Consider the following 105,334-nt stretch of genomic DNA (forward strand, 5'->3'; position numbering starts at 1 on the left):
TCTTGGGGAGGAGGTGTGCGGCCATGAACGGAATGATTGTCAGGGCCACCACGAGCGATGCCGTGATGGTCGCCACCACCGCGAGCGGGAGCGAGCGCACGAAGGCGCCCGCTCCCTCGGGGAGGGCCATGATCGGGAGGAAGGCGAGCAAGAGCGTCGCCGTACAGCCGATGACGGCAATGTTGATTTCCTCAACGCCGGCGATCGCCGCGTCGCGCGGCGGCAATCCTTCGCGCAAGCGCCGCGCGATGTTTTCGGTCACCACGATCGAGTCATCGACCAGCAAGCCCAAAGCCAGCACGAAGCCGGCGATCGAGAGCTGGTTCAGCGAATAGCCCATCGCGTGCATCACCACCACGCCGATGGAGAGCGACAGCGGGATCGACACCATCACCACCAGCGAGGCGCGGAAGCCCAAGGGGAGCAGCGTCAGCAGCACAAGGAAAATGGCGATGCCGAAATCACGGCCGAGGCTGCCCAACCGGTGGCTCACGGTCTCGGATTGATTGAAGCCGCGTTCGAGGACGATGTTGTCCGGCAGCGTCGTCTCGAAGGAATCGATGCGGCTGTTCACGCCGTCGAGCACCGGAAAGATGTTCTCGCCCAGCCGCGCACGCGCCGTCACGAAAATCGCGCGCTGGCCATTATAGCGCGTGATGTGCGCGCGCTCGTCATTAGCCCAATTCACGTCAGCGACATCGCCAACCGTCACCACCGAGCCGCCCTCGGCGCGCAATGGCACCGCGCGAATTTCATCCAGACTGTTGAACGAGCCCGACGCCTGCAGATTGAAGCGCCGCCCGCCCGCTTCGACCGCGCCAATCGGCGTATCCGCGCCTTCGCGCTGCAACGCTTCGGCCACCGCCGTCAGGGGCAAGCGATACGCCGCCAAGCGATCCAAATCCGCGGCCACGCGCACTTCCGCCGGTGGCGCGCCCCAGACTTGCGCCTGCTGCACGCCCGGCGCGCGTTCCAAGGAATCGCGCAGTGCTTTCGCGTAGCTCTCCATCTGTCGGAACGACGCGTCTTCGCTGACCAGAGCAATCTGCACGATGCTGGTCTGCGCCGGATTGAAGCGGCGCGGCGTGATCGAAACGATGCCTTCCGGCAAAGTCGGACGCACCACGTTCAGTTCGCGCACGACTTCGGAGAATTTCTCCTGCGGGTCCGCGCCCCAGGCGAACTCCACTGAGATCACCGCGAGCCCCGCGCGGCTCGATGAATTCAAATCCTGAATGTCTTCGATCGAATTGATCGCGTTCTCGATCGGCACGGCGACCAGCCGTTCCATCTGCTCCGCATCCGCGCCCGGCAGCACGACCGCGATCGCGACCCCCGGAAACTCAACGATCGGGTCTTCCGATTTCGGGATCGCCTGGATCGCGCCCAAGCCCAGCGCAATCAACAACGCAAACAGCACCGCGGTGAATTGCCACCGGTCAACGAAGAAGCGGGTTATGGCCTGCATGTATTATGTGCCGGCCGAGATACGGACGGTCTCGCCGTCGCGCACATAAGCCGCGCCCGCCGAGATCACGCGATCGCCGGGCTCTAGCCCGCTAATCACCATGACGCCGGCTTGCGTCACGCCGGCCGTCGTCACCGCGCGCCGGCGCGCCACGCCTTGCGCGTCCACCACGAACACAATGCCCTGGTCGGCGCGCGCATCGAGCAGCGAGAGCGTCGGCACCATCAAGGTCGCCGTCGCAGCTTCGCCAGGATTCGCCGCGATCTCCACTTCCGCGACCATGCCAGAACGCAAACCTGTCGAGTCCGCGATCTCGACTTCGACCTCGAACGCGCCCGTTGAATCATTGCCCTTGGCGCCGACGCGCGCCACGCGGCCCGTGCGCGTCGCACCCAATTCGTTTACACGCACCGACACGTTGTCGCCGACGCGAATGCGTGATGCTTCGGAAGAGGCGACCGGCGCGCGCACCACGATGCCTGATCGCGTTTCGCCAAACACCAGGATCGGCGTGCCGGCGTTCACCGTTTGCGACGTCTCCGCCGCGCGGCGCAGGATCACGCCGTCGGCCGGCGCCACAAGCACCGATGAATCGCGCGCGCGCTCTACCGCGAGCCGCGCATCTTCCAATCGCGCTTCGGAAACGAAGCCGCGCTCATAGAGTTCTTGCGTGCGCGCCAGATCGCGCTCGGCATTGACGCGGGCCAGCGCCGCTTCATCCACATTCGCGCCGCCGCTCGTGCGCCGCAGCGTGGCCAGCCGCTGGCCGCGGCGGACGGTGTCGCCGGCATCCACCAGCAGATCGCCAACAATGCCCGGCGCCGTGAAGGAAAGCTGCGGCTCGCGCTTGTAGCCCACCAAGCCGCTCGCCCGGATCGCGCCGGCGGCGGAGGCCGCGCCGACTTCGACCACTTGAACCAGAGGCCCCTGGGCCTGGGCCGTTGCGTCGGACTCGACCGCGCCGCAAGAGGCCAGCGCCAAAGCGCTCACAGCCAATGCAAGGGTTTGAAAAACTGCCGCTTTCTGCACAGGCCACCTATTTGTGGTGAAGCATATTGACAATATTCAGCATTCACAAGCTTAATCTGGAACCGTCGATCAAACTCGGGCGAATGTGCTAGACACTGTCAGGTACAAACTTGACACTGTCAAGCCTCTAGCGAAAGATGCTTTCGTGACAGCAGCGACCAAACCCGCCCCCCGCACCGTCGAACCGCGCCGCGCCTTGCTCGACGCGAGTCTGGATTTGCTTACGGCCGAAGGGCTCGAAGGGTTCAGCATGCGTGAGGTCGCGCGCCGCGCCGGCGTCAGCCACCAGGCGCCCTATCATCACTTCCCGGACCGTGAAGCCATCCTCGCCGCCATTGTCGCCGAAGGCTTCGAAAGACTACGCGCCGAGTGTCTCGCCGCCACCGAAGGGCTTGACGATCCCGCCTGCCGCCATCACGCGCTCGGTCGCGCTTACGTGAAATTCGCGCTCAGCAATCCCGCGCACTTCAAACTGATGTTCCGCTCCGAACTGGTGCGCGAAGACAAGCATGAAGACGCCAAAGCGTGCGCGAAATCGGCCTTCGACGTGCTCGTGAATATCGTTGATGAAGTCTCCATCGCGCGCACCGGCGAACGCGACCACGCGCTCATCTTCGCCTCATGGTCGATGGTGCATGGGCTCGCCACGCTCTTGCTCGAAGGCAAGCTCGACAAGCATTTCGGCCCAGGCATGGAATCGCGCCTCGCCGGCGCCGACAGCGTGCTGAAAGTGCTGGACCGAGTGGTGAAGTCTTAGCGCTTCACGCCGTCGCGCGCGAAGCCTGGGCCGCATCCGGCCAAGTCGCGGCGGGCAGGCTGGCGAGGCCGGGCTTCGCGAACAAATAGCCTTGCATCAAATGCACGCCCAGTTCGCGGAGCGCGTCGTACTCGCCGACCGTCTCGATGCCTTCGCAAATCGGGGTCACGCCCAATTCCTTTAGCATCGTGAGCGTATTGCGTACGATGGTCCGCTTCACGGCGCTCTTTTCGATGCCGCGAATGAGGTCCATGTCGAGCTTCACGAAGTCCGGCTGGAATTCCGAGAGCAGACCAAGTCCGGCATAGCCAGCGCCGAAATCGTCGATCGCCGTCTTGAATCCCATCGCGCGATAGCTGCGCAGAATATTGAGCACGTGCGCGGAATCCAGGCGCTCGACTTCGGTGAATTCGAAGATGATCTTCTGCACCGGAAAGCCCGTGCGCATCGCAGCCGCTAACGTGAGGCGGATGCAGGCGCGCGGTTCGTACACCGCGTTGGGCAGGAAATTGATCGAGAGAAACGCGTCTTCGGCGGCGAGCTCCAGGTCCGCGGCAAGCTCAATCGCCTTCACGCGGCAATTCTGATCGAAGGCGTAGCGGTTCTCTGCCGACACTTCCGCGAGGATCGCGCCAGCGCTTTGACCCGCTTCCCCGCGCACCAATGCTTCGTACGCAAACGCACGCTTGGATCGGACATCGACAATAGGGTGAAACGCCATGGTGATGGGCGTCTCAAAAAGCGCGCCCCCACGGCATCCTTCGCAAGCGGCGGTCATTCTGAGCCCTGGTGATGGAAGCTGCCAACACCAGAGCTTATCTCAAATCGCTAAAGGAATGGTTCGCAGGGCATGTCGTTTACGCCCGCTTCACCATGCCAGCCCTGAGCGCCTCACCGCCACAACGCCGGCAGCGTCAGCGATAGCTCTGGTATGAACGTCACCAGCAGCAGCACGGTCAGCGCGGCCAGGAAGAACGGCCAGATCGATTTCAGCGCTTCGGTGATCGGTATGCGTCCGATCGCTGCGCCCACGAACAACACCGAACCCACGGGCGGGGTCATCAAGCCGATGCCGGCGGCGAGCACGAGGATGACGCCAAAATGCAGCGGCTCCACGCCATAGGCGCGCGCGACCGGCAGGAAGATCGGCGTGCAGATGATGATCATCGGCGCCAAATCCATGAACGTGCCGAGGATCAGCAGGATCACCAGGATCAGCAGCAGCACGAGGTGCTTTTCCTGCGTGATCGCCTGCAGCGCATCGACCGCCATGGACGGGATTTGCAGATACGCCATCAGCCAGCCGAACGCGCCGGCGGCGCCGATCACGAATAGCACCGCGCCCGATGAACGCGCCGCATGCGCCACCGCGCCCGTAAACGCGCCCCAGCCCATGCCGCGATAGACGAGCAGCGTCACCAGTAGCGCGTAGATCACAGCGACCGCGGCGGATTCAACCGCGGTGAAAATGCCGGCGCGAATACCGCCGAAGATCACGAAGATAAGCAGCAGGCCCGGAATCGCCGCGATCAAACGCACGCCAATGGCGCCGAAGCCTGGAAACGGCTCCGTCGGATAATTGCGCACGCGCGCCATCACATAGGCCGCGCCCATGATGCCAAGCGCGAGCAGCAGCGCCGGCACAATGCCCGCCGCGAATAGATCCGCGATCGACACGCCGCCGCCCGCAATGGCGGAGAACAGAATCAAGTTGTGCGAAGGCGGCAACAGCAGCGCGACGAGTGCTGCCGACACGGTGACATTGACCGCGTAATCCTTGCCGAAGCCGCGCTTTTCCATTTGCGGGATCATGGTCGAGCCGATCGCCGACACGTCCGCCAAAGCCGAACCCGACACGCCGCCGAACAAGGTCGACGCGACAACGCTCACTTGCCCCAAGCCGCCGCGCAAATGCCCGACCAATGAGGACGCGAGCGAGATCAAGCGCTCCGAAATGCCGCCGCGCAGCATCAATTCGCCTGCGAAGATGAAGAGCGGAATCGCCAGCAACGAGACCTTGCCGAAGCCCGACGCCACTTGCTGGATAACCACGATCGGGTCGAGGCCGATATAGAGCACGCAGGCCAAGCTCGCCGCGGCGATCGAAAACGCCACCGGCACGCCGATGATCAGAAGCAGCGCGAAGACGCCGAAAAGGACAGCGATTTCCATGACGCTTAGTGTTCCTTCTCAGGATCGCCCGCGATCAGGCGTTCGAGCGCGAAGAGCGCGATCAATGCGCCGCCCAAGCAGACGCCGATATAGGCAAGCCCCTCGGGCGCCGGCGCGCCGGCCATCGGAATGTCCCAGGAATCCAGCATCAAATAGCCGCCGTAGAAGGCGAGCGCCGCGCCAAAACCGAGCGCGATCAGCCGCGCCAACGCTTTCAATGCCACGCGCAAAGGCGCCGGGGCCGATTCAACCAAGGTCGGAAAATTGAAATGGCTCTCACGCCGCACCGCGACCGCTGCGCCAAACAACGCCGCGACACTCATCAAGATCAGCGCCACCGGCTCGGTCCAGCCCGGCGAGTCATTGAGCGCATAGCGGCCGATCACTTGCCACGCCAATACCAGCACCAATACGCACAGCGATGTCGCCGCGATCGCGATTGCCGCCTTGGCCAGTGCGGAGAAGGCGCCCGCGAGCGCATTTGATCCCGCCATCACTCCCTCCCCAAATCCGCCGTTCGGCGTTCTTATGCTTGCGCCTCGATGCGGCGGACCACGCCGGAGATCGCGCTATCCGCGAGATAGCGCCGCTTCATCGGCTCGACCGCGCGACGGAACGCTTCCTTGTCTGTTTCATTGGCCTGCACGCCCGCGTCGAGCACGGTTTGGCGCGCTGTGGCTTGCTTCGTGTCCCAGAGCCCGCGCATCACCGCGACCGACTCTTGCGCTTTCGCCAGGATCAATTCCTTGTCGCGCGCCGAGAACGTGTCGAAGCGCTGCTTCGATAGCAGCAACGCTTCCGGCGCGCAGCAATGCTCCGTCTCCGACCAATAGCGCGCAACTTCATATTGCCGCGTCGATTGGAACGTCGCCCAATTGTTTTCCGCCGCGTCGATCAAATGCGTCTGCAAGCCCGTGAACACTTCGCCGAACGGGATCGGTGTCGCGTTCGCGCCCATCGCATCGAGCATCGACATGAAAATGTCGGCGCGCGGCACGCGTACTTTGAGTCCGCGCATATCTTCCGGCGTGTGGATCGGCCGGCGCGCATTGTACATCGAGCGCATGCCGGAATCGTAGAAGGCGAGGCCGATCAGGCCGCGGCGCTCGAACGTCGCCAAAATCTCGCGGCCGATGTCGCCATCGACGACACGGCGCATGTGCGCTTCGTTGTGAAAGATGTAGGGGAGCGCCAGCGGCTGGGTCGCCGGGAACATGTTGTTCACCGCACCCAGATAGACGCGCGCGATATCCAGCACGCCGAAGCGCGCGAGGTTTACCGTGTCGGTCTCGTTGCCAAGTTGCCCCGACGGATAGAGCCTGAAATTGATCCGGCCGTCCGACTCGCGTTCAAGCTCTTGGCCGATCCAGCGTACGGCCTCAACCGTTGGATAGTCGCTTGGGTGCACATCCACGGCCGTCAATGTGTGCGCGGCCGGCGCATTCGCGACCGCGACCCCTGCGCCTCCCGCCAAAGTGACGGCGCCGGTGGTCAGCAGCGTGCGGCGCGAAATCATTAGAGCCTCCGACCGTTCGCGACAGCCTTCACGGCGGTGCACAGAATATCGCCCGCGCCGTTGAAGCTCACGCGCGAATGCTGGCCGACGCGGATGTCATGCACGCCAGTGACGGCGCCGGTGGTGATGTATTGGCCGGCCTTCAACGGTCTGCCGCGCTTGGCGAGATGCGACGCCAGGAAGATCAGCGCATCGAGCGGATCCTTGTTGGCCGTGCCCTTTCCGACGGATTGGCCTTCAATGAAGGTCTCGCAGCTCAAACCCGTCTCGAGCTTGGCGCGCCAATTCGCCACTTCTGGTCCAAGGATCAGGCCGAAATTGTTGCCGAAATCCGAGGCGACCACGGTGGAGCCCAGGTCATTGATGGTGGCCAAGGGGCTACCCGCCGTTTCAACGCCCACGTGCATCGCCCCAATCAGCGCGGCGACTTCGTCACGCGTCCAGTCTGTCTTGTTGGCCGGCGCATCGACGCCGATGCGGAACACGTATTCAGCCTCGACCGCGGCGAAGCCGTTCTCAAAGATCGGAAAGGCGACCTCTTCGCCTGCGTTGGCGATCCACAAATTATGCGCAAACACCGGGCCGGCGACGCGCTCTTCCCCCAACGCCTCAACCAGATGCGGCGGCACCTTGCCGATCTTCCAGCCCACGACCCGATCAGGCCAGAGCTCAATGGCGGCGTCTTGGATGCGGTAAGAGGTTGCCAGATCTGCGGGAATTGTCCCGGGGAAGTCCGGCAACGCGCGGGCCTCCTGGCGAGCGGCCACAAAGGAACCGGCGATGTCGCGCGTAGAGCTTGTCACGAAACCTCCCCGCCGGCTGTGGCCGGTCTTAAGGGATTTTGATAACGGACACCGGTGTCATTTGCAATACGGCGTCGGCTAGGCTGCCCACAGGACTTCGGGCTGCTTCTCCGGATCCTCGAACAAGGCCGCGATCGGCGCCGCGTCCGCCCCCTCCGCCAGCGCGGCGTCTAAGCGGGCGCGCTTCTCCTCGCCGTGGATCAGCACCAGCACTTCGTCCGCGCGTCTGACGGCGTGCTTGGTCAGCGTCAGACGATCAGCGCTCCCCGCCGCGAGTGGCGCGTGCACGGCGATCACGGTGCGCTCGCTCTCGAACGCCGCGCGCGCATGCCCAGGGAACCAGGACGCCGTGTGCGCGTCGCCCCCCATGCCCATCAGCGCGACATCGATGTGAAGCGGTGAATACAGGTTGTCGGCGCGCGCCGCGACCTCCGCGGGCGCGCCGTCCGTGCTGAACATCGGCATCAGCTTAGCCCCCGCCTCAAGCGCCGGGGCCAGGGCGCGGCGCAACATCTTCTCGTTCGAGGCGTCATCCTTCGCATGCACGAAACGCTCATCCACCAATGCAAACGTCACGCGCGGCCAATCGAGCTTGGCTTGCGCGAGCAGGGCATAGGCGGGCTCAGGCGTTGCGCCGCCTGACAGCGCCGCGCATGCATGATGGCGCGTGTTCAATCCCCGTTGCAGCGCGCGCGCCAAGCGATCGCTTGCGGCCTGCATCAACGCTTCGCGCGTGGCGAAAACCGAAAGATGCGGCATCAGCTCCGCTGCGCAGTCGCCAGCGCCGCTTGCAGGGTCGCCGCCGCCTTGTCGCCGTATTCTTCGCTCGCGAGCGCAAACGCTGCATTGGCACGCAAATAGCCGATCTTATCCCCGCAATCATACGTGCGGCCTTCGTATTCGAGCGCGTGGAAGTTTTGCGTTTCCATCAGCCGCACCATCGAATCTGTCAGCTGAATTTCGTTGCCGGCGCCGGGGCCTTGGCTTGCGAGCAAATCGAAGATTTCCGGCTGCAAGATGTAACGACCACTGATGAAGAGGTTCGACGGCGCATCTTCGCGCTTCGGCTTCTCCACCATGCCCTTCATCTTGATCAGCCGGCCATCGCGGCTCACTGGCGCGATCACGCCGTATTGCTCTGGCGTATCGGTGGGCTCCACCGCGATCACATTGCCGCCGACTTTGTTGTACGCCTCGACCATCTGCGCCAGGCACGACGGCTTCGCCATCATCAGCATGTCGGGCAGCATCACCGCGAACGGCTCGTCGCCGACGATGTCACGCGCACACCAGACCGCGTGACCCAGCCCGAGCGCCGCCTGCTGGCGCACGAAGCTCATCGAGCCGGCCGGGCGCAGAAACGACTTTAACTCGTCCACCAGCGCATGCTTGCTCTTCTGCGCGAGTGTTAATTCGAGTTCATAAGCGTGATCGAAATAGTCCTCGATCGCCCCCTTGTTGCGGCCGGTGACGAACACAATGTGTTCGATGCCGGCGGCCAAGGCTTCGTCCACGACGTATTGGATCGCCGGTCGATCAAACACGGGAAGCATCTCTTTTGGGATCGCCTTGGTCGCGGGGAGCACCCGCGTGCCGAAGCCTGCGACCGGAAGCACCGCTTTCCGTAGCGGTCGCTGAGTGGCGGTAACGCTATTCATTGTGGGTCCGTTTGCGGCGCCGCAAAACGGCGCTGGTGTGGCGGCCTTTAGACCCGAAGGCGCCGCCGGGCGCAACTGCGCATGAGCGTTGGATTCGGCTTGAATTCACGTTTGTGCGCTAGGGTTTCGGCGACCCACGGAGATGGGAAGTCGGGGTGTTCAGGAAGGTGACTGCCGTCACGGCAGGAATTCTCCCAAGACACTAAGTTCGCAATTGCAACACGCGTAACCTTTTGTTAAGCGACCGCCTCGGTCCGGGAGTTTTCCACACAATGTCGCCTTCGCAAGCCAAAGCCACTGCGCGCATGGTCATCGGCAGCTTCGTCGCTGGCGCTGGCGCCATGGTGCTTGTCGGCCTCGTCGCGCCCGTCGCGATGCAAGGCGGTCTGGCGATGAGCGACGCTGCTGCGTCCGCGTTCGTGCAGCCCGAGCCGTTGATCGAGCCGCTCGATGTCGCCGCGATTGAAGCGCAATTGGCGAAAGCCGACACCGAAATGCTCGCGATGCGCGAAACCACGGCCGACGAAGTCGCCACCCTCGCGCGTCTCGCCGGCCGCTGAGCGCAGCACAAGGTTTCAGCAAAAGGCCCGGCTTGCGCCGGGCCTTTTCGTTTGCAGCTAGAGAATCTTCTGCCCCGTCGCCGCCCAATCCTTCAGGAACGCCGCAAGCCCCGAATCCGTCAGGTGATGCTTGTAGAGGCTTTTGAACACCGCCGGTGGGATGGTCGCGCAATCGGCGCCCGCGAGCGCCGCGTCGCGCACGTGCGCGGCGGTGCGGATCGAAGCCGCTAGGATCAGCGTCGGATAATCGTAATTGTCGTAGATGGCGCGGATTTCGCGGATCAACTGCATGCCGTCTTGGCCGCCATCATCGAGCCGGCCCAGGAACGGCGAGATAAACGTCGCGCCCGCCTTCGCCGCCAGCAACGCCTGCACCGCCGAGAAGCAGAGCGTCACGTTGCATGGATGGCCTTCGTCCTCGAGCGTCTTGCACGCGCGCAGGCCCTCGGGCGTAAGGGGCAGTTTCACGACGATATTGTCCGCCAGGGTGCGCAGCTTGCGGCCCTCGGCCAGCATGCCTTCGTAATCCTGCGCCACCACTTCAGCGCTGATCGGTCCCGAAACGGAGGCGCAGATCGCCTTCAGCGTCTCGAAGAAATCGCCGCCCGCTTTCGCCACCAGGGAAGGGTTGGTCGTGACCCCGTCCACGAGGCCGGTCACTGCCAGCGCCGCCAGTTCCTTAGCGTCCGCGCTATCGATGAAAATCTGCATGTTTTGCTCCGCTGCCGCATTCCCGCGGCGGCTCTGCGCTGATACCGGACTGATCGCGCAGAGCAAAGTGTCCGAATCGACGCTAAAGAGCCCCGAGCCCGGAAGGCATCAAGGAAAATCCCATGAGCAAAATCGACCAGATCGAAGGCGTCGCCGCGAAGGATCTCGCGAACGCCATCCGCGCCCTGGCGATGGATGCGGTGGAGCAGGCCAAGTCCGGCCACCCCGGCATGCCGATGGGCATGGCCGACGCCGCCACCGTGCTCTTCTCGCAATTCCTGAAATTCGACGCCTCCGACCCGCGCTGGCCGGATCGCGACCGCTTCGTGCTTTCTGCCGGCCACGGTTCCATGCTGCTCTACGCGCTGCTGCACCTCACCGGCTACGACGACATGCCGCTTGATGAGATCAAGCGCTTCCGCCAGCTCGGCTCTAAAACGCCAGGCCATCCCGAGTACGGCCACACCGAAGGCGTGGAGACCACCACCGGCCCGCTCGGCCAAGGTCTCGCCAACGCCGTCGGCATGGCCATCGCTGAGGCGCATCTCAACGCGCGCTTCGGCGACGCGCTCGTCAATCACCGCACCTGGGTGATCGCCGGCGACGGTTGCTTGATGGAAGGGATCAGCCAAGAAGCGCTCGCGCTCGCCGGCCGTCAGAAGCTCAACAAGCTCACCGTGCTCTGGGACGACAATGCGATCTCGATCGACGGCGCGGTGTCGCTCTCCGACATCACTGATCAAAAAGCCCGTTTCGCCGCCAGCGGCTGGAACGTGCTCTCCTGCGACGGCCACAACATGGATGACGTCGCCCGCGCGCTCGATGCCGCGGTGAAATCCGACAAACCCACGCTGATCGCCTGCAAAACCACGATCGGTTTCGGCTCGCCGAAGAAAGCCGGCACGCACAAGGCGCACGGCGAACCGCTGGGGCCTGAAGAAATCGCCGCGACTAAAGCCGCGCTCGGTTGGAGCGGCGGCCCGTTCGAAATTCCTGACAATATCCGCGCCGCCTGGAAGAAGATCGGCAGCCGCGGCGTGAAAGAACGTGGCGCTTGGGCCGAGCGCCTCAAGGCCTCCGACCACAAAGCCGCGTTCCGCGCCGCCTTCGATGGCGACAATGTCGAAGCCGCGTTGGACGCCTTGGCCCAATACGCCGCCAAAGCCGCCGCCGAGAAGCCGGCGCTGGCCACGCGCGCTTCATCCGGCGCCGCGATCGAGGCCATGTTTGGCGCGCTGCCAGAACTGATCGGCGGCTCCGCCGATCTCACGCCGTCCAACAACACGCTCGCCAAAGGCACAGAAGATTTCACGCCGGAACATCGCGCCGGCCGCTACATTCGCTACGGCATCCGCGAGCACGCCATGGCGGCCGCGATGAACGGCATGGCGCTGCATGGCGGCGTGATCCCGTACGCCGGCACCTTCCTCACCTTCGCCGACTACTCGCGTCCCGCCATTCGCCTGGCCGCGCTCATGGGCGTGCGCGCGATCCATGTGATGACGCACGATTCCATCGGCGTCGGCGAAGACGGCCCAACGCACCAGCCGGTCGAGCAGATCGCAGCACTTCGCGCGATCCCGAACCTCTTCGTCTTCCGTCCGGCCGACGCGGTGGAAGCCGCCGAATGTTGGCAGCTCGCGCTGTTGCGCGACAATGGCCCGAGCTTGCTCGCGCTTTCTCGTCAAGCCACGCCTGCGCTGCGTGACGACGCCAGCGCCAATCTCTCCGCGCGCGGCGCCTATGAATTGCTGCCGGCCGAAGGCGGCGAGAGCCAAGTGGCGCTGATCGCCACCGGCACCGAAGTCGCGCTCGCCGTCAAAGCGCGCGAGCTTCTGCAAGCGCAAGGCATTCCCACGCGCGTCGTCTCGGCGCCCTGCTTCGAACTGTTTGATCTGCAGGACGAAGATTATCAGGACGAAGTGCTCGGCGATCCCAACGAAGTCCGCATCGGCTGCGAAGCCGCGATCGGGCAGGGCTGGTACGAAATGTTCGCCATCTCCGACTTTATCGGCATGACCGAATTCGGCGCCTCAGCCCCGGCAAAAGACGTGTATGCGCACTTCGGCATCACCGCCGAAGCGATTGCGGAAGCGGCGAAGGATTTGCTGGAAGCCTGAACGCACGCCGGGAGCGTTGATAGGCGGCGCGCGAGCAGCGGATACTTGAAGGAGCGACAATCCTCGCTCAGGCGCCTGCCGTCATCTCGGGACTGACAGCTCGATCATGACTTCGTTGCGTCGGGCCCAGGGCAAGGTCCAGGGCGGATCGTAGAACGCATAGACGACCGGGCCGAGCGCGACGTCGCCGCGGCTCTCGATGCGGCGGCGCAATTCCTCAACATGACGTGAGAGGTTGTTCTGCGTCGCTAGTCCGCTGAAGCGGATCACCGCGACGCGCCGCGGCGGCTGCTCCCGCAGGAGAACCGCATCGTCGAGCGGTCTTGGCATGTTCTGCAGCGTCGAACCCGGGGGCATGTAGAAGGTGACGACCCAGCCCGCGTCGGCCGGCGTTTGCGCGACTGGCGCTGTCATGGTGATGCGTTGGCCGGCCGGCTGCTGCGCGACAGGCGCGGTCATGGCAATTTCTCGCGCCGGCTCGTTGCCGCCGAAAATATAGCGCGCCAAGCGGCGGAATCCCTGATTGATCGCCGCGCCACGGTCGCCGGCGACGCTTGTCTCCGCAACCACTGTACGCGCGTAATCGCGAACCTCGAATGGACCGTCCCGGAATGCAAGCGTCCAGCGCGGCTCTTCCACGGCGTGGGCGTTTGGAGCGGTGATCATCAAGCTTCCGAGCAGCGCGAGCGCAAGCAGCCAATTCCATCTCATGCAGCATATACGAACGCGAGCTGGCAACGGTTCAGCGGCGCCCACCAAGCTTCGCGCACGCTGATGCTGTGATCCGGCGGCGTTCAAACATCGTATCGCCGGTGTTTGCAGCAGAACGCGCCGCACCGCGAGTGCGCGATCATCAAGGGAAACTCACATGCCGAAGCTTCCATTCGCACTTCAGATAGCCGCCGTCGCCGTCGCTCTGACCGCAGCGCCCGCAGCGGCGCAAGACTATTATGGTTCCGTCAGCCTCGGTGGCGTGTTCCTGAACGATTCCGACAACAGCGGTTCGTTCAGCAGTGACTTCCTGACTGGCACGGGCACGACGATTCCCAACAATACGCCGCTGCCCGCCGGCACCGCTGTCGGTTGGACCACGGAGTTCGACACCGGCTATACGCTGAGCGCGGCGCTCGGACGGCGCTTCGGCAATGGCCTGCGCGGTGAAGTCGAACTCGCCTATCAGAGCAACGACGTCGATACCCACAATAACGTTCAAGCCGCCGCCATTCCGTTGGACAACGAGGATGTCGGCGTCCTGATCAGTGGCGCGCCGCTGCAGGGCGCGACGGTCGGCGAGGTTGTCGCCGATGGACGCGGGTCGGTCGACACGACGTTCCTCATGGCCAACCTCTATTATGACTTTACCCAGTACGGTGCGTTTACGCCCTATGTCGGCGGCGGTCTCGGCGTAGGCTTTGTGAACGTCGATTATTCGCCATCGGGCGTCGGCATCGTCGACGATAACGATACGGTGCTCGCCTATCAGCTTGTCGCCGGTGCATCATACGCCTTCAACGATAATACGGCGCTTTTCGCCCAGTACCGTTACCGGGCGACCGAAGACGTCGAAACCGATGTGGATCTTTTCCCCGCGTCGCTGGACGTCGAGAACCGCGCGTCGGTGATCGAAGCGGGGCTGCGCTTCAACTTCTAACGCTGGATCAAGGGCGGGGCGGGGGCGGCGCAGACGAGCCGTCCCCCGCAGGCCTTGAGCGGCGGAGCAGCTTCTTGCCAAGCTAATCGCGCGACGAGCTCAAACAGATCATCGGCTGCACTACAGTGGTGACCGCTGACCTAGCTTGCTCGTTCGTCCACCGGCTCGAACCCGTCCGCTTTCGCTAGCGAAGGAAACAACCGCATCCAGCCAAGCGATGCGACAACGGCCGCGGCGCCGCCAATCGTCACCGCCAGCACCGGCCCAAAAATCCGCGCCATCAGGCCGGCCTCGAAATCGCCCAGCTCATTCGACGCCGAGATAAACACGAAGCTCACCGCGCCGACGCGCCCGCGCATGGCGTCCGGCGTGTTCAGTTGGATCAAAGTCTGGCGCACATAGACCGAGATCATGTCGACGCCGCCGGCGATCGCCAGAGCCAGCGAGGTCAGCCACAGCCATTGCGATAGACCGAACACGATTGTCGCCAATCCAAACACGATCGTTGCGCCGAACATCCAAAAGCCAACGCGCGCCCGCAGCGGCTTCACGGCCAGCCAAAGTGCGACGCTCGCCGCACCCACGCCCATCGCCGAACGCAAAATGCCGAGTTCGCTCGGGCCCGCATGCAGAATGTCGCGCGCGAAGACTGGAAGAAGCGCCACGGCGCCGGCCAGCAACACGACCACGAGGTCGAGCGAGATCGCGCCGAGCACGATCTTGTTGCTCCAAACGAAGCGCAGGCCTTCCGCGATCATGCTGAGCGTACGCGCGTCGGAAACCGGCTCCTGTTTCGGCGGCTTGAGGAAAACCAGCAGCAGCGTCGCCACCACAAGCAGCGCGAAGGCGGTCGCGTAGGGCACGGCGACGCCGAATCCGTAAAGCACGCCGCCAAAAGCAGGCCCCATGATCAGGGAAGATTGGAACGCCAGCGAGGACCAGGCGATGCCTTGCGGCAGCTCTTCGCGCGGCAGCAACATCGGCAACATCGCGCTCGCCGCCGGCGGCATGAAAGCGTTGATCATGCCCGCGCTGATCGCGGCCGCGAACACGGCCGGGATCACCACGTCCGGCCCAAGCCCGGAGGCGAAAATCAGCCACAGCAGAATGAGCGCTTTCGCGCTCATGCAGATAATGAGGATGAGTCGGCGGTTGTATCGGTCCGCCGCCTGCCCGCCGAACAGCGAGAGCACGAGCAGCGGCAGAAATTGCGCCAGCCCAACAAGCCCCAGCGTGAACGCGCCTTCGGCGATGTTCTGCCCGTGCGCGCGGGCCGAGTCATACACCTGCCAGCCCATCGCCGTGGCTTGAATCTGGATCGCGAACGTCCCGAACCAGCGCGCCGCCCAGAATTGCGCGAACAGGCGGTGGCGGAAAATATCAAGGGAAGGGATGCGCAGGGAAGCCAAGCGGCGCGGACCATGCGCCCGCAGGCCCCGAGTCGCAATGGCGCGATTGACGCGCCGGTCAGCTGGCCCTATGCGGCGCGCTCTCTTGAAGGACCCGCTTTGGCCCACACGCTCATCGCCGAAAAGCCGGAACACGCCGAGGGCGCCGAGCGCGTGCTCGACCGCGCCTTCGGCCCTGGCCGCTTCGCCAAGACGAGCGAGCGCGTGCGCGAGCGTGGCGCCGTGTTCGAGCCGGGCCTGTCACGCATCGCATTGAACGATGCCGGCGATGTGATCGGCGTATGCCGCATCTGGCGCGCCGAGGCCGGCCAGCCTGTCTATTTTCTCGGGCCGCTCGCGGTTGATCCCGCCGCGCAATCGGGCGGCTTGGGTCTGGCGCTTGTGCAAGCTTGCGTCGGCGCTTGTCGCGCCGTGGGTGGCAGCGCCATTGTTCTGGTCGGCGCGGAGAAGTTTTTCGCGCCCGCCGGTTTTAGCCGCGCGCCCGACGGTCGTGTTGCTCTGCCTGGCCCGACCGACCCGGCACGTTTGCTATGGCAAGCGCTCCGGCCGGGCGGGCTCGACAAGATCGAAGGTGAACTCGGCGCGCCGCGTTAGTGGTGCGCGCTGACCGCCCCCAGCACTTCCCCGGATAACGCCTTCGACGCGGCCGAGGAAATGTCGCCCAGCGCCAGAATGCCGACCATGCGTTTATCCGCGTTGATCACCGGCATCCGCCGCACGCGCCGTTCTTCCATGCGCCGCACCGCCGTCAGCAGCTCTTCGTCCTCGGAGCACCAGATGACTTTGGGTGTCATGATGTCCCGCGCCTTCAGCGCCGACAGGTCTTTGCGGTCCGCGACGCCGCGGCAAATGATATCGCGATCCGTGACGATGCCGATCAGGCGATCATTCTGCCCAATCGGTATGGCGCCGACGTCGTGGCACCGCATCATATGGGCAAGCTCGGCGACTGACGTATCTGGCTCGGCCCACTTCACCCCGACATGCATGGCGTCTTTCACTCTCATGACGCGCTCCCTTGTGCGCGGACGTGTCCGCGTCTGTTGGAACAAGCGCCAAGGCGAGTGCGCGCTGGGCGCCAGCACGCACTCTAGACCGAAATGCTAGTCGCACCAATAGAGGCGCTTGCCGCGTATCACCGTGCGGCCCTCCTGGCGGCCGCGGCTTGTCTCGACCACTGTCGTGCGTTGATTGCCGTTTTGCTCGAGCCGTGTGTCGAGATTGTTGCCGATCTGATAGATGCAGCCATTGTTGTTGTTGCCGTTCTGCACGATCACGGCCGTCGAACCATTGCCACGCTGCGAAACCTGCGCGTTGTTGTTCGCGCCGTTCTGCGCCACGCCGGCGCCGTTATTGTTGCCGACTTGAGTCACTTCGACTTGGTTGCCGCGCGGAAAGCGGCCAGCCGAAGCTGCAGATGGGGCGAGCGCGGTCATCAGCACGCAGGCAGCCATAAGTGTTTGCTTGATCATCACACGAGCTCCCAAATCCAATTCACTTACGAGCGCAATTCATCACGGCAGACCACGCCGCCGCCGTCGCGCAGCACCAGGCGCGCCCGGTAATAGTCACGCCGGCCCATGCTGAATTCCGCTTCGCCGAGGACTTGCTGGCCGGCGCTCAAGTCGAATTCGCCTTCCTGAACGATGTCGGACGAACCGCCCGCGCCGCCCTTGGTAATGACGAACTCGTAATCGCCGTAAGCGTCGCGATCACCGCGCGCCAACGCTTCCAGCCGCACGCCATGCAAGGTCGGCGTGCGCCGCACCATGCACTCCACCGCGTCGCTCTCATATGCGATCGGTGTCGCACGAACCGGCGATGGTTCCGGATGCGCACTCGCGGCGCAGGCGCTCGCGGCGATCAAGGCGGTGGCGGTGAGAACTGACTTCCACATTTCCAAGTCTCCAATGAAGGAGGTGAAGAGCGAAGGGGGTGGGAGGAGCGCCCGGGGGGAAAGCGCTCCTCCGCTCCCTTGCGTCGCTGACGGTTATTGGCCGCCTTGGATCACGACGCTGATATTGCCGTTGCCGCGCTGGGTGACGTGCGCGTCTTGGTTGTTGCCAACTTGGATGACGCCCGTCGTGTTGTTCACGCCCGTTTGCTCGGTGGTGGCGATGGAGCCGTTGCCGATTTGGGCGATGCCCGAGACGTTACCGCGGCCCGTCTGCACGATGCCGGCGCGCAGATTGCGGCCTTCCTGGCCCGTGACGGCGAGGTTGTCGTCGCCGAGCTGATCGGTGACGGCTTCGTTGCGCGTGCCGCCTTGGTTCATGCGCAGGAAGTTGCGGTTGCCGGTTTGCACGCCGCGCGCGTAATTGACGCGGCCCGCTTGATCGACCGCCACGCGGTTGCCACGGCCTTGTTGTGAGGCAGCGACGCCATTGTCGCGGCCAACTTGGCTGATAACGGTCCGGTTCTGCGCCATGGCCGGGGTCGCCGCCATGCTGGTCAGGATCGCCAGGGCCGCAGCGGCCGTGAGAAACTTGTTTTTCATGTTCTGTGCTCCGCAAGGGTTGTTCGTCTCGCGTGGCCATCGGCCCGTCTGACAAGAACAACCCTAGCGAAGCCAACCTGATCGCCTTCGGAAGCCGAGCGTCAGGTTCGTGTCAGCGACGGCGCTAAGCGGCGGCGCGGGACATGTCGCTTTGGAGAAGGCCAATCGCGGCGACGACCGCCGTGCTGGCGCTGGCGAACGGTGTGCTCGGCTCCAGCATCGCCGACGCTTGATCGTATTGCCGGGCATTGATCGCCACGGCTACGCGGCCCGCTTCCAGATGGAAAGTCGCGTGCTTTTGGGCAAGATCGCGGAAGCGTGTGCTCGCGCCATGGCTAAGCTTGCCAGCGCCATGCAGCCATCGGCCAAGTTCGCAGCAATCGTCACGGGCAATCGTCTGGGCGTCAACGCGTTCGCACTTGATGATGGCGGCGTGCAGTTTCTCCCGCCACTCGCCGTGAGCGCGCGCCGCCGCTTCCAGGTTCATCGAACCGACTTTGAAGCGCTGTACCAGTTTGGCCAGCGTATCCGCTTCTTCGGCGAGGTCGTGGCTTGCGGCGGTGCTCTCTTCCACCATGGCCGCGTTCTGTTGCGTGATCTGATCCATTTGCGTCACCGCAGCATTCACTTCGGCGACGCCGCGCGCTTCCTCGTCGGCCGAGGCGGCGACCGTGGCCACGAGCGCGTTGATCTCGGCGACGCGCTGGGCGATGCGTTCAAGAGCTTCCGCAGTATCGCCGACAAGGCCCACGCCGGTTTCGACGTCGACGGTGCTAGAGGTGATCAATTGCTTGATGTCCTTGGCCGCCTCCGACGAACGCTGCGCGAGAGCGCGCACTTCGGTGGCCACCACCGCGAAGCCGCGACCGGCCTCACCAGCGCGGGCGGCTTCGACGCCGGCGTTGAGTGCGAGCAGATTGGTCTGGAATGCAATCTCGTCGATTACGCCGAGGATTCGACCGACCTCGTTTGAAGAGCGCTCGATCTTGGCCATCGCATCACGGGTGCGCGTGAGCACGACGCCGCTCGCGGCCGCTTCGTTGCCGGCCTCCGTGGCGACCTCGCGTACGCGCTGAGCGTTGCCGGCGTTGTTTTGCACTGTGGCGGTGATTTGCTCGAGCGCCGCGGCGGTTTCCTCCAGGCCGGCGGCTTGCTGCTCGGTGCGGTGAGAAAGATTGTCGGCGCTCGAAGAAATGCTCCGCGCCGTGGCCCGCATGGATTCAGCCGCGTGCAGAATGGCGCGCATGGTTTCTTCAAGCCGGCTGGCCGTTTGGTTGAAGTCCATGCGGATGGACTTGAAATTCTCCGGAAAGCGCTCGCTCATGCGGTAGGTGAGGTCGCCGTCGTAGAGCTGATTGAGGCCGCGCTTCACTGCATCGACAACGAACGCAAGTTCCTTGGTGGAGTCCTCATGCTGCGCCTGCATTTGGCGTAGCTTCTCCGCAGTCTGTTCGTGGACGAGGGCTGCCTCCGCCTCGAGGCGCAGACGCTGCACGAGGCTGGCTTTGAACACGGTGAGCGCCTGTGCAATCTTGCCTGTCTCGTTGGTGTCGTGTTGGCAGGGAATAGCCACCTGGGCGTTGTCTTCCGCGAGCTGGCTCATCGCGCCGACCAGATCATGAATGCGCCCGGCCATCGCGCGGCTAATCGCCATGATGAGGCCTGTCGCAATAAGAAGTGCGAACAATGATGCGGCGAGCCAAGCGTACATGTTGAAGGACAGGCGCGCGATACGGGCCGCGAGCAGGCGATCCAATTCGTTGCCAGCGGCGAGCCAAAGTCCGTCGGCAGCGCGATCAAATTCGTCCTCGGAAATGGCCTCTCCACGCTCGGCGCGCGCGATCAAGTCAGAGACAACGTCGCCCAAAGTCTGGGCGGGGTCGCGCAGCGCCTGACGCGTTCCGCCGTCTCCATTGCCGCTGATGGCGGCGTCGACGGAGCTGTTGAGCGCTTCACTCGCCGCCCGGGTCCGATCGAGCGCGACCGCTCGGGAAGCGATGTCGTCGGGCGCGGCCGCGCTTGCGGCAAGCTGGGCCATCGCATCGTGCAGCGCCGGAATGCGGATGATGACGATGTCCATCGCATAATAGGAATCGAGATCGGGATCCAAGGTCAGGTTCGAAGCGTCCGCGACCGCGACAAAGAAGGCGCGCCCAGCTTCACGCCGCGACTGCGGATCTTGTTGGGTGAGAAAGGCGTCAGCCGCAGCGCGCGTACCCAGCATGGGGTCAAAGCGCTCCCGCGCTTGGATCACCTCAGCCGGCGGCGCGCCGCCTTCTGATTCGAACTGGGTCCACATCGCCTGGATGTAGTCGGCGCCCGCCATCTCGCGCTCGGCGAAGTGAATTTCCTTCAGGGCCTGCGCCACAAACAGCCCGGCGAACATCAGCACTGGGATCATCATGAGGCCCGCGATCAGGCCCAAGCGGGCGCCAACGCTCATCCGCTGATGGATCGAATTTAGCATTCCGTCTTCCTCTCGGGGCCGCGCGATCTGCGCGGGCACGCACAGGAAGGAATTCAGATGGCGCGCTTAAGGATCGGTAGCGGGGGTGCGCGTTTTGGGTCTCCCAGACGGCGCCCGGCGCATAATTGAGCGTGCCGCGAGGATGCGCCTGAAACCGGCGGTTGTCGGAGGCAATTACAGCTCAATCGCGGGGGCGCTTGCGCGGCCTGCCCTTGGGTGATGACGGCGCCCGAAGTGCAGCGGCGTTTACCGAAAGAAAATTCGAGGCCGCAATGTTGCGGTTGGATTGCAGGGGCCGCACATGCCGATCATGAACTGGGACAAGTCGCTGGACATTGGCGTCAAGGCGATGAACGACGAACACCACGGCTTGCTCGATATCATGAATCAAATCTACGACGCGCAGGCGGCCGGCAAACAAGGCGCCGTGATCAATACGCTCGTCACCAAACTCGGCGAAGCTTGCACTGAGCATTTTGCGCACGAAGAAGCCTATATGCAGCGCGTCGGCTATCCAGGTTTCAGCAGCCACAAAGCGCTGCATGCGAGCTTGCTTTCGCGCTATGGCGCGTTCGCCACGCAAATTCGAGCGGTTGGCGGCGTCGCCAGTGATGAATTCTTCCAGTTTCTGAAATTCTGGCTGAGCTCGCACATCAAGGGCATCGACACCAAATACGCCGCGCACGCTACAGGCGCCGCGCGCTAAAGCGACTCGCGTCGCCATCCCAGCATCAGCAACGCCGTGCCCAGCACCGCCCAGAGCCAACCCGGGCCGAGCGGCGAGGCTGTCGCCGCGCGCACCACATAGGCGCCATTGCGTTCAATACCGATCCAATCGCCGCCGCCCGCGTTCGCGCCGCGATCGATACGGCGGATCTCCGGCAGACGGCGACCGTCTTCGCCGGTAAGCGTCACGCTGCCGCCGGTCGCGTTAGCGAACGGGCGCAGGATTTCGGGATCAGCCGCGAGTGCGGCAGCCTCGCGCGGGTTGAGCGGGCCGACCGCCGCGAACGCGCGCAGATTGCCGCTGCGCGCTTCGTACAAGCCTTGCTCAGTCGCCGGCGCTTCGCCGCGCCATAGGCCTGGCGCGTTCTCGCCGAGTTGCACTTGCGTGCGTTCGCCAGAGGGCGAAATCAGTTCGATCGGGCCGGGCGCCGCGCCCAGAGTCGAGCGTTCGATCTCAAGCCCGCGCGTGTTGGGATCGAGCGACAAGCGTTCGTCTTCCAGTTCGGGTTCCTGCATGAGCCAGTGCGCGAGACGTCGTAGCAATTCGCCATGCGGTCCGCCGCCATCATAGCCGCGCGCCCAGAGCCACGGCTGATCCGACCAAAGTTGCGCCACGCGCCCAGCGCCGGCGCGATCGAGCACCAAGAGCGGCTGACCATCGGCGCCGGCAAGTACGGTCTGACCGCTCGTCGCGCGTGCGCCCACCTGTTGCGTCCAGCGCCCCCAACGTTCCGGCGTAGGCAAGCCGCGCACAACAGGGTGACGTGAACCAAGCGCTGTCGGCGCCGGCCGATAGGCCCGATCGATCACTTGCCCCGTTGGTTGTGAGGGCAAGATGCCCGCGAGGGCGGTGCGATAAAGCCCATCGAGCCCAGCTTCGGTTTCGCCCGCCGTGATCAACAGCGCGCCGCCTTGTTCGACGCGGCGCGCGATGCTGGCGAAATAATACGCCTGCAAGATCCCGCGCTGCGGCGCGCGATCGAAAATGATCAGATCGAACTCGCCCAAGCGGCGTTCGAACAATTCCTCTGTTGGGAAGGGGATCAGCGCAAGCTCGTTGAGCGGCGTGTAATCCTGTTTGTCCGGCGGCCTCAGGATCGAGAAGTGCACCAGATCGACGGCCGGATCGGATTTCAGAAGATTGCGCCAGACGCGCGCACCCGGATGTGGCGTGCCGGTGACCAGCAGCACGCGCAGCCGATCGCGCACGCCGTTCGCCGCGAAGGCTTGGCGGTTGTTGGCGAGCGTGATCTCCTGTGGGCCGCCGTCCGCCTCCAACATCACCATGTTGCGGCCGCGGCGAGGGAGCCGAACATTGACGGAGAAGTCTTGGTTGGCGCGCACGACCGTTTCCGTGGCGTGTTGACCATCGATGGTCACGCGCACGCGCACTTGCGCATTTCCCGTATTGTCGATCACGCGCCCCGTTACGCGCATTGGTTCGCCGACAATGCCGAAGGTGGGCGCCGACACGAGTTCAAGCCGGCGGTCGCCACGATCTGGATCGCCGACGATAAGAATGTGCGCGGGGCCGAGCTCCGCCAAGCGGCGCGGCTCCGCCGGCGGATCGGCGGCTTGGCCATCCGTCACCACGATGACGCCGCCAATGCGCTCCGGCGCGACGTCGCTCAATGCGTCCGAGATCACCGACGTGATCATCGTGCCATCCGGCCCGCCGCGCGCTTCACGTACCCGCACGTCGACACCAGCCTCGCGCGACAAGCGCTCCGCCATCGCATCGCCGGCGGCGCGGGCCGCGTCACGGCGGCCGGCCAGCGCCAAGCTCTCGCTTTGGTCGACCACGATCAGCGCGACATCGTTCGCGGGTTCGCGCGTTTCGCGCACCCATTGCGGCTGCGTGATGCCGATGAACACGAACGCTAGGCCCGCTGCGCGCAAGATCGGCGCGCCGCCGCGCCGCCACACGTAAACCGCAAGCGAAAGCGCCGCGAGCACGCCCAGGGCGATCAGCGCCGAGGTCGGCAGAGCCGGATCAAAGCCGATGCGCGCGCCCGCTATCATCGCCGCTCGTTGTCCATGCGTTCGAGAAGCGCGGGGACATGCACCTGGTCCGCTTTGTAATTGCCGGTGAGCGAGACCATGACGAGGTTGACGCCAAAGCGCAGCGCCAATTCACGCTGACGCGCGTTGCTGACTTGTCCTGCCCAAGCTGACGCCCAATCGCCGTCGCCGATGAAGATCGCCGCCACGCCGTCGCGCGAGGAGGCGGCGGACGCGCTCTCGGCCCAGAGTTGGGTCGATTGCGAACGCCCGGGAAAGGAACGCATCAGATAAAATGCGCGCGCCAGCACGTGCTGCGTCGTGACTTGCTCCAGCGGCGGCACGTCGACGCCGGAGAGCATGGCTTGCGCGGGCCGTGTGTTGGAGCCGCCTGCATTGCGCGTATCGACCAGCAGCAAGCCGCCAATGGCGAGATAGCGATCGATGTTGGAGATCGCCGCATCGCTCATGCGCTGGGGCGAACTTGGCGCCGGCCAATAGAGGAACGAGTAGGCGGAGAGATCGTCGCTCGCGAGGTTCACGCCGACAGGTGGGCCAGGCTCGACAGAGGTGCGCTCAGTCAGAATGTCAGAAAGCGCCTGCAAGCCTTGCTCGGACGTGCGATCGATGCGTGCGTCGCCGGTGCGGACGTAGGCGAGGCGCAGCGTCTGCGTCGGATCGGTCTGCGCGTGCGCATCCACGCCGCCAAGGACAAAGAACGTCAGAAGCGCCGCCATCGCGCCGCGCCCTAAGCGGGGCAAACGCCCTAACAAGAAGAGCGCGATCATCAAATCAATCGCCAGCAAAGCGGCGGCGGCGCCGAACAACCATCCTGCCAATGGGCGATCAATCACATTGCCCAGACCGGCACGCTCGACATCGCTTGGCAATTCCAAGGGAGAGAGCGCTTCATCAGGCCGCGCCGCATCAATCGCCGCGCTGAGGCCCGCGCGTTCATAGAGACCAGGCGGCGTGTTGGGCGAGGGCTGCGCCAACGCAAACGCCTCCGGTGCAATCGGCTGCACATCGGGCGAAGCTGGCGAAAGCGAGCCGAAGCCGTCCAACACGCGCTGCGCCACGAACGGCCCGCCGGTGATCTCGCGCTCGCCCGCCCCGTCCGCGCGGGCGGAGAAGGCGAGCGTGCGGCGCAACACTTCGACGAAGAGACCGGAGAGCGGCAGATCAGACCATTCCGGTCCCGCGCTGACATGGAAAAGCACGACGAGGCCGCGTCCACGCGGCTGCGCGGTGACGAGGGGGGAATTGTCCGAGAGCGTCGCCCACACGCGCGCCTCTTCCAACGAGGCCGGCTCCGCCAAAACTTGCCGACGCACGCTCACGTCCGCGGGCGGATCGATGCCGGCGAACGGCGAGTCCGCTGGAAACGCGCCAATGCCAAGCGGTGTTTCCCACGCGAGCGCACTTCCGAGCGTGCGTGAGCCGGGGCGCAGACGCACCGGCACAAGTTCGTCTGCCTCATCGGCTAGGCGCGGCCCGGCGAAGCGCACGAGCAAGCCGCCGTTTTCGAGCCAATTCTCGAGCGCCGCACGATCCGTCGGCGCGACGGGGCTGGCGTCGGGCAAGATCAGAGCTTGTGCGCGCGCACTGATGAGTTGGCTCACGGTTCCGCGCTGTAAGCTGGCGAACGGTTGCAGCGCGCGTTCGACGTAGAAGAGTTCGGATAGCAAAGGCTGCCCCGCGCCGCCTGGATCGACCAAGCCGACAAACGGACGCCCCGCGCCGGCCGGCAAGAGATGGACAGCGCCCGCACTCTGTTCGCCGACAATACGCACACGCGCCGCGCGCGCGGCGATCTCGGGCGGCAGATCGATGCGGCCCGACGCTGTCAGCGCGTCGCCTTGGAAGTTCACCTCCGCCGCGCCGAGCGAACGGCCCTCCGCCGTCTCCGCCGCAATCGCGGCGACAGCCGAACCATTCGGCGCGCGGCGCAGATCAGCTGTCACGCCCTGCGGGGTGACTGAGCCCGCTACGATCGCACGCGCGGTTTGTGCCGGCAGGCGCACCGTCAGCTGGCCGCGACGCTGCAATTCGGCGGTGAGCGCGGCCGCGCCGTCGTCGTTCAAGCCGTCGCTGATCCAGATGATGCGATCGAAATTGGCTTGGGTGCGGGCGAGGCGCGCAGCAGCGTCGGCGCGGTTTGGCCGCCAGCCGCGTGGCTCCAAGCGTCCGATGCGCGATTTCGCGTCCGCCGCCGTCATGGCTTCGCCGGGATCGCGCGCGGGCACGTTCGGCGCGGTGAGCAGCAAGAACACCGGCGCGTTGGCGCGCTCGGCTTGGCTGACGGCGGCGATCGCGGCGGCGCGCGTGTCGCTCCAGAACGGCGCCGAGGGCCAGCCGTCATCGATCACGATCAAGGTACGTCCGCCTTGCGCGCTTTCGGCGGCGGTGGGCGCCAGGCTCGGTCGTGCGAAAGCCAAGATCAGGAGTGCCGCCGCCAAAATGCGGAACAGCACCAGCCACCACGGCGCGCGTTCCTTGCTTTGATCGTCCGTGCGCAGGCCTTCGAGCAGCCGTGCTGGCGGGAATGCCGCGCGTTGCGGCGGCGGCGGCGTGGCGCGCATCAGCCACCAGAGCGCCGGGAGCGCAAGCAGAGCCAACAGCGCAGCTGGCGCGCCAAACAGAAAAGGCCCCAGTGTCACGCGAACCGCTCCGAGACGAGGGCGATCAGCATGGCCAGCGCGAGTGAGGCGTTGTGATCGGTGCGATGCAGCAGGGCGGGGAAGTGAAACTCCGCGCCAAGTGCGCGGATGGCGCGGCGGTGCGTTTCAAGCCGTTCGGTGTAGGTGTCGCGCGCGGCCTCGGCGCGGCCGATCAGTGTTTCCGTCCGGCTGCCCGGCGCTTGAAAAAGCGTGCGGCCACGGAAGGGGAAATCCTCTTCCGCCGGATCGGCGATCATCACCAACGCGCCGGTCGCGCCCGCAGCGGCGCACGCATGCAGCCGCGCGCGCCAGGTTTCGACGGGGGCGTAAAAATCGCTCAGGAAGATGACGCACGAACGCGCTGGCGCTTCGACATCGTGCGAAGGCGCCAGAAAATCATGCGCCAGCCGATCCACGGCGCGCGCGCCGGAGCGGGGCGCGTGTCCCAATGCGCCGATACGCTCGCCGCCGCGCGAGAGCAGGATGCCAAGCGCTAGGGCGATCGCGCGGGCGCGATGTAGCTTCGTTGGTCGCGACGCATCGCTTGTCCAATTGAAACCGGCGTCGGGATCGATCCAGAACCATGCGGTCTGCGCGGCTTCGCGTTCTTGTTCGCGCACGAAGAAGCGGTCGCCGCGCGCGGAGCGGCGCCAATCGACCAAGCGTGCGCCATCCTCGGCGCGGTGGTCGCGATATTGCCAGAACGCTTCGCCTTGGCCGGCGCGACGGCGCCCGTGGACGCCCGGCGCGCTCGCCGCGAGCCGCTTCGCGTCGAGCAAGACGCCCGGCAAATCGCCAGCCAGCGCCAGCGCATCGAGGCGCGCGCGATCGTTCAAGCGGCCTTCTCGGCCAAATCATCAACGAGGCTGTCGATGTCCAAGCCTTCCGCGCGCGCGCCGAAGCTGAGCTGCATGCGATGCACCAAGGCCGGACGCGCGAGCGCGGCGACATCGTCCACCGCCGGCGCCAAGCGCCCGCGCAGCAATGCACGCGCACGCACGGCCAGCATCAGAGCTTGGCCAGCGCGTGGGCCAGGGCCCCAGGCGACATGCTGGTTCACACGCGGATCGTGGCTCGAACCGGGTCGGGCCGAGCGCACGAGTTCGAGGATCGCGGCGAGCACCTTTTCGCCCACCGGCATCGAGCGCACCAGGCGCTGCAAGCGCATCAGCTTGTCGGCGTCGAGGATCGTCTGCGGCTGCACATCATCGAGACCTGTCGTCTCGATCAAAATCTTGCGCTCAATCTCCGCATCCGGATACGGCACGTCGACTTGCAGCAAGAAGCGGTCAAGTTGCGCTTCGGGTAGAGGGTAGGCGCCTTCGTGCTCGATCGGATTTTGCGTCGCGAGCACGTGGAAGGGGCGGGGCACGTCGTGCGCGACGCCAGCAACTGTGACGTGATGTTCCTGCATCGCTTGCAGCAGCGCCGATTGCGTGCGCGGGCTGGCGCGATTGATTTCGTCGGCCATCAGCAGCTGCGTGAAGATCGGGCCTTTGACGAAGCGGAAATGGCGGCGGCCAGCTTCGTCCTGATCCAAAACTTCGGAGCCCAGAATATCCGCCGGCATCAGATCCGGCGTGAATTGCACGCGGCCCCAATCGAGCCCCAGCACGCGCGCGGTCGCTTCCACCAGCCGCGTCTTGGCCAAGCCCGGCGCGCCGACCAGCAGCACGTGGCCGCCCGCCAATACCGCCGCCAGCGTCAATTCGATGACGCGTTCCTGGCCGAACACGGCTTTGCCGATCTCGGCCCGCACCTGTGCTAGGGCTTCGCCGGCAGCCTCGGCCTCCGCGACCAGGTCCTGTGGATTGTCGAGATTGCTCATGGGCGCGAAGCTCGCTTGTATGCTGGCCGAATTATGACGACCCCGGAAAACACCTCGTCCCTGGAGCAATTGCTCGCCGCTCTCAAGCGGGAAGCTGGCTCTGGCGACAAAGGTCCGCCTCCCGTCGACAAATGGAACCCCGCCCATTGCGGGGACATCGGCATGGAAATCATGGCCGATGGGATGTGGAAGCACGAGGGAACGCGCATCACGCGCGAAGCGCTGGTCAAGCTTTTCGCCTCGATCTTGCGCAAGGACGCGGACGGCCAAACCTATCTCGTGACACCCGTCGAGAAGATCGTGGTTAAAGTGGAGGACGCGCCCTTCGTGGCCATCCGCGCGGATCGTGTGGGTGAGGGCCGCGATCAAAGCATCGTGTTCACCACCAATGTCGGCGACATCGTCCAAGCCGGCCCCGAACATCCGCTGCGCGTCGCGACGCGCGGCGAAGCCGAACCGCGCCCGTACGTGCATGTGCGCGGGAGGCTGGAAGCGCGCGTGTTGCGCGCGCCGTTCTACGAATTGGTCGATTGGGCCGAGACGCGGGACGGGAAGCTGGGTGTGTGGAGTGGGGGCGTTTGGTTTGAGTTGGGGGTGGGTTAGTCGTCCTCGTGCGAGGGCGCGAGGTATGGCCAACGTTGTTCCAACATATGGCGCATTTCGTAAAGAAGTTTACGCCCCTCGCTTGTACGTCCATTGCTATCGGTTGGGTCGGCCTCGAAATGCGCGCGCACTTGATCAGAGAGGCTGACGAGCGCGGCGTATAGGTCTTCGCCCAGGCCCCTGCGAATGTTGCTGAGGCCGCCATTGAGCGCGAGAAACACTGTATCCACGTTGCGCCCGATGAAGAAAGAGTCTTCGAACGTCGGCGCCTTGAGGACCATGAATCCCAGTTGCGCCATCACATCGCGAGGCGTTTCTGGAATGTGCTGTTTATACTCACGCATCTATGTTTCCAGTCGCATCGATCGGCGCTCACTCGTCGAGCGCCGCGAGCCCGTCCAAGATATTGCGCATCTGGAATATCAGTTTTCGGCCCTCGGCCGCCCGGCCGTTGCTATCGGTTGGATCCGCCTCAAAATGCTTGCGCACTTGGGTCGACAGATCAATCAATGCCGCAATCGATCTTCGCCCAGCTCTTTGCGAATGTTGCCCAACCCTCCCTCTAACTGCAGAAAGGCCGTCTCCACACTCCCACCAGGAAAAAAATGGGTCCTCGAACGTGGGGGACTTGATCAACATAAAGCTCAGCTGATCTCGCACTGCGCCATGGGTGGTGGGAATATGAGGCTTATCGCGGAGCATAAACGCGTTCCTCGTCGCTGACGGGGTGGGGTGATAATGTATCTCCCACGACCTCTTGCAAGCGGAGCCAGGGCATCCGCTACGCGTGGAGGTGCGCGGCGAAGGTGAGCCGTGCCGTTTGTGCTGGTGCGCGGACGGTTGGAAGCGCGCGTGCTCCGCGCGCGCGCCGTCTTATGAGCTGGTCGATTGGGCCGAGACGCGGGACGGGAAGCTGGGTGTGTGGAGTGGGGGCGTGTGGTTTGAGTTGGGGGTGGGTTAGTCCCGCCGCTTTCGGTCGCGACGCTTCTCGTGCTCACGAAACACCTCATTGAGGATGTCTTCCATTTTCAAAATAATCTTTCGACCTTCGTGCGCTTGACCGTTGTCATCCTGCGGATCCGCGTCAAAGAGAACGCGAGCCTCGCCGGCGAGCACAACGATCGCTTCATAGCGCACATCACCGATATCGCTCTTGGATAAGAGCAACCCGTCATAGAGTTGGCCAAAAATATAGTCTGGGCTGTGCTTGGGGAAATATCCCGTGCGATCTTTGAATGTCGGCGACATAGTTAGCATCAATTCAAGGTGATCGAGCAATTCGCTGATAGTCGCTGGAACGTAACGAGCTGGGGCTGTCGACATGGTCAATCTCTCGGTCGAGTAATTGCGTATGAGCTATTGTCACCAAGCTGGCTCGGACGAAAGATAAGGACGAGCGTCGGTGCTGAATCGGACATGAAGAAGCCCACGATCTGCTTATTGCGAGGTCCTTTCCGCCGTATGGTCCAGTCTATATGTGTAGGACCGACTCTGGCATCCGGGATACGATAGGTCTCATCCGATCGATTATATTCCCGCTGATTAACCCGAACTTGGCCTCCCAGGTCGACGCCAAGGTTCGCGTAGAATTCCGGCAGTGCTCGGTGGACTTGGCGGTCCATAGAATTCCCCACCGCTTCGCCACGTGAAAGACGCACCCTGAGTCGCCTTGCGCCATAGAGTCGTTCTGCCTCGGCATACGCCTGGTCGACGCGGGCTTGTAGAAAGAGCGCGGTCTCGGCTTGAAGCAAGGTTACATCGCCATACTCGCGGAAGTGCACAGCAGCTCTCATCGCGCTAAGACGGTTGAGGTACGCGCTACGCGTATCGGGCGTAGCGAGGTCAGCATCCGTCGGAGCTTCAATAGCGTAGTTGGGATCGATGGAGTAAATCTCCAAAAGAATACCATCTGCCAGCGCCCGCGTGGAATAGCGGCTTTCGACGACTTCGCCCCAACTGCGTTGGATGCCCCCTTGTCGCGCGTTTACTATCGTGCCGGGGCGTGCGGAAGCGATTTCCGGGAATAGGTCGAGGATCGTTGGCGCGTGACTAGCTCTGGCGAGTCGGAGCGCATCCATGATGCGGCGAAGATTGGCGTCACTTACGCCGCGGCGGCGTAGAGCGGTGGCAAGCGCTTCATCTGATTGTTCGTTGCGGAGGTTCTGAATGGCGGCATTGATCGTCCAAGTATCAGCGCCAAGGTTCCGGAGATTGTGGGCTAGGAGGTGCTCTTCGGCAGTTTGCGGCGCGATCACCGGCGTTTCCGCCGTTGTAATCCCAGGGAGGTCGCGGCCGTATGCGCTTGCTAGATCGCGCGGATCGAAAACTACGTCGCCGCCCGAGATTGTGACGCCCACGTCAAGTCGCTCAAGTTCTGCGGGTGCGGTGTCTCGGAAAAGGGTCTCTTGTCCCAGAATCGTGATCGGTGTTCGCAGTGCGGGCCGTACGATCCGTTGAAAAGAAGCGTGCGCGCCGCGACCATCATGATTGTCGATCTCAACGAGCAGAAGATCGATAGTTCCGTTTACTAGGCGCGTTGTGACTGTGGGACGTGGTGTATCCCCGCTCAATGGTAGCGCAAGCGTGAGCGGGCTGACTCTGAAGAGCCGCAGGGGCAGACTTGTTGTGTCCGGTGTGGGTCCTGGGCGCGCGATATGGCCCGGTCTGCTTGGCGCGATTTGCGGTCGATGGGTCGGTACTCGCGATGGAGTCGGCGCTGGCGCTGGGCGTGGTGGTTGTGGCGGGCGAGCGGCTGGGCGCTGTTGCGCTTGTTTGCCGCCGTTGATCCATTGACCGCCTTTCGGCGTCCCCACCGGCGCGCGGGGTTGCAGGCGCCAGTTCGGATTATATTTTGTCTCGCTTGCGCGCGCGGCGAACAGGCGGCGGATGTCGCGGAGTTCTTCGCGGAGTAGGGCGTTGAGTGCGAGGAAACCTCGCACCACTTCGTCAGTTTCTCGCCGCATCGGGCGCATCTCCATGTGAGATGCGAGGATGCGGGCGTGTGGCGCACGGTTGATTAGATTGGGCGGCGGCTTTCGCGAAGCCGCACACAAACAAGTGCTTGGGCAAAATCCGCGGTCGGATTGCGCGGGCGCAAATCCTCGCCTACCTGATCCACGTGCCCGATCTCGCCAACATAGAAACTCTGCTGCGCGCGCGGCTCGATCCTGTGGATCGCGCAACGTCGCGGGCGCGGAGCGATCGCGATCTCAATCCCGATTGGGTGCGGCCTGAGGTCGAGTTGAAGCCGGCCGCCGTGCTCGCGCCGATCATCAAGCGCCCGGAAGGGTGGACGATGCTGTTTACGCAGCGCTCGGTGGAGACGCCGGCGCATCCGGGGCAGACTTCGTTTCCTGGCGGGCGCGTGCAGGCAAGCGATGCGAACGCGGTGGAGACGGCGCTGCGCGAAACCTTCGAGGAAGTCGGGCTCGGGCGCGAATGGATCGAGCCGTTAGGCGCCTGGGATCAATACGAAACCGGCACCGGCTATCGTATCACGCCGATCGTGGGCCTGGTCGAGCCCGGCTTTGAGCTGACGCTCGATCCGCGCGAAGTGGCGAGCGTGTTCGAGGCGCCGCTCTCGTTTCTGTTCGATCCCGCCAAGCTCGAGCGCCGCGAAGCCATTTGGCAGGGCCAGAGCCGGGCCTATTATGCGATGTCGTACGGGCCGCACTTCATCTGGGGCGCAACCGCAGGCATGATCCGTGCGCTGTATGAGAGACTCTACGAATTATGACCACCGCCATCCCCCACGCATCCTGGCTCAAAGCGCCGGAGACGCAGGCGCTGATTGCAGCGCTTGAAGGGGCGCGGGCGGGCGGGTCGCGTTTTGTTGGCGGCTGCGTGCGCAATACGTTGATGGGGCGCGAGGTCGATGACATCGACATCGCCACGCAATTGACGCCCGACGAAGTGGTCAAGGTCGCCGAGAAAGCCGGCTTCGCCGCGCATCCCACCGGCATCGAGCACGGCACCGTGACGGTGGTGGTGAGGCACAAGCCGTTCGAGGTGACGACCTTGCGCCGCGATGTTTCCACCGATGGTCGACGCGCGACCGTGGCCTTCACCGAAAGCTGGGAAGAGGATTCGCAGCGCCGTGATTTCCGGCTGAACGCGCTTTACGCGGGCGCCGATGGCGTGGTGTACGATCCGACTGGCGGCGGTCTTGAAGATGCACGCAAGGGCCGTGTGATCTTCATTGGCGACGCGCACCAGCGCTTGCGCGAAGATTATCTCCGCATCCTGCGCTTCTTCCGCTTCAACGCTTGGTACGCGCGCGGCCCGATCGATCCGCATGGGCTCCAAGCCTGCGCCGATCTGGTCGCCGGCCTCGACACGCTCTCGGTTGAGCGTGTGTGGAAGGAAGTGAAGAAGATGCTCGCAGCCCCCGATCCGCGCGCGTCGTGGGAAGGGATGAAGGCGATCGAGGTGCGCGCGCGGGCGCTGCCGGAATTGGCGAATGAGACGCGGCTCGATGCGCTCTGTACTTTGGAGGCGGATTTGATGCTGCCCGTCGATCCGATGACGCGGGTTGCGGCGGCGCTGACGGATCAGGAAAGCGCGAAAGCGCTGGCGCGGCGCTTGAAGCTTTCCAATGACGAGCGCGATCGCTTGGTCGCCGCACTCGGCGACGATGTGAAGCTCACCTCCTATATGTCGCTGCGCGAAATGCGGCGCGCGATCTATCGCATCGGCAACGAAGCGTTCCGCGATCGCGTGATGCTGGCCTGGGCCGGCGCGGGCGGTGAGAAAGCGCAGCAATGGCGCGCGCTCGTCGCGCACGGCCAGATGTGGCATGCGCCAAAACTGCCGCTGACGGGCGATGAAGTGATGACCGCCGGTGTGCCCGCCGGCCCCAAAGTCGGCCTCATCCTGCGCGAGGTCGAGGAATGGTGGATCGACGCCGACTTCCCGGACGACAAATTGAGCGTGATCGAACGTCTGAAGGCTGTGGCGCAGGGTTTGGCTTAAGCTTGCTCGGGCGATGGACGCATTTTTAGGCTGAGTATTGCCTATGACTCTGCAAGAGCGTGCTCGACGGAAGACGATATGGGCGATCAAAGTGATCGCCATCTTTGTTGTGTTTGGCGGCGCGCTTGGTGGTGGGCTCCTTGGAGCTTTGATCTCGGCCGTGGCGGTCGCTACTCAGCCCCCGGGCGAGTTCAATCCGGCATCGCTTATGCAAGTTCCGGTCTTCGTGCTGGCTACATCTCTTTATGGCATTGTGCTGGGGCTGCCTGCGTCGCTTTTGACTGGCGGTACGTATGCAGGCTTAAGGTCGATGCGCCGCCTCTGGTGGCTTGTCGCCTTTGGTGTGCTGATCAGCACGGCGTGGGCAGTGCTCTTGTTGGGTGGGCTTGCCGAGGAAGCCACAGTAAGCCTCCTTGGCAGTGCAGTTATTGTCGGCGCTCTTGGCGGTGTCGCAGCTGCGTTTTGCTATTGGCTGCTACGCCGTTGGCGGATGCGGTCGCCAATTTAATCAAGGCCACTTCACCAACGGCGGCAGGCTTGAGAGGATGCTCTCGATATTCCCGCCGGTCTTCAGCCCAAACGTCGTGCCGCGATCGTAAAGCAGATTGTATTCCACGTAGCGGCCGCGCTGGATCAATTGCTCGTCGCGTTCGGCTTCGCTCCAGGCCTGATGCATGTGCTTGCGCAGAAGCGCGGGATAGGTGTTCAGAAACGCGCGCCCGACATCCTGCGTGAACGCGAAATCCTTCTCCCAACTATCGTTTTCTTTGGCGCCGCTATTGTGGTGATCGTAGAAAATGCCGCCGACGCCGCGCGGTTCGTTGCGATGCGGCAGCCAGAAATACTCATCAGCCCATTTTTTGTAGCGCGGATAGAGGTCAGCGCCGTGCGGTGCGCACGCATCGCGATAGGCGGCGTGAAACGCGAGGGCGTCCTCATAAGTCTCATCGCGCTGATAGGCTTGCGTCGGATTGAGATCGCCGCCGCCGCCGAACCACCATTCGGTGGTCACGATATGTCGCGTGTTCATGTGCGCGGGCGGGCAGTGCGGGTTGCGCAGGTGCGCGATCAGCGAAATGCCCGAGGCCCAGAAGCGCGGATCGTCGGCAGCGCCTTTGACCTGCTTGGCGAAGTCCGGGCTGAATGCGCCATGCACCGTGCTCACATGCACGCCGACCTTCTCGAAGAAGCGCCCGCGCATCAGCCCGGCCACGCCGCCGCCCTGGTCGCTCGAACCATCGCCGCGCCGCCAAGGCTTGCGTTCAAATCGCCCGGGGGCGCCTGGGTAGAGGTCCGCCGGGGCCTCGTCCTCTAGCCGTTCGAACTCGGCGCAGATCAGGTCGCGTAATTCCTCGAACCATGCCTTTGCCCGGGCCTTCCGCTCATCCATGCTCAAAACTTCTCCCAGGCCCCGGTTTGCCGCATTGCCTCGGTCAAAACCACAGTTCCGGCGGTGATGACGTTGAGCGACCTGAGGCCGCGCACCATCGGGATATGGACGCTCGCCTGGGCCGCCTCGTAAAGCTCGCCCGGCGAGCCGGCGCTTTCGCGACCCAGAATGAGGGTGTCGCCTGTGGAAAACGAGAAGTCCTGGAAGCTAATTGCGCCGTCGGTCTCGACCAGCACGAGGCGGCCATTGTTTCGTTCCGGAGCCGCACGAAAGGCCGAAAAACTGGGGTGGCGCGCCACCCGGGCCTTGTCGCCATAATCCAATGCCGCCCGCTTCATGGCCGCGTCCGTCAGTGGAAAGCCGCAGGGCTCGATCACGTCCAACGCCACGCCAAGGCAGGCGCAGAGGCGAAGTGCCGCGCCGAGATTCTGCGGTATGTCAGGTTGATAGAGGGCCAGCCGCACGTTAGAGCCTCAGCCGCCGGAGAATCGGGGCGAAATCGGGGAATCGGTAAGGCATGCGGCGCCACGCCGCGCGCTTTGCGTACCCGGATTAGCCTAGCTTCACCGCTGTACCAAGATCGCGGGAGAGACGCGGGTGGCTGACGCAAAGCCCATCGAGGCGCACGGGGACGACACGACCCGTCGCGACTTTATATTTATCGCTGCGGGATCGGTCGCGGCCGTGGGCGCCGGCGCGACCGTGTGGCCGTTCATCGACCAGATGAATCCCGCCGCCGACACGCGCGCGTTGTCGACCACAGAAGTTGATCTCGCCGCCGTCGAACTCGGCCAGCAGATCAAGGTGATGTGGCAAGGCAAGCCTGTGTTCGTGCGCCACCGCACCGCCGAGGAGATCGCCGCCGCCCAGCGCGATGATTTCGCCAACCTGAAGGACCCGCAAAGCGATGCCGATCGCCTGATCCAGGAAGATGGCCAGGCTGGCCGCCCGGAATGGCTTATCCTGCAGGCGAGCTGCACGCACTTGGGCTGCGTGCCGACCTTCGTCGAAGGCTCGTCCTACGGCGGCTGGTTCTGCCCTTGCCACGGTTCCGATTACGACACGTCGGGCCGCATTCGCCGTGGCCCCGCGCCGCGCAATCTTGATGTTGCGCCGTACGTTTTCACCGGCCCAACCGCCATCCGTATCGGCTAAAGCGAGGAACCCAAGTGAGCGGACCTTCGACCTACGAGCCGAAATCAGGCTTCACCCGTTGGCTCGACAAGCGCCTGCCGATCATTCGGCTGGGCCACGACAGCTTCGTCGCCTATCCGACGCCGCGGAATTTGAACTATTGGTGGACGTTCGGCGCGATGCTGTCGCTCTGCCTTGTGGTGCAGATCGTCACCGGCGTCGTGCTTGCGATGCACTATGTGCCGCACATCGACATGGCGTTCGCCTCGGTGCAGCGCCTTGAGCGCGACGTGCCGTTTGGCTGGCTGATCCAGAACATCCACGCGGTGGGCGCGTCGATGTTCTTCCTCGCCGTCTATATCCACATGTTCCGCGGCCTCTATTACGGGTCCTACAAGGCCCCGCGTGAGCTGCTCTGGATTTTGGGCTGCGTGATTTACCTGCTCATGGTGGCGACCGCCTTCCTCGGCTACACGCTGCCGTGGGGCCAGATGTCGTTCTGGGGCGCCACCGTCATCACCAATCTCTTGGGCGCGTTGCCGATCGTCGGCGAGAGCATCAAGAATTGGCTCTCGGGCGGCTTCTCGATCGATCAGCCGACCATCAACCGCTTCTTCTCACTGCACTACCTGCTGCCGTTCGTGATTGCGGGCGTTGTGGCGCTGCACGTGTGGGCGCTGCACGAAGCCGGTCAGAACAATCCGACCGGCGTCGATGTGAAGTCGAAGGAAGATACGGTGCCGTTCACGCCGCACGCGACGGTCAAGGACCTGTTTGCGGTGGTGTTGTTCGTGATCCTATTCGCGACCTTCGTATTCTATATGCCGGACGCGCTCGGCCACGCCGACAATTTCATCCCGGCGAACCCGCTGCAGACGCCGCCGGAAATCGTGCCGGAATGGTATCTGCTGCCGTTCTACGCGATCCTGCGCGCCATCGATTTCAATATCGGCCCGATCGATTCCAAGCTGGGCGGCGTGCTGGCGATGTTCGCGGCGATCGGCGTGCTCTTCGTGCTGCCGTGGCTCGATACGTCGCGCGTCCGCTCGATGCGCTATCGTCCGATCGCGCGCCAGTTCTTCCTGATCTTCGTGGTCGTCTGCGTCATCCTCGGTTGGTGCGGCGGGCAGAACCCAGGCAAGATCCTCGTGCCCGCGACGTTCTCGGCCACGCTTGAGTGGGTTGAGGGTGGTACGGTGACGCAAGCTCCGGTCCGCGCGCCCAGCGAATCTGCTTGGGCCGACACAGCCGCCGCGGCGCAAGCGCAACAAGCCGAGCAGGGCGCGGCGATGACCGCAGTAACGCGCACGTCGGCCACTGAAGGCACGCTTCGCGCCGTCAATGGCGGCGCCGTGCAGACCCGTACGGTGACAGCCGGCACCGCGGATGAGCTGGAGACGGCGATCGCTGAAGCGAAGGCGGAAGTCGGTCAGGCCGCGCCGTTCTTCAACATCACGCGCAATTCGCCGTTCACCTTCACGGTGACGCGTCTCTCGCAAATCGCGACGTTCTACTACTTCTTCTTCTTCCTGGTGCTCCTGCCCGTGCTCGGCCTGCGCGAAACGCCTGGCCGCGTTCCGGACACGATCGCCAAGCCCGTCATCAAGCAAGCGCAGGGAGCCGCCTAATGCTGCGCGCATTGACACTCGCTGCGGCCCTCACGGTCGCCTCCGTGGGCGCTGCGTTCGCCGCTGGCGACGCTGAGCATCCGCATGATCACCCGTTCAGCTTCGACAGCCCCGTCGGCGCGTACGACATGGGCGCGGTGCAACGCGGCTTTCAGGTCTATCAGCAGGTCTGCGCGTCCTGCCACGCGATGGACCACTTGGCCTATCGCCACCTCGGCGAGCGCAACGGCCCGTTCGCGCTTTATATGGTGCGCAATCACGAGACCGGTGAACTTGAGCCTCACGTCGGCGCGCCGGCGCATGGGGGCACTTTCGTCGACGTGACCGAAAACCAATACGTTCGCGCCATCGCCGCAGGCGTGACGATCAATGCGGTGGACCCCAACACGGGCCAACTCACGGATCGTCCGGGTCGGATTTCAGATCACTTCCGCCGTCCGTTCCCGAACGAAATCGCGGCCCGCGCCGCGAATGGCGGGGCCTATCCGGTCGATCTCTCGGTGATCACGTCGGCCCGTCATGGCGGCGCGGATTATATCTACGCGCTGCTGACGGGATATACCGGCGCCAGCCAAGGCACGTTGTACGAGAACCCGTACTTCGCCGGCCGCTACATCGCCATGCCGCCGCCGCTGGCGGAAGGTGCGGTGGCGTACGCGGACGGCACGCCGACCACGGTTGAGCAATACGCCGCTGACGTGACGCACTTCCTGCAGTGGGCTGCGGACCCGCACATGGAGCAGCGCAAGCGCACCGGCATCGTCGTGCTGACGTTCCTGATCGTGCTCGCGGGCCTTATGTACCTGGCCTACAAGCAAGTCTGGCGTAACGAGAGCCACTGAGTTCTCTAAGCACCAAGCTCCAAGCGCGGGCCGAGAGGTCCGCGCTTTTTGTTTGCGATTTCACGCGCTCGGGCGTTTCCTCCTCGCCATGAGCCAACAAGACAAACCGGAACGTCCGATCGCAATCGATTCAATTCCGGTCGAAGAGTGGAGCGAAGGCGTCCGCTATGGCGGGCGCACGCAGGTTCTATCCAACACGCGAGATGACCGGCGCAAGATCGGCATCGCGATTGAGGTGGTGCCGCCAGGCAAGCAGACTTGCCCGTTCCATTATCACATGGTGGAGGAAGAGCACATCGTCGCGCTTGAAGGCGAAGCCACGCTACGCCTGGGCGATGAGCGCTATCTGATCAAGGCCGGCGATTATGTCTGCTTTCCCGCCGGCCAACGCGTGGGCCATTGCATCGTCAATGATCGCGCCGCGCCGTTCAAATTCATGATCATCGGCGACCGCGCGCCCAACGAGGTTTGCGTCTATCCCGACAGCGGCAAGATCATGATCTATAATCTTGGCCGCCTCATCCTCCCAGAAGGCGAGAGTCTCGACTACTGGAAGGGTGAGCGAGCGGATGACCCCCTCTAGTTCGGGGGCAGCAACTCAGAGGCCCCGACGATCGTTGTTTACGGCGCGGCTGGGCTCGTCGTTCCGCTGACGCTGAGCGCTACCCCATTGATCGTCGGCGTTGCGGCGGCGTTGACGTCCGTCGCCACGCTTTCGCTGGGCAGCGCCTGGCCCGCAGCTTCGGGCGACGCATATTGAATCACGCCGTTGACCCGACCAGCGCGCGGCCCCCGCGCGGATGCCGAGGCGTGCTGCGTGCGCGCTTCACCACCCGAAATCGCTTGACCCAAATATTGCGCGACATCGATCATGCGCGGTGTCTCGCGCCGGCCCGGATCCGGCACATCGGCATAGAAGATGTGCTGGCCGATGATCTGCCGGCCTTCGCCGAAGCGGGCCCAACGCGGACGCACCGCGCGCGTGTGATAGAACAACGCGCCGCCGGTGGGGTCGATGGACTGGCCGCTCAGCACTTCACGCGCAACGCGATCGGCGATCGCCCATTCGGGATCGGTGATCACGCTTGAAGGATCGCGCGCCAGATTGATCACCGTGCGCCGATTGGGATCGCCACGGTTCCAGACAGAGAATTGTTTGGGTGAGAGGATCACCGTGGCGAGATCTTCGCCGAAGCGGTCGCCGATGCGATTGACCATGACGTGCGCCACGGCGCGCATGCCATGTTCGCCTTCGCTGCGTGCTTCGCCCCAGGCGGTCGCGGCCAGCAGGCGTACTTCTTCTTCGTTGAGCGCGACCGGTGTGGCTGGCGAAACTGCGCTTGAAGACGGTTCGTCTGGAACGAAGCCGATGATCTGACGTTCGCCACTGACAACAGCGGCGAGCGCGTCCGGGTAGAGCGCGAAATTCATCGCCGCGGCGACAACCAACACGCTCGCGAGGCTGGCGGCGTGCATGCAATGCTTGATGGAGGCGCGCTCAGCGCGCTTCGAGACTCTTCCCTTGTTCGAACGCGACAGTCCGATCCAGCGAGCGGCCATCTTGGTCTCTCTATTTCGCGGGGCGCGTCGCCGCGCCGGGCGTCATGGCAAAACAAAAGTGGTCGCATCCACACCGCAGCGTGCGCGGACACGGACGGGCGTTTTACTTTTCCACAGGGCGAAAATGCGACGCGCACAGGGCGAACTGCAGTGCAAAAGCCCCGGATTTCCTTGCTTTTTTGTCAGGTTGGCGCGCCAAAACGGGACACACGAGGTTCCCTGAACGCGAAAACGCGGCGACCATTTCTGGCCGCCGCGTGTGCTTGTTGTTGCTCGTTTGATCGGCTTAGGAGCCCAGCACCACGGTGCGTTGGTTCAGCGGTTGCACGTGGCGCGAACTGGAGCCGAGCGCTTCACGCAAGGCCGCGATCTGCGCGGCGGAGGCCTGGATCGGCGTGCGCAGCACGTTCCAGCGCACGCCTTCGCTACAGGGCGGCGTCGTCAACGAGCCGGCATAAGCAAAATAGGCGCGATCTTGCGGCAGCAACGCCGCGAGATCGGCAGTGATGTGGGTGGCCATTTCCTCGCCCTGGCCGTTGGGCATCGCCGCGAGCAGCGCGCCTAGCGCTTGGTTCTCCAGCCCTTCCTCGATGAATACGCCCACGACCGCGAGCTGGCCCTGGCTGTTGCGATGCACGAAGTGCAGCTCGGCTGGATAGGCGCGGCGGTCGAGCGTGTGTTCAGCCGGCGAGTGGAAGTGGAATTGCGCAAAGCCGTAAGCTTGCTGACCAATCATCAAGGCCGCCGCGCTCTGCGCTGGATTGAACTGCAGCGTGTGGCCATTGTTCACGAAATTGCCGGCCGCCGGCAAATAGTGCGGGGCGAGGTCGGGCATTTCCACCATCGGCGTGGCGCTGGAGAGATTGACCGGCGATTGCTCCTGGCCTTGGCCGCACGTACCGGCGACCTGCGCCCAGGCGGCCTGGTGCATGTAATCCCAATGGTTGGCGTCGCCGCCATGCGGCGCGGCAGGGGCATGTTCGGCCGCGTGCGCTTCCGCCGGGCCCAGTGAGGGGCCGTGGCCTTCGCCATGAGCCGCTTCGGCGTGCTCGCCGCCATGCGCGTCCGTTTCGCCGTGCTCAGCCGAGCCGCCGCCGCAGGCTGCCAAAATCAAGGCGAACGCCGACGCCGCCGCACCTTTGATGCGCATTGGATAAATCTCCACCAACCCCAACCGCGCGCCCGTTTTGACGGGTCTTCGCGGACAAGAATGGAGGATACGGTAACTGCACTTAAAGCCGGGTTACGCACGCTGCCACGAAAACGCCGGCCCGAAGGCCGGCGTTAAGCGATCACAAACCGTGTTGGCGCGCTTTACCGGATCTCGGCTTGGCTCCGCACGATTTTGCCGACCAAGCCATACGCTTTCGCTTCCTCGGCTTGCATCCAATAATCGCGGTCGACGTCACGCTTGATCTTGTCGAGCGGTTGGCCGGTGGCGTCGGCGAAAATCTTGTTCAGACGCTCGCGCATGCGCAGGATTTCGCGCGCTTGGATTTCGACGTCCGAAGCCATGCCGCCCACGCCGCCGCGCGGTTCGTGCAGCAGGAAGCGCGTGTTCGGCAGGCAATAGCGGTTCTCGCGCTCGGCGGCGGCGTAGATCAGCGCGCCGGCGGAGGCGACCCAGCCCGTGCCGAGCATGCGCACCGGCGCGTTGATGAATTTGATCACGTCATGGATCATGTCGCCGCTTTCGACGTGGCCGCCGGGCGAGGAGATCACGAAGGTGATCGGATCAGCGTTGTCGGCCGCCAGTGCGAACAGGCGCTCGGTGACGCGGCGCGCTTGCAGGTCGTTCACTTCGCCGGTCAGCATCACCACACGGGCGTTGAACAACGCTTTTTCGATCACGTCCGGCGCGTTGCGGGCCTCCGCCGGGGCTTTCTCGGCGTCATCGAGGCGGGTGGGGATAAAGTTCATGGAAGCTCCAGCGGGCCTGAATCTGAGCCCTTCAGGTAGGCGGGTTCGGGGCGATTTCCTAGCCCTGTACGGTTACTGGCGAGGGGCGCGCGCGCAGCCTAGGCTCGGCGCGGGGGAAGCGGGGCGATTCCAAGCTCTTAGGCCGGAGGCTTAACCTTGAGCGACGTCTTTATTTCCTACAAGCGCGAGGACAAAGCCCGCGTGGAGGCGCTCTACACGCTGCTCTTGGACCTTGATCTGCCGGTCTGGTTTGACGCCGGTATCGAGGTGGGCGCCGAATGGGAGCGGCGGATCGAGGAGCAGATCGCCGCGGCCCAGGCGATGATTGTGTGCTGGACGTTCGCGGCCGTCTCCTCGCATTGGGTGACGCGCGAAGCGAAGATCGGCCTAGAGCGCGGCATCCTCGTGCCGGTGATGCTGGCGCCGTGCGCGCTTGTAGCGCCCTTCGACGCCGTGCAAGCCGCCGACCTTACGCAATGGAGCGGTGCGCCAGATCATCCCGAGATTCAAAAGGTGCTTGGCAAGCTGGAGACCTTGCTCGGCAAGAGAAACCTTGCCCGCAATGCGCGGCTGCGCGCGGGTGGTCAGAAAGAAGAGATGGTCGCCGTTCTGCGCTCGCTCTTGGTTGAGCGCGCGCGCTCCGGCGGGCCGCCATTCACGTATAAGGAAGCCGAGAACGCGCTGCGCGAAGCGGCGGAGGCGGAGGACATTCGCATCGGTGAGTTTGATCAGCACTCGCTTTGGGGCGCGCTCGACGCCATCGCCGAACAAAACCGCCGCCGCCGCGAGCCGCCGCTCGACGTGCTGGTCGTCAGCAAAGACACCGGCCGCCCTGGGCGCGGCTATTGGCAAAAGCACGCCTTCCTCGAAGGCAATGGCGATGCGCTGGAGCAGGCATTGTTCGAGCGGCATTTGGCGCGGGTGCGCGGGTCAAACTGGTCGCAGGACGTTTAACCCTTCGCCTCCAGCATCTTGGTCAGCCGATCCACTGCGGCCGTCAATTGCGCGATTTCTTGCTCGCGCAACAGGTCGATCTTTTGGTGCAGCGTTTCGATTTCGAGTTCGGCTTTGCAATTGATGTCGTAGTCCTCGATCGCGCGTTGACGATCAATGTCGGCTTGCCTGTTCTGGCTCATCATGATGATTGGCGCGGTGTAAGCGGCCTGGAATGAGAGCAGCAGGTTCAGCAGGATGAAGGGGTAGGGGTCGACCCGGTCGCTGCTGATCGCGTTGAATACGATCCACGCAAGCAACAACGCGCTTTGAATGACGATGAAGCGCCAGGAGCCGACCACTTCGGCGATCCTATCGGCGGCTTTGTCGGCGAAAGTGCGCGGAGCGATGGTCTCGTCTGGCGCTGGCCGCTGCTTGGCGCGCTGGCGCAATTGGGAAAGCAGGTCATCGAACGCGTTGGTCATGGCGGCTCCGGCGCAAGTTTGCGCGGAGCTTAGCCTGCCAACCGGTCAAACACAGCGTTGAAGGCCGCCACGGCAGCGCGCGGACCCGCCGGGTGCGTCCAGACGCCGGCAGATACGGCGAGAAAGTCCGCGCCCGCCCGCACCAGCGGCTCGGCGTTCTCAACTGTGATGCCGCCGATTGCGACACACGGGGTCTCTGCGATCTCGGCCCAGATCTCGAGGATCTCGGGCTCGGCCCAGTGCTTCGGTTCCTTGGTGCCTGTCGGATAGAACGCGCCGAACGCGACATAATCCGCGCCAGCTTCGGCCGCTTCCATCGCGAGATGGCGAGAATTATGGCAGGTCACGCCGACGATACGCTCCTTGCCCAGAAGACGTCGCGCTTCAGCATAGCTGACGTCATCTTGACCGACATGCACGCCGTCGGCGTTGAGCTTCGCGGCGAGGTCGGGGCGATCGTTTAGAATGAAAGCCGCATCCGCCGCTTGCACAATCGGCATGAGCGCGCGGCCGATGCGCAGTACTTCGTCGTCCGCCGCATCCTTCAGACGCAATTGCACGCAAGCGACGTCGCCGCCGGCGAGGGCATCTGCCAGCGCAAGCGAAAACGCCGCCAACTCGAACGTTGGCGGCGTGATCAAATAGAGGCGGCAGCGTTCGCGCGTCACGCCGCCTGCTTTTCCAAGCTTGGGTTCCACTTGCCCAAGCTGGCGAGGCCATTCATGCGGGCGCGGTGCAGGAAGGCGGCCTGCGCTTTGCCAACGTTCTCCGCCTTGCCGCTCCAGGCTTTTTGCGGCGCGGCCTGCAGCGCGCGGCCATAAGAGAACGTCATCTTCCACGGGAAGCCGCCGATCTCGTTCATGCGCGAGAGATGCGCGGTCGCGAGTTCATCCGATTGGCCGCCAGAGAGATAAGCGATGCCAGGCACCGCACTCGGGACACACGCCTTCAGGCAGCGGATCGTTTTTTCAGCGACCTCATCGACGCTGGCTTGCTTGGCGGCCTTCTTGCCCGGCACGATCATGTTCGGTTTCAGCACGATGCCTTCGAGCGGCACGTTCAGATAATAGAGCTGTTGGAAAACTTCCTTCAGCACCCATTCGGTGACGGCGTAGGTGGTGTCGATATCGTTGTCGGCGTCCATAAGGACTTCCGGTTCGACGATCGGTACAATGTTGAACTCTTGGCAGAGGTTTGCATAGCGCGCGAGCGCGTGTGCGTTGGCGAGCACGCCGGCATAGGAGACGTTGGTCGGATCGATCACCGCGCGCCATTTGGCGAAGCGCGCGCCTTGCTCGTAATATTTCGGCAGGCGCTTATCGAGGCCGTCGAGACCCTTGGTGATCAGTTCACCCGGCTTGGCCCCCGCGAGCTGACGCGTGCCTTCATCGACCTTGATGCCGGGGATGGAGCCGGCTTGCTCGATCAGCTTCACCAGCGGCGTGCCGTCCTTGGCGCTTTGCCAGATGGTTTCATCGTACAGGATGACGCCGGAGATGAATTGCATCGCCTCTTTGGCGCGGAACATCAATTCGCGATAATCGCGGCGATTGTCCTCGGTGTTTTCGACGCTGATCGCGTCGAAGCGCTTCTTGATCGTGCCGGTGGATTCGTCGGCCGCCAGGATACCGCGGCTCGGCGCCACCATGGCTTCGGCGACTTTATTCAATGCGTCGAGATTCACGTCGTCTGCCCCGCGTGTTCGGTTGAGGGCGGGTGACCCCGCCGCCTGTGCTTGGATCGCGCGGGTTTAGCCCGGCTCCGCGCAAAACGCCAAGCCGGGTGTGGAAATGGGGGCAATTTTGCCTGTGCTCGGTTGCCGCAGGGGCGCTCAGCGCTTCAGCGCCTCGACCCCTGGCAGGGGCTTGCCTTCCATCCATTCCAGGAAGGCGCCGCCGGCTGTGGACACGAAGGTCATGTCGTCCGCCACACCCGCATGATGGAGAGCCGCCACCGTGTCGCCGCCGCCGGCGACGGCGATCAGCTTGCCGGTTTTCGCGAGTTCCGCGGCTTCCTGAGCGGCAATCACCGTGGCTTGGTCGAACGGCGGCACCTCAAATACGCCGAGCGGGCCGTTCCAGATCAGGGTGTGCGAATGCTTCATCGCTTCGCGCAGCTTGCGCACGGTCTTTTCCCCCGCATCGAGGATTTTCTCGTCCGCGCCGATGTCGTCGAGCCCGGTCATGCGGGCTTCGGCGTGCGGCTTCACCTCTTTCGCCACGACCACATCGACCGGCAGCAGGATTTCGCACTTGCCTTTGGCCGCTTCCATGATCGCGCGCGCGGTGTCGGCCATGTCCTTTTCAGCAAGCGAGCCGCCGATCTCCACGCCTTGGGCGTAAAGGAAGGTGTTGGCCATGCCGCCGCCGATGGCGAGCTTGTCGAGCTTGTTGATCAGGTTTTGCAGAAGATCGAGCTTGGTCGAAACCTTGGCGCCGCCGACGATGCCGAGCACGGGGCGCTTCGGCGTGCCGAGTGCGGCGTCGAGCGCATCGAGCTCGCGCTCCATCTGCTTGCCGGCGTAGGCGGGCAGCAGATGCGCCAAGCCTTCCGTGCTGGCATGCGCGCGGTGCGCGGCAGAGAACGCATCGTTCACGTAGAAATCGCCGAGCGCCGCGATTTGCTTGGCGAGCTCTGGATCATTCTTCTCTTCGCCAGCGTGAAAGCGTGTGTTCTCCAGCAGGACCACGCCGCCGGCGGGCAGCGCATCGATCGCGGCTTTTGCTTCCGTGCCAACGCAATCATCGGCGAACGCCACCGGCGCGCCGAGCAATGCGGCGAGCGGCGCGGCCACCGGCTTCAGCGACATCTCCGGCACGCGCTTGCCCTTCGGGCGATCGAAGTGCGCGAGTAGGGCCACTTTGCAGCCCTTGGCGGTCAACGCCTGGATCGTCGGCAGAGCCGCGCGCAGGCGCGTATCGTCGCTCACCGCGCCATCGGCCATCGGCACGTTGAAGTCCACGCGGACCAGCGCTGTTTTGTTCGCAGGCGCATCTTCAATGCGACGAAAGCTCATAAATGTCCTCCAGCGGCGCGGCCGATCCCATAGAAGACGATCATTACAGCGCCAATCATGGCGAGCGCCAGCACAGTATTTGTCGCGCGCCGCGCCAAAGGCATGGAAGCGAGTGCTGTCCGCCGCGTCCAGGCCCAGACGAGGGCGGAGCCGAGCGCGATCAGGCCGGCATACGCCAAAGGCGCATTCGCGACGCCCGCGATAAACGCGAGCACCACGAACACGACATCGGTCAGCGCCGAGCGGATGTTGGGCTTACGCATCATCCGCGTCAGCTCATCAAAAAGTCTTTCTTGCCGAGATCGACGCCGTTGTGGCGCAGGATCGCGTAGGCCATGGTGACGTGGAAATAGAAATTGGGCAGCGCCCAGGTGTTCAGATAGGTCTGGCCGTCGAATTTGAGTTCCGAACCGGGAATCTTAATGCTGATTTCGCGGTTCTCGGCGCCTTCGAGTTGCTCGGGCTTAAAGCTCTCGACCATGCCGATCACTTTGGCGATGCGCGCTTGCAGATCGGCGAGCGTGACTTCCTTGTCTTCGATCGTTTCCGGCACTTCGCCCGCGAGACGCGCCATGGCGCCCTTGGCGTGATCGGTGGCGATCTGCACTTGGCGCATCAGCGTGAACATATCTGGCGCGAGGCGATCGTTCAGCAGCGTGGTGACATCGAAATTCTTCGCCTTCGCGTGCGCTTCGGCTTTGTTCAGCATCGCGGCGAGATTTTTCAGCATGCGCGTAAACGTCGGCGCGCTGGCCGCGTACATCGAAACTTTGCTCATATTGGACGTTTCCCCTAAAGCGCGTCGGCTATTCCAAGGCCAAGCCAGTACGCGCCGCTCAATATGGTAAGCAAGACCGCGATTGCGAGTGCGCTGATCCGAAAAAACGCGCGGCCCTTGAGCCGGTCGAGGATGGGTCGGCGCGAGGTAAGCCAGAACGCGACCATGCCGAACGCGGCGACGATCGCGATTTCAAGCGGCGCGCTGAATAGCCCGCACGCGAATGCTGCGATCGCGAACGCAAGATCGCCGGCGGCGACATAGACATCTGGCAAGCGGCGTGCGGCCATGTCCGCACTTTGATCATTGGCGCAACGCAACGCTTGTGCGTTCAACCAATCGGCGCGCGTTTCGCCCTACGGGCGCAACGCGTTCAGCAGCACCGCGGCTACCACGCCAATCCACGGAAACGCGATGCCGCTGGCGACGCCCGCCGCGATCGTGCGCCAGCCTGAGCCGGTGAGCCGCGGCGCGAGGAAGCGCTCGCTTAAGACCCAAGCCAGCGCCCCGACGATCAGCATGATGCGATAGCCAAGCTCCCAGCGCTCACACGCCAGCACCGCCAGCGCCGTGCCCACAAGCAAACCCCAAAGCTGCGCTTTGGCGACCGGGGTGAGGTGGGGGAATTTCACTCTTTCTCTCCCTCGACGGGAGGGGGGGCAGTGGTAGTGAGTAAGCAGTGCCAAGTCGGGAAAGTCATTGCGCCAGATTGATGCCTACGCCGAGCAGATATCCGATACCTATGACGGCACCGGCAGCTATCGCGACGACAAAGACCACAGCCAATGCGAGTCCGGCACACCCAACGACTCCCGCAGTCGCGTGACTGACTACTCGCTCAACAAGGTTCGGCGCTAAGACGACCGCCACGATGCCTAACACGACAGCGCAGATCAGAGCCATCTCCGATGCACTTGCGGTCGACCAGGCCCAGGCTATCACCCCGGCGCCAGCAACAACCACCGTAACACGGAGGACCAAAACGCCGACGGCGCGTCGGCGCTCGGCAGCTTGATGCCGCTTTCGCGCCTCGGCGCGTGCGGACGCTGTTGCGGCGTCAATCTCGGCATCCCAATCGCTCAATGGAAGCTCCTCTCCGAGCGAGTCCATTGATAACGTCATGCGAGCTTTGAGGGAACGCCCTGCGGCAAGAGCGCCTCTTAGCTTTAGATCAGCTTGCTCAGCGCCACAGCCGTGTCGGCCATGCGGTTCGAGAAGCCCCATTCGTTATCGTACCAGGTGAGGATCGAGCAGAACTTGCCTTCCATCACCTTCGTCTGATCGTTGTGGAAGATCGACGAATGCGGATCGTGGTTGAAGTCCATCGAGACGTTCGGCGCGTTGGTGTAGCCGAGAATGCCCTTGAGCGGGCCGTCAGCGGCGGCCTTGATCGCGGCGTTGATCTCTTCCTTCGTCGTCGCCTTCTTGGCCACGAACTTGAAATCCACCACCGAGACGTTCGGCGTCGGCACGCGGATCGAGATGCCGTCGAGCTTGCCCTTCAGGTCCGGGATCACGAGGCCGATCGCTTTGGCGGCGCCCGTTGATGTCGGGATCATGTTCAACGCCGCGGCGCGGGCGCGATAGAGATCCTTGTGCAGCGTATCGAGCGTCGGCTGGTCGCCGGTGTAGGAATGGATCGTCGTCATCATGCCGTGATCGATGCCGATCGCGTCATGCAGAACGCTGACCACGGGCGCGAGGCAATTCGTGGTGCACGAGGCGTTCGAGATCACGACGTGATCTTTCGTCAGCCCCTGGTGGTTCACGCCATAGACGACCGTGTAGTCCGCGCCGTCCGCCGGGGCCGAAACGATCACGCGCTTGGCGCCGCCGTCGAGGTGGAGTGCGGCCTTATCGCGGGCGGTGAAGATGCCGGTGCACTCAAGCGCGATGTCGACGCCCAGATCCTTGTGCGGCAGCTCGGCCGGGTTCTTGATCGCGGTGACCTTGATCTTGCCCTTGCCGAGATCGATCCAGTCCTCGCCCGATTTCACTTCGCCCGGGAAACGGCCGTGGACGCTGTCGTAGCGTAGCAGGTGGGCGTTGGTTTCGACCGGGCCCAGATCGTTGATCGCGACCACCTCGATATCGGTGCGGCCCGTCTCGTAGATCGCGCGCAGCACGTTGCGGCCAATGCGTCCGAACCCGTTGATCGCAACCTTCACGCCCATGGGCATCCGCTCCTGATTTTGAATTGTGAGTGTGGGCGTGGGATTAGACCCGTACCGCCCCCGCGTCCATGCCCGGAACCGCAGAGCAGGCTTTCAACGAATCGATCAATCCCGTAACATTTCGTCGCAATGGGAAGAGATTCCCCAAACGAGGCGCACGCCGCCCAGGCGAGCGCGCTGAACCAAGCCTTGAGCACAATCGAGGCGCGGCTCGACGCGTTGGAACCAGGCGCTGACGCTGATGTTGTAGCTGAGGCGCTGGCCGGTCCGGTCCGTGCGCTCGGTGCAGCGGCGAGGGAGGAGGACGTCTGATGCAGGCTGTCCTGAACGTAGCGAACCAGCAATTCACCATTGAATGCGCCGATTGCGACCAGCGCCGGCTCGAGGATTTGGCCGAAGCGCTCAATGCGCGACTGGCCCGGTTCTCCGGCGACGAGGACGCGATGCGTCGGCTTGTCCTGACGGCTTTGGCGCTTCTCGACCAGACCCAGGCCACCAGTGCGGCCCTCGCCTTGGCGCGCGAGGAGATCGAGCGGTTGACGGACATGGTGGTCGAAGCGCGGCTTGATGCACGCAGCGCGCCGGTGAACGACGAACGTGGCCGCGTCGGCGCGCTGGTCGCACACGGCGCCGCTTGAGCGAAGCGCTCGCCGCGCCTAGATTCAGCCTCGGGCGGTTACTGCGGCGTGCGAGAGGCGCATCATCCCTGGGACCGTATCATCTCTCTCGGGAGCTGGCTCTGTCGCGGACCCTGGTCTGCAGCACCTGGCGCCCACCTAGTTGTCTAGGGTTCGAGAGGATGAGCAATGCCTTACGGCGTCTGTGGTCCGCCCGACTCTTCCCCCGCTTGCGGGGGAAGTGCCGAGCTTAGCGAGGCGAAGGGGGTAAGTCGGTTTGACGTTTGCGCTGCGCCCCCTCAGTCATCGCGCGCTGCGCGCTGACAGCTCCCCCGCAAGCGAGGGAGCATGAGTGCGGAGCTTGAGGCCGAAAAAGCCGACGCGCGCATGTTGATGCGGGCGGAGCGCAACGCGGTGGAGCCTCGCGACGCGCCGCTGAAATTGATCGATAATTTCCCGCTGGAGCTGGCGCGTGTCTCACCTGTCGCCGGCTATTGGCCAGTGGGCAGCGAGATCGACGGTCGTCCGCTGTTGGCCGCGCTCGCTAAGGTCGGCAATGTGGTGGCGTTGCCGCGCATGGAAACCCGACAGGGGCCGGCGCGCTTCCTCGCCTGGCGCGGCAGCGAGGCGCTCACGGCGGACGCGTTTGGCGTCCCGTCGCCGCCCAAGGGCGCGCAAGAGGTGACGCCGCGCCTCATTCTCGTGCCGCTGATCGCGTTTGACCGCGCCGGCAACCGGCTTGGCCAAGGCGGCGGCCATTACGACCGCATCATTTCTCTGTACCGCGCCCATGGCGCGATCGCCGTCGGCATCGCCTATGCTGAACAGGAAATGGGCGCGGTGCCAACTGGTCCGCACGACGCACATCTGGATTGGGTGATCACGCCCAAGGAAGCCATCCGCTGTGTGCGCGGCGCGCCTTTAACGGGCCGTGCATAGTGATAGGTGCGAGCATGCGCGTCATGATTTTTGGCTTGATTGCGTGTCTGAGCGCGTGCGTGACGCCGCGGGCGCACGAACTCAGCGCTATCGAAGTCGTCTACCATCCTGAGCGCATGTACTACACGATCGAGAATGGCGGTCACGCCCGCATGGTCCCCGGGGCTGGCGAGCGCGTGTTCGAATTCGAGGCGAGCCGAGGCGATTTTCAGCGCGTGGCGGCGCTGCTTGCTCCGCTCGAGGCGGAGGGGCTCACGTGTGCCAGTCCGTCGCCTCATTCGGCGCCTGGCCACATCATCTTCCGTCGCGGCGAGGCGGAGCGGCGCGTGGTGATGCATACCGCTTGTACCTCCGACGGCGCGCGGCCACTCGCGCGCAACGCCGATGAAGCGTATCGGCTGATGGAGGAGATGGCGCGCGCCCGATATGTCGCGCCGACGATCCCTGAGCCGGAGATCATCACCGTGGAGCACCGATACTGGGGCAACCTGCGCTCGAGTTGGTCGGTGAGCCGGACAGGAGAGGGAAGCTACACGGCGGGTGATCAAGTCACTCGCTTCGCCGTTTCCACGGAATCGTTCGCCGAGATCCGCGCAATCTTTCAGCCGTACGAGAGCCGCTGGTTTGAATGTAGCAGGGTGATCGCCGATGGCCCCTATGGCGACATCATCTGGTCCTCGGGCGAAGGGCGGGAAGACCAGCGCACGCGGTTCGACGCCGGTTGCGTCACGGGCGACGCGGCGGACTTGTTCGCGCGCCTGGATCAAGCCGAGGCGCTGGTGAATCGGCTGAGAGCCGCGCCGGAATAGGCGCGGCGCCCTTGAGCCAGATGGCGCCGCCCGCTATAGCCGCGCCCCATGGCAGGCCATTCCAAATTCGCGAATATCCAGCACCGCAAGGGCGCGCAGGATAAGAAGCGCGCGCAAGCGTTCACCAAGATTGCGCGCGAAATCCAAGCGGCGGTGAAACTCGGGGGCGCCGATCCGAACTCGAATCCGCGCCTGTTCCGCGCCATGGCCTCGGGGCGCGCAATCAATATGCCGAAGGACAACATTCAGCGCGCCATCGACAAGGGCAGCGGCGCGGGCGCCGAGCAGCTGGACGAAATCCGTTACGAGGGCTTTGGCCCGGGCGGCATCGGCGTGATTGTCGAATGCCTTACCGACAACAAGAACCGCACCGCCGGCGAAGTTCGCGCGGCGTTCGCCAAGAACGGCGGCAATCTTGGGGAAAGCAACTCGGTTTCCAACGCATGGCGTAAAGTGGGCGAGGTGCGTTACGCACTGTCCGTCGCCAGCGAAGACGCGATGCTGGAAGCCGCGATCGAAGCCGGCGCGGATGATTGCGTCGTCGAGGGCGAGCATCACGTCATCACCTGTGAGATGACCGCGCTCGGCGGCGTGGCGCAGGATCTGGCCAAGAAGTTCGGCGACGCCGTCTCGGCCAAATTCGTGTGGCGCACCGATATCGCCATCCCGATCGAAGGCGAGGCGGCCGAGACGTTGATGAAGCTGCTGACGCAGCTGGACGACCTGGACGACGTGCAAGACGTCTATTCCAACGAGGACATCAGCGACGCAGAAATGGCGCGCCTCAGCGCCTAACGGAAAAAGTCGCGTAGATAGTCGAACGCGATCCAGGCCGGCGGAATCATAAACCCGATCAGAGCCGCCCAGAGGATCGTTACGAACCCACGCCAAAGCATGCGTGCGAAATGACGCTTGCGACCAATCACCTTGAAGTGCGCGTCGATGACTTTCGTGTCATCGATCGGCGCGGCTTCTGCTTCGCGCAGGCGGGTGATCTGCGGCCGAGTCATGGCGCCGCCGATCTAGCACAAAAGCTGGCGCAGAAATGGCAAAGCCGCCGACGCTTGTGGGCATCGGCGGCTTCTTCACGCGCTACGGCAACGGGGGGAGGGAATTAGCCGTAGCGGTTATCTCTGTCGCGGCGCTCCGCTTCGATCCTATAGCTAAGGCGGTCAAAGCGCCGATCAAGGTCTCGACGTTCGCCCTGCGACAAACCGTTCCGCCGATACTCCTGCTCAATGCGGGCGATGTTCTGAAACTCGGCGCGCAAGCGATGCGCTTCCACACGTGACAATGAACCGTCGCGCAGGCCAGCGTCGATGCGCCGATCAAGTTCGCGCTGCCGTTGGTTGATGTTCTGCCAGTCACGATCCTGGTTATCGTGTCGATCCCAGCGAATCCGGGCGCTCAACGCATCAAAGCGCCGATCCAGGTCTTGGCGCTCCCATGACGATAGGCCGTTTGACATACGGTAGGCGCGCTCGATGCGAACGATTTCCTGGAATTCAGCGCGCAATTGTGCCGCCTCGCGGCGGGTGAGCGATCCATTCTGCACGCCGCGGTCAATACGCTGATCCAGGCGCGCTTGGCGTTCATTGATGTTCTGCCAGCTTTGGGCAGACGCCGGCGCCGCGATCATAAGCGCGCTCGCGGCGACGGCCATGGCGAGAAACTTACTCATTTTGTGCTCCTCAGGCGTTTCCGCCCCTCGGCTAGTCAAAGCGGTTGCGCCGGCATCGTTCCGGAGGAACATGAGCCAAGCTGACGCGCCCGCACGGGTTCCGGCCAGTTGCCAAGCGCCGCGCAACACTCCATACCGCGACACAATTTGACACTTATCCGGATGCCGTTTCCTCTTATCGCGCGGCGCGGCTGAACCGGGCCTTATGGAGTGCTTCATGGCGGAACTGGTCGTTGTGTTCGGCGGCTCTGGCTTCATCGGGAAGCAAGTCGTGCGTGCGCTCGCCAAGCGCGGCAAACGTGTCCGCGTCGCCATGCGCCGCCCGCATCTTGGCGCTGATCTGCGCGTGATGGGCGATGTTGGTCAGATTCAGCTCGTGCAAGCGAATTTGCGCTTTCCGGACTCGATCGACGCCGCGCTCGAGGGCGCCGACGCGGTCGTGAACCTGGTCGCCGTGCTGCACGAGAGCGGCAATCAAAATTTCGACGCGCTGCACGTCGAAGGCGCGCGCGCGGTCGCCGAAGCCGCCGCCAAGCGCGGCATCCAACGCGTAGTGCACATCTCCGCGCTCGGGGCCGCGGAGAAAGGCGCCAAGTACGCGCAGTCGAAATACCAAGGCGAGCGCGCCGTGTTGGAGGCTGTGCCGACGGCGACGATTCTGCGCCCCTCAATCGTGTTTGGCCCAGAGGACGGATTCTTCAATCGCTTCGCCCGCATGGCGCAAACGTCGATCGCGTTGCCGCTCATCGGCGGCGGCAAAACGAAGTTCCAGCCGGTCTTCGTCGGCGATGTCGCTGACGCGGTGTGCGCCGCGCTTGAGAAGCGCGAAGCGCAGGGCCGTGTCTATGAGCTCGGCGGCCCGCGCACCTACACGTTCAAGCAATTGCTCGAATTCATTACGGCCGAAACGGCGCGCCCGCGTCCGCTCATTCCGTTGCCCTTCGTGTTTGCCTATCCGCTCGGCTTGCTGATCAGCTGGGCGTTCAAGCTGATCCCGTTCGCCGCTCCGCCGCTGACTGGCGATCAGGTGAATATGCTGCGCAAGGACAATGTCGTCGGCGCCGATCCACTGGCCGGGACAATCCAGGATTTGGGCGTCACCCCGCTTGAAACGGTCGAGGCGATCGTGCCAGCCTATCTCTGGCGCTTCCGCCCCTACGGCCAGTTCCAGACAAAGCAGAATCCCGCATGACATCGCGCACCTGGGCAATCGCTGCTTCGATTTTCGGATTGGCGACGCTCGGCGTCTTTGTTGGATTCAATTTTCTGCCCGACGTCGCCGCGGTGTACGCGCCAGGCGAAGCCGCGACCTATGTCAGCGCGTTCCAGCGCAGCACGACGCTGGCGGACCTAGCGCAAGTGTTCGGCGATCCGGCGGACCCCGCGATTATCGCCGCGATGGATCAGCTCAACACGCTCGATCTCTACGCTTTCATCCCGGCGTATGCGCTTTTCCTGATCGCCGCCGCCTTTATGCTCGGCGGCAACACCACGCTGAAATGGCTCGCTGTCATCGCCGCACTGATCGGCGCCGGCGGTGATGTGGTCGAGACCTATCAGCAGCTCCAGCTCACCGCTGATTATCAAAACGCCGCGTCGCACCTGCCGCTGATCGCGCCGATGCATTGGGTGAAATATGCCGGCATTGGTTTGAATGGCGTGCTGGTGTCCGCGCTCTGCTTCACGGCCGAACGCAGGCGCTGGATTCTCGGCGTCGTTGGTTTGCTCACGCTGCCGATCGTCGCTGCATCCTATGTAGGACTGGTCGAACCGCGCGCGTTCACGGGCGCTGTCGCGCTTTATTGGACGACGCTGCTGGTGGTTTCGATTATCGCGGCGGTCCGGGCGAAAGGTGCGCCGGCTTAAGGCCGAATTCGCCGAGGTGCTCGGCGACGATCGCGCGATGGCAGTCGCGCCAGTCGTGCTCCAGGCACATGATGCAGACGCGGCCTTTCTTTGCGAGATCGGCTGTCTCCGCCAAAGCGAGCTGACTCTCAGGCTCGGCTAGCTTGGCTTCGAAGATGCGCCGCATGGTCTTGGTGTCGCCCTTGCGCGCGGCTTCGCGTCCGGCCTTCGGCGTGCCGAGCGGCTTCATGTGCACGTAAGCGATGCCGGCTTCGTCCAAACTCGCGGCGAGGGCCTTCTTTGAGTAGCCGGCGCGGCGTGAGTTCGCGATTTCGCGCACATCCACCAGCGTTTTGATCTTGGCTTCTTTCAGCGCCGCCACGAACTCAGGCACGCCGACGTTCTCGTAGCCGATGGTCCAGAGCTTCGATTGCGCCATGAGCTTCACCCTTGAAGCGGCGCGGCTTAGCCAAGCTGGCCCATGTGAACGCCGCCGAGCAAGAGCGCGCCGAGACCAATGCGATACCAAGCGAACGGGCCAAAGCCAATGCGGGTAACAAAATCCAGGAAAGGCTTCACCACAAGTGCGGCGGCCAGAAATGCAAACACGAAACCCACGGCGATCTCGGCGATGCGCTCGCTAGCGATTTGGTCCTTCACTTTGATGAAGTCGTAGATGAACGCCGCCACCATCGTCGGCATGGCGAGGAAGAACGAAAACTCCGCGGCCGCGCGTCGATCAAGGCCGAGCAGCAAGCCGCCATAGATCGTGGCGCCCGAGCGCGAGACGCCGGGGATCATGGCAATGCATTGCATGAAGCCCACCGCGACGGCGCGCCAGATTGGTGTTTGCGCGGCGTCAGTCACCACCGCCGCTGGTGCAAAACGCTCCAGCAACAGCATGGCGATTCCGCCAATCACCAATGCCCAGCCGATGACGATGAAGCTCTCATAGAGCACTGTCTTGACGTAATCGGCAGCGAAGAAACCGATGAGCACCGCCGGCAGGAACGCGAGGAAGAGCATCAGCGCAAAGCGCCGCGCCTCCGGCTTGGTCGGTAGGCCGGTGATGACGTCGAAGATGCGCTGGCGGTAGAGCCACATCACCGCGAGGATCGAGCCCAGCTGGATCATGACGGTAAAGACGCCGCCCGGATCGTCGTAGCCGATCAGCTCCGCGCCAATCAGGAGGTGCGCGGTAGAGGAGACGGGCAGGAATTCGGTCAGGCCCTGCAGCACGCCGAGCACCGCGGCGCGGAGTAGTTTCAGAATGTCCAAGCAGGCGCCCCCAATTTGAGCCGACGCGACCATGAAGTGCGTCGGACCGGGGCGAAAGTGCGAAATTCAGGCCAAATCGCTGTGCAGAGGCAGCTTATTTCTTGAACAGCCTGCCAAACTCAGTCTAAAGGAAAATTATCCCGCAACTCGCGCCTTTGGAGGGCGTTCGTGGCCGAACGCATGCAAAAATTCGTGTCTGTGGGTCAGAAATGGCCCGAGAAGCGCGCGGCGGCTGACCGCGCCGACGATTTTCATGAGATTTATCGCGAGTTTATTGCCGAGAAGGCCAACGAGCAGGCGTCCCGCTGCGCCCAATGCGGTGTCCCGTTCTGTCAGACGCATTGTCCGCTCCAGAACAACATCCCTGATTGGCTGCGCATGACGGCCGAGGGCCGCCTTGAGGAAGCCTATCAGCTTTCGGCCTCGACCAATTCCATGCCGGAAATCTGTGGTCGGATTTGCCCGCAGGATCGTCTCTGCGAAGGCGGCTGCGTGATCGAGCAATCGACGCACGGCGCTGTCACCATTGGCGCTGTGGAAAAGTACCTGACCGACACCGCCTGGGAGAAGGGCTGGGTCGCCGCGATCAAGCCGCGCCGCGAGCGTGAGGAGAGCGTTGGCATTATCGGCGCTGGCCCTGCGGGCCTCGCCGCCGCCGAGCGCCTGCGTCTGCGCGGCTATCAAGTAACGGTCTATGATCGCCATGACCGCGTCGGCGGCCTGCTGATCTACGGCATCCCCGGCTTCAAGCTGGAGAAGGACATTGTCGAGCGTCGCACGCAGCGCCTCATCGAAGGTGGCGTGAAATTCGTGCTGAATTGCAATGTCGGCGAGACGATCTCGTTCGACGATCTGCGTACGCAGCACGATTCCGTGCTGATCGCGACCGGGGTCTATAAGGCCAAGCCGCTTAACGCGCCGAATGATCAGAGTGTGGTGAAGGCGCTAGATTACCTCATCGCCTCCAACCGCGTCGGCCTGGGCGATGAGGTGGCCGAGTTCACCAGCGGCGCGCTCAACGCGGCTGGCAAGCGCGTCGTGGTCATCGGCGGCGGCGACACGGCGATGGATTGCGTGCGCACGGCTGTGCGTCAGGGCGCCAAGAGCGTCACCTGCCTTTATCGCCGCGACCGCGCCAACATGCCCGGCTCGCAACGCGAAGTGAAAAACGCCGAGGAAGAGGGCGTTGTGTTCGAATGGCTCGCAGCCCCCAAAGCGGTGCGTGCGGGCAAGAAGCCGGGCGTGGCAGCTGTCCGCATGCGCCTCGGCGCGCCGGACGCGAGTGGGCGCCAATCGCCGGAAGAAGTGCCTGGCAGCGAGTTTGATGTCGTAGGCGATCTCATCATCGCAGCCCTTGGCTTCGATCCGGAAGATCTGCCGGAAGCGTGGGACGCGCTCGATCTCAAAACGACACGCTGGGGCACGATCAGCGCCAATCCGCTGACCTATGCGACGAATTTGCCGGGCGTATACGCCGCGGGCGATATCGTGCGTGGCGCCTCGCTCGTGGTGTGGGCCATCAAGGAAGGCCGCGAGGCCGCCGATGCAATCCACGCTTATATTCAAGACCGCGCCCAAGCGGCGCGCGTAGCTGCGGAATAAAGCCATGAACGGCGAACTTGAAATCGCGCGCTATCTGCGCGAGCGCGACAGACTGGAACGTGAAGGCCTCTATCGCTCCGAGGACGAACGAGACGCATGCGGCGTCGGCCTCGTTGTAGCGCTCGACGGCAAGCCGCGCCGCGATGTGGTGACGCTTGCGCTGCAAGCGCTGAAAGCCGTGTGGCACCGGGGCGCTGTCGATGCGGACGGCAAGACCGGCGACGGCGCTGGCATCCTGATCGACGCCCCTCAGGATTTTTTCCGCGAAGTCGTGTCGCGCACCGGGCACACGCCGCGCCCAGGGCCGATTTTCGTCGGCCAAGTTTTCTTGCCGCGCCTTGATCTGGGCGCGCAGGAGCGCGCGCGGGTTATCGTCGAAAGCGAAATTATCCGCGCAGGCTTCGTGCTGTATGGTTGGCGGCAGGTGCCGGTCGATATTTCGCAGATCGGCGAGAAAGCCAACGCTACCCGCCCAGAAATCGAGCAGGTGCTCTTCCACGATCCGCAAGGCCGTGACGAAGAAACCGTGGATCGTGATCTCTTTATCTGCCGCCGCCGCATCGAAAAGCGCGCGCTCGCGTCCAACATCGCCGAGCTTTATGTTTGCTCGCTCTCGGCGCAGACGCTGATCTACAAGGGCATGTTCCTCGCTCAGCAGATCGATAGTTTCTATCCGGACCTGAAGGACGAGCGTTTCGTTTCGTGCGTGGCGATCTATCACCAGCGCTATTCGACCAACACGTTCCCGCAATGGCGCTTGGCGCAGCCGTTCCGCATGCTCGCGCACAACGGCGAGATCAATACGCTAAAGGGCAACGTGAACTGGATGCGCTCGCACGAAGTGCGCATGGCGTCCGACGCCTTCGGCGAAGCTGATGCGGACGTGAAGCCGATCATCCAGCCGAGCGGTTCGGATTCGGCGGCGCTCGACAACGTGTTCGAAGTGTTGGTGCGCGCCGGTCGCGCCGCGCCGATGGCGAAGTCACTGCTGGTCCCGGAGGCGTGGGCTAAGTCGCACACGATGAAGCCGAGCCACCGCGCGCTCTATGCCTATTGCAACGCGGTGATGGAGCCGTGGGATGGCCCCGCCGCGCTTGCGATGTTCGACGGCCGCTGGGCGGTTGCCGGCTTGGATCGCAACGGCTTGCGCCCGCTGCGCTATGCGCTCACCGAAGACGGCTTGCTCGCGATTGGTTCGGAAACGGGCATGTGCCCGCTCGATGACCGCAAGATCACCGAGCGCGGCCGCATCGGCGCCGGCCAGCTGATCGCCGTCGATACGCATGAGGGCAGACTCTATCGTCACGAAGAGATGATCGACGCGCTCGCCGCGCAGCATCCCTATGGGGATTGGCTCGAAAACGTCATTGATCTCGACAAGAAGCTCGAAGGCGCCGAGCCGCGGCTTTTTGAAGATCGCGGCGAGCTGCTGCGCCGTCAGGCCGCCGCCGGCTTCACGATGGAAGATCTCGAGCTCTTGCTCCAGCCGATGATGGAAGAGGCCAAGGAAGCCATCGGTTCAATGGGGGACGACACCCCGCTCGCGGTGTTGTCGGAGCAGAACCGGCCGCTGTCGCACTATTTCCGTCAGAACTTCAGCCAGGTTACCAACCCGCCGATCGATCCGCTGCGTGAAGGCCGCGTGATGAGCCTCGCGACGCGCTTCAAGAACCTCGGCAACGTGCTGGCGCAGGACGAGACGCAATCGAACGTCTATGTACTCTCAAGCCCGATCCTGACCAACGGCATGTATCAGCGCCTGCTGGCCGAGTTAGGCGAAGAAGTCGTGCGCATCGATTGTACTTTCGCGCCGCCTGCGCCGGGAGAAGACGCGGGGATTGTGTTGCGCGCCGCGATTAACCGCATTCGCAGCGATGCGGAAAAGGCGGTGAAGGCGGGGCGTTCGCACATCGTGCTCACAGACGAGGGCCAGGGCCCGGATCGCATTGGCTGCCCGATGATCTTGATCGTCAGCGGCGTGCATTCGTACCTGGCGCAGAAGGGGCTACGCTCGTTCTGTTCGATTTCGGTGCGCTCGGCCGAATGCCTCGACCCGCACTACGCCGCCGTGCTCATCGGCTGCGGCGCGACCACCGTGAACCCCTATCTCGCGCTCGACACGATCGGCGATCGCGTGGCGCGCGGACTCTCGGGTTCGCTCACGCGCGAGAAGGCGTGCGCGAACTACCGCGCGGCGCTCGAAGCGGGTCTTTTCAAGATCATCTCGAAGATGGGCATCTCCGTGATCTCGTCCTATCGCGGCGGTCTCAACTTCGAAGCGATCGGCCTGTCGCGCGCGCTGGTCGATGAATTCTTCCCTGGCCTCACCAGCCGCATCTCGGGCGTCGGGCTTGCCGGCATCGCTTTCGAGGAAGTCGACAAGCACCTCGCCGCCTATGATGAAGCGCTCACAGCGCTGCCCGTCGGCAGCTTCTATCGCTACCGCGCGCGCGGCGAACGCCATGCGCTGGAAGCGGACTCGATCCACCAGCTGCAAAAGGCGTGCGATACGGGCGATTACGTCGCCTATAAAAAGTATGCGGACAAAGTGCGCGAGCGCCGCCTGCGCGAGCCGATCCAGCTGCGCGATCTGCTGGAAGTGCGCGAGGAGAACGTCACGCCCGTGCCGCTCTCCGAAGTCGAAAGCGTCAACGAGATTCGCAAGCGGTTTGTGACGCCTGGCATGAGCTTGGGCGCGCTGTCGCCGGAGGCGCATGGCGCGCTGAACGTCGCCATGAACCGCATCGGCGCGCGCTCGGTGTCGGGCGAAGGCGGCGAAGTGCCTGAGCGCTATAAGCCATTGCCGAACGGCGACGACGCAAATTCCGCGATCAAGCAAATCGCCTCGGGCCGCTTCGGCGTCACGGCGGAATATCTGAACCAGTGCCGCGAGATCGAGATCAAGGTCGCGCAAGGGGCAAAGCCTGGCGAGGGCGGTCAGTTGCCTGGCTTCAAGGTAACCGAGCTCATTGCGCGTCTACGTCACTCGACGCCGGGCGTGATGCTGATCTCGCCGCCGCCGCACCATGACATCTACTCGATCGAGGATCTGGCCCAACTCATCTATGACCTGAAGCAGATCAACCCGGTGGCGCGCGTGTGCGTGAAGCTCGTGTCGCAATCGGGCATCGGCGCCGTTGCCGCCGGCGTCGCAAAGGCGGGCGCCGACACGATCCTGATTTCCGGCCACGTTGGCGGCACGGGCGCCAGTCCGCAGACCTCGATCAAGTACGCCGGCAATCCCTGGGAAATGGGTCTCGCCGAAGCGCATCAGACTTTGATGCTCAACAATCTCCGTCACCGCGTGCGGTTGCGCACCGACGGCGGCTTGCGCACCGGACGCGACATCGTCGTGGCCGCCATTCTCGGCGCGGAAGAGTTCGGAATCGGCACGGCGTCGCTCGTGGCGATGGGCTGTCTCATGGTGCGTCAGTGCCATTCCAATACGTGCCCGGTGGGCGTCTGCACGCAGGACGAGGCATTGCGCGCCAAGTTCACCGGCACGCCGGAGAAGGTCGTCAATCTGATGAGCTTCATCGCCGAAGAAGTGCGGGAATTGCTGGCCGACATTGGCTTCCGTCGTTTGGAAGAAGTGATCGGCCGCACCGATTTGCTCGAACAAATCAGCCGCGGCGCCGAGCACCTCGACGACCTCGATCTCAACCCGCTGCTTGTGCGCGTCGATAGCCCGTACCCAGCCTATTGCACACAGCTAGGCCGCAACGAGCCGCCGCCATCGCTGGATCACCAAATCCTCGACAACGCCGCCGGCTTCTTTGAACGCGGCGAGAAGCGTCAGCTCGATTTCGCCGTGCGCAACACGCAACGCGCCATCGGCGCGCGCGCGTCGGCGCATGTCGTGCGCAAGTACGGCATGACCGGCCAACGCGAAGGCCAGCTCACCGTCAATCTGCGCGGTTCGTGCGGCCAGAGCCTCGGTGCGTTCCTCGTGCAAGGCATCGCGCTCGATGTGACGGGGGATTCGAACGATTATGTCGGCAAGGGTCTGTCCGGCGGTCTCATCTCACTGCGTCCGCCAGCCGACGAAGCCAATCGTCTCGGCGCCATTATCGGCAACACCTGTCTCTATGGCGCGACCAGCGGCAAGCTGTTCGCGGCGGGCCTCGCCGGTGAACGGTTCGCGGTGCGCAATTCCGGCGCAACCGCCGTCATCGAAGGCGCGGGCGCCAATGCCTGCGAATACATGACCGGCGGCACAGTCGTGATCCTCGGCAATATCGGCGACAATTTCGGCGCCGGCATGACGGGCGGCATGGCGTTCGTTTACGATGCCGAAGAGCGCTTCGAAGCGATGGCCAATCCGGACACGATCGTGTGGCAGCGTCTCGCCTCCAAGCATTGGGAAGAGACGCTGGTGGCGCTGATCGAAGAGCACGTGAAGCGCACGGGCTCGCCCCGCGCCGCCGAGCTGCTCTCGAACTGGAAAGCCGCACGCGGTCGCTTCTGGCAAATCTGCCCGAAGGAAATGCTGCCGCGCCTCAAGCACGCGCTGACCGATAAGGCGGCGGTCGCGGCCTAATCGGCTGGCCGCGGCCCGCGCCCAGGGCTAAGAGCGGCCAACGTTGCGTTGGAGCTTACGCTGCCTGGCGTCGATAAATCCCAAATCGCGGCCGCCGCCGCACGCCTTGGCTTCGACGCCATTGGCGTCGCCGACGTGCGCGCGCCTTGGCCGGCGAGTGCGCGGCTTGAGGAATTTCTGCGCGAAGGTCGGCATGGCGACATGGCCTGGATGGCGCAGGATCGGCGCTCTCATCCGCAAGCGCTTTGGCCGGACGCCAAGAGCGCGATCGTGGTTGGTCAATCCTATGCGCCCGACGACGACGCCATCGCGCTTTTGGAACGCAAGCACCACGGAATCGTCTCCGCCTACGCCGCGCGGCGCGATTATCACGACGTCATCAATGGCAAACTCAAACAACTCGCGCAATGGCTCGCGCGCGAGAGTGGGGCGGACGTCAAAGTGTTCGTCGACACTGCGCCCTTGATGGAAAAGCCGCTGGCGCAACGCGCCGGTCTTGGCTGGCAAGGCAAGCACACGAACCTCGTTTCGCGCGAGCATGGCTCCTGGCTTTTTCTCGGCGCCATCTTGAGCGCGGCGGAAATCGAACCCGACCAGGCGCAAGCGGATCATTGCGGCTCATGCCGCGCGTGCCTGGACGTGTGCCCCACTGCTGCGTTCCCGGCGCCCTATCAACTCGATGCGCGGCGCTGCCTTGCGTATCTTTCGATCGAACACAAAGGTCAGATCCCGCGTGAATTTCGCGAGGCGATGGGCAATCGCATTTATGGCTGCGACGATTGCCTTGCCGTTTGCCCTTGGAACAAGTTCGCGCAAGACGCGCGCGAAACCCGGATCGCGTTGCGCGACGATCTTCGCCTCGCGCCACTCACGGAACTTGCCGCGCTCGATGACGCCACGTTCCGTGCGCGTTACGCCGGTACTCCGGTCAAGCGTACCGGGCGCGACCGGTTCGTCCGCAACGTGCTCGTGGCTGTGGGCAATTCAGGCGATAGCACGCTCGCAAGCGCAGCAGAGGCGCGACTTAAGGATGAATCACCCCTGGTCCGGGGCATGGCGGTATGGGCGCTCGCGCGCCTGCTTGACGCGGCGGCCTTCCAGCGCCTCAAATCCGCCCACGCGCCGCGAGAAAGCGACGCCGAAGTCGTCGAGGAGTGGGGATGAGGCCGGAAGACGATCCAGAGGACCGCCAGCCGGAAGAACCGCGCGCGCCTGAGCCTCCACACGAACCGCCACCACGCGTCGAGGAAAGTCTGTTTGGTGAGCCGGACGTGCCGATGCCGCCGCAGCGGCGTCCGGGCGATCGCCAACGCGCGCGCGACGCGCGCACCAATCTCGATCTCGATCTTGGCCGGATCAAACGCCGCAAGCGCTTCGGCTTGGTGATCACCACGATCAGCGTGCTCTTCATCGCCTTCGTGTTGCTGCCGGTGACGTGGGCCGGCGCCTATCTCTTCTTTGATCCGCCTTCGACCATGCTGATGATGCAGCGCGCGGCGGAAGGGCAAACCATTCGCCATTATCCGGTGCCGCTCAATCGTATGTCGCCACACATCGTCCGCGCCGTGATTGCGGCGGAAGACGCGAATTTCTGCACGCATCACGGTTTCGATGTGGAAGCCATTCAGGATGCGATGGAATCCAACCAGCGCGGCGGCGCCGTGCGCGGCGCGTCCACGATTAGTCAGCAGACGGCGAAGAATCTTTTCCTTTGGCCGGACCGCTCCTGGGTCCGCAAAGGATTTGAGACCTATTTCACGGCGTTGATCGAATTCATGTGGCCGAAACGCCGGATCATGGAGGCTTACCTGAACGCCGCCGAATGGGGCGACGGCAATTTCGGCATCGAGGCGGCGGCGCGCGCGCGCTTCGGTGTCTCCGCCGCCGATCTCACGCCGTTGCAGGCCGCGCGCTTGGCCGCGGTGCTGCCAAGTCCCAACCGCTGGAGCGCGGACAATCCGGGCCCATACGTGCGCCGTCGCGCCGCGACCCTGGTGCAGCGGGCGCGGGTTGTTCGCAACGAGCGCACGGCGGCCTGCGTGTTGCTTACGGATCGCCCAGACGCGCAATGATCGCCACAATTGAGCAATCCACGGTGCGCCGCCGGCTTGCCGGGCGCACGCGGTCATGGAACAAGCCGGGTCGGGGCGGCGGGACGGAGTAACCTGCTTGGATGGAATGAGGCTGATACTCAGCACCGTGGCGTTCGCGGGCATGGTCGCTTTGTGCGTGCTGGGCTGGGATTATGGCGGCGTTGGCGGCCTGATCGGCGCGGGCCTGGGCTTCGTGTTGCGCTTGGGCGGGCGCGGTCTCGACTGGGGCGAGCGCCTGGGCAACGCCTATGTTGGCGCCCTGATGGGCATGCCGGTCGGCCTTCTGCTCGGCGGCTTCTTCGCGTTGGGCGGCCCCTACATTTTGCGCGCCGTCGGCGGAGCGTCCTGATCCAGCCGTAAATCCTCCGCAAACGCGGCGCGTCCTCCCAGGCTCCGGGAGGTGTCGCGATGCGTAGTCTTTGGAGCGCCATAGCCCTTAGCGTGATCGCTTTCGCGGCCACGGCTGTGGCGCAAGAGAAGTTTGAACCGACAAATAACGCGCAAATCGATTATCGCGGCTTCCGCAGTCTGACGAGCGACGTTGAGCAGGTGCGCGAACAACGCCTCGTGTCGCTCGCCGATTTCCAGCGCATGGCCCGTGAGCCGAACACCATCATCCTCGACGCGCGCTCGGCCGACGCTTATGCGCGCGGCCATATAGACGGCGCCGTCAATCTGCCGTTCACCGATTTCACCGATCAAAGCTTGGCGCGCGTGTTGCGTGATCCCAACGTGCGCATTCTGATTTATTGCAACAACAATTTCTCGAACAATGCCGAGCCGGTGGTCCTGAAGCGTGTCGAACTGGCGCTTAACATTCAGACCTTCATCAATCTCTACGGATATGGCTATCGCAACGTCTATGAATTGTCGGACATCGTAGATTTCAACGATCCCGCGGTGCGCTGGGTGCAGAGCTAACGCTGGAATCCATCCGCATGGTGCGCCATGGTCGCCCGCGTGGAGGGACACATGCTGAGACGCAATCTGCTTTTGAGCTTTGCCGCTGTCACGGCGCTCGCAGCCTGTCAACGCGAGCCTGGGACGGCCGAAGCGCCGCCGCCCGCGGATGCCGGCGCCAGCCGCGCGATTACTGATCCATCGACCGTGGTGCGCGGATTCTATGATCCCTACCTCGTGCCGAACGGCCAAATCCCGCCGCTCGCGGAAGCGGCGCCCTGGTCGGCGCAAATGGCGGCTGATCTCGACGCCATGTTCGCGCGTTCGCAAGCGCAGGGCGAGCCGATCCTAGATTTCGATCCGATCATTGACGCGCAGGATTATCAGCTGAGCGAAGTGCGCGCCGCCACCGAAGGCCTTGTCGAGGGCAGCCACGCCACTGTGCGCGCGAGCTTCACCAATGCCGGCCAACACGAGGAAGTGCTCTACGACCTCGTGTGGCAAGACGATCGATGGAAGGTCGACAATGTGCGCACGTCCGAATGGGACCTGCGCACAATCATCCGGGGGTAGGCGCTATTCCGCGAACAGCCGCACGGTCGCGTGGCGATGGCGGAAGCTGGTTTCTTCATACACCATTGCCACGGCGGCGACGTTGCGGTCGTCGCCAGCCAGATCGATCGCGCGCGTGCATTCGCCGGGATTGATGCGCTGGCGCACGTTGACGTCCTGATGGCCGCCATTGGCGAAGCGGACGTCGAGATCGATGAAGTGCACGGGGTTGCGATAGACGCAGAGCTTGATGCGCTCATAGCGGCGCGGACCTTCGACCACGATCGTGTCGCGCTCGGTGGCGTCGCGTACATCGCGCGCGCCAATGCGTTCCCACGTGAAGGCGGGGCCTGCGGTCGCTGCCAGGGCGACAATCGCGCCCAATACACAAGCTTTGATATTCACGTTCAGTTCTCCGAGTACCCGCCTCGCGAGAAATCAAACGTGGGTCAGCGCGCTTTCCGTCGCTACTGGATCATCACCGGCTCGCCGAGGCGGCGGCTCTCGCGGACGTGGCCGAGGATCAAATAATTATCCACGTTTCCAGGCTCGGCGGTAACGGCCGCTTGGGCGTCCGCCTCCGCCAAATCCCAGGCGCGCTGCTGCATGCGCGCCGCCGCCCGAAGGCGCAGCGCCAGCGGATCGCTGGCGCGCAGGTCGAGCACGCGCGAGAGATCTTCTTCCGCATGGCGCCAATCGGCTTCCATCGCATAAGCGCGCGAGCGGTCTATCAGCAGGTCGGGCAATTGAGTGGGGTCCGCCTCCATGATGGCGATGGCGCGCGTGAACGAGGCGCGAGCTCGGCTCGGCTCACGCGCCAGCAGCCACGCGTTGCCGGCTTGGCTGAAGAGCTCAGCGCGCAGACCCGTATCGACCGGATTGAGCGCCATCCCGAGGGAGTCCAGGCGGCGGGCCCCTTCATCGTGGCGATCTTGCGCGACCAGAGCCATGGCGGCGCACCGATAGGCATAGACCGATTGCGCCTCCGCCGCCCAGGCCATGCCTTCCTCGTAGGCGCGTGCTGCGTCGCTATCGATCAGCGCCACGCATTGCGCGAAGCGTTGCTGCACGTGGCTCGACGCCGTTGTCGGCGCGGTCTCGGCGGCCTGCAGCAATGCGAAGGGCAGAAGAAGGGCGGCGATGCTGGTCATGAATTCAACTACTCCCCGCGGGCGCTCCCCAGAGCCTGCTCGCCTCAGCGATGCCCCAAGCTTTGGCGGAAGCCAAGCGCTTCGGGCAGACTTCGCTCAAGGCGCGAGCTTATCCGCCAGTTCATTTGCGACGCTGATAAGGCGGTCGATGTCCTCGGGCCGGGAAAGGCGATGGTCGCCATCCAGGATCAGGTCAAAGCGCAGGTCTGGGCTTTGGATCAGCTTGGCCAGCGCCTCGGCGTGCGCCGCCGGCACGTCCGGATCGAGCCCGCCCTGAAGGATGCGGACCGGACCCGTGCAGGGGATAGGAGCATCCATGAGCAGATGCCTGCGCCCGTCTTCGATCAGCTGGCGGGTGATCACATAGGGTTCCGGGTCGTAGGCCGACGGCCGTTCCCAACGGCCTGTTTCCTCAATCTCGCGCTTCACCTCCTGCGGAAAGGAGGCCCACATCAGCCGTTCGGTGAAGTCGGCCGCCGGCGCGATCAGCAAAAGACCCGCGACCCGCTTGGGCCGTGCACGGCCGGCCAATAGGCTGATCCAACCGCCCATGGAGGAGCCCACCAGCACCAGGGGGCCTTCCGTGACTTGATCAAGAATCGCCAGCGTGTCGTCCGTCCAAGCCCCGATTGTGCCCTCGGTGAACGCGCCATCAGATTGGCCGTGGCCGGAATAATCGAAGCGCACGAAGCCCTGGCCCCGCGTGCGCGCCCATTCGGCCAGCGCTTGGGCCTTTGTGCCAGTCATGTCCGACTTGAAGCCGCCGCACCACACGAACGTCGGTCGCGCGCCGGTCTGGCGCTCATAGGCCAAGCGCAGGCCGTTGTGGGCGATGGCCTCGATTTGGCCGAATGGCATCGCTCTACTCCTGATCGATTTTGGCGACGTCGAAAGCGCCTCGTTAACGAATCTCAGCGCCTAATTAATCAAAACCGTTATCAAACATCGGCTTAGCCGGAATAGGCGGAATCCGGGCGGCGACGAAGCATTGCAAGAAGGTCACATCCTGACAGTTCTGCAAGTAACCCCTGAGCTTAGTGCTGGCGGGGTGGAGCGGACCACGCTTGAAATGGCGGAGGCGATCAGCCGCGCCGGGGGGCTCGCTTTGGTCGCTAGCGCCGGCGGCCGCCTTGAGCCGGACCTCAGGGCGGCCGGCGGCGAGTTGATCAGACTCCCCGCCGCCACAAAAAATCCGATCACTGCGATTTCTAATGCGTTTGCCATGGCCAAGGTCGTGCGCGAGCGCCGCGTGCGGATCGTGCATGCGCGATCCCGCGCGCCGGCCTGGAGTGCCTTCGCCGCCGCGCGCATCACCAAGACGCCGTTCGTCACCACATTCCACGGCATCTACAACGCGCGCTCGTCGCTGAAGCGCTTCTACAATTCGGTGATGGCGCGCGGCGATCTGATTATCGCAAATTCTCAGTACACCCGCGACCACGTGATCAAACAGTACAACATCGATCCCGCGCGCGTGATCGCCATCCCGCGCGGTGTCGATCTCGCGCAATTCGATCCCGACCGGATTGCGACGAACGACCGAGCCGCGCTTCGGGCGCAGTGGGGCCTCGCCGAAGACGACCCGCGCACGGTCTTGATCATCCCAGCGCGGCTGACACGCTGGAAAGGCCATCTGGTCCTTCTTGATGCAATCAAGCACGTCGAGGCGAAGCGACCTGGGGCGCTCAAGCTTATCATCGCAGGCGATCCGCAGAGCCGGCGCGGTTACCACGAAGCAATCGTTACGAACATTGAAGCCAATAAACTGCAGGATGTTGTGGCGGTGGTCGGCCATGTGAGGCAGATGCCTCTGGCGTTCGCCGCCTCCGACGTCGCCGTGTTCCCTTCAATTGAGCCGGAAGCGTTTGGTCGCGGCGCGGTGGAAGCGCAGGCGATGGGCGTGCCGGTGATCGCGTCCAATCTTGGCGGCTTCACAGAAACGGTCGTGGAGGGCGAAACCGGACTTCTTGTGCCAGCGGGGAACGTCACGGCGCTTGCGGGCGCGATCGAACGTTTCATCGATATGGGACCGGAAGCGCGGGCCAAAATGGGACAGAACGGACGCGACCGCGTGCGGGCGCTCTTTTCCAAAGAAGCCCTGCAAACGGCCACATTAGCAGTTTACGAACGGCTCTTGCGCGAAGCGGAAGAGCGTAAAAAATAAGAGAGCGGCGCTTGGTGAGCGTCGAGGAGAGAGATGGAATGATCTGGCGCAAGTCAGCTTCCGAGAGCGAAACGAGCGCCGTCAATCGCGTGCTGGTGATCCAGCTCGGCGGCGTCGGCGCGTTTCTGCAGGCGTTGGCTGCGGTGAAGCTCATTCGTGAGCGGCATGTGGGCGCGCGCTTCACGTTGCTCACCACTGAAGCCACCAAGGAACTGGCTGAGAAATCGCCATACTTCGACACGGTCGAAGCCGACGGCAAGCCAACGGAGCCGCAGGCGATCACCAAGCTGATCGCGCGCATCCGCGCCGCCAAATACGACATGATCTACGACCTGGAGGGGTCGAGCCGCACAAACAATTATTTCCAAGGATTGCGTCCGTGGCCGCCGAAATGGTCGGGGCCGATTCCAGGCGCCAGCCACGCCTACCTCGCGCCGAGCCGCGGCGACTTGCATCCGATGTTGCGGCTTGCCGGGCAATTGGAGGCCGCCGGCATTCCCGTGAGCGGGCCGCTTGAGCCAGATCTGTCATGGTTGCGTCAAACCATGCGCGACGCGCCACGCCTGCGGCCTGACTATTTCGGCATTCATGGCCGTTACGTGCTGCTTTTGCCCCGCGGTGCGAGTGTCGACGCTGGACGCCATTGGCCGGAGGAGAAATACGTCGACTTGGCCCGTCGCATCGCCCGACATGGCGTCACGCCGGTGGTGCTGGGCGGCACAGAGGAACGTCAGGTGGGCGCGGCCATCGCCAAGGAAGTGCCAAGCGCCAAGAACCTCGTTACGCGCCCGGACCTGTTCCAATGCATCGGCTTGGCCGAGCGGGCCGCGTTCGCCGTGGGTGACGACGTCGAATTGATGCATGTCGCCGCGGCCGCTGGCGCGCCCTGCTTGGTGTTCCTCTCATCGTTGGCGCGGCCAGATTTGGCTGCCCCAAAAGGCAAGGGCGGGGTGGTGGAATTCACCGCCGCCGTGATCGCGGACCTGCCGGTCGACCAAGTTGAGCGCCAATTGCGCAATTGCGGCGTGTTTCGCGAAGCCGCAACGGCTTGATACCGGGCCCCGCGCAAGCGATATTGCGGAAGTCGAGTCCGCGCCCTGACGGGCGTGGGCCGGCACGCGTTTAGCAACAGCTACAGGAGAAGGCCCGATAGCCAGACGTCCATATGCCGCGCCGCCGCCATCCAAAGATGGTCCGCGCGTGAACGAGGAAATCCGCGGCACGCCGCGTGTCCTCCTCATCGATGCAGACGGTGAGAAGCAGGGCGAGATGCCCATTGGCGCGGCCCTAGACGCCGCCCGTGAAGCCGGCCTCGACTTGGTCGAGGTGGCGCCGAACTCGAATCCGCCGGTCTGCAAAATCCTCGATTACGGTAAGTTCCGTTTCGAGGAGCAGAAGAAGAAGGCCGAGACGCGTAAGAAGGCCAAACGGGTCGAACTGAAGGAAATCAAGGTTCGCCCGAACATCGACGACCACGATTACGAAGTGAAGATGAAGGCCATTCATCGCTTCTTCGAAGAGGGCGACAAGGTGAAGGTCACCCTGCGCTTCCGTGGCCGCGAGATGCAGCACACCAATCTCGGCATGGATCTGCTTGATCGTATGCGCACCGAGCTCGACGGCATCGCCAAGGTCGAGCACGAGCCGCGCTTCGAAGGTCGCCAAGTCGTCATGGTGATGGCGCCGCGCGCGTAACGCGAGCGTCCACATTCCCAAACCGAACGCGCCGGTCCGCATGGGCCGGCGCGTTTTGTTTGACAGCGCGGCGCGCCTCGCCTGAATAGCGCGCCATGCTGATCAAACGCTCCTTCTTCGCCGCACTGTTCCTGGTCGCCGCGTGCGCGACAGCGCCTGCAGCGCCGACCGCCGCGCCGATGAACCTCACGGAGCTGAAGGAACAGCTCCGCGACTATCACGACAGCGGCGCCTATGAACGTGATATCGCCGTCGTGGCGGAGGAAGCCCGCGCTTGGATCGCGCAGCGCGCGCCGCAGGTGCAGCGCCCGGCGATTGTGTTCGACATCGACGAAACCACGATCTCGAATTGGACCCGCACGCTTGCCAACGACTACGGCTATTTCACCGACGGTCCGTGCGATCGGCTGCCGCGCGGCCCCTGCGGCGCCTACGCCTACGAAGACGGCGCGATGGGCGAGCCGATCCGGCCGATGCTGGCGACCTATCAAGCGGCGCGCGAAGCCGGCGTCGCCGTCTTCTTCATCACCGGCCGCCGCGAGCAACGCCGCGCCGGCACCGAAGAGAATCTGCGCCGCGCCGGCTACACCGAATGGGCCGAAGTCGTCCTGCGTCCGGCGGATGGTCCCTCAACGCCGGCAGCTGAATACAAGGCCCCGCAGCGCGCGCGCATCGAAAGCCTGGGCTACACCATCATCGCCAATATCGGCGACCAACAAAGCGATCTCGAAGGCGGCCACGCTGAGCGCACATTTCTCGTGCCTAACCCATATTACCGGATTCACTAGATCCGGCCGGCGAAGGAGTTTCGAATGCGTGCGTTTCTGATTTCAGCGCTGTTGCTGATTGGCTGCGCCTCCGCGCCCGTCGCCGAGCCGCCGCTCGCTAACTTGCCGCAGCACATTCGTGAAGACCTTGCGCAACGCGACGCGGCGCTTGCCGAGCCTGGCGTGGTCGCCGTGCGCGTGAATGAAAACGCCAATCTGGGCGAAGGCCTGATTGTTCGGCCGCTTGAAGTGGTGGAGGACAGCCGCTGCCCGCAAAATGCGCGCTGCGTGTGGGCGGGCCGCTTGCGCGTCCGCGTCGCGGTGGAAGGCGTCGGCGAACGCGAAGTGATCTTGGACGAAGAGGCGGTGCAGACCCCGCACGGCGCATTCCAGCTCGTGGCCGTGTCGCCTGGCCCTTGGACCGATTGGCCAGAAGGCGCGCGGCCGGGCTATCGCTTCGGCTTTAAACGCGCCTAAAGCAACGGACTTTAAATCCGCCTCAGCTTGATGGCACGCTCAGAGCGGATTTAAAGTCCATGAGTTGCTTTAGGAATTTTGAGTCTAAAGCGTCTTATGGGCTTTAAATGCGACATGCGTCAGACCCAATCACTGGGTCGCATTTAAAGCCCGACGCTTTAGCCGCGCGTGAAGCGGCGGCGCTTGGTCATGATCGTCATGTTGACGAGCAGCAGCACCAGTGCTGCTCCAAAGCCAATCGCATTGAGCAAGGGCGCGCGTTCGGCGTTTGCGGCCACCAGCTCCTGCGCCCGCTCGGCCGCGCCTTCGCGCAGCGCCGCCTCTTGCGCCGCCTTGGCTTGTTCGCCCGCGAAGCCGAAATCCACGCTGGGCGGCAGGCCCACCGCCGCCACGCTGACGCCGCCGACCGGGGGCAGACGGCTCGGCGCGTAGATCAGATGCGTGCCGAAGGCGAGCACGAGAGTGGCCAAGATCGCCATCAGCCAGCGCGAACCCGCGATAGCGCTGATAGAGGTCGTGACCTTTGTGCGCTCAGCTCGGAAAATGGCCTTGGCTTCGTCGAGGTTCTTCGGCGTCTGCATCCGCTACTCCCACCGGCATTAACCTAACCCGACCGCGCGGGGTGGGGGAGCCAAAATCGGGCGCCAAGGGACCCCGCGGCCCCATTGCCCCACCCCGGGCCCCATGCTATCAGCCCCGCCTTCTTGGGTGGCCCGGCCTGTACGGCATGCCGTGGCGACCCCTTTTGGCGTGGGTTTCGGCCCGCGCTTCATCCAAACGAGGATCAAATGCCGAAACTGAAGACCAAGAGCGGCGTCAAAAAGCGCTTCAAGCTCACGGCCTCGGGCAAAGTGAAGGCCGGCGCCGCCGGCAAGCGTCACCGCCTGATCAGCCACAATTCCAAGTACATTCGTCAGAACCGCGGGACCAGCACGCTGGCTAAGCCAGACGCTGATCGCGTGAAGCTGTGGATTCCTTACGGCCTCGACTGAGCGCCGCCACCCTTATTTTGACGGAGTACAATCATGGCACGCGTTAAGGGCGGCGTTACCGCTCATGCCCGCCACAAGAAAGTTCTGAAAAAGGCGAAGGGCTATTATGGCCGTCGCTCGAACACCTTCCGCACCGCGAACGCCGCGGTCGAAAAGGCCGGCCTCTACGCCTATCGCGACCGCAAGGCCAAGAAGCGCGTGTTCCGCGCGCTCTGGATCCAGCGCATCAACGCGGCTGTGCGTGAAGAAGGTCTCACCTATTCCCGATTTATCAGCGGGCTGGCGAAAGCGGGCGTCGAGCTCGACCGCAAGGTCATGGCTGATATCGCGATGAACCAGCCCGAAGCTTTTAAGGGTCTGATCACTCAGGCCAAGAGCGCGCTGGCTTAAGGACGTCGAAAGTCAGCGCTTCGCCTTCCTCCCCCGCCTGCGGGGGAGGTCCCGAGCGAAGCGAGGGGGAGGGGGAAAGTCCGGCGCGATTTGCGCCCGCCCTCTCAGTCACGCTTCGCGTGACGCTCTCTGTTTGGGGAGCCAGGACTTTCGATATGACCGCGACTACCGATCTCGAAACGCTCGAACGCGATCTGCTGGCGCGCGTCGCCGCCGCCAATGATGAGGCGGCGCTTGAAGCGCTGCGCGTCGAGGCGCTTGGCAAGCAGGGCTCTATTTCCGCGCTGATGAAGAATTTGGGCTCCATGAGCCCCGAGGAACGCAAGGAATTCGGCCCGAAGCTGAATGGCCTCAAGGATCGCGTCACCGAAGCCATCGTCGTGAAGAAGGCCGCGCTGGCTGAAGCCGCGCTCGATGCGCAGCTCAAGGCCGAAGCCGTCGACGTCACGCTGCCGCCGGTGAAACCGCGCTTGGGCACGATCCATCCTGTGAGCCAAGTGATGGAGGAGCTCGCGCAAATCTTCGGCGAGATGGGCTTCTCGGTTGAAGAGGGCCCGGACATCGAGTCCGATTTCAATAATTTCACCGCGCTCAATTTCCCGCCGAAGCATCCGGCGCGCGAAACGCACGACACCTTCTTCATGGACGCGAAGGACGAGCGCGGCGAACGCAAAGTGCTGCGCACGCATACGTCGCCCGTTCAGGTGCGCACGATGCTGAAGCAGAAGCCGCCGATCCGCATGATCTGCATGGGCCGCACATTCCGCAAAGATAGCGACGCCACGCACACGCCGATGTTCCACCAGATCGAAGGCCTCGTCATCGACGAGACCTCGACGATGGCTGATTTGAAAAGCGTGCTGATCGCCGCGATCAAGGCGTATTTCGAAGTCGATGATGTGAAGCTGCGCTTCCGGCCGCACCATTTCCCGTTCACCGAACCGTCAGCGGAAGTCGATGTCGGCTGCGATCGCTCCGGCGGTCAGATCAAGATCGGCGCCGGCGACGATTGGCTGGAAATCTTGGGTTCCGGCATGGTGCACCCGAACGTACTCGCCAATTGCGGCATCGATCCCGAGAAATACCAAGGCTACGCCTTCGGCATGGGCATCGATCGCTTGGCCATGCTCAAATACGGCATGAACGATCTGCGCGCCTTCTTCGACGCCGACACGCGCTGGCTCAAGCATTACGGCTTCAGCCCGTATCTGCTGCCAGGTCTGGCGCAAGGATTGGGCTAATGGCCCTCGATCCGCAATTGACGAGCCAGCTTGCGCTGGCGTTTGCCGGCGCGCTGATGGGCGCGCTGTTCGGCGGCTTTGCGCGCTGGACGGGCGCGCACAATGACCGGCGCTTGCGTCTGACGCTCGATCTCTACAACGAGTTCCATTCGCCGCTCTTCAATCACGTGCGCATCGCCGCGCACGATGCGCTGTCCGGCGGCGCGTCGATGCCCGCCGCGTATGCAAGCGCATCGATCGAGCAGCGCGAGGCGATCGCGTCGGTGGTGCATTTTTGGGAAAAGGTGGCGCAATTGCTGCGCGTCGGCGCGCTCGATGAAAAGCTGCTGCGCCGCTTCTTCGGCCAATATGCGCGCTGGTGGAGCGAGTTGCTCTGCGAAAAACAAGGAGCGCTCGCCGACCCCGAATGGGGCGCGACGCTTACGGATATCAACTATTTGTTCGGGCGCTTGAAGCGCACGAAGCGCGAAGGATCGCGGCGATGAAATTCACTCTTTCCTGGCTCAAAGAGCATTTGGCCACGGACGCCTCGCTCGACGACATCGTTGAGCGCATGACGATGACCGGCCTCGAGGTCGAGAGCGTAGAGAACGCGGGCGCAAAGCTCGCGCCCTTCACGGTCGCGCGCATCATCAGTGCGGCTAAGCACCCGAACGCCGACAAGCTGCAAGTCTGCCAAGTCGAAACCAAGCTCGGCACGTTGGAGATCGTCTGCGGCGCGCCGAATGCGCGCGCTGGCCTCGTCACCGCGTTCGCGCCAATCGGCACTTACATCCCCGGCAGCGGCATTACGCTTGAGCCCAAGCCGGTGCGTGGCGTCGTGTCGAACGGGATGCTGTGTTCGGGCGCTGAGCTTGAACTTGATACCGATGCCGACGGCATTCTCGAACTCGATCCCGAGCTCAAAGTCGGCACGCCCCTCGCGGAGGCGCTGCATCTGAACGATCCGGTGGTCGATATCGAAGTCACGCCGAACCGCCCCGATTGGTTGGGGGTGCATGGCATCGCCCGCGATCTCGCGGCGGCCGGATTGGGCAAGGTGACGACGAAGCCGGTTCTGCCGATGCCGGGCCGTTTCCCGTCGCCAGTGAAGGTGACGATCGAGAATAACGAAGCTTGCCCGATGTTCTCCGGCCGCCTTATTCGCGGCGTGAAAAACGGGCCGTCGCCGGCTTGGCTGCAAACGCGCTTGCGCGCTGTTGGCCTGCGCCCACGCAACATCCTCGTCGACATCACCAATTTCATTTCACTCGATCGCGCAAGGCCGCTGCATGTCTATGACGCATCCAAGCTGAAAGGCGCGATCCATGCGCGCCTCGGCCGCGAAGGCGAAAGCTTCAAGGCGCTCGACGGCAACGTCTATGACGTGACGCCCGCGATGTGCGTGATCGCCGACGATGAAAAAGTGCTCGGCCTTGGCGGCATCATGGGCGGCGAGGAAAGCGGCTGCTCGGAAGCAACAACAGACGTGTTCCTCGAAAGCGCCTATTTCGACGCAACCCGCACGCACGCGACGGGCCGCGCAACCGGCATCGTCTCCGACGCGCAATACCGTTTCGCGCGCGGTGTGGATTCAGGCTTCGTCGTCACCGGCCTCGAACTCGCGACGCGCATGATCCTCGATCTCTGCGGCGGCGAAGCGAGCGAAGTCGTGGTCGCCGGCGAAGAACCCGCGCCGCCCAAGGCCATCACCTTTGATCCCGACCGCGTGCGCGCGCTCGCCGGCATCGATGTGAAACCCACGCGTGTGCGTGCGATCCTGAAAGATTTGGGCTTCGAGACCAGCGCCGAAGGGCAAAGCTCCAAGAAGCTGATCGTGCAGCCGCCGACCTGGCGGCGCGACGTCGAAGGTTCGGCCGATCTCGTCGAAGAGGTCGCCCGCATCGAGGGCTTCGACAAAATGCCGGTTTTGGCGCCGCCGCGCGCCGCCGGCTTCCGTGCGCCGACCGCCAGCGTTGGCGAAAGCCGCTCGCGGATCGGCCGTCGCGCGGCGGCGTCGCTCGGTTACAACGAAGCGATCACCTGGAGCTTTTGTTCACGCGCGCACGCGCAAGCCTTCGGCGGCGGCAGCGAAGAGATGCTGGTCTCGAACCCGATCGCCAGCGATCTCGATTGCATGCGGCCTTCCGCCTTGCCGAACCTGCTGGTCGCCGCGCAACGCAACGCCGATCGCGGATTTGATGACGCGCGCTTGTTCGAAGCGGGTCCCGCCTATCGCGACACGACCGAGACGGGCCAACTCCGCACCATCGCCGCAACTTGGCTCGCGCGCCCGCCGCGGCATTGGCGCGCCGCGCCGCAGCCGGACATCTTCGACGTGAAGCGCGATCTCATGATCGTGCTCGAAGCGCTCGGCGCGCCCGTCGCTTCGCTGCAAACCTCGACCGACGTGCCTGCGCATTGGCGTCCTGGCCGCGCAGGCGCGCTGCGCTTGGGCAATAAGCCGGTGGCGATCTTCGGCGAAATCCACCCGCGTGCGCTGAAGGCGATCGGCGTGGAAGCGCCGGCGCTGGCGTTCGAAATCTTCGTCGACGCGCTGCCGCAACCGCGCGCCAAAGGCCGCGCCAAGCCGCCGCTGGAGAAGCTCGACCTGCAACCGCTCTCGCGCGACTTCGCGTTCATTGTTGATGATGCGGTCGCCGCAGCCGATGTGGTGCGCGCTGCGATCGGCGCCGACAAAACTCTGATCTCAGATGTGTCGCTGTTCGATGTTTATCGCGGCGAGCGCATGCAGTCGGGCAAGAAAAGCCTTGCCATCGAAGTGACGCTGCAACCGCGTGAGAAGACGCTCACCGACGCCGACATCGAAGCGGTCAGCGCCAAGGTGGTGAGCGCGGTGATGAAGGCCACGGGCGGCACGCTGCGGGGGTAATTTATGGCACGCTGGTTTGCGTTTCTCTTGCTCTTCGTTTGTCTTGCGTCGCACGCTGCCGCGCAATCTAATCAGCCTATTCCGGTCGTCGTTGGTTTGCTCGCGAGGCCGCTGGCTGAAAGCGAAACTGGTGATCGCAGTCTCGCGCCGCAATCCATTTTCATGATCCAGCGTGTTGAAGCGCTACGAAGCGTGACGCTGCGTGCAGACGTGACAACACCAGGGCGTGGGCAGGGCGCGCATTTTGCAAGCGGGACGCAGCTCCTCTTGGCAAGGGGCCGGGATCGCAAAGACTATTTTTGTGCAGCATACGATCCGCGTGGCGGCTTCGTAACATGGATCAACAGCGGATTTAGCGTCGAGTGGGTATGTTTTCACGATTCAAATTCGGACGGCTCATTCGATATTGCGTATCAAACACCTCCGAATGCTGGGGGCGTGTATATGCTGCCGACATTCAATGCTCTTATTCATCCAATTGAGGCCAGTGTCCCTTATCAGATCGATGATGCGGCCGACGTGTTCGCATATGAGCGTGCCCTATTTTACTGGCATAGTCGGCGTGCGCATGCGTTTGAAATAAAGGTGCGTGTTGCCGGAGAGGGGGAATGGATTGATCTCCTTTCTAACGGTAGAGGAACGCGGGGTGGTGCTGCATCCATTCGCGAGAGAGATGTTCCGGGAGGCGTGACGCTCGGCTACGCGAGCTTTCAAGTCACGTCAGGATCAGACGCAGGGATAGAGATAGGTAGTTCGCAAGTTCAAACCGGCATTTTCGCATTGAACGTGGGTTACTGAGCGGGTTGAAGCCCCGCGGCTCTTGTCCCATGTCAATTCCGCGCGCGGGACGACCCGCTCGCTTTCCATCCAGCGGGGACGGCCCCATCATGTGCGCGCGAGCGCGCGGAGGAGTCGTCATGCAAGCCTGGATCATGTTGGCCGGCGCTGGCCTGTTGGAGATCGTCTGGGCCATCGGCCTCAAATATGCCGACGGGTTCACGAAGCCTGTGCCAACCACGATCACGATCGCGGCCATGGCCGCGAGCATGTGGCTGCTTGCGATGGCTGCGCGCGAGTTGCCGATCGGCACCGCCTATGCGGTCTGGACCGGCATCGGCGCGGTCGGCGCGGCATTGCTGGGCATGATGCTCTTCAACGAAAGCGCAAGTGTCGCGCGCCTTGCCTGCATCGGCCTGATCGTGGCCGGCATCGTGGGCTTGAAACTCTCATCGCCGAGCTGAGTCCGCTTGGCCCCCCTCGCGCGCTTGGCTAAAAGCGCGTGAGGGAGGGGCGGCATGCCTCTAATCAAACGCAAACACACGACCGCGAAAGCCTACGCGCACGATTGGCTTGAGCCGGATCAGCCGGGCGGCATCAATTTCTTCTCCGGCACGATCATCGTGCTGGTGATTTTCAGCCTGCTCTCGCTCGCGCTGGAGACGGAGCTGCTGCGCGCCGATTCTGGGCTCGATCGTTCGATGCTGCCCTGGGTGCAGGCAGTCAACGTCGCTGTCGTGTGGATCTTCGCGATCGAGTTTGCGTTGCGCTTCTGGTCCGAAGGCGAGAACCCCGCGCATGCGGGCGTCATGGGCCGGCTGCGCTTTCTTGCTCAGCCCGTCACGCTCGCGGACGTTCTGGCCTTCTTGCCCGAGCTGATCGCGATGGTGTTCTTCCCGGATCACTCGAGCCAACTTTTCCCTGCGCTGCGCGCGTTGCGTCTGTTCCGTCTGTTCAAGCTCGCGCGCTACGTGCCTGCGTTCGCGATCGTGGGCGCCGCCGTGCGGCGTGCGTGGGCGCCCCTGATGGCCGCGCTCGCGGTGGCGGCGGCGCAACTCTACATCGCCGCGATGCTGCTCTACCTGATCGAAGGCGACACCAAACCCCAAGCCTTCGGCTCGATCGCGCGCGCGATGTGGTGGGCCGTCGTGACGCTGACGACGGTGGGTTATGGCGACGTTTATCCCGATTCAACATGGGGCCGTGTCGCCGCGGGCCTCGTCGCGCTCGCTGGCGTCGGCATCGTCGCCATGCCCACGGGCATTCTCGCCTCCGCCTTCGCCGAGGAATTCCGCGAACGCCACGAAGCTGAGCAACGCGCGCGGCGTGGCGATCAGTGACGCGGCGGCGGTACGGTGAAGTTTACGCGCGCCATCTCGCGGATGCTTTGGCCAACCACACGGCCTTCAACTAGTTCCGTGCCGGAGAGCGCGAAGACGCGAGGGCCGACGAAGATCGGCCGTGAATTGCCGTACCAATCGATGCACGAAACTTCGCAAGAATAAGTAGGGTCGATTGCATCCTCATTCGAGGTCAGTTCGCCCAAAGTGGTGAGCCGCCCTTCGTTTGAGAGCGCGACAAAGCTCACGTCCGAAGATTCGCTGTCCCACACCCAGCGGCCGCTACGCTTTTGCGCTTCGCCGGTCGGGATGCCGAGCACGCCGGAACCGTCTTCAGCGAGCGTGAAGTTAAAGGCGTGCGAGCGGCCTTCGGTTTCGAAGCGGCCGCGCAGGCGCGCCGTGTCGGTGATGCGCGGGGCGCCGGAGAGATCGAGCACGGACATGCTCAACGCTTCGCTGCTCTGGTAGCCGGTGAGCACAGCGTCTTCACCGATGCTTTCGACGCGGATGATATTGTGCGGCGCTTGCAGCACGGTGGCGGCGCTCGGGTTGCGCGATGGCACGACGACGACGACGCCTGTAGCGTCCTGCTCGCTATCGTCGCGATAAGAAGACCAACGCGTACGGCCGCCATAAACGAGGTGGCCGGCGGTGAAGCGGTTCTCGAGCCCGTAGCCGCCGGCACCGGGCAAGGGCGTGAACGCGCTTTCCGGCGCGGATTGCGGCGTTACGCTGAAAGCTGAAAGCCGAGTGGAAAAATAGCGAAGCGGCAGTTCGGGCGCGTCGAGGGGGCAGCGCGGATCGACCCAGACGTCGAGCGCGTGAAATTCATCCGCTGTCGCCTCCATACCCAGCTGATCGTTCGGACGTCCGCGAATGAACATGGCCCGCGGACGGCCGGTTGCGATGTCGATCTGAAACAGCGCCGCGGGCGTTGCGCTTTCGAAGCCGTCGGCCGCGCGCGCGGCGCACATGCGTTCGTTCTCGCGCCAATCCCAGTGCTCGTAGCCGGTCCAGGTCCACAGATAGACGTGATCATTTGAGACATAAAACTCGCGCGGGGCGGGGCCGACGATGGCGGTGCTGCGGCATTCGAGTTCGTCGCCAGCGTTTGGAGTGCCAAGTGGGCAGACCGAGATCGTGTGAATTGTGGGCCGCAGCGTTGCTTGAACCGGGCGGTAGATGTCGCGCGCATCGAACAGGGGACGGCCGCTTGTCAGTTCTTCGCCGTCTTCGCCTTCGCGCAGCCAGCGGCGTACCAAAGGCCAACGCGGCTGGTCCTCATCGACCTCGTCGGCCATTAGCGGCGTGTAGATGACGAGGGCGCCGTTCACGAGCCGCGTCGCGTAATTGTCCCCGTCATAATAATCGTTGGAGGAGATGAAATAGGAGCCTTCGCGCGTGAAGCGGCCTTGGGGGCTCAGTGAGAAAACGCTGAATTCGGTGGCGTTGTGTTCGTACGAATAGGACGTCGCCAAGATGCGGTTCTCGTGCACAAGGATTTCGTCGTACCAGGAATCGGCGTGATCCTTCCGATAGACATTGATACGATCGGTGAACGTCAAATCGGCCGAGGAATCGCCCGTATCGATCGAAAAGAGGCGTCCGTCCTGCAACACGATGAGATAGGGGCCGATCATTTTGACGATATCGCCTTCGTCGACGCCGGCAGTTTGCACATTGGTGATGGCGGTGTTCGCGGAAGCTGCGGAGACAGCTGCACGCGCGGAGGCGGTGACCATGATCTCGCTGTTGTCTTCGAGCGGGCAATCTTCCGGCGTGGGGCAGAGCTCTTCGCTGGCGACGCTTTGTTTGCCGGGCGATTGCCCGCGTCGGCCTTGCGCGCTGCGTGCCGCCCGCGCTTCGTTCGTGGCGCGGACGTAGTCCAGAAATTCCCGCTCGTTAGTGAAGCGTTGCAGAGATGGCCAGGACGGCGCTTCCGTTGCGCTCCGTGCATTCGGCGCGGGTGTCGCGCACGCAGCTAGTAGTAAGGCCAGTCCAGTGCAGAGCCACTGACGCATGCTTCACCCTCCCAACGAGAAGGCTATCAGCAGACGTGTGCTTGACTACCCACAAAGCTGTGATGCTGCGCGTGCGCGCTTAGAACGGGTTCAAGCGGCGGCGACGCGAATAGGCGAGGTAGCCGATATTGGCGCCGAGGCGGAAGCCGACGCCGGCGCGCATGGGCGCGAGCGTGATGTTGTCGCGACGCTGATAATTCACACCGACCCCGCCGACGAAATAAGCCGAGCCGTCGACGCCCGGGAAGCGCTGAAAAATCTGTTCCGGATCGCGCATGCCATAGACGAGCGTGAACACTTTCGACGCGTTGCCGCCGGTGTCGAAGCCGATCGACGGGCCCTGCCAGTACACGCGCGTCGTGCCGCCGCGGCCCTTGAGCCGGAGGCGTCCATCGCCATAGCGCAAGCCAATGCCGATCGCGCCGGAGCCTTCTTCGCCTTCGATATAGCCGTTGGGGCGGCCGTTTTCAGCGAACACGTGGCTGACGACGGCGGCGACGCCCTCCGCGCCGGCGCCAAAGAAGCGCTCGGCCGCGTCGACGATTTCCGGCTCGGAATAAGTCTGGTCGTTTTGCGCGAGCGCGGCCCCCGGCAGAAGTACGCTTGCGCCCAAGCCAAGAGCGAGCGCGCGGCGGGAAAGATCGTCGGTCATGGGATCATCTCCGAATAAGAGAGCAACATAGGCGCATTATCGGGATATTGCAGCAGAGCCGAGATGAGCCGGGGATGAATCTTGGCCCTTGATGCGGATCAATGCGGGCCGCTGGCCGGGCCACAGGCTGGCGACATGGAAGTGCCGCTCTCTCAACTCGTGCTCAATCTGGGCGTCGCCACTCTTATGGTGGGCGTAACGACGCTGACGCACTTCTTCGGGCTGCTCTTTCTCACGCGCTTGATGAGTACGGCGCGCGCCCGGTTGCGCACCCACGAAGGCGCCCTGCGCCAAGCTGGAATGATCCTTCTGGTCGTGTTCGGCATCTTCGCGCTCCATACCGCGCAGGTCTGGAGCTACGCCGTGCTCTACCGTGTGCTCGGCGAGTTCGGGACCTTCGAACAAGCGCTTTACTTTTCGACGGTGAGTTTCTCGACGCTCGGCTTCGGTGATCTGACGCTCGGGGTGAATTGGCGGGTGCTTGGGGCCATCGAAGCCGTGAACGGCCTCGTGCTGATCGCTTGGTCGACCGCGTTTCTCATGAGCGTGACGACTCGTTTGCGGCTGCTGGAGCATGAATGGCTTGAGCGCGACTAGTAGGGCGGCAGAAATCGCGTCACTTTTGCGCGCAGCAGCGCGATCAGAGTCTCGTCCATGAATTCGTATTCGTCGGGGATGTCGAGGCAGATCAGGCGCGCGTGTTTCAGCTCGGCTTTGAAGCGCTTCTGCACTTTGTTGCGATGCGCTTTCTCCATGACGAAGACGATGTCGGCCCAGCGCAGCAATTCGGGCGTGAGCGGATTGTCGGCGTCGTTGTTGGTGCCGGCGGATGCGGTCTCGACGCCCGGATGCGTGGCGAAGACTTGCTCCGCCGTCGGGCTGCGGAGGCGGTTCTGGCTGCAGATGAAGAGGATGTTTCTCAAGCGCGCCTATAGTCCGCTTTTCGCCGAAGTCAGACGTTAGCCACTAGAGACAACCGGCTTCCGACACACGCGCTTCGGTGCTGGAAAGCACATCGCCCGATGTCTTGGACCACCCAATCTCGACCGCCTCGTTGCAGGGCAAACCACGTATCAGCCTGCTCGCCTGACCGGTGTCACGGTCAACTGTGAACTCGTTGGACTCCAACCATTCAAGCAATTCTGCTTCGCTCGCACCGGCTCGAAAGCGATTGGAAAACCTGCGCGCGGAAGCTGGCTCATCCCATTGAGCGTCGGCCAACAGCGCCGGACGCCGCTCGGCGAAGGCGACCGCCACGGCAAAGGTGAACCACTGCCAGTTCAGCGCGACGACAGTGGCGACCACCAAGGCGGCCCCTGCCAGCCACGTCCACAATCGCGAGCTAGGTTTGGAAGCCATGATGCAACTCTATGTCCGCGCACCGATGACCGCTATGGGCCAAGAGCGGAAATGTCTTGCCGCGCCCGCACCTCGGTCCTTTCCCTCATGCGCGAGAGGGGGCGATGGCGCTTAAGCCGCGCCGGCTTCCGCCTCAAAGCGCCCGATTGCCAGGAAGCGGTCGCGGCGCTGCGCGCGGAGGCCTGCGCCATCGAGTTTCCCAAGTTCGTCGAGCGCTTCCGCGATGGCCGCGCCAACGGTGGCGATGGCCGCACTTGGTTCGCGATGCGCGCCGCCGACGGGTTCCTTGATGATGTCGTCGATGACTTTGAGTTCGATCAGATCTTGCGCCGTGATTTTCATCGCGGTCGCGGCGTCCTTCGCGCGGGCGCTGTCTTTCCAGAGAATGGAGGCCGCGCCCTCGGGGCTGATCACCGAATAGATCGAGTGTTCAAGCATCAGCACTTTGTTGGCGGCGGCGATGGCGATGGCGCCGCCCGAGCCGCCTTCGCCAGCGATCACCGCCACCATCGGCACGCCGAGTGTGAGGCAGCGTTCAGTGCTGCGCGCGATCGCTTCAGCTTGGCCGCGCTCCTCGGCGCCGATTCCAGGATAAGCGCCGGCGGTGTCGACGAAGCTGACAACGGGAAGCCCGAATTTGTCGGCGAGGTCCATCAATCGCACGGCTTTGCGATAGCCTTCAGGGCGCGCCATCCCGAAATTGTGCTTGAGGCGATCCTGCGTGGTGCGACCCTTCTCATGGCCGATCACCAAAACAGGCCGGCCCATGAATTTGCCGGTGCCGCCAAGAATGGCGGCGTCTTCGCCGTATTTGCGGTCGCCGGAGAGTTCGATGAAATCGGTGACGAGGGCGGCGACGTAATCGCGGAAGCGCGGGCGGTCCTGGTGCCGCGCCACCTGCGTCTTTTGCCAGGGATCAAGTCTTGAATAGATCGTGGCGAGTTGGTTCTCGGCCTTTGTCTTGAGGCGCGAGAGTTCGACGCCCTGAGAAATGGCGTCGGCGCCGGAGGCTTCGGCGAGCGCCTGAAGCTCTTCGATCTTGGCCTCGATCTCGGCGACCGGCTTTTCGAAATCCAGATAAGTACGCAATGCTCGCCCTCGGGCGCGGGGAGGCTCGCCCCCGCCGGAAGGGGCGGACAATAGCCGCCCCGGTTGCGGCTTCAAGGTAAAGCGCAGGCCCGGTTAGCCGCATTGCACAGCCGGAAGGCTCGGTTCATGCTGCGGGCGCGAACAGAACAAGATCGAGGCGCCCCGATGAAGCCACCCCGTCACTTTTTCGCTCCTTTGGCGACTGGCGCGCCCGCGCCCTTGCGCGAGCTGCCGGTGCGGCTGGAGCGGATGATCCATTTCGTGCCGCCGCATCTGGAAAAGGTGCGCGCCAAGGCGCCGGAAATGGCCAAGGACGTGGACGTGCTTTTGGCCAATCTGGAGGACGCCATCCCCGCCGACGCGAAGGATGCGGCGCGCGCGGGCGCGGTCGAGATGGGCAAGGCGTTGAAGGGCGTCGATGTCGGCTATTGGAGCCGCATCAACGCGCTGAACTCGCCGTGGCATTTGGATGATGTGACGACGCTTGTTGAAGGCGTGGGCGATCGGCTCGACGTGATCATGGTGCCGAAGGTCGAGGGACCTTGGGACATTCATTACATGGATCAGCTGCTGGCGCTGCTGGAAGCCAAGCACGGTCTGACGAAACCGATCCTGTTGCATGCGCTGTTGGAGACGGCGCAGGGCGTGGCGAACGTCGAAGCGATCGCTGGCGCGAGCCCGCGCATGCAAGGCATTTCGCTCGGGCCAGCGGATCTGGCGGCGTCGCGCAAAATGAAGACGACGCGCGTGGGCGGCGGCCATCCTGGCTATCGCGTGCTGAGCGATGCGAACGCGGACGGCGGCGCGCGTGAAAGCGTGCAGCAGGATTTGTGGCATTACACGTTCGCCAAAATGGTCGACGCGTGCGTGATGCACGGCATCAAGCCCTTTTATGGTCCCTATGGCGATATCAGCGATGCGGCGGGATGCGAGCAGCAATTCCGCAATGCGTTCCTGATGGGCTGCGCCGGCGCCTGGAGCTTGCATCCGAGCCAGATCGCGATCGCCAAGAAGGTGTTCAATCCCGACATCGAAGAAGTGAAATTCGCATTGCGGATTCTGGAACTGATGCCGGACGGCACAGGCGTCGCCATGCTCGATGGCAAGATGCAAGATGATGCGACCTGGAAGCAGGCCAAGGTGATCGTGGATCTGGCCAAGCAAGTCGCCGCGAAAGATCCGGAGCTCAAGGCGGCTTATGGCCTGTAACGCGCGTCACTGAGGCGGCCGCGGCGTGACGCTACATTCACGCCGTTATGAAAACGCGCCACCTCATCCTGTTGATCGTCGCGACCGCCGCTTATTTCGCGGTGTCGGTGATTGCGTCGCCGACCTGGGCGGGGCTCTGACGGCGCGCGGCGTGACGGGCGTCACGGCGGATTGCGCCCGTCCGCCTTAGCGTTTCTCTCGGTGGGTGGGGTGTTTCCTTGGGAGGAAGCTCCATGTTGCGTTCTTTGTTCGTCGGCGGCGCCGCCGCGGCGATGGCTTGTTTTGGACTTGGCTTCACGCACGCTGCTGATGCGCAGCAAGTCACGCGCGCGCCAAACGTCAATGTCGCGCGTACGCCGACCGGCGGCCCCGTGATCGTCGCGCAATCGCCTGATCTGCAGCCGATCCCGTCGCGCATCGCGCATGGCGTGGTCTCAGTGCGCAACACGGGTACGGTGGCGTCCACGGCGTCGATCGTGACGGTGAATTGTCATGTGCCCGGCCAAGAGGGCGGCTGCGTCGACGTGCCGGAGCGCTTGCTCGCCGGTTACACCAATCCCGCATATCCGAACCGGCTTGTGGTCCAGGTGCCCGCGATCCAACCCGGCCACGTCTACAATCACGACCTGACATTCTGGGACGACATCGTCTGGCCCGCCGGCGCCTATCAGTTTGACTTCGTCGCGGACGCCAGTGCGACGAATGGCGAGAGCAACGAGGGCAATAATACCGGCTCCTTCGTTTGGAACGCGCCATAAGCATCGCGCGAGCGGGGTGACGCCAAGGGCGGGCGCGGCTAGTGTCGCGCCCGCTTCGCTTGGGAGATCGCATGCGCTTTGCCGCTTCTTTGTTTGCTGTCACGCTGATGGCGCTGCCGACGATCGCGTTGGCGCAGACGCCGCCAACACCGCAGGAGCGCGCGCGGATTGACCGAATTCTGCGGCGCACGCCGCTGATCGACGGCCACAACGATCTGCCTTGGGCGATCCGCGACGATCATGGCAACGACCTCGACAATGTCGATCTCAGCAGCGACACGCGCCGCCTGACGCCGCCCCTGCACACCGATATTCCGCGTCTGCGCGAAGGCCGCGTCGGCGGGCAATTCTGGTCCGTCTATGTGCCGGCGTCGCTCAAAGGTACGGCGGCCACGGAAGCAACGTTCGAGCAAATCGATCTGACACGGCGCATGATTGCGCGCCACCCGCGCGTATTCGAATTCGCCGACAGCGCCGACGACATCGTGCGCATCCATCGCGCCGGCCGCATCGCCTCGATGTTCGGCATGGAAGGCGGCGAGGCGATCAACAACAATCTGGCGCTGTTGCGCGCGTTTCGCCAAGCCGGCGTGCTCTACATGACGCTCACGCACAGCCAGAACACCGATTGGGTCGATAGCGCCACGGCCGCGCCGCAACATGGCGGGCTCAGCCCATTCGGCGAAGACGTGATCCGCGAAATGAATCGCGTCGGCATGCTCGTCGATCTGAGCCACGTCTCCGCGGACGCCATGCGCGATGCGCTACGCGTCAGCACGGCGCCCGTGATCTTCTCGCATTCGTCGGCGTTCGCCATCGCGCCGCATCCGCGCAATGTGCCGGACGACGTGCTGGAACTCGTGCGCGCCAATGGCGGCGTGGTGATGGTCAATTTTTATCCGGGCTTCATCGACAATAATGTGCGCGCCTGGAGTTCGAACCGTGCGGCGGAAGATGCGCGTTTGAAGGCGCTCAATCCGGGTAATCCGGACGCCGTGAGCGCGGGTCTGGCTGAATGGGCCGCCGCCAATCCGCGCCCGGAAACACCGCTCTCGGTGCTGGCCGACCACATTGAGCATATCGGCCGCGTCGCTGGCCGCGACCATGTCGGCATTGGCTCGGATTATGACGGCATTCCATTCCTGCCAGTGGGCATGGACGGTGTGGAGGATTATCCGGCGCTGTTCGTGGAGCTTGCGCGGCGCGGTTGGAGCGATGCGGAGCTGGCGGGCCTCGCCGGCGGCAATCTCTTGCGCGCGCTCCGCCAAGCCGAGCGTGTCGCGTCGCGGGCCAGCCCATGAGCCAAGACGCCCCTAGCGCCGGCCGGTTTGAGGGCCGGGTCCATATTCTGCCGGTGCGGATTTATTACGAGGACACGGATTTCACCGGCCTCGTCTATCACGCCAATTATGTCCGTTATTGCGAGCGGGGGCGGAGCGACTTCCTGCGCCTAGCCGGCGTGCACCATTCCCTGCTCTTGGAGGAGGCCGAGCCGCTGGGATTCGCGGTGAACAAGCTCAACCTCGAGTTCTTGAAGCCGGCCCGGATCGATGACGCGCTGGTCGTTCGTTCCATGTTCGATTCAATCAAGGGGCCCCGCATCTTCATCACCCAGGAGATTGAGCGGGCAGGGGAAATTCTGGTCCGGGCGGAAGTCCAAGTCTGTTGCATAAGCCTCACAGGTAAGCCCAGGAGGCCGCCAGTGGTGCTTTTGGACCGGCTTAAACCATTTCTGGAGACCTAGGCGTCCAGCTTTTGACAAACTCCCCTGGCCTTAAGCCATAGGTTTTTGCGGGGGCGCGGCTCGAGGACGAGTGCGCGGAAGCGGGAGCGAGTATGGAATCCGGCGCAGAACAGATCACCGTCTTGTCGCTGTTCCTTCAGGCCGACCCGGTCGTGAAGGCGGTGATGTTGATCCTGGCTATCGCCTCGATCTGGTCGTGGGCAGTGGCCGTCGACAAATGGCTGCAATTTGGCGACCTGGAACAGAGCGCGCGCAAGTTCGAGCGCGAATTCTTTTCCGGCCGCTCCGTGGATGAATTGGACGACCGTGGCGGTGATCGGCCGCGCGATGCGCTGTCGCGCGTGTTCGCTGCGGCCGCGCGCGAATTCCGTGAAGCGCGGCGCACCGGCCTGCCCACCGGCGACGCCGCCAATTTGCTGCTGGCGCGCGCCGACCGTTTGATGCAGGCGCAAGTTTCGCGCGAACTGGGCCGCGCTTCGCGCAATCTCGGCGTGCTCGCGACGGTGGGGGCGGCTGCGCCCTTCATCGGCCTGTTCGGCACGGTGTGGGGCATCATGAACGCCTTCACCAATATCGCGCAGCAACAGCAAACCAACCTGGCCGTCGTGGCGCCCGGCATCGCCGAAGCCTTGTTCGCGACGGGCCTCGGTCTCGTCGCCGCTATCCCGGCGGTGATCTTCTACAACAAATTCTCCGGCGATCTCGATCGCTTCGCCGATCGGCTTGAGACCTTCAGTGATGAAGTCGCCGCGCGCCTGTCGCGCCGCTTGGGCGAACGCTAATGGGCATGGGGCTCACGCCTTCGTCGGGGGGCGGACGTCGCGCGCGCAGGCGTCGCGGCCGCTTGAGTGAAATCAACGTCACGCCTTTCGTGGACGTGATGCTGGTGCTGCTGATCGTGTTCATGGTGACGGCGCCGCTGCTGACCGTGAGCATTCCGATCGAATTGCCGCGCACCGAAGCCAAGCAATCGCCGGCCGAAACCGAGCCGCTTTCGATCACCATTCGCGATGATGGCGTGATTTTCCTGCAGGAAACCCAAGTCACCATCGAAGAATTGGTGCCGACGCTGCGCGCCATTTCCAACAACGGCTATGACCGCGCGATTTATATTCGCGGCGATCAGCGCGTCTCGTGGGATACCATGGCGCAAGTGCTGGCCAGCGTAAGCTCCGGCGGCTTCACCAAGCTGCAATTGGTGACGGATACACGCGAAGGCCAGCAACCGCGAGCAGGGGGCGGATAAGATGCGCCCCGGGGTCGTCGTCTCGATCATCGGCCACATCGGCGCTGTCCTGATGACGATGTTGGCCTGGGAAGCGCGCTCGGAATTGCCGGCGCGCGCGGGCGCGGTGGTGCCCGTCGAGATTGTCGACGTCGCCCTGGAATCCAACGTTCGTGCGCTGCAGGAAGCGCAAGCCGAAGAAGAGACAGCCGCGCCCGAGGAGCAGGAAACAGTCCCTGAAGAAGCGCAGACAACGCCGGCCTCGGCGCCGGCGCCGACGCCGCGCCCGCGCGACCGCAACCGGGATGCGTTTGAGGATTTGCTCAATGATCCGGGCTTGATCGATCGCAGCAAGGATCGCACGCGTCCGCGTCCGACCAATGGCGAAACCGCCGATCGCACGCAAGAAGGCGCAGGGCTGGGAACGGCGGAAGCCGCAGCGCTTGAGGATCGCGCGCGGGCGTTGGCGCGGGCGCATTTGCGACGTTGCTGGCGCATGCCGGTGGATTTGCCTGATCCAGATCGTTTGGTGGTCACGGTCGCCTTCGACATCAACCGTAATGGAACGCTGAACGGTCGGCCGCGCGTCTTAAGCCCGCGCAATTCGACCTTTGATCCCGCGATGCGTGCGGCGGTTGATGCTGCGGTGCGAGCCGTGCAGACGTGCGATCCTTATCCGTTCCCTGATGATCCTGTCGTCGGCGAGCATTACGATATTTGGCGAACGACGGAATTCACGTTCCGGCCGAGGTTTTGATGCGGGTAGCTCTTCCTCTCTCGCTCGCTCTGTTGTGCTTGCCGATGCAAGTTACGGCGCAAGGCTTGAGCGATGAACAGCCTGCGGCTCAGGCGCTTGAGTATCGTGCGGCCCGGGTGATGCGTGATGCGATGCGCCGCTGCTGGCGTATGCCGACAGCGGAGGGCGCGCGCCACGTTCGAGTGTCGGTGGAATTCAATCTCAACCGCGATGGCACGTTGGCGACCGAGCCGACGATCAGCGTGGAAGGCGGCGACGAAACAAACCCGATCGTGCGCGACGCGATGGAGAGCGCCCGCCGCGCCGTCATAAATTGCGCGCCGTATCCGATTAGCAACGACCCGGAACTTGCCAGCCACTATGAGATTTGGCGAGAGATGAGTCTGGTTTTCATGGTTCCCTAGGAAGACGAGCGATTTTCATGCGCCTGATCCGAGCCTTTTTCGCAGCGTTCGCCGTAGCGCTGCTCTTTGCCTTCGCAGCGCCGGCGCACGCGCAACTGCGCGTCGATATTGAAGAGGGCCACCTCAATCCGATGCCGATTGCGGTGAACGACTTCATGGGCGCGAACCCTGCGGCGCAACAGGTCGGCCAAGAGGTCGCCACAGTGATCCGCGCCAACCTGGAGCGCTCCGCGCTTTTCCGGCCGATCCCTTCTAGCGCCTTCATCGAGCGCATCACCGCCATGGAAGTGCCGCCGCGTTTCGCCGATTGGCGTATCATCGACGCGCAAGCGCTCGTTGTGGGCCAAGTCACGCCGTTGCCGGACGGCCGCATCCGTATCGAGTTTCGTCTGTGGGACACGTTCGGTGAAACCTCGCTGACCGGCTTTCAATACGCGACGACGCCGGACAATTGGCGCCGCATCGCGCACCGCATTTCCGATCAAATCTACGAACAGCTGACCGGCGAGCGCGGCTATTTCGACACGCGCATCGTCTTCGTCTCCGAGAGCGGCCCGCGCACGCGGCGGATCAAGCGCCTCATGATTATGGATCAGGACGGCGCCAATCCGTTCTTCCTGACGGGGCCGGACGCGATGGTGCTGACGCCGCGCTTCTCGCCCTCGACGCAGATGATCACCTATATGAGCTTCGAGACGGGCGCGCCGCGTGTGTTTCTGTACAATCTCGAAACCAATCGCCGCGAAGTGCTCGGCGATTTCCCGGGCATGACCTTCTCACCGCGCTTCGCGCCGGATGGGTCGCGCATCGTGTTCACGTTGGACATGAACGGCAATTCCGAAATCTACACGATGGATATGCGCTCTCGCGCGCGCACGCGGCTCACCAATCATGCCGCGATCGACACTTCGCCGAGCTTCTCGCCAGATGGATCGCAGATCGTGTTCAATTCCGATCGCGGCGGTTCTCCGCAGCTTTACGTGATGAACGCCGATGGTTCGGGACAGCGCCGCATCAGCTTCGGCGAGGGCCGTTATTCGACACCGGTCTGGTCGCCGCGTGGTGATCTCATTGCGTTTACGCGCCAAGGCGGTGGGCGCTTCGCGATCGGCGTAATGCGCCCTGATGGTTCTGGTGAACGCATCTTAACCGAATCCTATCTCGACGAAGCGCCGACGTGGTCGCCTAATGGGCGTGTGATCATGTTCTTCCGCGAAGGCCGCGGCGCCGGTCCGAGGTTGTGGTCTGTTGACCTTACTGGGCGCAATTTGCGTGAGATTTCAACGCAAACTGACGCCTCTGATCCGGCTTGGTCGCCACTTTTGCCGTGATCACGTCACGTTTCTACGCTAGGAACAATTCGTCTTGTGCAACATTATCGCTCCGAGCCGGGGTACCAGCGTTCGCCGAACGCCACGCTGAAAGGGGACTAACCATATGCGTAAGTTTTTGATCGCCACCGCAGCCATCGCGTCGCTCGCCGCGTGCGCGAGCCGTCCTGAGCCGACGCCGACCCCGACGCCGACCCCGACGCCGCCGGTTGAACAGCCGCAAGGCCCGGTCCCGGGCTCGGTGGAAGATTTCCGCGTCTCGGTCGGCGATCGCGTGTTCTTCGGCTACGACCGCTTCGACCTCTCGGCCGAAGCCCGTTCGGTGCTCGAGCGCCAAGCCGCGTGGCTGCGCCAATACCCGAACGTCCGCATCCTCGTCGCTGGCAACGCCGACGAACGCGGCACCCGCGAATACAACCTCGCGCTCGGCGCCCGCCGCGCCGCCGCCGTCCGCGACTATCTCGCCTCGCTGGGCGTCGCCAACACTCGGATGGAAACCGTGTCCTACGGCAAGGAGCGTCCGCTCGACCCGCGTTCGAACGAGGAAGCTTGGAGCGTCAACCGCAACGGTCACACGCAGATCGTTTCGGGCGCTGTCTCGTAATTTAGTTGGCGCCGCTTTCGAACGGAAAACCGCTGCACACTTTTCCTGAAAGCGGCGGCAGCGTCAAAATTTGGCCCGAGCGTGTCGGCTAGGAATTCTCCCATGACGCATCGTTCGGCTCTCATTTTCAAACACGCCCGGCTCGCGGCTTTCCTCGCCGCGGCCGGGTTCTGTTTTGTCGCCCCAGCCGCGGCGCAGACGACCTTGCCGCCGCCGACCTTCGGCCAGGCGGATGCGCGCCAGGATCGGATCGAGGAACTGGAAACCCAGCTCCGCGAGGCGACAGCGGAAAACGAGCGCCTGCAATATGAGATCATCCAGCGCGACCGCGAAATCACGCGGCTGCGCGGCATGGTCGGCGAATTGGCTGGCGTGAACCAATCGCTCTCCACGCCGCCGGCAGATGGCGTTGCGCCCGCAACGGACCCGCCCGCGCAGACCAGTCCCGGCGGCGGCGGCCAAGCCTCCACCCTGAATGACGCCCAGCGCGCCGCGACTGGCACGCTCGGCACGATGCCTGCCGCGGCCGCGCCGCCGCCGGCTGCCCCGGCTGATCCCGCCGCGCAATATAGTCGCGCCCGCGAATTGCTGGTCGCCGGCCAACTCGCCGAAGCGGAAGTGGCGTTCGCTGACTTCCTGCAGGCGCACCCGCGGGCCAACACGGCGGTCGATGCGCGGTTTTGGCTCGCCTACACGCAGCTGGCGCGCAACAATTATCGCGATGCGTCGCAGAACTTCCTCGCCTACATGCGCGCCGCGCCGAACGGACCGCGCGCGGCCGAAGCACAAGTACGCCTCGGCATGGCGCTTATCGGCAATGGACAACGCAGCGAAGGCTGTGGCGCGTTCTCCTCGCTCGCGACGCGCTATCCCAACGCGCCGCGCAACATCCGCGATCTCGCCACCCGCGAAGCCCGCGCGGCCCAGTGCGGCGCTTAACGCTCTAAAGCTCCTGAGTTTGCGATGCTCGATCCGCTGACGATCGAGCGCATGCGCGCGTGCGACGGACCGGTGCTCGTCGCGCTCTCCGGCGGCGGCGATTCCGTGGCGCTGTTGCATTTGCTCCTCGCGGCATTTGGTGCGGCGCATCTGCGCGTGGGCGTCGTGGATCATGCTTTGCGTGACGGTTCCGCCGAAGATGCGCGCCGTGCGCTTGGTTTTGCTGCGGCGCTTGGCGTACAGGGCGAGGTGCTGACGCTGCATTGGCCGAATGGCCCGAAAGCGGCGCAGCTGGCGGCGCGGGCGGCGCGCTATGCGGCGCTTTGTGCCTACGCGCGTACGCAGCGCGCGACGGTCATCGCCACCGCGCACAGCGCCGACGACCAAGCCGAGACCGTGTTCATGCGCGCCGGCGCCGGTTCGAGCTGGCGTGGCCTCGCGGGCATCGCTCCGTTCGCCGCCGCCCCGCTGTGGCCTGAGGGGCGCGAGCTCTACGTGGCAAGACCGCTGCTCGGCGCCCGGCGCGAAGAGCTACGCGCATATCTGTGTGATCGTGGCGCAGATTGGATCGATGATCCCGCGAACACGAATCCAAGATTCGAGCGCGTGCGTGTCCGCGCACGTTTGGCGGCGTTGGCGACAGCGGGACTTGATCCCATGCGCTTCGTCGCGATGGCCGGGCGGCTGCGCGCGCACGTCGATGCGCTTGATCGCGACGCCGCCGCTTTGATCGCGCGGGCGGCGACATTGGATATTGGCGTTTCCATTGTCCGGGCCGCCTGGAGGGGCCCAGCGCTCGTGCGTCAGCGGGCGCTCGCCGTGTTGATGGCGGCGGCGGCGGGCGCAGCGCGCGAGGCGCCGTTATCGCAGATGGCGGATTTGGAGCTGCGCGTTATGGGGCCGGACTTTCAGGGCAGCACACATGGCGGCGTGTTGTTTCAGGCGCATCCGAAGGTCGTCACCCTCGGGCGCGATCCAGGCGCGGTGTTGGGGCGCGCCGACGGCGCGCAACCGGCGCCAGCCTTGCCGCTGCCGGCGAACCAAACTGTGATTTGGGACGGACGTATCGCGTTGACGGCGCGGGCGCCCGGCTGGCGGGCGGTTCCAGACCGCAATACCGCGCTGCTCAGTTTGGAGCAGGCCGGGCGGCGCGCGCCGCTCGACGCGGCCGCTGGCGATGTGGCGTGGCGGTCCCTGACGGCGGAGCGTGTGCGACATGCCTTCGCGGCTGCGGTTAATGCGCCGCAACCCTTGTGAAATTAGGGCAAATTTCTACGTCCGCGTTCACCGGGCCTTGACCGGGATCATGCTAGTGAGGGGTGTTCAGCGGCGGGCGCGGTCCCTATCTTGCTGAAGAAAGTATTTCCGCGCCGGGCCGAACGCTCGGCGGCGGCCAGAAGGTTGCTCAATGCCGATCCGTTCATTGCTGATCTGGGGCGTCGTCGCCCTCGTTCTCGTGGTCCTCTTCACGGTGATGCAAGGTCCGAGCGCCACGCGCGGCGCGACCGAATTGTCCTATTCGGAGCTGCTCAATCGCGTCGAAGCGGGGCAGATCACGTCGGTGACGACGCAGGGCGACGCACTGCTCTCGACCGCGACGGACGGCAAATACATCACCTATCTTCCGAATGGCACGATGGCGCCTGTGGTCGAGCGTTTGGATGCGGCCAACGTCGTCGTGAACACGGAGCGTCCGCAGCGCGGTCCGGGCCTCGGAGACATCCTGCTCGGCGTGCTGCCGATGCTGCTGCTGATCGGCGCGTGGTTCTTCTTCATGCGTCAGATGCAAGGCGGCGGGCGCGGCGCCATGGGCTTCGGCCGATCGAAGGCGCGCCTGCTCACCGAAGCCAAGGGGCGCGTGACCTTCGAGGACGTCGCTGGCATCGATGAAGCCAAGGAAGAACTGGGCGAGATCGTCGAGTTTCTGAAGGACCCCGGCAAGTTCCAACGCCTGGGCGGCAAGATTCCGAAAGGCGCGCTGCTCGTCGGCCCGCCCGGCACCGGTAAGACGCTGCTCGCGCGCGCCATCGCCGGCGAAGCCAATGTGCCATTTTTCTCGATCTCCGGTTCGGACTTCGTTGAAATGTTCGTCGGCGTTGGCGCCAGCCGCGTGCGCGACATGTTCGAGCAGGCCAAGAAGAATGCGCCCTGCATCATCTTCATCGACGAAATCGACGCCGTCGGCCGCCACCGCGGCGCCGGCCTCGGCGGCGGCAATGACGAGCGCGAACAGACGCTCAACCAATTGCTCGTCGAGATGGATGGCTTTGAAGCCAATGAAGGCATCATCCTGATCGCGGCGACCAACCGTCCCGACGTGCTCGATCCGGCGCTGCTGCGTCCGGGCCGTTTCGACCGCCAGATCGTGGTGCCGAACCCCGACCTGCCGGGCCGCGAAAAGATCCTGCGCGTGCACACACGCAATGTGCCGGTGGCGCAGGGCGTCGATCTGAAAACCATCGCCCGCGGAACGCCGGGTTTCTCCGGCGCCGATCTCGCCAACCTTGTGAACGAAGCGGCCTTGCTCGCGGCGCGGCGCGGAAAGCGCGTCGTCACCAACAAGGAATTCGAGGACGCGAAAGACAAAGTCATGATGGGCGCCGAGCGCCGTTCGATGGTGATGAGCGAAAGCGAAAAGCAGCTCACCGCTTGGCACGAAGCCGGCCACGCCATCGTCGCGCTCAATGTGCCTGAGAGCGATCCGGTGCACAAAGCCACCATCATTCCGCGCGGCCGTGCGCTCGGCATGGTGATGCAGCTGCCGGAGAGCGACCGCTATTCGATGAACTTCACCCAGATGACCTCGCGTCTGGCCGTGATGATGGGCGGCCGCGTCGCCGAAGAACTGCATTTCGGCAAGGACAAAGTGACGTCGGGCGCCGCTTCCGACATCGCCGCCGCCACGCGTCTGGCCAAGAGTATGGTCACCCGTTGGGGTTATTCGGACGAACTCGGCTTCGTCGCCTATGGCGACAACAATGACGAAGTGTTCCTCGGCATGAGCGTGCAGAAGAACCAAAACATCTCCGAAGCCACGGCGCAGAAGATCGATGAAGAGGTGAAGCGCCTCGTCAACGAAGGCTATGTCGAAGCCAAGCGCATCCTCACCGAGAAGGCGCAGGAGCATCAATATCTGGCCGAAGCGCTGCTCGAATACGAAACACTGAACGGCGAGGAGATCGCCAAGGTCATGCGCGGCGAAAAGCTGGATCGTCCGGAGGACACCCCGCAAACGCCGCTGCCGCCGACGCCGGCGCTGCCGGTGACGGATGAAGACGAAGCGCCAGCCCGCGGCGGCTGGGGCGGCGCAGCTCCGCAAGGCGCATAAAACACGGACCGCCGGCCACTGGCCGGCGGTTTTGTTTTGTGGGTAGTGTCGCCCGCGAGGGAGACCCGCCATGCTCGCAACCGCACCATTCACGCCGCTGCTCGGCACGCTGAAGCCCGAGGCGGCGAAGGCGTTTTACGCTGATGTGCTTGGCCTGAAATTCATCAACGATGACGGCTTCGCCTTGGTGTTCGAAGGCAAGAATGGCCGCATCCGCGTGTCGCGCGTACCTGCCGTGACGCCGCCGGCCTACGCGGTGCTCGCCTTTAACGTCGACAATATCGACGCCGCCGTCGACGGCCTCACCGCGAAAGGCGTCGCCTTCGTACGCTATCCGTTCTTCGTGCAGGACCCCAAAGGCATTTGGTCCGCGCCCGACGGGACCAAGGTCGCGTGGTTTCACGACCCGGATCTGAATTTGCTGAGCCTGGTGCAAGCCGCTTAAGCAAGCGCGTTCGCCAAATCGCCGACGATCTTGGTCCAGCCTTGTTGCGTGCGCTCGGCGTATTCGGCCCAATCGGGATGTAGCCGATGCGTCAGCACAAGCACACAGCTTTCACCTTGTGGCGTGATCTCGATCGTCACCACGCTCAGATCGCCTTGCTCTGCATCGACGCCCCAGGTGAACACCAAACGCCGTGGCCGATCGATTTCGCGATACGTGCCGGTGTGATTGATCTCCACGCCTTGGCGCGTCACGCGATAGTTGAACACGCCGCCGACATGCGCCTGATTGCTTAAGCTCACGACCTGCTCGTCGCGCAGATGCGGCCCAAACATGAAGCGTCCAATCCATACTGGATCAAGCCACGCGTCGAACACACGCTCCGCGGGCGCGCTGATCGTGCGTTCGACGCGGATCGAGGGCGTCTCGCTCACAGGCGCGTCTCATATGCATGGTGCGCGGTGACGACGTCGGCCCAGAAATGGTTGGCCGGCTTGCCCGCCAACACCGTTGCGAGCGTTTCGAGATGCGCTGTCCAGCCGCCGGCGAAATCGCGGGTGTGATCGATCGTATCGATCTTGGTGTGGGTCAGCTTCAACAGCGTTTCCTCACCGCGTGCTTCGAACTCGAAACGCACCTCGGACACATGCTCATCGCCATCACCCCAGGTGATCGCCAGCAGGCGTGGGGGATCGAAGGCGAGCACGCGGCCGCTCATCGGAAATTCGCCGCTCTCCATCTGCGCCCAGCGTTCGGGCGGCTTTTCGTTGGTGATATTGCGGTGCGCGAACAGAATACTGAAGGCTTGGCCGTTCGCGGTGAAATTATCCCCGGCCGTGAACCAGCGGCTGCGTTTGTCGGCGTCCACGAAATAGGACCACACGCGCTCGATTGGCGCGTTCAGCGTGCGTTCAAGACGGAACGTGGTGGGGGTGACGATTTCGCCGAATTGCATGGGGGGCTCCTTAGTCTTCGTGCTCAGCCAGGGCGCGCTCGAGGGCGTCGAGGCTGGAATTCCAGAATGTGCGTTGTTGCTCGATCCAGGCAGCGGCTTCGTCGAGCGGGGCGGGGTTCAGTGACAGAACATGCTCCCGACCGGCGCGGCGCCGGCGCACCAGGGTCGCGCGCTCCAGGATGCGGATGTGCTTGGAGACCGCGTTGAGCGACATCGCGAAGGGCGCCGCCAGATCGGTGACGCGGGCTTCGCCGGAGGCCAGCCGGCTTAGGATCGCCCGCCGGGTTGGGTCGGACAGGGCCAGCATGGTGTCGTCGAGGGCGGCTGTGGTCTGCATATTCAACCAATAGGTTGAATATTGGCGTGCGTCAACCCTGCTCTGGCTCCGCCGGCGCGGATCGTTTATGCGAGCACGACTCTGTTTTTATGGGCGAAGCCGATGCTCGACTTCTTCACGATGTTCACCAACCCCGCCATGATCGCGATCCTGGCCTTTATCGTGGCCATTATCGTGCTGAACGTGGTCGAGTTCGGCCGCGTCGACTAAGCGCGCTTCAAGAGCGCGCCGAGATATTGCGCGCCGCTCAACAGCGCCAACGCCGCCGCCGCCCAGATCAGCACGCGCGCGGCCATATCTAAACCTGCCACGATGAAGCCGTCCGCCTGCAGAAGCGCGGCTGTCTGAAACGCCAGGAAAGCGCCGACGCCCGCCATCTCCGCGGCGGCCTTCCATTTGCCGAGTTGGCTGACGGGCAATGACTTGCCCTGCGCCGCGATGCCTTCGCGCAAGCCGGCGACAGCGACGTCGCGGCCTAGGATGAGCACGGATGCGGCAACCAGCCCGATCGGCAGCGCCGCGAACGCAAGAGCGACCAGCATGCAGGTGATCAGCACTTTGTCGGCGGCGTGATCGAGGGCGGCGCCGAGCGGCGTCACTGCGTCCAGCTTGCGTGCGAGATAACCGTCGAGCCAATCGGTGAGCGCGGCGATCACGAAGAAGATGAAGATCAGCGCGTAGATGAAGCCCGCGAGATAGGGGTCGCTGTAGAGCAGCGTCGAGGCGTAGAGCACCGCGCCTGCGAGAAGGGGGGCTGCGATGATGCGGAAGATCGTGAGGGTGGTCGGAAGGTTTTTCACGTCACTCAACCTTCGGACCGCCGGCTTCCAGCCGGCAATTGTGTTTCACCAAGGCGCCCCGCTTGTGCATGCGCAGGCACCGTATGCCGGCTGGAAGCCGGCGGTCCGAATCAGCGTTTATTGTCGTGGAAGAAGTCATAGATGCGCTTCGCCAGTTCTTTGTTGACGCCTTCGACGCCTTCCAATTCCGCCAAGCCCGCCCGCGAGACGCCGCGCGCTGAACCGAAGCGATCAAGCAGCGCGCGTTTGCGCGCGGGGCCGATGCCGCCGATTTCATCGAGCGGATTCTTCGCGATGCCGGCGCTGCGTTTGCCGCGATGGGCGCCGATGGCGAAGCGGTGCGCCTCGTCACGCAGCCGCTGCAGGTAGTAGAGGACCGGGCTTTTCTCGTCGAGCCGGAATGGCGCGCGACCGGGAATGAAGAAGCGCTCGCGGCCGGCGTCACGGTCCACGCCCTTGGCGATGCCGGCGATGCGGATTTTGTTTTTGAGTCCCAGTTCTTCGAGCGCCTCCAGCGCCGCATTGAGCTGGCCCTCGCCGCCATCGATCAGGACAAGGTCGGGCCATGCGGCGAATTTTGTGTCGGCGGAGTCGACGTCGCGCTCCTTCGAGAAATCCACGCCGCCATCCGCGATTTTGCCGCCTTCGGATGCTCCCCCGCTTGCGGGGGAGCTGTCGAGCGCATCGCGCGAGACTGAGGGGAGCGTGTCGCCCAACTCCCCCCTCCCGCTCGCTTCGCTCGCGACCTCCCCCGCGAGCGGGGGAGGATTGGCGGCGTCATCTTCGTCGCGCTCAGCCAACATCCGCGCGAACCTCCGCCGGATCATCGCTTTCATCATCGCGAAATCGTCGCCGTTGAAGTCGGCGGTCTTCATGTTGAACTTGCGATATTGGGTCTTCGTGAAGCCTTCGGGGCCGGCGACGATCATCGCGCCCAACGCGTTCGTGCCTTGGATGTGGCTGTTGTCGTACACTTCGATGCGTTCTGGGCGTTGCGCCAAGCCGAAGACTTCCTGCACGCCATCCAACAATTTTGCGACGCTGCCGGTTTCGGCCATGCGCCGGCCCAGCGCTTCGCGGGCGTTCAGCAAAGCCGCTTCCACGATTTCGCGCTTCTCGCCGCGCTCGGGCTTTCGAATTTCGACTTTGCACTCAGCGCGGATACAGAGCGCTTCTTCTAGCAACTCGCGATCCGTCGGTTCGATGCTGGTCAGCACGAGTTTCGGCGGTTCGCGGTCATCGTAGAATTGCGCGAGGAAGGCGGAGAGGATTTCCGCAGGCGCTTCCTCGACATTATGGCGCGGAAAATAAGCGCGATTGCCCCAGTTTTGGCCGGCGCGGAAGAAGAACACCTGAATACAGGATTGGCCGCCTTCGTTGTGCAACGCGAACACGTCCGCCTCGTCGAAGGTGGACGGGTTGATGCCCTGCGAAGCCCGCACGCTGGCGAGTGCGCGGATGCGATTGCGCAGCCGCGCGGCGTGCTCGAACTCAAGCCTATCGGCGGCGTCGCGCATCTCCTCGGCCAAGCGATCCTGCAATTGCACAGAGCGGCCTTCGAGAAAGTCGACGCTATCCTTCACCAGCGCCGCATATTCCTGCTCGTCCACCAGCCCAACGCAGGGGCCCGAGCAGCGCTTGATCTGAAACAGCATGCACGGCCGCGTGCGGCCGCTGAACGTCGAGTCCGAACACGAGCGAAGCAGAAACGCCTTCTGCAACGTGTTCAGCGTGCGATTCACCGCGCCGGCGCTGGCGAACGGTCCGTAGAATTTGCCTTTGAAGCTTTTGGCGCCGCGATGCTTCTGCAACGCCGCATACGCATGATCCGTGCGGATGGCGATGTACGGGAAGCTTTTGTCATCCCGCATCAACACGTTGTAGCGCGGCTTCAGCCGCTTGATCATGTTGGTTTCGAGCAGCAGCGCTTCGGTTTCAGTCGCGGTGACGATGATCTCCATCGATGCCGTCTGATGGATCATCCGATAGATCGCGTTGGTGTGGCCGCGCCCCTGCGCGTACATCGCCACGCGGTTCTTCAGGCTCTTGGCCTTGCCGACGTAAAGCACCTCCCCGTCGGCGCCGAGCATGCGATAGACGCCAGGCTTGGCCGGCATGCGCTTCCACGCGTCGCGGATCGCCTCGATGCCTTTCAGCTCGGGGGTCGGCGCATCTTCGCCGGGCAGGCCTTCCAATTCGGGCAGGGTGGGTTTGTCGGCGCCGCTCATGCGAGTCTGCAGTTTAGACCATCATAGATGGGGGTTTGGATGCGTTGATCATATCGTCTTACAGGCGTACCCCTTGTGGATATCTCGCTTAGAACAAGAACGAGCTAGGGGAGTCGAACAATGCGGAGGTGGGCCCAGGCGCTTGGCGCCGGACTCGCCGTGGCCGCGTGGGGCGCGCCGAATGCGCTGGCGCAAGATACGCGGGTGCGGGGATATCTCGAACACGGCATGGCTGTCCATGAGACGGCGGGTTACGCACGCGAGCTTACAATCCCGGACTTGGAGCTGCCCATGCGGCTCGACCGGCCGCACCTTTGGTCGATCTATCTCGATGAGGGCGTGAATTATCGCGTGTTCGCGGCGTGCGACGATGCCTGCTCGGATCTCGACATGGAAATCTACGGCGCGGACGGGGCGCTGGTCGAACGCGACAATGCGCGCGACGACACGCCGTTCGTGCAGATCACGCCCACCCAAACCGGGCGGCATTTCGTCCGTCTGTGGCTCTATGCGTGCGCCGCTGAGAGCTGCGCGATCGCCGCTCGCGTCGTGTCTGGAGGCACGCCGACCGCGCGCTGAAGCTTCGCCGGGGCCGGGGGCGAAAGAGTTCACCGATGATCAGAGTATTCGTGATTCTCACGCCGGACGCCGCCGCGCGCATGGCACAGGCGTCGCCGCGCGACGTGAACGAGGCGCGCCGGCTGACGCGCGCTTTGGTTCGGTTGGGGACCCTCGATTTCGAGGCCAAAATATCCATCCGCTTCGTCGATCGACCGCCGCCCGTGGTGGAGTCGGGATGGTCGATGCGGATTCCGGTCGTGTTCCCTGGCATCGGCGAAGCGGAATTGCGGGCGCCGGGCGCAGATTTCGGCCTCGAATAGGGCGGGGTCCGGCGGCGTTGACCCTGCGGCCCTGGAGCCCCTGGACGGGCTTTTCCGATCGGCCCAAGAGAGCCTCATGGATGACATCCGACACGACAAACTGAAGGCGGAGCGCGCGTTCGCCGCGCCTGATCCCGCCGATTGCCAGACCATGCTCGATGTCCGCGCCGGCGTGGATGAAATCGACCGCATGCTGGTGGCGCTGATCGCCCGCCGCCAGGGCTATATGGACGCCGCCGCCCGCATCAAACCGAGCCGCTCGGTGGTGCGCGACGAAGCGCGGATCAATCAGGTTCTGGCCAATGTGAAGGCCGAGGCCGAGAGACACGGCCTCTCCTGGGCCATCGCCGAGCCGGTTTGGCGCGAGATGATGGAACGCTGCATCGCCTACGAATTTGATGTCTGGGACGCCACACGCGGCTGAGATCGCATTGTGCACATGCAGGGGCGGGTTCACCCCCCGGCTTTCGCCGTGGTAACCATCCGGACTGGGGGGGCGCTGTCCGGGTTGGGTGATGGCGCTCAAGAATAAGGTAAAGGTTCGCGCTTGGCGCGAGGCTGGCTGCATGTTTGCAAGCGTGCAAGGTCGCGCGTGGCGAACCGGTTCCACCGATGATAAGGCCTGTCGCTTCCGCGAAGGGGAAGGCGGCGCATGAGGTGGTTTCTCTGGTTTGTCTTGGTGATCGCCCTGATCACCGGTGCGCTTTACGGCGTTGGTCGCTTCCTATTGCCCAACAACCTCGAAGTGGTGCGCGAAGCCACGGTTGAGCGCCCGCGCGCGGCCGTGTTCGCGATGATGAACGATCTGCGCATCGCCAAGGAATGGTCGCCCTTTTACGCCCGCGATCCGGACGCCGATTACAGCTTCTCCGGCGAGCCCGGTTCCGGCCAGTCGATGCGCTGGTCGAGCAATGTACGCGAAGTCGGCGCCGGCCGCATGTCGATCGTAAACTCGACCGAGAACGAAGAGGTCGAGGGCATCATCGAGATCGGCGAACGGGCGACGCTCAACTCGCGGCAGGAATTACGTCCTGTGGAAGGCGGCACGCACGTATCGTGGACGATCACCGCCCAATGCGCCGAAGGCTGGATCAATGTGCCCTGCCGCTACATGAACCTTGTCATGCGCGGCATGGTGCAGACCGAACTCGACAACGGCTTGGCCCGCTTGAAGACGCTGGCCGAGCAGCTGCCGAACGTCGATTTCGAGGGGCTCAACCCGATGTTCGATACGGTGGAGCCGCAATCCTTCGTCTATTCGACGGTGGAGACCTCCACTTCAGACCAAGCCGAAATCGATCGGGCCGAAGCCATCGGCCTCGACCAAGTCCGCCGCTTCATGACGGAATACAATCTGACGCAAGCTGGCCCGTTGGTTCGGGTGGTCACTGATTTCGACGCCAATAGCGGCCGCATGAGCTTCCGCGTCGGCTACCCCTTTTCAGGCCCGACGCCGCTTACCGTAGTGGGCGTGCAGCTGGGCCAAACCCCGTCAGGCGAAGCGATGCATGTGCTGGTCGAAGGCTCGCGCACGCAGGTGCGCACCGCCTATTTGCAGATGAACGCCTACCTCCAAGCGCATCGCGTGCCGCTGCGCGAGAACGGCCTGCCGTGGGAGGTCGTGCATCAACAAGCCACGCCCGAAGGCGGTCAGACGCGCATTGAGATCTTTATGCCGTTGCAATGATATTCTCGCCCATCGTGGGCGAGCAGGGGCAATAAAAAGGCCCGCCGGCAACGGCGGGCCTTTCATCTTTGCGCGACGCGCGAAGCTTAGTCGTTGATCTTCAGGTTCACGGCCTTCGGACCTTTGCCCTTCGTGTCGGGCAGGGTCTGGAAGTTCACGCGCTGGCCTTCGACCAGTTGCGTCAGACCCGCACGCTCTACAGCGCTGACATGGACGAATACGTCCGCGCCGCCGCCGTCCGGCGTGATGAAGCCGAAGCCGCGCGCGCCGTTGAAGAACTTCACAGTGCCGTCTTGCGGATCACCCAGAGGTTGGCGCGGGGGACGATCGCCGCCGCCAAAGCCGCCGCCGCCCTCGCGCGGGCCGCTGCGGAATCCGCCGCCGCCGCCGCC

At 63.8% G+C, this 105,334-nt stretch carries 118 protein-coding genes, 1 other RNA gene and 1 pseudogene; 62 read left to right on the forward strand and 58 right to left on the reverse strand.

Translation table 11 applies throughout. From position 1 onward, the window contains the following. Both VF769_RS07385 and VF769_RS07390 read right to left on the reverse strand, forming a co-directional pair. On the reverse strand, nt 1–1,468 hold a 1,468-nt coding region (locus VF769_RS07385), incomplete at its 3' end, for an efflux RND transporter permease subunit (RefSeq protein ID WP_331007744.1). 3 nt (nt 1,469–1,471) lie between these two features. Continuing rightward, complete coding sequence (locus VF769_RS07390; RefSeq protein ID WP_331007745.1) at nt 1,472–2,458, reverse strand: efflux RND transporter periplasmic adaptor subunit; 987 nt, start codon at nt 2,456–2,458, stop codon at nt 1,472–1,474. Nucleotides 2,459–2,642: 184 nt separating this feature from the next. Here VF769_RS07390 and VF769_RS07395 point away from each other — a divergent pair, with 184 nt between their 5' ends. After that, nucleotides 2,643–3,254, forward strand: coding sequence for a TetR/AcrR family transcriptional regulator (locus VF769_RS07395; protein ID WP_331007746.1), 612 nt, complete (start codon nt 2,643–2,645; stop codon nt 3,252–3,254). A gap of 4 nt (nt 3,255–3,258) precedes the next feature. Here the strand turns inward: VF769_RS07395 and VF769_RS07400 are convergent, their stop codons facing one another. The 7 genes from VF769_RS07400 to galU form a co-directional block, all read right to left on the reverse strand. Then, nucleotides 3,259–4,032: an EAL domain-containing protein gene (locus VF769_RS07400; protein WP_349258113.1), complete on the reverse strand. Its 774-nt coding sequence runs from the start codon at nt 4,030–4,032 to the stop codon at nt 3,259–3,261. 113 nt (nt 4,033–4,145) lie between these two features. Next, on the reverse strand, nt 4,146–5,426 hold the full coding sequence (locus VF769_RS07405; RefSeq protein WP_331007748.1) for a TRAP transporter large permease: 1,281 nt from the start codon (nt 5,424–5,426) through the stop codon (nt 4,146–4,148). Between the two features lie 5 nt (nt 5,427–5,431). Beyond that, nucleotides 5,432–5,920 (reverse strand): TRAP transporter small permease, encoded by a 489-nt coding sequence (locus VF769_RS07410; RefSeq protein ID WP_331007749.1) that lies wholly within the window; start codon nt 5,918–5,920, stop codon nt 5,432–5,434. Between the two features lie 32 nt (nt 5,921–5,952). After that, entirely contained in the window at nt 5,953–6,942 is a 990-nt protein-coding gene (locus VF769_RS07415) for a TRAP transporter substrate-binding protein (protein WP_331007750.1), read from the reverse strand. Continuing rightward, on the reverse strand, nt 6,942–7,745 hold the full coding sequence (locus tag VF769_RS07420) for a hypothetical protein (RefSeq protein ID WP_331007751.1): 804 nt from the start codon (nt 7,743–7,745) through the stop codon (nt 6,942–6,944). The genes VF769_RS07415 and VF769_RS07420 overlap by 1 nt, the downstream gene beginning before the upstream one ends. 78 nt (nt 7,746–7,823) lie before the next feature. Continuing rightward, nucleotides 7,824–8,504, reverse strand: a complete 681-nt coding sequence (gene pgl / locus VF769_RS07425; protein WP_331007752.1) for a 6-phosphogluconolactonase — start codon at nt 8,502–8,504, stop codon at nt 7,824–7,826. Then, nucleotides 8,504–9,403, reverse strand: coding sequence for a UTP--glucose-1-phosphate uridylyltransferase GalU (gene galU, locus VF769_RS07430; RefSeq protein WP_331007753.1), 900 nt, complete (start codon nt 9,401–9,403; stop codon nt 8,504–8,506). Before galU ends, pgl begins: the two co-directional genes overlap by 1 nt. 272 nt (nt 9,404–9,675) lie before the next feature. Here galU and VF769_RS07435 point away from each other — a divergent pair, with 272 nt between their 5' ends. After that, nucleotides 9,676–9,963 carry a hypothetical protein gene (locus tag VF769_RS07435; RefSeq protein ID WP_331007754.1) on the forward strand — a complete coding sequence of 96 codons (288 nt, stop codon included), beginning with the start codon at nt 9,676–9,678 and terminating at the stop codon, nt 9,961–9,963. A gap of 57 nt (nt 9,964–10,020) precedes the next feature. Here the strand turns inward: VF769_RS07435 and fsa are convergent, their stop codons facing one another. Then, nucleotides 10,021–10,674, reverse strand: a complete 654-nt coding sequence (gene fsa, locus VF769_RS07440; RefSeq protein WP_331007755.1) for a fructose-6-phosphate aldolase — start codon at nt 10,672–10,674, stop codon at nt 10,021–10,023. A 122-nt stretch (nt 10,675–10,796) separates the two neighbouring features. Here fsa and tkt point away from each other — a divergent pair, with 122 nt between their 5' ends. Further along, nucleotides 10,797–12,794: a transketolase gene (gene tkt / locus VF769_RS07445; RefSeq protein ID WP_331007756.1), complete on the forward strand. Its 1,998-nt coding sequence runs from the start codon at nt 10,797–10,799 to the stop codon at nt 12,792–12,794. Nucleotides 12,795–12,875: 81 nt separating this feature from the next. On the opposite strand, the gene VF769_RS07450 is transcribed toward tkt, so the two are convergent. After that, a complete protein-coding gene (locus VF769_RS07450; RefSeq protein ID WP_331007757.1) occupies nt 12,876–13,505 on the reverse strand; it encodes a heme-binding protein in 630 nt (209 codons plus the stop codon). A 157-nt stretch (nt 13,506–13,662) separates the two neighbouring features. On the opposite strand from VF769_RS07450, the gene VF769_RS07455 reads away from it, so the two are divergent. Next, complete coding sequence (locus VF769_RS07455; protein ID WP_331007758.1) at nt 13,663–14,445, forward strand: outer membrane protein; 783 nt, start codon at nt 13,663–13,665, stop codon at nt 14,443–14,445. 140 nt (nt 14,446–14,585) lie between these two features. Here VF769_RS07455 and VF769_RS07460 read toward each other — a convergent pair whose 3' ends face one another. After that, nucleotides 14,586–15,854 carry an MFS transporter gene (locus VF769_RS07460; protein ID WP_331007759.1) on the reverse strand — a complete coding sequence of 423 codons (1,269 nt, stop codon included), beginning with the start codon at nt 15,852–15,854 and terminating at the stop codon, nt 14,586–14,588. Nucleotides 15,855–15,953: 99 nt separating this feature from the next. Here VF769_RS07460 and VF769_RS07465 point away from each other — a divergent pair, with 99 nt between their 5' ends. Beyond that, a complete protein-coding gene (locus VF769_RS07465; protein ID WP_331007760.1) occupies nt 15,954–16,448 on the forward strand; it encodes an N-acetyltransferase in 495 nt (164 codons plus the stop codon). Here VF769_RS07465 and VF769_RS07470 read toward each other — a convergent pair. The 5 genes from VF769_RS07470 to VF769_RS07490 form a co-directional block, all read right to left on the reverse strand. After that, the gene (locus VF769_RS07470) at nt 16,445–16,861 is read right to left on the reverse strand and encodes a CBS domain-containing protein (RefSeq protein ID WP_331007761.1); all 417 of its coding nucleotides are present in this window, start codon (nt 16,859–16,861) and stop codon (nt 16,445–16,447) included. The two genes, VF769_RS07465 and VF769_RS07470, sit on opposite strands and share 4 nt — an antisense overlap. A 96-nt stretch (nt 16,862–16,957) precedes the next feature. Further along, nucleotides 16,958–17,326 (reverse strand): hypothetical protein, encoded by a 369-nt coding sequence (locus tag VF769_RS07475; protein ID WP_331007762.1) that lies wholly within the window; start codon nt 17,324–17,326, stop codon nt 16,958–16,960. Between the two features lie 26 nt (nt 17,327–17,352). Beyond that, nucleotides 17,353–17,751, reverse strand: coding sequence for a curli-like amyloid fiber formation chaperone CsgH (gene csgH, locus VF769_RS07480; RefSeq protein ID WP_331007763.1), 399 nt, complete (start codon nt 17,749–17,751; stop codon nt 17,353–17,355). Between the two features lie 93 nt (nt 17,752–17,844). After that, on the reverse strand, nt 17,845–18,351 hold the full coding sequence (locus VF769_RS07485; protein ID WP_331007764.1) for a curlin-associated protein: 507 nt from the start codon (nt 18,349–18,351) through the stop codon (nt 17,845–17,847). A gap of 124 nt (nt 18,352–18,475) precedes the next feature. Further along, nucleotides 18,476–20,818, reverse strand: coding sequence for a methyl-accepting chemotaxis protein (locus tag VF769_RS07490; RefSeq protein ID WP_331007765.1), 2,343 nt, complete (start codon nt 20,816–20,818; stop codon nt 18,476–18,478). A gap of 301 nt (nt 20,819–21,119) precedes the next feature. Between VF769_RS07490 and VF769_RS07495 the strand changes: the two genes are divergently transcribed. Next, complete coding sequence (locus tag VF769_RS07495) at nt 21,120–21,524, forward strand: bacteriohemerythrin (protein ID WP_331007766.1); 405 nt, start codon at nt 21,120–21,122, stop codon at nt 21,522–21,524. Here VF769_RS07495 and VF769_RS07500 read toward each other — a convergent pair. From VF769_RS07500 to VF769_RS07515, 4 genes are read right to left on the reverse strand one after another with little or no spacing between them, the layout of a single operon-like run. Next, a complete protein-coding gene (locus VF769_RS07500; RefSeq protein ID WP_331007767.1) occupies nt 21,521–23,566 on the reverse strand; it encodes a hypothetical protein in 2,046 nt (681 codons plus the stop codon). The two genes, VF769_RS07495 and VF769_RS07500, sit on opposite strands and share 4 nt — an antisense overlap. Beyond that, on the reverse strand, nt 23,563–26,205 hold the full coding sequence (locus VF769_RS07505) for a DUF4159 domain-containing protein (protein WP_331007768.1): 2,643 nt from the start codon (nt 26,203–26,205) through the stop codon (nt 23,563–23,565). The genes VF769_RS07500 and VF769_RS07505 overlap by 4 nt, the downstream gene beginning before the upstream one ends. Further along, complete coding sequence (locus tag VF769_RS07510) at nt 26,202–27,041, reverse strand: DUF58 domain-containing protein (protein ID WP_331007769.1); 840 nt, start codon at nt 27,039–27,041, stop codon at nt 26,202–26,204. Before VF769_RS07510 ends, VF769_RS07505 begins: the two co-directional genes overlap by 4 nt. Then, nucleotides 27,038–28,033, reverse strand: a complete 996-nt coding sequence (locus VF769_RS07515; protein ID WP_331007770.1) for a MoxR family ATPase — start codon at nt 28,031–28,033, stop codon at nt 27,038–27,040. Before VF769_RS07515 ends, VF769_RS07510 begins: the two co-directional genes overlap by 4 nt. Nucleotides 28,034–28,066: 33 nt before the next feature. Here VF769_RS07515 and VF769_RS07520 point away from each other — a divergent pair, with 33 nt between their 5' ends. Then, nucleotides 28,067–28,636 carry a DUF1285 domain-containing protein gene (locus VF769_RS07520; protein ID WP_331007771.1) on the forward strand — a complete coding sequence of 190 codons (570 nt, stop codon included), beginning with the start codon at nt 28,067–28,069 and terminating at the stop codon, nt 28,634–28,636. Here VF769_RS07520 and VF769_RS07525 read toward each other — a convergent pair. After that, on the reverse strand, nt 28,633–28,980 hold the full coding sequence (locus tag VF769_RS07525) for a hypothetical protein (protein ID WP_331007772.1): 348 nt from the start codon (nt 28,978–28,980) through the stop codon (nt 28,633–28,635). The genes VF769_RS07520 and VF769_RS07525 overlap by 4 nt on opposite strands. Before the next feature lie 413 nt (nt 28,981–29,393). Between VF769_RS07525 and VF769_RS18530 the strand changes: the two genes are divergently transcribed. Further along, nucleotides 29,394–29,597, forward strand: coding sequence for a hypothetical protein (locus VF769_RS18530; RefSeq protein ID WP_414731770.1), 204 nt, complete (start codon nt 29,394–29,396; stop codon nt 29,595–29,597). Here the strand turns inward: VF769_RS18530 and VF769_RS07530 are convergent. Next, nucleotides 29,594–29,959 (reverse strand): hypothetical protein, encoded by a 366-nt coding sequence (locus tag VF769_RS07530; RefSeq protein WP_331007773.1) that lies wholly within the window; start codon nt 29,957–29,959, stop codon nt 29,594–29,596. The genes VF769_RS18530 and VF769_RS07530 overlap by 4 nt on opposite strands. Nucleotides 29,960–29,961: 2 nt before the next feature. Beyond that, complete coding sequence (locus tag VF769_RS07535; protein ID WP_331007774.1) at nt 29,962–30,993, reverse strand: hypothetical protein; 1,032 nt, start codon at nt 30,991–30,993, stop codon at nt 29,962–29,964. Nucleotides 30,994–31,697: 704 nt separating this feature from the next. Between VF769_RS07535 and VF769_RS07540 the strand changes: the two genes are divergently transcribed. The 3 genes from VF769_RS07540 to VF769_RS07550 all read left to right on the forward strand — a co-directional run bounded on the left by VF769_RS07540 (nt 31,698) and on the right by VF769_RS07550 (nt 34,115). Continuing rightward, a complete protein-coding gene (locus VF769_RS07540) occupies nt 31,698–32,372 on the forward strand; it encodes a CoA pyrophosphatase (protein WP_331007775.1) in 675 nt (224 codons plus the stop codon). Beyond that, a complete protein-coding gene (locus VF769_RS07545) occupies nt 32,369–33,607 on the forward strand; it encodes a CCA tRNA nucleotidyltransferase (RefSeq protein ID WP_331007776.1) in 1,239 nt (412 codons plus the stop codon). The genes VF769_RS07540 and VF769_RS07545 overlap by 4 nt, the downstream gene beginning before the upstream one ends. Before the next feature lie 91 nt (nt 33,608–33,698). After that, entirely contained in the window at nt 33,699–34,115 is a 417-nt protein-coding gene (locus tag VF769_RS07550; protein ID WP_331007777.1) for a hypothetical protein, read from the forward strand. Here the strand turns inward: VF769_RS07550 and hemF are convergent, their stop codons facing one another. Next, on the reverse strand, nt 34,116–35,015 hold the full coding sequence (gene hemF, locus VF769_RS07555) for an oxygen-dependent coproporphyrinogen oxidase (RefSeq protein WP_414731771.1): 900 nt from the start codon (nt 35,013–35,015) through the stop codon (nt 34,116–34,118). Then, nucleotides 35,000–35,461 (reverse strand): tRNA (cytidine(34)-2'-O)-methyltransferase, encoded by a 462-nt coding sequence (locus tag VF769_RS07560; RefSeq protein ID WP_331007779.1) that lies wholly within the window; start codon nt 35,459–35,461, stop codon nt 35,000–35,002. Before VF769_RS07560 ends, hemF begins: the two co-directional genes overlap by 16 nt. 133 nt (nt 35,462–35,594) lie before the next feature. On the opposite strand from VF769_RS07560, the gene petA reads away from it, so the two are divergent. From petA to VF769_RS07580, 4 genes and pseudogenes are all read left to right on the forward strand, one after another. Next, nucleotides 35,595–36,152, forward strand: coding sequence for a ubiquinol-cytochrome c reductase iron-sulfur subunit (gene petA / locus VF769_RS07565; protein ID WP_331007780.1), 558 nt, complete (start codon nt 35,595–35,597; stop codon nt 36,150–36,152). A gap of 14 nt (nt 36,153–36,166) precedes the next feature. Then, nucleotides 36,167–37,306 (forward strand): annotated as a pseudogene (locus VF769_RS07570) (cytochrome b); the annotation flags it as partial. Nucleotides 37,307–37,758: 452 nt separating this feature from the next. After that, complete coding sequence (locus VF769_RS07575) at nt 37,759–38,601, forward strand: cytochrome c1 (protein ID WP_331007782.1); 843 nt, start codon at nt 37,759–37,761, stop codon at nt 38,599–38,601. 88 nt (nt 38,602–38,689) lie between these two features. Continuing rightward, nucleotides 38,690–39,184 (forward strand): cupin domain-containing protein, encoded by a 495-nt coding sequence (locus VF769_RS07580; protein ID WP_331007783.1) that lies wholly within the window; start codon nt 38,690–38,692, stop codon nt 39,182–39,184. 38 nt (nt 39,185–39,222) lie between these two features. On the opposite strand, the gene VF769_RS07585 is transcribed toward VF769_RS07580, so the two are convergent. The 3 genes from VF769_RS07585 to VF769_RS07595 all read right to left on the reverse strand — a co-directional run bounded on the left by VF769_RS07585 (nt 39,223) and on the right by VF769_RS07595 (nt 42,081). Beyond that, entirely contained in the window at nt 39,223–40,161 is a 939-nt protein-coding gene (locus tag VF769_RS07585) for a cell wall hydrolase (RefSeq protein ID WP_331007784.1), read from the reverse strand. A gap of 286 nt (nt 40,162–40,447) precedes the next feature. Then, nucleotides 40,448–41,311: a carbonic anhydrase family protein gene (locus VF769_RS07590; protein ID WP_331007785.1), complete on the reverse strand. Its 864-nt coding sequence runs from the start codon at nt 41,309–41,311 to the stop codon at nt 40,448–40,450. A 164-nt stretch (nt 41,312–41,475) separates the two neighbouring features. After that, on the reverse strand, nt 41,476–42,081 hold the full coding sequence (locus tag VF769_RS07595; protein WP_331007786.1) for an ATP-dependent Clp protease proteolytic subunit: 606 nt from the start codon (nt 42,079–42,081) through the stop codon (nt 41,476–41,478). Nucleotides 42,082–42,237: 156 nt separating this feature from the next. Between VF769_RS07595 and VF769_RS07600 the strand changes: the two genes are divergently transcribed. Further along, complete coding sequence (locus VF769_RS07600) at nt 42,238–43,035, forward strand: toll/interleukin-1 receptor domain-containing protein (protein WP_331007787.1); 798 nt, start codon at nt 42,238–42,240, stop codon at nt 43,033–43,035. On the opposite strand, the gene VF769_RS07605 is transcribed toward VF769_RS07600, so the two are convergent. The 10 genes from VF769_RS07605 to gap form a co-directional block, all read right to left on the reverse strand. Beyond that, nucleotides 43,032–43,499 carry a DUF1003 domain-containing protein gene (locus VF769_RS07605; protein WP_331007788.1) on the reverse strand — a complete coding sequence of 156 codons (468 nt, stop codon included), beginning with the start codon at nt 43,497–43,499 and terminating at the stop codon, nt 43,032–43,034. The two genes, VF769_RS07600 and VF769_RS07605, sit on opposite strands and share 4 nt — an antisense overlap. Nucleotides 43,500–43,528: 29 nt before the next feature. Further along, a complete protein-coding gene (thiE, locus tag VF769_RS07610; protein ID WP_331007789.1) occupies nt 43,529–44,167 on the reverse strand; it encodes a thiamine phosphate synthase in 639 nt (212 codons plus the stop codon). Further along, the gene (locus VF769_RS07615; RefSeq protein WP_331007790.1) at nt 44,164–45,183 is read right to left on the reverse strand and encodes a class I fructose-bisphosphate aldolase; all 1,020 of its coding nucleotides are present in this window, start codon (nt 45,181–45,183) and stop codon (nt 44,164–44,166) included. Before VF769_RS07615 ends, thiE begins: the two co-directional genes overlap by 4 nt. Before the next feature lie 147 nt (nt 45,184–45,330). Beyond that, the gene (locus VF769_RS07620) at nt 45,331–46,515 is read right to left on the reverse strand and encodes a phosphoglycerate kinase (protein ID WP_331007791.1); all 1,185 of its coding nucleotides are present in this window, start codon (nt 46,513–46,515) and stop codon (nt 45,331–45,333) included. Next, nucleotides 46,512–46,781 (reverse strand): hypothetical protein, encoded by a 270-nt coding sequence (locus tag VF769_RS07625; protein ID WP_331007792.1) that lies wholly within the window; start codon nt 46,779–46,781, stop codon nt 46,512–46,514. Before VF769_RS07625 ends, VF769_RS07620 begins: the two co-directional genes overlap by 4 nt. A gap of 5 nt (nt 46,782–46,786) precedes the next feature. Further along, entirely contained in the window at nt 46,787–47,293 is a 507-nt protein-coding gene (locus tag VF769_RS07630; RefSeq protein ID WP_331007793.1) for a DUF1993 domain-containing protein, read from the reverse strand. A 14-nt stretch (nt 47,294–47,307) separates the two neighbouring features. Continuing rightward, nucleotides 47,308–47,583, reverse strand: a complete 276-nt coding sequence (locus VF769_RS07635) for a hypothetical protein (protein WP_331007794.1) — start codon at nt 47,581–47,583, stop codon at nt 47,308–47,310. A 66-nt stretch (nt 47,584–47,649) separates the two neighbouring features. Further along, complete coding sequence (locus VF769_RS07640) at nt 47,650–47,925, reverse strand: hypothetical protein (protein WP_331007795.1); 276 nt, start codon at nt 47,923–47,925, stop codon at nt 47,650–47,652. Nucleotides 47,926–47,989: 64 nt separating this feature from the next. Continuing rightward, on the reverse strand, nt 47,990–48,376 hold the full coding sequence (locus VF769_RS07645; RefSeq protein WP_331007796.1) for a hypothetical protein: 387 nt from the start codon (nt 48,374–48,376) through the stop codon (nt 47,990–47,992). A gap of 83 nt (nt 48,377–48,459) precedes the next feature. After that, a complete protein-coding gene (gene gap / locus VF769_RS07650) occupies nt 48,460–49,467 on the reverse strand; it encodes a type I glyceraldehyde-3-phosphate dehydrogenase (protein ID WP_331007797.1) in 1,008 nt (335 codons plus the stop codon). Nucleotides 49,468–49,778: 311 nt separating this feature from the next. On the opposite strand from gap, the gene VF769_RS07655 reads away from it, so the two are divergent. The 5 genes from VF769_RS07655 (at nt 49,779) to VF769_RS07675 (ending at nt 52,627) form a co-directional block, all read left to right on the forward strand. Further along, nucleotides 49,779–50,105, forward strand: coding sequence for a cell division protein ZapA (locus VF769_RS07655; protein WP_331007798.1), 327 nt, complete (start codon nt 49,779–49,781; stop codon nt 50,103–50,105). Nucleotides 50,106–50,140: 35 nt separating this feature from the next. Further along, nucleotides 50,141–50,300, forward strand: a non-coding RNA gene (gene ssrS / locus VF769_RS07660) — 6S RNA. A 132-nt stretch (nt 50,301–50,432) separates the two neighbouring features. Next, nucleotides 50,433–51,023, forward strand: a complete 591-nt coding sequence (locus VF769_RS07665) for a 5-formyltetrahydrofolate cyclo-ligase (RefSeq protein WP_331007799.1) — start codon at nt 50,433–50,435, stop codon at nt 51,021–51,023. 14 nt (nt 51,024–51,037) lie between these two features. Beyond that, nucleotides 51,038–51,832: a hypothetical protein gene (locus VF769_RS07670; protein WP_331007800.1), complete on the forward strand. Its 795-nt coding sequence runs from the start codon at nt 51,038–51,040 to the stop codon at nt 51,830–51,832. Between the two features lie 48 nt (nt 51,833–51,880). Continuing rightward, on the forward strand, nt 51,881–52,627 hold the full coding sequence (locus VF769_RS07675; protein WP_331007801.1) for a YebC/PmpR family DNA-binding transcriptional regulator: 747 nt from the start codon (nt 51,881–51,883) through the stop codon (nt 52,625–52,627). On the opposite strand, the gene VF769_RS07680 is transcribed toward VF769_RS07675, so the two are convergent. Both VF769_RS07680 and VF769_RS07685 read right to left on the reverse strand, forming a co-directional pair. Next, nucleotides 52,624–52,842 (reverse strand): hypothetical protein, encoded by a 219-nt coding sequence (locus VF769_RS07680; RefSeq protein ID WP_331007802.1) that lies wholly within the window; start codon nt 52,840–52,842, stop codon nt 52,624–52,626. The two genes, VF769_RS07675 and VF769_RS07680, sit on opposite strands and share 4 nt — an antisense overlap. Before the next feature lie 104 nt (nt 52,843–52,946). Next, nucleotides 52,947–53,513: a hypothetical protein gene (locus tag VF769_RS07685; protein WP_331007803.1), complete on the reverse strand. Its 567-nt coding sequence runs from the start codon at nt 53,511–53,513 to the stop codon at nt 52,947–52,949. Nucleotides 53,514–53,730: 217 nt separating this feature from the next. Between VF769_RS07685 and VF769_RS07690 the strand changes: the two genes are divergently transcribed. Both VF769_RS07690 and VF769_RS07695 read left to right on the forward strand, forming a co-directional pair. Then, the gene (locus VF769_RS07690) at nt 53,731–54,705 is read left to right on the forward strand and encodes a complex I NDUFA9 subunit family protein (RefSeq protein ID WP_331007804.1); all 975 of its coding nucleotides are present in this window, start codon (nt 53,731–53,733) and stop codon (nt 54,703–54,705) included. After that, nucleotides 54,702–55,379: a hypothetical protein gene (locus tag VF769_RS07695; protein WP_331007805.1), complete on the forward strand. Its 678-nt coding sequence runs from the start codon at nt 54,702–54,704 to the stop codon at nt 55,377–55,379. Before VF769_RS07690 ends, VF769_RS07695 begins: the two co-directional genes overlap by 4 nt. Here the strand turns inward: VF769_RS07695 and VF769_RS07700 are convergent. Then, on the reverse strand, nt 55,342–55,797 hold the full coding sequence (locus VF769_RS07700; protein WP_331007806.1) for a DUF488 domain-containing protein: 456 nt from the start codon (nt 55,795–55,797) through the stop codon (nt 55,342–55,344). The two genes, VF769_RS07695 and VF769_RS07700, sit on opposite strands and share 38 nt — an antisense overlap. A gap of 26 nt (nt 55,798–55,823) precedes the next feature. Then, complete coding sequence (locus VF769_RS07705; RefSeq protein ID WP_331007807.1) at nt 55,824–56,636, reverse strand: undecaprenyl-diphosphate phosphatase; 813 nt, start codon at nt 56,634–56,636, stop codon at nt 55,824–55,826. A 168-nt stretch (nt 56,637–56,804) separates the two neighbouring features. Here VF769_RS07705 and VF769_RS07710 point away from each other — a divergent pair, with 168 nt between their 5' ends. From VF769_RS07710 to VF769_RS07740, 7 genes are all read left to right on the forward strand, one after another. Further along, on the forward strand, nt 56,805–58,238 hold the full coding sequence (locus tag VF769_RS07710; RefSeq protein WP_331007808.1) for an NAD(P)-dependent oxidoreductase: 1,434 nt from the start codon (nt 56,805–56,807) through the stop codon (nt 58,236–58,238). Between the two features lie 4 nt (nt 58,239–58,242). After that, nucleotides 58,243–62,778, forward strand: coding sequence for a glutamate synthase large subunit (gene gltB / locus VF769_RS07715; RefSeq protein ID WP_331007809.1), 4,536 nt, complete (start codon nt 58,243–58,245; stop codon nt 62,776–62,778). 48 nt (nt 62,779–62,826) lie between these two features. Then, nucleotides 62,827–63,942: a tRNA epoxyqueuosine(34) reductase QueG gene (gene queG / locus VF769_RS07720; RefSeq protein ID WP_331007810.1), complete on the forward strand. Its 1,116-nt coding sequence runs from the start codon at nt 62,827–62,829 to the stop codon at nt 63,940–63,942. Next, entirely contained in the window at nt 63,939–64,850 is a 912-nt protein-coding gene (gene mtgA, locus VF769_RS07725; protein WP_331007811.1) for a monofunctional biosynthetic peptidoglycan transglycosylase, read from the forward strand. Before queG ends, mtgA begins: the two co-directional genes overlap by 4 nt. Before the next feature lie 106 nt (nt 64,851–64,956). Then, nucleotides 64,957–65,220: a hypothetical protein gene (locus VF769_RS07730; RefSeq protein WP_135212229.1), complete on the forward strand. Its 264-nt coding sequence runs from the start codon at nt 64,957–64,959 to the stop codon at nt 65,218–65,220. A 59-nt stretch (nt 65,221–65,279) separates the two neighbouring features. Next, on the forward strand, nt 65,280–65,792 hold the full coding sequence (locus VF769_RS07735) for a rhodanese-like domain-containing protein (protein ID WP_331007812.1): 513 nt from the start codon (nt 65,280–65,282) through the stop codon (nt 65,790–65,792). A 51-nt stretch (nt 65,793–65,843) separates the two neighbouring features. Continuing rightward, nucleotides 65,844–66,344, forward strand: a complete 501-nt coding sequence (locus VF769_RS07740; RefSeq protein WP_331007813.1) for a DUF3828 domain-containing protein — start codon at nt 65,844–65,846, stop codon at nt 66,342–66,344. Between the two features lie 3 nt (nt 66,345–66,347). Here the strand turns inward: VF769_RS07740 and VF769_RS07745 are convergent, their stop codons facing one another. The 3 genes from VF769_RS07745 to VF769_RS07755 all read right to left on the reverse strand — a co-directional run bounded on the left by VF769_RS07745 (nt 66,348) and on the right by VF769_RS07755 (nt 68,332). Next, nucleotides 66,348–66,728, reverse strand: a complete 381-nt coding sequence (locus VF769_RS07745; protein WP_331007814.1) for a hypothetical protein — start codon at nt 66,726–66,728, stop codon at nt 66,348–66,350. A 62-nt stretch (nt 66,729–66,790) separates the two neighbouring features. After that, nucleotides 66,791–67,474, reverse strand: a complete 684-nt coding sequence (locus tag VF769_RS07750; RefSeq protein ID WP_331007815.1) for a hypothetical protein — start codon at nt 67,472–67,474, stop codon at nt 66,791–66,793. A 96-nt stretch (nt 67,475–67,570) separates the two neighbouring features. Continuing rightward, nucleotides 67,571–68,332, reverse strand: coding sequence for an alpha/beta hydrolase (locus tag VF769_RS07755; protein ID WP_331007816.1), 762 nt, complete (start codon nt 68,330–68,332; stop codon nt 67,571–67,573). A gap of 190 nt (nt 68,333–68,522) precedes the next feature. On the opposite strand from VF769_RS07755, the gene VF769_RS07760 reads away from it, so the two are divergent. From VF769_RS07760 to VF769_RS07780, 5 genes are all read left to right on the forward strand, one after another. Next, complete coding sequence (locus VF769_RS07760; RefSeq protein ID WP_349258114.1) at nt 68,523–69,638, forward strand: glycosyltransferase family 4 protein; 1,116 nt, start codon at nt 68,523–68,525, stop codon at nt 69,636–69,638. A 38-nt stretch (nt 69,639–69,676) separates the two neighbouring features. Continuing rightward, complete coding sequence (locus VF769_RS07765) at nt 69,677–70,690, forward strand: glycosyltransferase family 9 protein (protein ID WP_331007818.1); 1,014 nt, start codon at nt 69,677–69,679, stop codon at nt 70,688–70,690. Nucleotides 70,691–70,787: 97 nt separating this feature from the next. Beyond that, the gene (infC, locus tag VF769_RS07770; RefSeq protein WP_349258116.1) at nt 70,788–71,333 is read left to right on the forward strand and encodes a translation initiation factor IF-3; all 546 of its coding nucleotides are present in this window, start codon (nt 70,788–70,790) and stop codon (nt 71,331–71,333) included. Between the two features lie 95 nt (nt 71,334–71,428). Beyond that, entirely contained in the window at nt 71,429–72,121 is a 693-nt protein-coding gene (locus VF769_RS07775) for an HAD family acid phosphatase (protein ID WP_331007820.1), read from the forward strand. 24 nt (nt 72,122–72,145) lie between these two features. Next, nucleotides 72,146–72,577, forward strand: a complete 432-nt coding sequence (locus VF769_RS07780; protein WP_331007821.1) for a hypothetical protein — start codon at nt 72,146–72,148, stop codon at nt 72,575–72,577. Nucleotides 72,578–72,735: 158 nt separating this feature from the next. Here the strand turns inward: VF769_RS07780 and VF769_RS07785 are convergent, their stop codons facing one another. After that, a complete protein-coding gene (locus VF769_RS07785) occupies nt 72,736–73,158 on the reverse strand; it encodes a hypothetical protein (RefSeq protein WP_331007822.1) in 423 nt (140 codons plus the stop codon). A 207-nt stretch (nt 73,159–73,365) separates the two neighbouring features. Here VF769_RS07785 and rpmI point away from each other — a divergent pair, with 207 nt between their 5' ends. The 8 genes from rpmI to VF769_RS07825 all read left to right on the forward strand — a co-directional run bounded on the left by rpmI (nt 73,366) and on the right by VF769_RS07825 (nt 80,189). Continuing rightward, nucleotides 73,366–73,569, forward strand: coding sequence for a 50S ribosomal protein L35 (gene rpmI, locus VF769_RS07790; protein WP_331007823.1), 204 nt, complete (start codon nt 73,366–73,368; stop codon nt 73,567–73,569). Between the two features lie 33 nt (nt 73,570–73,602). Then, nucleotides 73,603–73,959 carry a 50S ribosomal protein L20 gene (gene rplT / locus VF769_RS07795; protein ID WP_331007824.1) on the forward strand — a complete coding sequence of 119 codons (357 nt, stop codon included), beginning with the start codon at nt 73,603–73,605 and terminating at the stop codon, nt 73,957–73,959. Nucleotides 73,960–74,114: 155 nt separating this feature from the next. Beyond that, complete coding sequence (gene pheS / locus VF769_RS07800) at nt 74,115–75,200, forward strand: phenylalanine--tRNA ligase subunit alpha (protein WP_331007825.1); 1,086 nt, start codon at nt 74,115–74,117, stop codon at nt 75,198–75,200. After that, on the forward strand, nt 75,200–75,685 hold the full coding sequence (locus VF769_RS07805) for a DUF4760 domain-containing protein (RefSeq protein WP_331007826.1): 486 nt from the start codon (nt 75,200–75,202) through the stop codon (nt 75,683–75,685). The genes pheS and VF769_RS07805 overlap by 1 nt, the downstream gene beginning before the upstream one ends. Further along, on the forward strand, nt 75,682–78,072 hold the full coding sequence (gene pheT, locus VF769_RS07810) for a phenylalanine--tRNA ligase subunit beta (protein WP_331007827.1): 2,391 nt from the start codon (nt 75,682–75,684) through the stop codon (nt 78,070–78,072). The genes VF769_RS07805 and pheT overlap by 4 nt, the downstream gene beginning before the upstream one ends. A 3-nt stretch (nt 78,073–78,075) precedes the next feature. Continuing rightward, nucleotides 78,076–78,870, forward strand: a complete 795-nt coding sequence (locus VF769_RS07815) for a hypothetical protein (RefSeq protein ID WP_331007828.1) — start codon at nt 78,076–78,078, stop codon at nt 78,868–78,870. Between the two features lie 119 nt (nt 78,871–78,989). Then, the gene (gene sugE / locus VF769_RS07820) at nt 78,990–79,313 is read left to right on the forward strand and encodes a quaternary ammonium compound efflux SMR transporter SugE (RefSeq protein ID WP_331007829.1); all 324 of its coding nucleotides are present in this window, start codon (nt 78,990–78,992) and stop codon (nt 79,311–79,313) included. 54 nt (nt 79,314–79,367) lie between these two features. Then, entirely contained in the window at nt 79,368–80,189 is an 822-nt protein-coding gene (locus VF769_RS07825; protein WP_331007830.1) for an ion transporter, read from the forward strand. On the opposite strand, the gene VF769_RS07830 is transcribed toward VF769_RS07825, so the two are convergent. Together VF769_RS07830 and VF769_RS07835 are read right to left on the reverse strand one after the other, a co-directional pair. Further along, nucleotides 80,183–82,210 (reverse strand): beta-propeller domain-containing protein, encoded by a 2,028-nt coding sequence (locus VF769_RS07830; protein ID WP_331007831.1) that lies wholly within the window; start codon nt 82,208–82,210, stop codon nt 80,183–80,185. The genes VF769_RS07825 and VF769_RS07830 overlap by 7 nt on opposite strands. A 79-nt stretch (nt 82,211–82,289) precedes the next feature. Beyond that, nucleotides 82,290–82,862 carry a DUF1134 domain-containing protein gene (locus VF769_RS07835; protein ID WP_331007832.1) on the reverse strand — a complete coding sequence of 191 codons (573 nt, stop codon included), beginning with the start codon at nt 82,860–82,862 and terminating at the stop codon, nt 82,290–82,292. A gap of 81 nt (nt 82,863–82,943) precedes the next feature. Here VF769_RS07835 and VF769_RS07840 point away from each other — a divergent pair, with 81 nt between their 5' ends. Beyond that, the gene (locus VF769_RS07840) at nt 82,944–83,459 is read left to right on the forward strand and encodes a potassium channel family protein (RefSeq protein WP_331007833.1); all 516 of its coding nucleotides are present in this window, start codon (nt 82,944–82,946) and stop codon (nt 83,457–83,459) included. Here the strand turns inward: VF769_RS07840 and VF769_RS07845 are convergent. From VF769_RS07845 to VF769_RS07855, 3 genes are all read right to left on the reverse strand, one after another. Beyond that, the gene (locus tag VF769_RS07845; protein ID WP_331007834.1) at nt 83,456–83,785 is read right to left on the reverse strand and encodes a low molecular weight protein tyrosine phosphatase family protein; all 330 of its coding nucleotides are present in this window, start codon (nt 83,783–83,785) and stop codon (nt 83,456–83,458) included. The two genes, VF769_RS07840 and VF769_RS07845, sit on opposite strands and share 4 nt — an antisense overlap. Before the next feature lie 43 nt (nt 83,786–83,828). Next, nucleotides 83,829–84,167, reverse strand: coding sequence for a hypothetical protein (locus VF769_RS07850; RefSeq protein ID WP_331007835.1), 339 nt, complete (start codon nt 84,165–84,167; stop codon nt 83,829–83,831). A 165-nt stretch (nt 84,168–84,332) separates the two neighbouring features. Beyond that, nucleotides 84,333–85,310 carry an acetyl-CoA carboxylase carboxyltransferase subunit alpha gene (locus tag VF769_RS07855; RefSeq protein WP_331007836.1) on the reverse strand — a complete coding sequence of 326 codons (978 nt, stop codon included), beginning with the start codon at nt 85,308–85,310 and terminating at the stop codon, nt 84,333–84,335. A 165-nt stretch (nt 85,311–85,475) separates the two neighbouring features. On the opposite strand from VF769_RS07855, the gene VF769_RS07860 reads away from it, so the two are divergent. The 14 genes from VF769_RS07860 (at nt 85,476) to VF769_RS07925 (ending at nt 98,054) form a co-directional block, all read left to right on the forward strand. Beyond that, nucleotides 85,476–86,519: a CoA ester lyase gene (locus tag VF769_RS07860; RefSeq protein ID WP_331007837.1), complete on the forward strand. Its 1,044-nt coding sequence runs from the start codon at nt 85,476–85,478 to the stop codon at nt 86,517–86,519. Between the two features lie 233 nt (nt 86,520–86,752). Then, nucleotides 86,753–87,277: a CARDB domain-containing protein gene (locus VF769_RS07865; RefSeq protein ID WP_331007838.1), complete on the forward strand. Its 525-nt coding sequence runs from the start codon at nt 86,753–86,755 to the stop codon at nt 87,275–87,277. A gap of 71 nt (nt 87,278–87,348) precedes the next feature. After that, complete coding sequence (locus VF769_RS07870) at nt 87,349–88,578, forward strand: dipeptidase (RefSeq protein WP_331007839.1); 1,230 nt, start codon at nt 87,349–87,351, stop codon at nt 88,576–88,578. Beyond that, nucleotides 88,575–89,021, forward strand: a complete 447-nt coding sequence (locus tag VF769_RS07875) for a YbgC/FadM family acyl-CoA thioesterase (protein ID WP_331007840.1) — start codon at nt 88,575–88,577, stop codon at nt 89,019–89,021. Before VF769_RS07870 ends, VF769_RS07875 begins: the two co-directional genes overlap by 4 nt. Before the next feature lie 92 nt (nt 89,022–89,113). Further along, a complete protein-coding gene (gene tolQ, locus VF769_RS07880) occupies nt 89,114–89,803 on the forward strand; it encodes a protein TolQ (protein ID WP_331007841.1) in 690 nt (229 codons plus the stop codon). Between the two features lie 62 nt (nt 89,804–89,865). After that, nucleotides 89,866–90,267 (forward strand): biopolymer transporter ExbD, encoded by a 402-nt coding sequence (locus tag VF769_RS07885; RefSeq protein WP_331007842.1) that lies wholly within the window; start codon nt 89,866–89,868, stop codon nt 90,265–90,267. A 1-nt stretch (nt 90,268) separates the two neighbouring features. Beyond that, a complete protein-coding gene (locus VF769_RS07890; protein ID WP_331007843.1) occupies nt 90,269–91,003 on the forward strand; it encodes a hypothetical protein in 735 nt (244 codons plus the stop codon). Continuing rightward, nucleotides 91,003–91,407, forward strand: a complete 405-nt coding sequence (locus tag VF769_RS07895; protein ID WP_331007844.1) for a cell envelope integrity protein TolA — start codon at nt 91,003–91,005, stop codon at nt 91,405–91,407. The genes VF769_RS07890 and VF769_RS07895 overlap by 1 nt, the downstream gene beginning before the upstream one ends. Before the next feature lie 17 nt (nt 91,408–91,424). Continuing rightward, nucleotides 91,425–92,738, forward strand: coding sequence for a Tol-Pal system beta propeller repeat protein TolB (gene tolB / locus VF769_RS07900; protein ID WP_331007845.1), 1,314 nt, complete (start codon nt 91,425–91,427; stop codon nt 92,736–92,738). A 106-nt stretch (nt 92,739–92,844) separates the two neighbouring features. Continuing rightward, entirely contained in the window at nt 92,845–93,342 is a 498-nt protein-coding gene (pal, locus tag VF769_RS07905) for a peptidoglycan-associated lipoprotein Pal (RefSeq protein ID WP_331007846.1), read from the forward strand. A 102-nt stretch (nt 93,343–93,444) separates the two neighbouring features. Continuing rightward, nucleotides 93,445–94,281 carry a tetratricopeptide repeat protein gene (locus VF769_RS07910; protein WP_331007847.1) on the forward strand — a complete coding sequence of 279 codons (837 nt, stop codon included), beginning with the start codon at nt 93,445–93,447 and terminating at the stop codon, nt 94,279–94,281. A 24-nt stretch (nt 94,282–94,305) separates the two neighbouring features. After that, nucleotides 94,306–95,538 carry a tRNA lysidine(34) synthetase TilS gene (gene tilS, locus VF769_RS07915; RefSeq protein ID WP_331007848.1) on the forward strand — a complete coding sequence of 411 codons (1,233 nt, stop codon included), beginning with the start codon at nt 94,306–94,308 and terminating at the stop codon, nt 95,536–95,538. Between the two features lie 151 nt (nt 95,539–95,689). Beyond that, on the forward strand, nt 95,690–97,609 hold the full coding sequence (ftsH, locus tag VF769_RS07920) for an ATP-dependent zinc metalloprotease FtsH (RefSeq protein ID WP_331007849.1): 1,920 nt from the start codon (nt 95,690–95,692) through the stop codon (nt 97,607–97,609). Between the two features lie 70 nt (nt 97,610–97,679). After that, complete coding sequence (locus VF769_RS07925; protein WP_331007850.1) at nt 97,680–98,054, forward strand: VOC family protein; 375 nt, start codon at nt 97,680–97,682, stop codon at nt 98,052–98,054. On the opposite strand, the gene VF769_RS07930 is transcribed toward VF769_RS07925, so the two are convergent. From VF769_RS07930 to uvrC, 5 genes are all read right to left on the reverse strand, one after another. Next, nucleotides 98,051–98,488, reverse strand: coding sequence for an SRPBCC family protein (locus VF769_RS07930; protein ID WP_331007851.1), 438 nt, complete (start codon nt 98,486–98,488; stop codon nt 98,051–98,053). The genes VF769_RS07925 and VF769_RS07930 overlap by 4 nt on opposite strands. Beyond that, the gene (locus VF769_RS07935; protein ID WP_331007852.1) at nt 98,485–99,009 is read right to left on the reverse strand and encodes an SRPBCC family protein; all 525 of its coding nucleotides are present in this window, start codon (nt 99,007–99,009) and stop codon (nt 98,485–98,487) included. The genes VF769_RS07930 and VF769_RS07935 overlap by 4 nt, the downstream gene beginning before the upstream one ends. A 10-nt stretch (nt 99,010–99,019) precedes the next feature. Next, nucleotides 99,020–99,346, reverse strand: coding sequence for a metalloregulator ArsR/SmtB family transcription factor (locus VF769_RS07940; protein ID WP_331007853.1), 327 nt, complete (start codon nt 99,344–99,346; stop codon nt 99,020–99,022). Between the two features lie 206 nt (nt 99,347–99,552). After that, the gene (gene pgsA, locus VF769_RS07945) at nt 99,553–100,146 is read right to left on the reverse strand and encodes a CDP-diacylglycerol--glycerol-3-phosphate 3-phosphatidyltransferase (protein ID WP_331007854.1); all 594 of its coding nucleotides are present in this window, start codon (nt 100,144–100,146) and stop codon (nt 99,553–99,555) included. Between the two features lie 110 nt (nt 100,147–100,256). Further along, nucleotides 100,257–102,374: an excinuclease ABC subunit UvrC gene (uvrC, locus tag VF769_RS07950; protein ID WP_331007855.1), complete on the reverse strand. Its 2,118-nt coding sequence runs from the start codon at nt 102,372–102,374 to the stop codon at nt 100,257–100,259. 120 nt (nt 102,375–102,494) lie between these two features. Between uvrC and VF769_RS07955 the strand changes: the two genes are divergently transcribed. From VF769_RS07955 to VF769_RS07970, 4 genes are all read left to right on the forward strand, one after another. After that, entirely contained in the window at nt 102,495–102,953 is a 459-nt protein-coding gene (locus VF769_RS07955; RefSeq protein ID WP_331007856.1) for a hypothetical protein, read from the forward strand. A gap of 35 nt (nt 102,954–102,988) precedes the next feature. Next, nucleotides 102,989–103,255, forward strand: coding sequence for a hypothetical protein (locus VF769_RS07960; RefSeq protein WP_331007857.1), 267 nt, complete (start codon nt 102,989–102,991; stop codon nt 103,253–103,255). 76 nt (nt 103,256–103,331) lie between these two features. After that, a complete protein-coding gene (locus VF769_RS07965; protein WP_331007858.1) occupies nt 103,332–103,679 on the forward strand; it encodes a chorismate mutase in 348 nt (115 codons plus the stop codon). Between the two features lie 228 nt (nt 103,680–103,907). Next, entirely contained in the window at nt 103,908–104,942 is a 1,035-nt protein-coding gene (locus VF769_RS07970; RefSeq protein ID WP_331007859.1) for an SRPBCC family protein, read from the forward strand. 86 nt (nt 104,943–105,028) lie between these two features. Here the strand turns inward: VF769_RS07970 and VF769_RS07975 are convergent. After that, on the reverse strand, nt 105,029–105,334 hold a 306-nt coding region (locus VF769_RS07975; protein ID WP_349258115.1), incomplete at its 5' end, for a cold-shock protein.

This window comes from Vitreimonas sp. (assembly GCF_036392335.1).
GTDB lineage: Bacteria > Pseudomonadota > Alphaproteobacteria > Caulobacterales > Aquidulcibacteraceae > Vitreimonas.

What these genes read in the sequence shown, in the direction of transcription:
- VF769_RS07400 (WP_349258113.1), bottom strand. Translation starts at nt 4,032, where the DNA reads ATGACCGCCGCTTGCGAAGGATGCCGTGGGGGCGCGCTTTTTGAGACG.
- VF769_RS07405 (WP_331007748.1), bottom strand. Translation starts at nt 5,426, where the DNA reads ATGGAAATCGCTGTCCTTTTCGGCGTCTTCGCGCTGCTTCTGATCATC.
- VF769_RS07410 (WP_331007749.1), bottom strand. Translation starts at nt 5,920, where the DNA reads ATGGCGGGATCAAATGCGCTCGCGGGCGCCTTCTCCGCACTGGCCAAG.
- VF769_RS07415 (WP_331007750.1), bottom strand. Translation starts at nt 6,942, where the DNA reads ATGATTTCGCGCCGCACGCTGCTGACCACCGGCGCCGTCACTTTGGCG.
- pgl (WP_331007752.1), bottom strand. Translation starts at nt 8,504, where the DNA reads ATGCCGCATCTTTCGGTTTTCGCCACGCGCGAAGCGTTGATGCAGGCC.
- galU (WP_331007753.1), bottom strand. Translation starts at nt 9,403, where the DNA reads ATGAATAGCGTTACCGCCACTCAGCGACCGCTACGGAAAGCGGTGCTT.
- VF769_RS07435 (WP_331007754.1), top strand. Translation starts at nt 9,676, where the DNA reads ATGTCGCCTTCGCAAGCCAAAGCCACTGCGCGCATGGTCATCGGCAGC.
- fsa (WP_331007755.1), bottom strand. Translation starts at nt 10,674, where the DNA reads ATGCAGATTTTCATCGATAGCGCGGACGCTAAGGAACTGGCGGCGCTG.
- tkt (WP_331007756.1), top strand. Translation starts at nt 10,797, where the DNA reads ATGAGCAAAATCGACCAGATCGAAGGCGTCGCCGCGAAGGATCTCGCG.
- VF769_RS07450 (WP_331007757.1), bottom strand. Translation starts at nt 13,505, where the DNA reads ATGAGATGGAATTGGCTGCTTGCGCTCGCGCTGCTCGGAAGCTTGATG.
- VF769_RS07455 (WP_331007758.1), top strand. Translation starts at nt 13,663, where the DNA reads ATGCCGAAGCTTCCATTCGCACTTCAGATAGCCGCCGTCGCCGTCGCT.
- VF769_RS07470 (WP_331007761.1), bottom strand. Translation starts at nt 16,861, where the DNA reads ATGAGAGTGAAAGACGCCATGCATGTCGGGGTGAAGTGGGCCGAGCCA.
- VF769_RS07475 (WP_331007762.1), bottom strand. Translation starts at nt 17,326, where the DNA reads ATGATCAAGCAAACACTTATGGCTGCCTGCGTGCTGATGACCGCGCTC.
- csgH (WP_331007763.1), bottom strand. Translation starts at nt 17,751, where the DNA reads ATGTGGAAGTCAGTTCTCACCGCCACCGCCTTGATCGCCGCGAGCGCC.
- VF769_RS07485 (WP_331007764.1), bottom strand. Translation starts at nt 18,351, where the DNA reads ATGAAAAACAAGTTTCTCACGGCCGCTGCGGCCCTGGCGATCCTGACC.
- VF769_RS07490 (WP_331007765.1), bottom strand. Translation starts at nt 20,818, where the DNA reads ATGCTAAATTCGATCCATCAGCGGATGAGCGTTGGCGCCCGCTTGGGC.
- VF769_RS07495 (WP_331007766.1), top strand. Translation starts at nt 21,120, where the DNA reads ATGCCGATCATGAACTGGGACAAGTCGCTGGACATTGGCGTCAAGGCG.
- VF769_RS07500 (WP_331007767.1), bottom strand. Translation starts at nt 23,566, where the DNA reads ATGATAGCGGGCGCGCGCATCGGCTTTGATCCGGCTCTGCCGACCTCG.
- VF769_RS07515 (WP_331007770.1), bottom strand. Translation starts at nt 28,033, where the DNA reads ATGAGCAATCTCGACAATCCACAGGACCTGGTCGCGGAGGCCGAGGCT.
- VF769_RS07520 (WP_331007771.1), top strand. Translation starts at nt 28,067, where the DNA reads ATGACGACCCCGGAAAACACCTCGTCCCTGGAGCAATTGCTCGCCGCT.
- VF769_RS07525 (WP_331007772.1), bottom strand. Translation starts at nt 28,980, where the DNA reads ATGCGTGAGTATAAACAGCACATTCCAGAAACGCCTCGCGATGTGATG.
- VF769_RS07530 (WP_331007773.1), bottom strand. Translation starts at nt 29,959, where the DNA reads ATGTCGACAGCCCCAGCTCGTTACGTTCCAGCGACTATCAGCGAATTG.
- VF769_RS07545 (WP_331007776.1), top strand. Translation starts at nt 32,369, where the DNA reads ATGACCACCGCCATCCCCCACGCATCCTGGCTCAAAGCGCCGGAGACG.
- VF769_RS07575 (WP_331007782.1), top strand. Translation starts at nt 37,759, where the DNA reads ATGCTGCGCGCATTGACACTCGCTGCGGCCCTCACGGTCGCCTCCGTG.
- VF769_RS07580 (WP_331007783.1), top strand. Translation starts at nt 38,690, where the DNA reads ATGAGCCAACAAGACAAACCGGAACGTCCGATCGCAATCGATTCAATT.
- VF769_RS07585 (WP_331007784.1), bottom strand. Translation starts at nt 40,161, where the DNA reads ATGGCCGCTCGCTGGATCGGACTGTCGCGTTCGAACAAGGGAAGAGTC.
- VF769_RS07590 (WP_331007785.1), bottom strand. Translation starts at nt 41,311, where the DNA reads ATGCGCATCAAAGGTGCGGCGGCGTCGGCGTTCGCCTTGATTTTGGCA.
- VF769_RS07595 (WP_331007786.1), bottom strand. Translation starts at nt 42,081, where the DNA reads ATGAACTTTATCCCCACCCGCCTCGATGACGCCGAGAAAGCCCCGGCG.
- VF769_RS07605 (WP_331007788.1), bottom strand. Translation starts at nt 43,499, where the DNA reads ATGACCAACGCGTTCGATGACCTGCTTTCCCAATTGCGCCAGCGCGCC.
- VF769_RS07620 (WP_331007791.1), bottom strand. Translation starts at nt 46,515, where the DNA reads ATGAGCTTTCGTCGCATTGAAGATGCGCCTGCGAACAAAACAGCGCTG.
- VF769_RS07625 (WP_331007792.1), bottom strand. Translation starts at nt 46,781, where the DNA reads ATGATGCGTAAGCCCAACATCCGCTCGGCGCTGACCGATGTCGTGTTC.
- VF769_RS07630 (WP_331007793.1), bottom strand. Translation starts at nt 47,293, where the DNA reads ATGAGCAAAGTTTCGATGTACGCGGCCAGCGCGCCGACGTTTACGCGC.
- VF769_RS07635 (WP_331007794.1), bottom strand. Translation starts at nt 47,583, where the DNA reads ATGGCCGCACGCCGCTTGCCAGATGTCTATGTCGCCGCCGGCGATCTT.
- gap (WP_331007797.1), bottom strand. Translation starts at nt 49,467, where the DNA reads ATGGGCGTGAAGGTTGCGATCAACGGGTTCGGACGCATTGGCCGCAAC.
- VF769_RS07655 (WP_331007798.1), top strand. Translation starts at nt 49,779, where the DNA reads ATGCAGGCTGTCCTGAACGTAGCGAACCAGCAATTCACCATTGAATGC.
- VF769_RS07665 (WP_331007799.1), top strand. Translation starts at nt 50,433, where the DNA reads ATGAGTGCGGAGCTTGAGGCCGAAAAAGCCGACGCGCGCATGTTGATG.
- VF769_RS07670 (WP_331007800.1), top strand. Translation starts at nt 51,038, where the DNA reads ATGCGCGTCATGATTTTTGGCTTGATTGCGTGTCTGAGCGCGTGCGTG.
- VF769_RS07675 (WP_331007801.1), top strand. Translation starts at nt 51,881, where the DNA reads ATGGCAGGCCATTCCAAATTCGCGAATATCCAGCACCGCAAGGGCGCG.
- VF769_RS07680 (WP_331007802.1), bottom strand. Translation starts at nt 52,842, where the DNA reads ATGACTCGGCCGCAGATCACCCGCCTGCGCGAAGCAGAAGCCGCGCCG.
- VF769_RS07685 (WP_331007803.1), bottom strand. Translation starts at nt 53,513, where the DNA reads ATGAGTAAGTTTCTCGCCATGGCCGTCGCCGCGAGCGCGCTTATGATC.
- VF769_RS07690 (WP_331007804.1), top strand. Translation starts at nt 53,731, where the DNA reads ATGGCGGAACTGGTCGTTGTGTTCGGCGGCTCTGGCTTCATCGGGAAG.
- VF769_RS07695 (WP_331007805.1), top strand. Translation starts at nt 54,702, where the DNA reads ATGACATCGCGCACCTGGGCAATCGCTGCTTCGATTTTCGGATTGGCG.
- VF769_RS07700 (WP_331007806.1), bottom strand. Translation starts at nt 55,797, where the DNA reads ATGGCGCAATCGAAGCTCTGGACCATCGGCTACGAGAACGTCGGCGTG.
- gltB (WP_331007809.1), top strand. Translation starts at nt 58,243, where the DNA reads ATGAACGGCGAACTTGAAATCGCGCGCTATCTGCGCGAGCGCGACAGA.
- mtgA (WP_331007811.1), top strand. Translation starts at nt 63,939, where the DNA reads ATGAGGCCGGAAGACGATCCAGAGGACCGCCAGCCGGAAGAACCGCGC.
- VF769_RS07730 (WP_135212229.1), top strand. Translation starts at nt 64,957, where the DNA reads ATGAGGCTGATACTCAGCACCGTGGCGTTCGCGGGCATGGTCGCTTTG.
- VF769_RS07735 (WP_331007812.1), top strand. Translation starts at nt 65,280, where the DNA reads ATGCGTAGTCTTTGGAGCGCCATAGCCCTTAGCGTGATCGCTTTCGCG.
- VF769_RS07740 (WP_331007813.1), top strand. Translation starts at nt 65,844, where the DNA reads ATGCTGAGACGCAATCTGCTTTTGAGCTTTGCCGCTGTCACGGCGCTC.
- VF769_RS07750 (WP_331007815.1), bottom strand. Translation starts at nt 67,474, where the DNA reads ATGACCAGCATCGCCGCCCTTCTTCTGCCCTTCGCATTGCTGCAGGCC.
- VF769_RS07755 (WP_331007816.1), bottom strand. Translation starts at nt 68,332, where the DNA reads ATGCCATTCGGCCAAATCGAGGCCATCGCCCACAACGGCCTGCGCTTG.
- VF769_RS07765 (WP_331007818.1), top strand. Translation starts at nt 69,677, where the DNA reads ATGATCTGGCGCAAGTCAGCTTCCGAGAGCGAAACGAGCGCCGTCAAT.
- VF769_RS07775 (WP_331007820.1), top strand. Translation starts at nt 71,429, where the DNA reads ATGCTGATCAAACGCTCCTTCTTCGCCGCACTGTTCCTGGTCGCCGCG.
- VF769_RS07780 (WP_331007821.1), top strand. Translation starts at nt 72,146, where the DNA reads ATGCGTGCGTTTCTGATTTCAGCGCTGTTGCTGATTGGCTGCGCCTCC.
- VF769_RS07785 (WP_331007822.1), bottom strand. Translation starts at nt 73,158, where the DNA reads ATGCAGACGCCGAAGAACCTCGACGAAGCCAAGGCCATTTTCCGAGCT.
- rpmI (WP_331007823.1), top strand. Translation starts at nt 73,366, where the DNA reads ATGCCGAAACTGAAGACCAAGAGCGGCGTCAAAAAGCGCTTCAAGCTC.
- rplT (WP_331007824.1), top strand. Translation starts at nt 73,603, where the DNA reads ATGGCACGCGTTAAGGGCGGCGTTACCGCTCATGCCCGCCACAAGAAA.
- pheS (WP_331007825.1), top strand. Translation starts at nt 74,115, where the DNA reads ATGACCGCGACTACCGATCTCGAAACGCTCGAACGCGATCTGCTGGCG.
- VF769_RS07805 (WP_331007826.1), top strand. Translation starts at nt 75,200, where the DNA reads ATGGCCCTCGATCCGCAATTGACGAGCCAGCTTGCGCTGGCGTTTGCC.
- pheT (WP_331007827.1), top strand. Translation starts at nt 75,682, where the DNA reads ATGAAATTCACTCTTTCCTGGCTCAAAGAGCATTTGGCCACGGACGCC.
- VF769_RS07815 (WP_331007828.1), top strand. Translation starts at nt 78,076, where the DNA reads ATGGCACGCTGGTTTGCGTTTCTCTTGCTCTTCGTTTGTCTTGCGTCG.
- sugE (WP_331007829.1), top strand. Translation starts at nt 78,990, where the DNA reads ATGCAAGCCTGGATCATGTTGGCCGGCGCTGGCCTGTTGGAGATCGTC.
- VF769_RS07825 (WP_331007830.1), top strand. Translation starts at nt 79,368, where the DNA reads ATGCCTCTAATCAAACGCAAACACACGACCGCGAAAGCCTACGCGCAC.
- VF769_RS07830 (WP_331007831.1), bottom strand. Translation starts at nt 82,210, where the DNA reads ATGCGTCAGTGGCTCTGCACTGGACTGGCCTTACTACTAGCTGCGTGC.
- VF769_RS07835 (WP_331007832.1), bottom strand. Translation starts at nt 82,862, where the DNA reads ATGACCGACGATCTTTCCCGCCGCGCGCTCGCTCTTGGCTTGGGCGCA.
- VF769_RS07860 (WP_331007837.1), top strand. Translation starts at nt 85,476, where the DNA reads ATGAAGCCACCCCGTCACTTTTTCGCTCCTTTGGCGACTGGCGCGCCC.
- VF769_RS07865 (WP_331007838.1), top strand. Translation starts at nt 86,753, where the DNA reads ATGTTGCGTTCTTTGTTCGTCGGCGGCGCCGCCGCGGCGATGGCTTGT.
- VF769_RS07870 (WP_331007839.1), top strand. Translation starts at nt 87,349, where the DNA reads ATGCGCTTTGCCGCTTCTTTGTTTGCTGTCACGCTGATGGCGCTGCCG.
- VF769_RS07875 (WP_331007840.1), top strand. Translation starts at nt 88,575, where the DNA reads ATGAGCCAAGACGCCCCTAGCGCCGGCCGGTTTGAGGGCCGGGTCCAT.
- tolQ (WP_331007841.1), top strand. Translation starts at nt 89,114, where the DNA reads ATGGAATCCGGCGCAGAACAGATCACCGTCTTGTCGCTGTTCCTTCAG.
- VF769_RS07890 (WP_331007843.1), top strand. Translation starts at nt 90,269, where the DNA reads ATGCGCCCCGGGGTCGTCGTCTCGATCATCGGCCACATCGGCGCTGTC.
- VF769_RS07895 (WP_331007844.1), top strand. Translation starts at nt 91,003, where the DNA reads ATGCGGGTAGCTCTTCCTCTCTCGCTCGCTCTGTTGTGCTTGCCGATG.
- tolB (WP_331007845.1), top strand. Translation starts at nt 91,425, where the DNA reads ATGCGCCTGATCCGAGCCTTTTTCGCAGCGTTCGCCGTAGCGCTGCTC.
- pal (WP_331007846.1), top strand. Translation starts at nt 92,845, where the DNA reads ATGCGTAAGTTTTTGATCGCCACCGCAGCCATCGCGTCGCTCGCCGCG.
- VF769_RS07910 (WP_331007847.1), top strand. Translation starts at nt 93,445, where the DNA reads ATGACGCATCGTTCGGCTCTCATTTTCAAACACGCCCGGCTCGCGGCT.
- tilS (WP_331007848.1), top strand. Translation starts at nt 94,306, where the DNA reads ATGCTCGATCCGCTGACGATCGAGCGCATGCGCGCGTGCGACGGACCG.
- ftsH (WP_331007849.1), top strand. Translation starts at nt 95,690, where the DNA reads ATGCCGATCCGTTCATTGCTGATCTGGGGCGTCGTCGCCCTCGTTCTC.
- VF769_RS07925 (WP_331007850.1), top strand. Translation starts at nt 97,680, where the DNA reads ATGCTCGCAACCGCACCATTCACGCCGCTGCTCGGCACGCTGAAGCCC.
- VF769_RS07935 (WP_331007852.1), bottom strand. Translation starts at nt 99,009, where the DNA reads ATGCAATTCGGCGAAATCGTCACCCCCACCACGTTCCGTCTTGAACGC.
- VF769_RS07940 (WP_331007853.1), bottom strand. Translation starts at nt 99,346, where the DNA reads ATGCAGACCACAGCCGCCCTCGACGACACCATGCTGGCCCTGTCCGAC.
- uvrC (WP_331007855.1), bottom strand. Translation starts at nt 102,374, where the DNA reads ATGAGCGGCGCCGACAAACCCACCCTGCCCGAATTGGAAGGCCTGCCC.
- VF769_RS07955 (WP_331007856.1), top strand. Translation starts at nt 102,495, where the DNA reads ATGCGGAGGTGGGCCCAGGCGCTTGGCGCCGGACTCGCCGTGGCCGCG.
- VF769_RS07960 (WP_331007857.1), top strand. Translation starts at nt 102,989, where the DNA reads ATGATCAGAGTATTCGTGATTCTCACGCCGGACGCCGCCGCGCGCATG.
- VF769_RS07965 (WP_331007858.1), top strand. Translation starts at nt 103,332, where the DNA reads ATGGATGACATCCGACACGACAAACTGAAGGCGGAGCGCGCGTTCGCC.
- VF769_RS07970 (WP_331007859.1), top strand. Translation starts at nt 103,908, where the DNA reads ATGAGGTGGTTTCTCTGGTTTGTCTTGGTGATCGCCCTGATCACCGGT.